Genomic DNA, 115343 nt, shown 5'->3' with positions numbered 1-115343 from the left:
ACACCGGCGTTAATGGTCGGGAACAAATCGGAGCGCTGCTCGCCGTAGAGCGCCCGCGCCGATTCAATATTGGCAATGGCTTCACGCAGATCTCGGCTGCTGCTCAGCCCCATCTCTACCACCTGCCGCAGTTTGGCGTCGACCACATAGTCACGCCACGGAATGTCCGGATAGCTCAGTGATAATTTACCGGAAGGCGCAGTATAAGCCTCCCCCTGTGGCATGGTGGTGGGTACCGGTGCCTGCGGACGCTGATAGTTCGGATCCAGCGAGATACACCCCGCCAGTAACAGCGGGAATGTCAGAATGATTAAACGTTGCAACACATTATTCTCCTGCCTGTGGCGCAGTGTTTTCCAACGGTTTGGCGACGGTTGTTTTGCGTGAAAACATCCGGCGTACCAAAACGTAGAACAACGGAACAAAGAAGATCGCCAGTAACGTCGCCGTGATAGTGCCGCCAATGATCCCGGTACCGATGGCGATGCGGCTGTTGGCCCCGGCACCGCTGGACACCGCCAGCGGCAACACGCCGGCGCTAAACGCCAGGGAGGTCATCAAAATCGGACGTAAACGCATGCGGGATGCCTCAACCGCCGCGGCGATCAAGGTTTCACCCCGCTGGTATTTCTCTTCGGCGAATTCGACGATCAGAATGGCGTTCTTGGCCGACAGACCAATGATGGTCAACAGTGCCACCTGGAAGTAAATATCGTTTTCCAGGCCACGCAGCGTGATCGCTAACAACGAGCCAACTACGCCCATCGGCACCACCATCATCACGGCAAACGGAATTGACCAGCTTTCGTACAGGGCGGCAAGGCACAGGAACACCACCACCAGTGAAATGGCATACAGGGATCCAGCCTGCCCGCTGGTCAAGCGCTCCTGATAAGAAAGGCCGCTCCAGGAGAAGCTGCTGGCAGAAGAGAACTTAGCCGCCAGCTTTGCCATCTCATCCATCGCAGTACCGGAACTGGTGCCGGGCGCGCCTTGGCCGGTGATCTCAAACGACGACAGGCCGTTATAGCGCGACAGGTTTTCCGGCCCGTAGATCCAGTGTGACGCGGCAAAGGCCGAGAACGGCGTCATGCTGGTGCTACCGCTGCTGGATGTGCCCCGTACAAACCATTTGTCGAGATCTTCCGGTTTTGAGCGGTACTCGACATCCCCCTGCATATAGACTTTTTTCACCCGGTTGCGGTCGATAAAGTCGTTAACATAGGTGCTGCCGAAGGCGCTGGTCAGCGTGCTGCTGACGTCGCTATTGCTCAGCCCCAACGCCTGCAGTTTGTCATTGTCGATCTCCACCTGCAGCTGCGGGGTATCCGGCAAGGTGTTGGCGCGTACCGCGCTCAGGCTGGGGTTTTTCCCCGCTGCAGCGATAATCTGGTCACGCATCACCTGCAGCTCTGCGCGGGTGGTTGCGCCTTTGGCCTGCAGTTCGAAGGTGAAACCGTCAGACTGACCAAAACCGTCAATCGCCGGAGGGCTCATCGAGAACACCTGTGCGTCACGGATCTTGGCGAAGTGCGCCATCGCACGCTTGGCAATCGCATCGGCGGTATTGGCACTGCCGGAGCGTAAACTCCAGTCTTTCAGGCTGACGAAGGCCATACCAGCGTTTTGCCCACTGCCGCTGAAACCAAAGCCGTTAATGGTGAAAATAGTGCTGACGTTGGCCTTCTCATCGTTGAGGAAATAATCTTTTACTTCATCGCTGACCGCCGAGGTACGGGCATTGGTGGCACCGGCCGGCAGCGTATACTGCACCATCACCACCCCCTGATCTTCGTTGGGCAGAAAACCGGTCGGCAGGCGCATATACATCAGGGCGGCGGCAATCAACAACAGGCCGTACAGCAACAGATAGCGCATTGGGCTGTGGATCACCCTGCCGACCTTATCGGCATATTTCTCCTGCAGGCGGTTATAGCCACGGTTGAATTTGCCCAGCAGGCCCTTGTTGGTCAGATCATCATGCGCAGGTTTCAGCAAGGTGGCGCACAGTGCCGGAGCCAGCGTTAACGCCAGGATCACCGACAACACCATAGAAGCCACGATAGTGACCGAGAACTGGCGGTAGATCACCCCGGTGGAACCGCCGAAAAACGCCATCGGCAGGAAGACTGCCGAAAGCACCATGGCAATACCGACCAGTGCGCCGGTGATTTCCTTCATCGATTTTTCGGTTGCCTCGCGCGGCGGCAATTTCTCTTCCCGCATCACGCGCTCGACGTTCTCCACCACCACGATGGCGTCATCCACCAATAGCCCGATTGCCAGCACCATGCCAAACAGCGTCAGGGTGTTGATTGAATAGCCGAAGGCGGCCAGCACGCCGAAGGTACCCAACAGCACCACCGGCACGGTAATAGTCGGGATCAGCGTGGTACGCAAATTCTGCAGGAAGACAAACATCACGATCACCACCAACACCACCGCCTCGATCAGCGTTTTCACCACTTCTTCGATCGAGATATTAATAAAGTCGGTGCTGTCTTTCGGGTAGGCCACCTTGTAGCCATTGGGCATCGAGGTTTGGTATTCCGCCACCTTGGCCTTGACCAGTTTGGCGGTATTGAGCGCATTGGCCCCGGCGGCCAGCTTGACGGCAATCCCTGAGGCCGGGTGACCATTAAGGCGGGCGCTGGAGGAATAATCTTCGTTGCCCAGCTCAACCCGCGCCACATCGCCCAGGCGCACCAAGGCTCCGCTGCTGTCGCTTTTCAGGATAATATTGCGGAACTGCTCCGGCGTTTGCAGCCGCGACTGCGCCTTCACCGTGGCGGTCAGTTGCTGATCGGCACCTGAAGGCAAATCGCCGACTTTACCGGCAGAAATCTGGGTGTTTTGCGCCTCAATCGCCGTTTCCACATCGGAGGGCATCAGCGAAAAAGACGCCAGCTTGGTCGGGTTCAGCCAGATGCGCATCGCGTATTCTGACCCGAATACCTGCACGTCGCCGACGCCGTCAATGCGCGACAGCGGATCCTGAATGTTGCTCACCAGATAGTCGGAAATGTCCGCCATACTGGCCTTGTCGGTTTCATCATACAGCCCGACGATCAGCAAAAAACTGCTCTGGGATTTCTTGACCGTTACACCTTGGGCGGTCACCTCGGTCGGCAGACGGCTTTCCGCCTGCTGTACCTTGTTCTGCACCTGCACCTGAGCGATATCTGGATCGGTGCCCTGATCAAAGGTCACGTTAATGCTTACCGAACCATTGGAGCTGCTGGTAGCTGAAAAATAAAGTAGCCCATCAAGCCCCGTCAGCTGCTGCTCAATCACCTGGGTAACGCTATTTTCCAGGGTTTCCGCATCAGCCCCCGGATAGGTGGCGGAAATGGAAATCTGTGGTGGGGAGACGTCCGGATATTGCGAGATGGGCAGCGAGTTGATCGACATTAGGCCACACAGCATGATGATGATCGCAATCACCCAGGCAAACACCGGGCGGCGAATGAAGAACTGCGCCATGGTTATTGGTCCCCGCCGTTAGTCGCAGCCGTATTTGCCTGCTTTTGTACTTCAACTGCCTTGACCTCAACGCCGACGGCCACCTTATTCGTGCCTTCGACGATCAGTCGGTCGCCGGCATTCAGCCCTTTGCTGATCAGCCAACTGCTGCCGATAACCTGTCCGGTGGTGAGGGTGCGTTGTTCCACTTTGTTTTGCGCGTTAACCACCAACGCGGTTGCCTCGCCCCTGGCATTGCGGGTAATGCCCTGTTGCGGTGCCAGAATGCCTTTGGGATCGACCCCGTTGTCCAGGGTGGCATGAACATACATGCCTGGCAGTAATTCGTGCTCAGGGTTAGGGAACACGGCACGCAGGGTGACAGAACCGGTAGATTCATCCACCGACACTTCCGTCAGCTCCAGCTTGCCGGGGTGGCTGTAGGGCGTGCCATCTTCGAGTTTGATCGCCACCGGAGTGACATTGTCACGCTGCAATGAAGCCTGCTGCCTGCGCAATTTGAGCAGTTGACTGCTGGACTGAGTGAGATCGACATAGACAGGATCGAGTGCGCGAATGGTTGCCAGTGCATCGGTTTGGCTGGCAGTGACCAGCGCCCCCGGCGTGACCGAAGAAATACCAATACGGCCGGAAATCGGCGCGCGTACCTGGGTATAGGCAAGATTGATTTTGCTGGTTTCCAGCGCCGCCTGATACTGCGCGACGGCGGCTACGGCCTCCAGATAGGTTGCCATCGCATCATCCGCATCCTGTTTGGAGACGCCATTCTCCTTCACCAGTGCGGCATAGCGCTGCGCCTTCAGGCGGCTGGACTTCACCGTGGCCTGGGCACTTTTCAACTGGGCAGCGGCCTGATCGTAACTGGCCTGGTAGGTCGCGGGATCGATTTGATACAGCACCTGCCCGGCTTTGACCTCCGCACCTTCGGTAAACAGGCGTGCCTTGATAATGCCTTCCACCTGCGGACGAACATCCGAGGTCATGGTGGCATTGACCCGGCCCGTCAGGTCACTGCTCAGCGTGACCGGCTGGCTGTGCAATGTTGCCACACCCACCTCCGGCGCGCCGGCTGCACCGGCCGGAGCACTGCCGGTCTGGCCATCACAGGCAGACAACAACAGCGACAGGCTGACCAGTAAAACCTTTTTCCTTTGCATCGACTTTCTATCCTATTGAGAACGTTTATTCTCAATATATAGAAAGCGACGTTTTTAGTCTGACAGGGTTGCGTAAGGATTCAGTAAAAGTGCATCGCAGAGCATGTGGAAAGCCGGTGCGCACGCATTTCACGCACCGGCTCAGGGTTTATTTCTTGCGCAGAGGCACGTCTTTCAACAGCCAGGTCAAGGCAAAGGCCAACGCCATCACCCCCGCCGCAATCTGGTAAACCGAGTGGATCGCACCGCCGAAGGCCTGCAGGTAGTCGTTTTGCAATTGCGCCGGCAAATGGTGCACGGCATCAGCCCCCAGTGAACGCGGCAGTTCTGCGCCCTCCGGCAGCAAGCTAGCCAGACGGCTGTGCAGCACATTGGTAAAAATCGCGCCAAACACCGCCACGCCGATAGAGCCGCCAATGGAGCGGAACAGCGTGGCACTAGAGGTCGCGACCCCCATATGCTTTGGCTCTACGCTGTTTTGAGCCGCCAGGATCATCACCTGCATCACCATACCCAGCCCCAACCCCAGCAGGCTGATGTAGAGGTACAGCAAATGCACCGGGGTCGAGTTTTTCAACGTCCCCAGCAACACCATACCTGCCAGGGCGCACAGGGTGCCGATAATCGGGAAAATGCGGTATTTGCCGCGCTTGCTGATCAGCCGACCGCTGATAATCGAGCTAAGCATAATCCCACCCATCAGCGGCAGCAGCTGCATCCCGGCCTGGGTAGGCGTGGAATCCTTCACGACCTGCAGATACAGCGGCAGGAAAGTCACCGATCCAAACAGCGACATACCGACGATAAAACCGATCAGGGCGCACAAGACAAAGGTGCGATTACGGAACAGGTCGAGCGGGATAATCGGCTCGCTCGCCAGTCGCTCTTCGTAGATAAACCCGCCTATCGACACCAGGCCAAAGGCCAGAATGCACCACAGTTGACCGTCCGACCAGGCCATCACCGTGCCGCCCTGGCTGGTAAACAGGATGATGCAGGTCAGTGCCGCTGCGAGATAGCTGGCCCCGAGAAAATCAATCTCGTGTTTTACCCGATTGACCTTCGACTGGAACACCGCGCCAATCACCAGCAGCGCGAAAATCCCCAGCGGCAGGTTAATATAGAAGATCCAACGCCAGGAGAAATGCTGCACCAGCAATCCACCGATCAGCGGGCCGACCACCGTCGCCAGTCCAAATACCCCGCCAAACAACCCCTGATAGCGTCCACGATCGGCCGGTGGGATCACATCGCCGACCACCGCCATGGTCACCACCAACAAACCACCGCCGCCCAGCCCTTGCAGCGCACGCATCAGGATAAGTTCCGTCATATTCTGCGCCAACCCGCACAGCACCGAACCGAGCAGGAACACCACAATGGCGATCTGCAACACTATCTTGCGACCGAACAGATCGCCAAACTTGCCATACAGCGGCACCACGATGGTGGATGCCAACAGATAGGCGGTCACTACCCACGACAGGTTCTCCAGACCTCCGAATTCACCGACGATGGTCGGTAATGCGGTAGACACAATTGTCTGATCGAGTGCTGCCAGCAGCATAACCAGCAGCAGAGCGGAGAACAGCAAACGGATCGAGGGCGCCTGTTCAGACGCCCTGCCGCTATCTTCGTTACCTGCTACGTTATCAGTACCCATTTAGCCGAGCCTGCTTGTAATTAATTAATCGAGTAATTAATATATGGGTTATTCTTTTCTCCGGTCAATGGATCTCACCGCGATGACAGCACAAAACGTTCAAAAACCACGCCGCCCCGGTCGCCCCAGCGGCAGCGCTAATGGCGCAGAAAAACGCGAGCACCTGCTCAACACGGCGCTAAATATGTTTGCCCGTCAGGGCATTGCCGAAACCTCACTGAACGCCATCGCCCGAGAGGCCGGTGTGACTCCTGCCATGCTGCACTACTACTTTCACAACCGAGAACAGTTGCTGGATGTGTTGATCGACGAACGTTTTCTGCCGGTGAGGCTCGCTGCCAGCAGCGTTTTTGACGCCAATACCGACGATCCGGTGGCCGCATTTACCCAACTGGCGCAGCGGTTTATTGATATCTCCAGCGAGCACCCGTGGTTTCCCCCACTGTGGCTGCGTGAGGTGATGAGTGATAACGGCGTACTGAAGCAGCGCATGAACGAGCGTTTTGGCGATACCCAGCGCAAAGGCGCGCTGCAATCGATCATCCGCTGGCAGGCCGAAGGGAAATTGAATGCCGGACTGGAACCCTCTTTGCTGTTTATCACCCTGTTTGGCATGACGCTGCTGCCGTTGGCCACCGCGCCCAAATGGCACCGCGATGACAACAATCCTCTGAGCGCCGATGTTATCGCCCGCCACGCCATCACACTGCTGACCCACGGTCTGGGGCCACAAGGTTGATCGCAGGGCCAGGTCGGCCCTGCGTGGTTACCAGACTTAAATCGCCGGCAGTTGATTGGTCACACAGTGTATGCCCCCGCCGCCTGCGGCAATGGCGTCAATATTCAACTGCACGACTTCACGATCCGGATAAAGCTCGGTTAATAATCGCAACGCTTCGCCATCCGCTTCCGGGTCGCCAAATTCGGGGGCGATAACCGCGCCGTTGATCACAAAGTAATTGATGTATCCCGCAGCAAAATCCGGATTACCCTTGCTGAAACGGCTGCGACGCGGATCCATCGGCGGCGACATGGTATGAATCTGCAACTTGCGGCCATCGGCATCGGTCGCCTGTTTGAGGATTGCCAAATGCGCCTGGGTCACTTTATGGTCGTAAGAGTCGGGATCGGTGTCCAGATTGGCCACCACGACTCCCGGACTGGCAAAACGGGCGTAGAAATCAACGTGGGCGTCGGTGATATCTTTCCCCTTAATCCCCGGCAGCCAGATAATTTTGCGCAGCCCGAGCATCTCTTTCAACTCTTGCTCCACCCGATCACGGCTCCAGCCTGGGTTACGGTTCTTGTTGACCCAACTGCTCTCAGTCATGATACCGGTGCCGTGGCCATCCACTTCGATACCGCCGCCTTCCCCCACCAGTCCGCTGCGCCATATGTTGGCCACACCGTAATGACTGGCTTCAAACGCCGCCAAACGCGCATCGTATTTGTGCTGCTGTTTGTTGCCCCAGCCGTTAAAGTTAAAGTCTACTGCCCCCAGTTTGCCCGCCTGATTGACGACAAAATTGGCGCCAATATCACGCATCCAAATATCATCAAGTTCGGTGACAATAAAGGTCACATTGTGGCTGCCGCATTTCTCTTCCGCCAGTCGACGTTCACTCTCACGGCAAAATACGGTTAACGGTTGATATTGAGCGATCGCTCTCGCAATGCGCCCCAAAGCATCCTGCACACCTGCAGTATAATCAGCCCAAATGTCCCGCTGCGCACCAAAGGCGATAAAAGCGCGTTGCTGCTCTTCGCCTTCATCCGGCATACGCCAGCCTTCTCCCCGCACCGCTGGCGCGGCATGGGCCGGTAACGTCAGCCCCATGGATGCCGTCAGGCTCATACCGGCAATCAGGGATGCCTGCTTAATAAATTCACGACGCGTTGACATGGTTTGCTCCTGTATTGCCGTCATTGAAGTAAGGTATTCTGTTCAGTGAAAGACGGCGTGATTTCGATGTAATACATTTTAAAGCTTCCAGTGCTGCCATAACAAAGGATACATTTAGCAGACACCTGATTAGATAGGCTTATCAATAATGCTAAAACACTGGCCCCCGATGAACGCGTTACGTGGTTTTGAAGCCGCTGCCCGTCTGGGCAGTTTCCACCAAGCCGCCGATGAACTGCACCTCACCCAGTCGGCCATCAGTCAGCAAATACGCAGCCTGGAAGCCTATCTGGAACAACCGCTATTTTTCCGTAGTGGTCGCAGTGTCAGCCTGACCGATGCCGGACACGATCTCTACAGCACCGCCCAGGTGATGCTGCAACAATTGGCGGTCGGCATCCGCCGTCTGGATCAATACCGCAAACCCAACCAACTGATCGTCAATACTACCCCGGCGTTTGCCCGCCACTGGCTGGTGCCAAATCTGAAGAGCTTTCATCGGCAGCACCCGGATATCGACCTTTGGCTGTTCACCACCTTCGACCCGCCGGAGATGGCGACGGAAACCGTCGATTTGGCGATCCGTGACGATCTCAGTGCGCAAGCCGAATGCAGCCTCCAGGTATTACATCAGGACAGACTCTATCCTGCTTGCCATCCTGACCTGCTGAAACTGACCGCTGAGCAACGTACCACTCTGCACGGTGAACGCGAGATGGACTGGAGCCATTGGGCCGTTCAGGGCGGCGTCAATATCGGACAAAGCAGCCACGGGCTGAATTTCTCAGACCCCGGCCTGTTACTGGATGCCGCCTGCGATGGCCTGGGTATCGCGCTGGTCAGCCAATTGCTGGCACAGCAGGCACAGGCAAAAGGCGTGTTGCAACCGCTGACGGAACAAAGCGTACGCGGCCCCAACTGGGCCTGGCTTGTCCACCGCGACAGTGAACATAGCCCGCATACCCGGCAGTTTTGTGAGTGGTTGCTAACACAATTACCGTCCACCGTTTAATGTTCCAGCTCACGGATCCATGCTGCGGATAAAGCATGGCGGATTGAGCGGTGCTACCTTCAATCAGGCGCCCGAAAACCTGCACAGAATGGCGCTAAGTAATTGTTGAGATTGAAGTCACCTGCCATCGTTCAATTCGAAAAGGAACCGCTATGCATTCTGGCTTATTGAAAACCTTAGCACTCAGCGTGGCACTTGCCACTCTTAGCCCCTCGGTGTTGGCCGCAAATCTGAATGCCGGCGCCGTAGCGGCACCGGATCAATACGGTGCCAAAGTGGCCGCACAAATTTTGCAGGCCGGGGGTAACGCGGTCGATGCGGCCGTCGCCACCGCTTTTACCCTGGCGGTGACCTACCCGGAAGCCGGTAACATTGGCGGCGGCGGCTTTATGACGCTGTACGTCGACGGTAAGCCCTATTTCCTCGACTACCGTGAAATCGCCCCCAAAGCGGCCACCAAAACCATGTACCTGAACGATAAAGGCGAGGTAATTGAAAACCTCAGCCTGGTGGGAACCAAGGCCGCCGGTGTGCCGGGCACGGTACTGGGGCTGTGGGAGGCACATAAACGCTTTGGTAAATTACCCTGGGCCGAGCTGTTAACCCCGGCCATCGGTTACGCGCAGCAGGGTTTTAAGGTGGCCGATCAGCAATATCAGTACCGTGAAGACGCCAACAAGCTGTTCGCCGGAAAAACCAACTTTGGCGATTATTTTGGCAGCATGAAACCCGGTGCGGTGTTTAAACAACCGGAGCTGGCCAAAACGCTGGAGCGTATCGCCAATAAGGGCGCCGAAGACTTCTATCAGGGGGAAACGGCCAAATTGCTGGTGGCCCAGATGCAGCGCGATGGTGGTCTGATTACCCAGGCGGATCTGACTGACTATCGGGTGAAATGGCGTGACCCAATGCAAATCTCCTGGCGCGGTAACACCCTTTACACCGCCCCGCTGCCCAGCTCTGGCGGCATCGCACTGGCTCAGTTGCTGGGCATCAAAGAAGACCGCGCCGCCGACTTCAAAGGCGTAGAACTCAATTCGGCACGTTATATTCACCTGCTGTCGGAAATTGAGAAACGCGTGTTTGCCGATCGCGCCGATTATCTTGGCGATCCGGACTTTGCCAAGGTCCCGGTAGCTCAACTGGTCGCGCCGGACTATCTGCAAAAACGGGCTGCGGAGATCAACCCCACCGCCATTTCGCCAACCGAAAAAGTGCGGCCTGGTTTGGAACCGCACCAGACTACCCATTTCTCGATTGTTGACGCTCAGGGCAATGCGGTCAGCAACACCTATACGCTGAACTGGGACTTTGGCAGCGGCGTGGTGGTGAAAGGTGCCGGCTTCCTGCTGAATGACGAAATGGATGACTTCAGCGCCAAACCGGGTGTCGCCAACGCTTTTGGCGTGGTCGGCAGCGATGCCAATGCCATTGAACCGGGTAAACGCATGCTTTCGTCCATGAGCCCGACCATTATCACCCGTGACGGTAACGTCAGCCTGGTGATTGGTACCCCCGGCGGCTCGCGTATTTTCACCTCGATTTTCCAGGTGATAAACAACATCTATGATTACCAACTGCCATTGGACAAGGCCGTGGCCGCCCAGCGCGTTCATCACCAACTGCTGCCTAAAGACACCATCTTCTTCGACAGCTTTGCCCCACTGACCGGCAAAGTGGCGGAACAACTGAAAGCCATGGGTTATAAGCTGGAAGATCAGGGCTGGTACATGGGGGATATTCAGGTGATCCGCGTCAACGGCGATACGCCAGAGACGGCGTCTGATCCTCGTGGCCGCGGGATGGGATTGGTGGTGAAAAAGTAATGGTGGTGAAAAGTAATTGAAAATGGCCGGCCGGTAACAACAACCGGCCGGCCAACACGCTGTTATTGCTTACGCGTCCACCCGTCTTTTTGGTCATTCTTCACCACTTCAATGAAGGACTCAGGCAGCAGGTTACGGAATAAGCCGTTCTCTTCTTCGATAACGCTGACCATTTTGTCCACCATCTCCTGCGGATCGAACTGATCGAAAGGAAACTTGAGCTTGCTGTGATCAATAAAGTTCACCTTGGGGTCGTACCACACCCTGAAACTTTCCATCATGCGATCATTGAAACCCGTCAAATAAGGCCCGGGATTGACCGTGGCCACCTTCACGCCAAAATCGGCCAGTTCCATGCGCAAGGACTCGGCTATCGCCTCCAATGCATGTTTGGACGCACAGTAAGCGCCGGTAAAAGCACCGGTCAGTAAACCGGCAACGGAAGAAACGAACACGATCTTGCCGCTCTTGCGCCCCACCATTTGTTTAATAAAGCCCTGAGTCAGCGCCATGCTGGAAAACACGTTAGTCTCAAACTGGGATCGCAGCACGTCGATAGGCATTTCTGCCACCGCACCCGCTTCGGCAATACCGGCATTATTGAACAACACGTCAATATCCCATTTCCACGCGAACTCCCGATCCCGGCGGTCCAAAATATCCAGCTTTTCAACCTGTAGCGTAACGCCGCGCTGTTTGGCGGCCTCAAGCAACTGGGTAACCTGGGGCGTGAGCTGGACACCGGCGATCACCTTATGCCCACGGGCCGCCAGCGCCAGTGAAACTTCCCGGCCAAAACCGGACCCTGCGCCTGTCACTAATATTGTATTATTAACCATCTGATGATTTCCTTTGTTCACATTAATTTGGTTGGCACTCACGGTCATAGCGGGTAATACCGACGTTGCCGCCACCGCACCGCTGCTGATGATAAATTTCCTGCGGGTTATTTCAGGCATACGGCCTCCTTCTGCCACAAGCAGAATGGTCTATATTATTAAATGGAATTTTATTTAAAAAATGCAGTTAAATACGGGTATGCATTTATTTCAAACAGATCTCTGCAATATAAGCATCCTCATGGGATTTGGCGCCGGAAATGCCAATTGCGCCAATAAATTCATTCGCAGATGAATAGACTGGCAGTCCGCCGGCAAAAGAGGCCAGCCCCTGGTTGCTGTGTTCAATCGACCACAACTCTTGTCCTGAACCTGAGAGCCGGCCCAAGTCGGCACTGGGAATACGAAATAATGCCGATGTTTTCGCTTTCCTTTGGGCTAAATCAATGGCCCCCAGCGGGGTATTATCCATACGCGCAAAGGCGATCATATTGGCGCCGTCATCATAGGCACAAATACAGACCGCCAGCCCCTGCTGCTGCGCGGTGCTGATCCCTTTGGCAATAATTTGCCGGGCATAATCCAACGAGAACGATCCTGACATGGCAAGTAACCCCGTTAATACGAAACTGGGGAAAACTATAAAGTTGCGCTAGGATGTGAACAATACCCACTCACCTGACAACAGTTGTTAGTTTATCTTATGAATAGACAAGATCCGCTTAACGGCATTCACCTGTTTTTGACCGTGGTCGAAGCCGGCAATTTCTCCAGAGCGGCCGCCATGCTTAGCGTCACGCCAGCCGCAGTCAGCCTGAGGATCGGGCAACTGGAAACCGAGTTGGCGGTGAAGCTGTTTCATCGTTCGACGCGTAGCGTTAGTCTCAGTGAAGCCGGTGAATGGTTCTATCAAAGTGTGGCGCCTTTTTATCAACATATACTTAATGCTCGCGAAGGCCTGCATCAGAGCCAGGACCTGCCTTCTGGCCATCTGCGCATCACCGCCGTACAAATGGCAAAAGAATTGCTTAAGGCGCCTTTGCTGGCCGAATTTAATCGGCGCTATCCACAAATCACTCTGGAAATAAATTACGAAGACCATTTGATAGACATTATTCAGGAACGAATTGATGTGGGTATTCGGCTGGCAGATAAATTGCAGCCCGGTATGGTTGGCGTACAAATAACTCCGGCGCTGCCTTGTGCCCTTATCGCCTCACGCGATTATATTGAAAAACATGCGGCCCCTACGAATATTGCTCAGTTGCAACAACATCGTTGCATACGCTTTCGTTTCCCCGATCGTGGCATATTGCATAAATGGTCGCTGACCGATGGTGAGCAAGATCATGACATTGACCTGCCGGGAGTTTTTATTACCGACAATACCGAGGCTATTATCGAGGCCGCTCGTGCAGGAATTGGTATTGCTCATGTATTTTTACGTCACAGGATCAAAAAAGAGCTTGAGGCGGGAACGTTGGTCGAAATAATGTCGGGATATTGTCGCCCACTGCCACCGATGTGGGTTTATTACGCCAACCGTAAATACGTGCCCAAAAAAGTCAGGGTCTTTATTGATGAATTAAAACGCCACAGTCAGACGCTGTCGTGGTGAAGCATGCCCCGTAATGACGGGGCATGCTCAGGGTTATCCGCCGGCTTTATTCAGCGCAGCATTCGACAATTCGCCATAAACCACCTGCCCACGGAAACCACGCCGTACCTGCTGGAACAGCTCGCGGAATGCCGGGTAATCCTGCGGCTGGCAGAGTGCATCCTTGCCGCGAATGGCATTCATCTGCAGCCGATGGTTAACCACCACCTGTCGCCCTTCCAGCTGCCATGTCACCCGGTATTCACCGGCGGTATTATTGAACTGCTGGTTCTTTGGAACCGCAATGATCGGCACGCCAGCGGGTAAATTCAGCCGATAGGTTTCGTCATAGCGCTGTGCGGTGCAATAGAACGGCGTTTCGTTGGTCGGTGCCGACGTCGTGGAGTAAAGGGTACGGAAAGATTTCCCCCCAGGCGGCGTTGGCACCGTCATCCCGCCTACCACGCCAAAATCGACATAATCCTCGGCCTTGAAACGATAGCTGTAACCAAACTGCTTTTTGAGATCGAAAGGATCGCCGTGTAGCGCAATTTCCCCACGGCCATCAATACCGGAGGAAGCCATAATGGTTTCTTCTACCCGCGCCTGGTTTTGCTGGTTGAGTTGGGAAAAATAGCCCCTCAGGTCAATCTCATCCACCTCACCCAGTTTGCGCTCCGTCTGCCCACGCATATTGCCCGCTTTATCGAAAACAAAGTCCACGCTGAGTGACGTGTTATTGCGCAGTTCGTCATTATCCGGGGTGCGCGCTAATTTCGCTTCGCGCGTGATCAGTACCGGCGCCCCGAGGTCAGCCCCCGGCAGTTGACCAAATCGGGCCCAGGGATTGGTGGAATCCAGATACAGCTTGAATTCCGGCACGTAGGTGATCGCATGGTTGAAGCGCCCCAACAGCGGCACCGTTGGCAGAGTTGGCCCTTCATCCATGCCGATCAGCACCGGCGAACTGACGATGCCCTTGGCCGCCAGCAATGCCTCCAGCAGCACTACGTGATCCTTGCAGTCCCCGTAATGGTTATCAAGGATGCTCTGCGCCGAATTGGGCTCCAGCCCACCGTTGCCCAAATACACGGCAACGTAGCGAATATTTTGTGCCACCCAGCGGTAGATCGCCGCCGTCTGCTCACGACGATCGCTGATACCGCTGGTGATTTTATCCGCCAGGGTTTGCACTGCCGGGGTGACTTTCGCCGCCTGGCTGGCCTTTAGTTGGTAGGCTTTGGCCAACTGTGGCCATTCGCGGTAGGTGCTGGCCATGATGGTTGGACTGAACGTCCAGCTGTTCGCCGACCAGTTCTGGGCCTTCAGCGGATCGCTGCGCTGATAATGCCAGCGCCAGTGTGCCTGGCCATCGCGCACCTGCGGCGCATTGCCACCTTCCACGCCACGGGTAAACACATGCATCGGCAAATCTGCCGGCGCCTGCAGGTTAACCTCCGCGTCATCAAATTGATCGAATACGCTGAAGGTTTCCCACAGGCCAAAATAATCCGGGAAATACGGCGTGTTTTGCGTGCGACGCAGTTCATACACCACGCGCGAACCCGGTGCCAGGTTGGAGAAAACGATGACCCGCACCTTGCGATCGGCATACAAGGGAGCCGAGGCACTGGAATAACTTTCCTGGGTATAGATACGATCGGGTGCCACATCGTGGCGCTGGCCATCGGAAGTCAGCGTATAGGCGGAGACCACCTCCAGCGTTTCCATTTTCTCGCTGTAACTCAGGCGGATTTGGCTGAATTTTTCGACCGCGGCTTTGGTTTTGAGCAGGACTTCGTAGCTCTCGGTTTTCACATTGCTGGCATTGGCCCGCACTTGATAATCGGCGCGGTAACGCACAAAGCTAAAGTCATTACGGGCAGCGTTTTCTTGCGCGGTAGCCGTCGCGGCCTCTGCGGCCAGCAGCGTTGCCGGTTGCGCGGCAGTCAGACCGGCAAGCAACAGTATTGAGGGAATAACAATTTTCATCTTCATTCCTTGAAGGTTTTTAAACCAGACGATGGCCTTAATCAGGCGCGGTTCACCGTCACAACGGGCGGGCACAGTAGTATAAATGAGAAGCGTTTTCAATAAAATACCGATTCGCCTGACGGGATCCGAGGTATCATTCAGGGCAGCAAGTTTCAAAATACAAAGGCCACGTTTCAAAAGGAAGGCTATTTATGGAAAATATCATTATCGAAAAAGCGAAAAAAACCGATGCCGCAGAAATTGTAAGGCTCATCTCCCTGGCAGATAAAGATGCCGTACTGGCGCTTTCCGGTAAGGATGATATTAACGATGCCCTCCATCAGTATGAAATAAATTTCAGCCGTGATGACATCTACTTCAGTTACAGAAACATCTTTGTCGCCCGAAGCAACTGCGGGATCCTGGGTTGTATCCTCTACTTTCGCGGCGAAGATGAGTCCGGCTTCCAGGCCATCACCGAATCTCTGCCCGAGATGGAAAATGAGTCTGATCCGGATGAAATCTATATTGATTCTTTGGCGGTGTTACCGGAATGTCGGGGTAAGGGAATTGCGAAACGTTTGGTCAATCAGGTGACGCTTGAGGCCAAAAAACAGGGTTTCCAAAAGGTCGGCTTGCTGGCCGACAAGAGCAAACCCTATCTGGGCAGAATGTATCAAACGCTGGGGTTCAACGTGACGGCGGAGGTTAATCTGCTTAACGACCATTATGAAAAGATGACCTTTTACACCGAACCCCCGCTTGAGTGATCCAACGGCACTAGCCTTGCTCTATCAGCATCACCGCCGTGGTATCCGCTGCCAGGGCTTCGAAAATGTGCTCCCGATCGGCGGAGTAACTGATGTAATCCCCCGGACTCAGCTCCACCGCCTGGTCCTTCGGCCCGACTAGCGCCCGGCCACTACTGATAATCACGTGCTCAATGGTGCCCGGCATATGCGGGCGCGAAATGCGTGCTTCGCCCGGTTGCACGCTCAGGCGATAAATATCGCGCTGCGCGCCCGGCGGACAGGTTGCCAACAAGGTCGCGGCGTAGTTGGCCTGCTCGGAAACGGTGGTCACCCCTTCATTGGCGCGGATCACCTGAACGTGCTGACGCGGCTGAGAAATTAACCGGCTGACCGGCACATCCAGCGCCATTGCCAACGCCCACAGCGTTTCCAGACTGGGGTTGCCGTTGCCGGTTTCCAGCTGCGAAAGCGTTGATTTTGCTATACCCGCCCGCCGTGCCAACTCGGTAACCGACAGCCCCAGTCGCTCGCGTTCACGGCGAATGGCGCTGGAAAGCAGACCAATGGGGGTGACGTTACTGCCGGTATTATCGCTCATTGTTCACCATATCATCCGATTGTTCGACTTGACGAACAGTTGCAACCTGTTCATCATAATGTCCAGTTGTTCATTTTAATGATAACTGTCGACATCGGCAAGCATTGAGCACAAATGGGGAGAAGGTGAATGAAAGTGAAAACCAGCGGCGTATGGCAGATGACGCTCGCCATGATGATTTCCGGCACCGTAGGCTGGCCGGTGGTGATGCTGGGGCAACCGGCAACCACGGTGGTCTTCTGGCGTTGTGCCTTTGGCGCGCTGGCGATGCTGGTTGCCTGCGCCCTGCTCGGCCTGCTGAAAAAGGGCCGGTTAACCCGGCGACAGGCCGCAATAGCGGTACTGGGTGGGGTCGCGCTGGTGTTGAACTGGACGCTGCTATTTGCTGCCTATTCCTACGCCTCTATTGCCGTGGCAACGGTCACTTATCACGTGCAGCCCTTTATGTTGGTCGGACTGGGCGTATTGTTTTTTGGTGAAAAACTGACGGCGAATAAGATCGGTTGGCTGTTATTGGCCTTTGGCGGCATGCTGCTGATCATTACCGGCAAACATAACGGCGGCGCTCCCGGTTCCCATTACTTTACCGGTGTGATGCTGGCGCTGGGCGCGGCTTTTATGTATGCAGTCGCGGCAGCGATCGTCAAACAGTTGAAAGGGGTGCCGCCGCATCTGATTGTGTTGATTCAGCTCACCGTTGGCGTGGTGCTGTTGGCCCCCTTCGCCGGGCTGGGCGCTCTGCCGTCAACGGCCAATACCTGGCTGCTGCTGGCGACCCTTGGCCTGGTGCATACCGGGTTGATGTCCTCGCTGTTGTACAGCGCGATCCAGAAAATCCCGACCAGCCTGGTGGGTGCCTTGTCGTTTATCTATCCGATAGTGGCAATTATCGTCGACTGGGCGGTGTTCGGCCACCGCCTGAGCCTGATGCAACTGTTGGGCGCTGCGGCCATCTTGCTGGCGGCAGCGGGCATGAACTTTGGTTGGCGGCTGATGCAGGTGAAGAAAAAGCCCTGTCTGGCTGACGAGAGTTAACCTGCCTTAAACCGAATTTATCACCGATAAACCCAGGCACGGTTATCCCAAAAATATCAAAAGCTCAGCAAAATAAGGTATTCGCCCGGTTCAGCAATAGCTGTTATTTATTAAGACAGACATGGCGGAGGAACAAACGATGACGCTTTATCTGTGGAATAACCGACTGAAACAGCGCGTCCGTTTCAGCTATTGGAATGAGCTGTGCGTGATTCACTGAATAGGGGGCCTGCAATGGCCCCTATTTAGCAAAGCTATCTATCTAACAATCCTATCTATCTTCAGTTTCGCTGCGTATGCGGCTGACTTGCGCCTGCAGGTCAGGCCACGGCGCTTTCCCGGCGTAACTTTGCCGCAGGAAATCAAGCAACGCCGCAATCTGCCCATCGTTCAGGTTATGGCGGAATGCCGGCATATATCCCAGATTGATATTGGCCGGCCGCTGGATCCCGTCCAGCACCACCCGAATCGCATTGTCTGGCGTATCGGCAAACAGATTGGTGTTCAGCGCCAGTGAAGGTCTGACCCCGGCCATTTGCGCGCCCTTTTCCTGAGCATGGCAAGCCATGCAGGCACCGGAGAAAATACGTGCCCCTTCGGTGGTTAACGGCTCCGTTTTTAACTCGGCCCAGTCATTCAGCCGTCGAGCCTCTGCGACCCTGGGTTGCTGCGGGTGATAGCTGCGAAGATAGGTAGCGATGGCCTGCAGGTCCTGCTCCGGCAGGCGTGACAGCCCCTCTTCAATTACCGGTGCCATCGGCCCTGCAGCCACACCGTGATTGGCCGAATATCCAGTGCGCATAAAGCTGAGCAAATCCTGCCGGGTCCAATCCAGCGGTGCCGCCGAACTGCCGGTCAGCGACGGTGCCGTCCAGGCTTCCGCCACGCCGCCGGTCAAGTGCGCACTGCCGCCTTTTTCGCCAAACATCAAATTGCGCGGTGAATGACAGGCGCTGCAATGACCCAGCCCCTCGGTAAGATAGGCTCCCCGGTTCCATTCGGCGCTTTGCTCAGGGTTGTTTTTCATCGCGCCCGGCGTCAGGAACAGCCAGTTCCAGGTCACTATGCCCTGGCGAATGTTAAACGGAAAACTCAATGCGGTAACGGGTGGCTGGTAGTTCACCGCCGGTTGTGACATCAGGTAGGCGTATAACGCCTGCAGATCTTCGTCACTGGTACGGGTAAAGGCGGTATAGGGGAAGGCAGGATAGAGATAGCGCCCCTGGCGATCGACCCCATGACGCATTGCCCGTTCAAAGGCAGCATACGACCATTTGCCAATACCGGTTTCGTTATCCGGCGTAATGTTGGTGGTGTAGATAGTGCCGAAGGGGATCTCCATCGCCAGCCCGCCGGTGTTGCGTTTACCGCCCGGCCGGGTATGACAGACCGAACAGTCACCAAGATCGGCCAGCATTTTGCCACGGGCAATCTGTTGCTGACTAAAAACGTGGGTCTCGTTTGCATCACGCGGCGCAATTTCCGGCTGCCAACTGACCACGGCACCAGCGACCACTACGGCGATGACGGCCAGACTGCCCCATCCGGCGGCTTTCTTTAATTTGCTCATAGTGACTTATCCCTGGTTGCTGCGTTGGCGGGAGCCTGCTGTTTTAACGCTTTCAGCACCTGCTCGGGAGTAAATGGCACTTCCCGCAGGCGTACCCCCAGTGCATCAAATAACGCATTGGCGATGGCGGCCGCACTCGGCACCGAAGCCGATTCTCCCGCCCCCATCGGCGGCTCATCCGGATAGTCCAGCAGTTGAACATCTACCTGCGGCAACTCGTCAAAGCGCAGGATCGGGTAGCCGCCCCAGTCCAGCGACGTCACCGCCGAAGCGTCAAAGGTGACGAACTCTTTCAGCACCCGGCTGGCGGACTGCAGAATATTGCCATGCACCTGATGGCGCACTCCGGCCGGGTTGATGATGCGTCCGCAGTCATGGGCAACGAAGATTTTATCAAGCTTGATCTGGCCGCTGTGGCGATTGACGCTAAGGTCGCACACCCAGGCCGCCCAGGCGGCGCCGAAACCGGGGAATTTGCTGTGGAAGTAACGCGCATAGGCAAAGCCACGCCCACTGACCCACGCCTGCGTATCCGGTGCCGGGTTGCGATACGACGGACCCTCCTGCCAGCTAGCCTGTTTCTTCAGTGCATTGATCAACGAGACCGCGCGCGGGTCTTTCAGATATTGCAGGCGGAAAGCGATCGGATCCTGCCCGGCATGCCATGCCAGTTCATCAATCCACGACTCGTGGGCGAACACGTTGGGCAGCGCCGACACCCCGCGCATCCAGGAAGCCCGAACGATCGGCGCAGCATCCTGACAAATCACCCGCATGTTCGGATATTCATACTGCGGAATGGCGGTTCTGTCGCCCATCTGCTGTACGTCGGCCCGATTGGCTACCTTGCCGGTCAATACCAGTGACAACGTCACTGCATTGTTGGAGGGATAACTGGTTTTCAACTCATAGGCCGCCACCTGCCGGTGCTGATCCAGCCCACCGCGCACCCGCATCAACTGCCCGGTGCCCTTGGGCTCCCAGCCCGACTCCTGCTCGCGCATCAACTGTACCCTGACCGGTTTGCCGGTGGCCTGTGATAACAGCGCGGCATCTGCCGACACGTCATCGGCGCAGTTGCGGCCATAGCAACCTGAGGCCTCCATCCGGTTGATGTGCACCTGCTCCGGCTGCCGGTCGAGCAAATGGGCAATGTCTTTACGCAGGTCATGAGGGTTTTGCGTACCCGACCAGATTTCTGCATGTTCACTGGTGACATCGGCCACCGCACAGGAAGGCCCGATGGAAGCATGCTGATGATAGGGCCAGACGTAATCGGCATTAACCTCGGTGTGCAACGACCCCAGCGCCGCATCGACGCCAGCATCGTCACGCAGTACACGATCGGTTTTCGGGTTAGCCACCAACGCCGCATGCAGCCCATCCCCCGAGAGATCCGGCAGCCCGGACCACGGGCGCCATACGGTCTTCAATTGGCGCATGGCGTCGATCGCCTGCTCTTCGCGCTCGGCCACGATGCCAATAAAATCGTTAATCACCACCAGTTTGACGATGCCTGGCAGATGAGAGATAGAAGCTCTGTCCACCGACAGCAGCCCACTGCCCAGGGGGGCGCTGCTGTCCGCCCCGGTATAAGGCGGCCGCACCACTCTGCCGTGCAGCATGCCCGGCAGGCGAAGATCGTGCACATAGGTCAGTTGGCCGGTAACCTTGGCCGGAATATCCACCCGCGGCACCGCCTTGCCGACGTAACGGCTCTCCGCCACGCTTTTCAGCTTGACCGTTTTATCCAGCGTCACCTGTAAGTTTTGTCCGCTGGCCAGATCGCCATAATTCAGGCTGACATGGGGTTTATCCACTGCAAACACCCGGCCATTTTCTGCACGCAGCTTATCCACCGGCAACGCGAAAGCACGCGCGGCCAGCCCCAGCAGCAATTGCCGCACCTGCGCCGCCGCCTGACGCAGCGGTATTGAGGTCACCTGAATGGTGGCACTGGCGATGGTGGGGCCCTGATCCGGCGTACGCTGGGTATCCCCCAGAATGACCGTAACATCGTCAAAAGGGACGCTGATTTCATCGGCAACGATTTGCGCCAACGCCGTGCGAATGCCGGTCCCAAGATCCACATGGCCATTAAAGGCGGTAACCCGGCCGTCGGCGGTCAGGCCGATAAAGCTGTCCACGCGATCCAGCGGCAGGTTGCCCAGGGTGACAGGATCGGCGGCAAAAGCATTAAGTGATACAGGCAACAGGCTGCTGACCATCACCACGCCACCGGCCTGTAACAAACGGCGGCGGGTTATTTCCAGACGGCTCATGCCTGCCCCCTTTCAGCCAACAGCTGTCTGGCTTTGGCGGCGGCGCGCAAGATTTCGATATGGGTGCCGCAACGACACAGGTTATAGGCCAGTTCGTTTTTGATTTGTTGCTCATCGGCCTGCGGGTTGCGCTCAAACAGCGCCACCAGGGTCATGATCATGCCATTGGTGCAATACCCGCACTGTGCGGCCTGCTCATCGATAAACCCCTGTTGAACCGGATGCAGTTGTCCTGCTTCGCTGAGGCCTTCCAGCGTGGTAATGGATTTATTGAGCGCACCGCTCAGCGGGATGGAACAAGAACGAGCAGCAACGCCATCGATCAGCACCGTACAGGCACCGCACTCCCCCAGACCACAGCCGTATTTGGGGCCGTTTAGGCCAAGATCGTTGCGTAACACGTAGAGTAAAGGCGTCTCGGGCGAGACGTCGTCAAGGGCGACCATCCGGCCGTTTATTTTGATTTCCATGGTGAAATATATCCTTAACCAAACGGATTTCTCCGTAATATCACTGCGATGAATAATTCACAGCCTGCTAATTATAATCATTAAAAGACTTGGCAATGTTAAGGTGATGTAGCGCAAATTGCTTTACCGAAAAGTGGGTATTTATTATTAAATTCTGATAGATGTCCGTAATCGTATTCACTAATCCGAATACGAAAGTTTTACCTTTCGCTCTACCATGTTACGGCTTGCTGTTACCGCTTTTACCCCGTCGATCACATTCCGGGTAACACCCTTTTTTAACATCCTTCAGCGTGATATCTGTCGCAAAACCGCCTGCGGAAAACCGCTTTGATAGCCATAACGCATTAACGCTATTTAAACAGGTGACACCATGACGACCGCTACCCCCAATGAAGTGCTGTTAATTGCCCCAGTGATGGAAAACCTGCAGGCCCGCCTGGAAGCCAACTTTGTGGTACATCGGCTGTATGAGCAGGCCGACCCGGTCGCTTTTCTGGCCGCCAAGGGTGAGACCTTCCACGCGATTATCACCCGTGGAGATGTCGGCGTCGCCACGCCAGTTCTCGAACAACTGCCCCGGCTAGGCCTGATAGCAGTATTCGGCGTTGGTACCGACGCCATTGACCTGAGCTACACCCGTCAACGCGACATCGCGGTAACCATCACCTCCGGCGCATTGACCGAAGACGTGGCGGATATGGCGCTGGGATTGCTGCTGGCGACCGCCCGCCAGCTTTGCCTCAATGACCGCTTTGTCCGTGACGGGCACTGGCTGCAGCAGGCACCGGGTTTATCGGTGCAGGTCAGCGGTAAGCGACTGGGGATTTTTGGCATGGGCAACATTGGCCGCGCCATCGCCCAACGCGCAGCCGGTTTCAACATGCGCATCCAATATGCCAGCCACCAACAGGACAGCACGCTGCCCTATGCTTATTACCCGGACTTGCTGGCGCTGGCGCGGGAAAGCGATTTTCTGGTGATCGCCATCTCCGGTGGCAAGGACAGCGCAGGCCTGGTGGACAAGACCGTATTTGATGCCTTGCCGACGCATGCGCTGGTGATCAACATTGCCCGTGGCAGCATCGTCAACGAAAAGGACCTGATCGCCGCGTTGCAAAACGGTGACATTGCCGGTGCCGGGCTGGACGTCTATGCCCACGAACCGCAGGTGCCTGCCGAGCTGATCGCCATGGATAATGTCGTGCTGCAGCCGCATATTGCCAGTGCCACTCAGGAAACCCGGCAAAAAATGAGCGACATCGTATTTACCAACGTTGAAGCCTTTTTCAACCAGGCGCCGTTGCCCCACGCCATTGAGTAATTAAGCCGTTTCTTTCGAATTTATTATCGCCGTACCACAGAACCTCTTTATTGAATTGAGAGGTTCTCCCTGCGCCTTATAAAGAGAGATCGCCATGGATAATAAAATACCCAACACCCGCTGGCTGCGGGTTATTGCCCCGATCCTGATCGCCTGCATTATTTCCTTTATGGACCGGGTCAATATCAGTTTTGCCCTGCCCGGCGGGATGGAAAGTGATTTGGGCATCACCAGCCAGATGGCCGGTTTGGCCAGCGGCATCTTCTTTATCGGCTATCTGTTTTTGCAGGTTCCCGGCGGGCGCATTGCGGTTAACGGCAGCGGCAAACGTTTTATCGCCTGGTCACTGTGTGCCTGGGCGGTGGTTTCGGTGGCGACCGGTTTTGTCACTAATCACTATCAGCTGCTGATCTTGCGCTTTGTGTTGGGGATTTCCGAAGGGGGGATGTTGCCGGTGGTGCTGACCATGATCAGCAACTGGTTCCCGGAAAAAGAACTGGGCCGCGCCAACGCCTTCGTCATGATGTTCGCCCCGCTGGGTGGCATGCTCACCGCCCCCATTTCTGGCGCCATCATTAACCAGCTCGACTGGCGCTGGCTGTTTATCCTCGAAGGTTTGCTGTCACTGGTGGTGTTGGCCGTCTGGTGGCTGTTAATCAGCGATCGGCCGCAGGAAGCACGCTGGTTACCGGCCCGTGAGCGCGAGTATCTGATAACAGAACTGACACGCGAACGTCAGGCTCGCAGCAGAACCCAGCCGGTCAGCAATGCGCCACTGAGAGACGTATTTCGCAACAAAGGGTTGATGAAGCTGGTCCTGCTGAACTTTTTCTACCAGACCGGTGACTATGGTTACACCCTGTGGTTGCCGACCATTCTGAAAAACCTGACCGGTGGCAATATGGCCTCGGTCGGTTTCCTGGCCATTTTGCCGTTCGTCGCCACCCTGCTGGGGATTTACCTGATTTCGGTGCTGACCGATAAAACCGGCAAGCGCCGCCTGTGGGTGATGGTTTCCCTGTTCTGCTTCGCCGCCGCGCTGTTGGCATCGGTGGTGCTGCGCCATAACGTAGTGGCGGCCTATATCGCCCTGGTGGTTTGCGGTTTCTTCCTGAAGGCGGCAACCAGCCCGTTCTGGTCAATGCCCGGCCGTATCGCCTCGGCGGAGGTGGCAGGTGGCGCGCGCGGTGTGATTAACGGTCTGGGCAATCTGGGCGGTTTCTGCGGGCCCTATCTGGTGGGGGTGATGATCTACCTGTATGGTCAAAACGTCGCAGTTTGCGCATTGGCGGTATCGCTGATCATCGCCGGCATCATCGCCTGGCGCTTGCCGAGAGAATGCGACCTGACCGGCAGCGAGCCGGCACATGATGCACTGCTGGATAAGGCCAAACGCGCCTGAATAACAACGAAAACCACGAGCGGGCAACGGCAAAATTTGCTATGTTAGCCCGCTGATTAAGGTCTGTTGTTACTCGCCGGATAGGTCTATGTTTACCCATAAAGCCATTGCCGAACTCAATACGCTGGAGTTGATGATTTATAACTACGTCATCAAAAACAAAAACGCGGTGATGTATATGACCATCCGCGAGCTGGCCGAGGCCGCCGGGGTGTCCACCACCACCGTGCTGCGTTTTTGCAAGAAAATGGGCTGCGCGGGTTATTCCGAATTCCGTATTCGCTTTAAGTTATATCTTGAGCAAAACGAAGCGCCGCCGGTAGATTTTGGCACCAGCGAAATAATCAGTTTCTTTAAGAGCATTAATAACGACGAATTTAATCAGCTGCTTGACCAGGCGGTGCAGCATATTGCCGCTGCCGAGCGCATTATTTTTGTCGGCGTCAGTACTTCAGGGACATTGGGTAAATATGGCGCGCGATTCTTTTCCAACGTGGGAAAGTTCAGCACCCATATTGATGACCCTTATTATCCGATCAATAGCGACATGTATAAAAACGCGGTGGCGATTATACTTTCGGTTTCCGGTGAAACCGAAGAGATCCTGCGCCTCGCCAGTCAGTTCAGCCTGCACCACTGCAAGATCGTCAGCATCACCAACAACGAAACCTCGTCACTGGCGCGTATGGCGGACTTCAACCTCTCCTATCACGTTCCCCCACAGCTGATCGCCGGGCAACATAATATCACCACCCAGATCCCGGTTATTTACATTATCGAAACCATCGGCAAACGGTTGGGCCATATTAACGCCGCCAAATAAAACAGGCTGTTTTTTTAATGTGACAAGTTACCCGAACGCTATTTTGTTATATCGTGACATTCACTTCCAGCTTGCTAATATCTTCTCATTACCTTTCATTAATAAGCGAATGAGAAACCAACGATGAAACAGCAACAGTTACCGAAAGATTTTCTGTGGGGTGGCGCGGTTGCCGCACACCAGGTTGAAGGCGGCTGGGATCAGGGCGGTAAAGGCCCAAGCATTGCTGACGTGCTGTCAGGTGGCGCGCACGGCGTGGATCGCGTAATGACCGATGGCGTACTGGAGGGTTATCGTTATCCTAACCATGAGGCCGTGGATTTCTATGGTCGCTACAAGCAGGATATCGCGCTGTTCGCCGAGATGGGCTTCAAATGCTTCCGTACCTCTATTGCCTGGACGCGCATCTTCCCTAAGGGTGATGAACTTGAGCCAAACGAAGCCGGTCTGCAATTCTATGACGATCTGTTCGATGAACTACTGAAATACAATATCCAGCCGGTGATCACCCTTTCCCACTTCGAAATGCCTTATCACCTGGTGAAAGAGTATGGCGGCTGGAAAAACCGTCAAGTGGTCGATTTCTTTGTGCGTTTCAGTGAAGTGGTCATGCGCCGTTATCAGCACAAAGTGAAATACTGGATGACCTTTAACGAGATCAACAACCAGAGCAACTATCAATATCCGCTGTTCGGTTACTGCTGCTCCGGCGTGGTGTACAGCGAAGAGCAAAACCCGGAACAAACGCTGTATCAGGTGTTGCACCATCAGTTCGTCGCCAGCGCCCAGGTGGTGAAACTGGGCCACCAGATTAACCCGGAGTTCAAAATCGGCTGCATGCTGGCCTGCGTGCCCTTCTACCCGTTCTCCTGCAAGCCGGACGACGTGATGTACAGCGTTGAAGCCATGCACCAGCGTTATCTCTACACCGACGTTCAGGTGCGCGGTTACTATCCGTCGTACCTGCTGCGTGACTGGCAGCGCAAGGGCTTGCAGATCGAAATGCAGCCACAGGACGAGCAAACCCTGCGTGAAGGCTGCGCGGATTACATCGGTTTCAGCTACTACATGAGCAACGCCCTGCAGGCCGATGCGGTGAGCAGCAGCGACCCGATGTTCGGTTTCCCCGGCAATGTGCCTAACCCGCATGTTAAAGCTTCCGACTGGGGCTGGCAGATTGACCCGGTTGGCCTGCGTTATTCGTTGAACGTGCTGTACGAGCGCTACCAGAAGCCGCTGTTTATCGTTGAGAACGGCTTTGGTGCCTTCGACAAGGTCGAGGCCGACGGTCAAATCAACGATGACTACCGCATCGATTATCTGAGTGCGCATATCGAACAGATGAAAAAAGCGGTGATCGAAGACGGCGTGGATCTGCTTGGTTACACCCCGTGGGGCTGCATCGACTGCGTTTCCTTCACCACCGGTGAATACGGCAAACGCTACGGCTTTATCTACGTCGACAAACACGACGACGGCACCGGCACGCTGGAGCGTTCACGCAAGAAGAGCTTCGACTGGTACCGCACCGTGATCGCCAGCAACGGCGAACAGCTTTAATCATCTGCCCAATAATCCATTATGAGCCACATTCCTGTGGCTCATTTTTATGGTGTTATTGTTAAAACTTCCGCACATTCAAATATCTTATCGGTTTTCAGTCCCTAAAGATGGTAGAAACAATCCCTAAAGTTAAAAGAAAGGGATCCTCGATGAATGAGAGGGTTCACCAAGCCATTACGCGGGAGTAACAGATGCAAAGTGAGGTAACTCGCTCGATTGAGCACGACGTCCAGGTGCACCTTGTCAACTCATTTACCAGAGATAATTCTGGCGGTAACCCCGCAGGTGTCGTTCTCAATCCTCCCGAGCTGAGCGTCGCGCAAAAAATAGCAATCGCGCGGCAGGTGGGTTTTTCCGAGACCGCATTTGTCCATGTCGGTGAAGATACCGATTTCAAAGTGGATTTTTTTACCCCTGAAGGGGAAGTTGATTTTTGCGGGCACGCGACCTTGGCCGTTTTTTTCACCCTGGCTTCGCTCTATCTGCTTGCACCGGGCCATTACACGCAAAAAACCAAAGCCGGTATTCTGAGTGTGGCCGTCAGCCCCCACAGTGTCGTTATGGATCAGGCTCTGCCTGTTACGCGGCAAGGGCCTGATGTCGATGATGTTGCCGTTGCCCTCGGAGTTCCCCCTGAGGTGATTACGGGGACCGGCTTGCCCATTGCGGTGGTCTCAACGGGATTACCGGATATTCTTATCCCCGTACAACCCGGCCAGCTAGACCTGCTGCAACCCGATTATGAAGCAATCGCAAACCTGAGCCGTCAATTCGACGCCATTGGTTTCCACGTATTTGAATTGAGTCACCAAACCTCCATCACCGCCCACTGTCGAAATTTTGCACCGCTGTACGGTATAGATGAAGAATCCGCAACCGGCAGTGCCAGTGGCGCTCTGGGGTGCTATCTGGTCAATCATCTCCTGCCCGGCAAAACGCATTTCCTGTTAGAGCAAGGACGGGCCATGGGATGTTCTTCCCTGATCCAGGTGACGATTGATACACAAGAGCAGAGGATTAGCCGTGTCAGGGTCGGCGGGCAAGCAATCATGGTCGGCACAAAGACGGTTAAGCATCCATTCCTTTAAACTCTCGGGGTTGGCAAAGAAGCGACCCCCTCTCATTGCATAACCTCAGGTTATGTAAAACACCGCTAAATTTCACTTTATCGTAACACTCTGGCTTGCGAGACTCAGGATAGGGAAAGCTATTCTCCCCTTCGTGCTGACATTAAACCAAAACAGATCAGCCCTCTGCCCCCTGCCTACGCCATGAGGATTTCCGCATGAGCCAGATAGATGAACTCTACCAACGTAACTACGATCGCCATCCGCCGGTGCTGGCACCGGAATATAAAACCAGCGTGCTGCGCTCACCGAAAAATGCGCTGATATCCCTGCAAAACTCCCTGTCTGAGATCACCGGCCCGGTATTTGGCCAACACGAACTCGGCCGACTTGATAACGACCTGATCCTCAACTACGCCAAACAAGGCTTGCCGATCGGCGAGCGTATTATTGTGCACGGCTACGTTCGTGATGAAAACGGCTTGCCGATGCGCAATGCGCTGGTCGAGGTATGGCAAGCCAATGCCGGTGGGCGTTACCGCCACAAGAAGGATCAGTATCTGGCCCCGATAGATCCCAATTTTGGCGGCTGCGGCCGGGTATTGACCGATGAAAACGGCTATTACTTTTTCCGCACCATCAAGCCCGGCCCTTATCCCTGGCGCAACCGGGTCAATGACTGGCGCCCTGCCCATATTCACTTCTCGCTTTCCGGCAGCGCTTTCGCCCAACGGCTGATCACTCAAATGTATTTTGAGGGCGACCCGCTGATTGCCAGTTGCCCCATCGTTCGCGCCATCAAAAATGACGACGCGGTGCGCTCGCTGATCGCCGGGCTGGACAAAACCGCCGCGGTACAGCTGGACAGCCTGGCCTACCGTTTCGATCTGGTGTTACGCGGCCACCGCGCCACCTTGTTTGAAAATCGTCTGCAGGGGAAAGCATGATGCCGCAAAACTATTTACCGGAAACCCCGTCACAAACCGCCGGGCCTTATGTGCACATTGGCCTCGCTCCTCTGGCCGCGGGTTTTGAGATTTTTGAAAATAACTTCGGCCAGGTGCTGACCCAGCCGGACACGCAAGGCCAGCGCATCATCCTGGAAGGCCGGGTGTTTGACGGCAGCGGCAGCCTTATCCGCGACGTGCTGTTAGAGATCTGGCAGGCCAATAGTCACGGCCGCTACAACCACCCTGGCGACCAGCAACAAAACAAGCCGCTGGATACCGGCTTCCGGGGTTGGGGCCGCAGCTGCAGCGACTTTGAAACCGGCCTCTACCGCTTTGAAACCATCAAGCCGGGTGCCGTTTGTGGTCGTGACGGGCGGATGATGGCACCGCACATTAACCTGTGGATTGTCGCGCGTGGTATCAATATTGGCCTGCACACCCGGCTGTATTTTGCCGATGAGGAGGCGGCCAACCAGCAGGATCCGGTACTGAATCTGATCGAACTTGAGGTACGGCGTAAAACGCTGATTGCCCAGCCAGAACGCCGGGGTGAAGAGCTGGTCTATCGTTTTGATATCGTGATCCAGGGCGAAGGCGAAACGGTGTTCTTCGACCTGTAAACTCCGCCTGTATGCGGCCGCAAAAAATTGGGCGTCAGTGCAAAAATGCGGCCGCCATCACTTGTTAGACTGGGGAAAAACTCCCTACACTGGGGGATGAAAAAAGCCAATTTATTCATCCAACGCATGCGTTTACGCCACATAAACGGCTTTGTTGCCGTGGCGCAGGAACGTTCGCTGAGCCGTGCCGCCGATAAGCTGAGCCTGAGCCAACCCGCGCTGTCAAAGACGCTGAGCGAACTCGAAGCGCTGACCGGCAACCGTCTGCTGGTGCGCAACCGGCAGGGAACCCGACTGACCGAACAGGGAGAACAGTTCCTCGGCTATGCCACGCGGGTGCTGGAAGCGTTGACCGCCGCCGGGCACGCGCTTGACCGGCTCGACGATGCACCGGCGCGGGTACTGCGTATCGGCGCACTGCCGACCACCGCACTGGGCATGCTGCCGCAGTCCATCGGCCAGTTTCAGCAGGCCCACCCTCATTCACGCATTCAGGTAATTACCGGTAAAAATGCCGAGTTACTGGCGCAGCTAAAAGCAGGTGAGATTGACGTGGCGATTGGCCGCATGGCCGACCCGGAAATGATGAGTGGGCTGGCTTTTGAACTGTTGTTGTTGGAGTCCTTGCTGATGGTGACCCGGCCGGGCCATCCACTGTTGAGTGAGACCATCACTCTGGAACGCGCGCTGCATTATCCGGCCATTATCTCGCCGAAGGGCACGGTGCCGCGCCACAACACCGAGAGTCTGCTTTCGACCCAGGGCTTCAACTTGCCCGGCCAATATATAGAAACGCTGTCCGCTTCGCTGGCCCGTCAGATGACGCTGCAATTTGACTATCTGTGGTTTGTGCCCTCCAGCGCGGTGAAGGCCGATATTGCCGCCGGTCAGTTGATCCCGCTGCCGCTGCCGACTCAGGGGATGGAGGAAGCGGTGGGTATTCTGACCCGTAACGACGGTGAATTGACTGAGGCGGTGCTGGCCTTTATCGCCACAGTACGCGGCATCGCTGGTGCGGCACGCTCCGTTTAGTCGGCTTCCCGGTCCTGCTCGGCAAACACTTCTGCCGCCAGATGAAAAGCCGAGTTGGCCGCCGGCAGGCCGCAGTACAGCGCACTTTGCATCAGCACTTCTTTAATCTCCTCGCGAGTCACTCCGTTGTTCACCGCCGCTTTCAAATGCATGCGCAGTTCAGCTTCGCGGTTAAGGGCGATCAGCATCGCTATGGTGATCAGGCTGCGGGTATGACGTGCCAGCCCCGGCCGGGTCCAGATCTCCCCCCAGGCATAGCGACTGATAAAATCCTGGAACTCTTCATTTAACGGGGTGAGCTGACTGAGGCTGCGATCGACGTGGCTGTCACCCAGTACCGCCCTGCGCACCTCAATGCCCTGCTGGTAACGTTGTTCATCATTCATGTTGATTTGCTCCTGAAGTTGCGGCGGCAGCCTGCGCCAGCACACGCTGGGTAAAGGCGCTGGCACTGCCAAGATACTGCTGGGGATCCAACAGTTCGGTCAGCCGCTGAGCGGATAAATGTGCCATAACCAGCGGATCGTCCAGCAACACCTCAAGCAGAGTCAGCCGTTGTGCCAGCGCCTGATGGCACTGTTTTTCGATGTGTTGGTGCGCTTGCTGGCGGCCAATCGCTTCGCCCAGCGCCATGGTAACCGCCTCGGCCATGATCAGACCCTGAGTTAACTTCAGGTTATATTCCATCTGTGCAGGAAACACCTGTAGCCCGTCAATCAGATCGCCGGCGGTGTGTAAGGCGCCCGCCGTTAACATCACCAGTTCCGGCAGGCTTTCCCATTCGGCATGCCAGCCGCCCAGGCCACGTTCATGCTCCTGCACCATGGCGGCATACAACCCGCCAACCAGCGCAGGCACCCGATTGGCCGCCGCGAGGATCACCGCGCAGGCTACCGGATTACGTTTGTGTGGCATGGTCGAAGAACCACCGCGCCCAGTTGCCACCGGTTCAGCAACTTCCGCCACTTCGGTCTGTGTCAGTAACGAAATATCACGCGCCAGTTTGCCCAGCGAGCCACACAATCCGGCATACCAACCGGCAACCTCCAGCAGGCGATCGCGCTGGCTGTGCCAGGGGGTGTTTGCGGCGGTCAGTTGTAGCCTGTCGGCTAACGCCGTTACCAGGAGACTTCCCTGCTCACCCAGCGAAGCCAGAGTGCCGGCGGCACCACCCAATTGCAGCGCCAATACGCGGGGCCGCATTTCATCCAGCCGCTGCCGATAGCGCAACAAGGCATCCAGGGTGCCCGCCAGTTTTAATCCCAGCGTGGTGGGCAAAGCGTGCTGCATCCAGGTGCGGCCGACCAGCACACAATCCTGATGGCGTGTCATTTGTGATACCAACGCCGAAATCAACCGCGCCAAATCGCTGTGCGTCAGTTCGATGGCTTGCCGCAGTTGCAGTATCAACCCGGTATCGATAGCGTCCTGACTGGTTGCGCCCCAATGCACGTAGCGTGCAGCCTCGGCATTTTGCTGCGCCACCCGAATAGTTAGTTGCTTCACCAATGGGATCGCCAAATTGCCCGCCTGCGCGGCTGCCTGTGCCAGATCACCGGCATCGAATAGATGGCTGTGGCAAGCCTCGCTAATGTGCTGCGCAGCTTCGGCAGGAATAATGCCCAACCCGGCCTGTGCATTGGCCAATGCCGCTTCGAAATCCAGCATCCCCTGCAACGTAGCGTTATCGCTAAAGCAAGGGGTCACCGCTGAAGACCGCAGCAGCGGCGTCAGTAATTCCATAGTTCCTCCGGGCAAAAAAGCTATTTCCCGATGATGGCGCGGCACGGTCAGTAGCGTCAATAACGATAAACGCTTCTTTGGGCGATTATCGTTACATTGAGCGAATATATTGGTTTTTGTGATATCGCCCGGGTCACATCATCTGAAACGGTGAGCCGACGTAGTTTTCCGCCAGCACCGTCATGGCGCTGCGCGACTTCACGGTGTATTGCAACTCCGATAGCTGTAAACGTTGCTGGAAAGCACTGTCGTCATGGCGAGTGTGCAACATGTTGGTCATCCACCAGGAGAAATGTTCCGCACGCCAAACGCGTTGCAAGGCGTCGTCGCTGTAGCTGTCCAGCCGTTGCCAGCTGTTGTGACGGTAGAACGCCTCCAGTGCCTGCGATAACAGGCAAACGTCCGCCATCGCCAGATTCAGTCCCTTCGCTCCAGTCGGCGGCACAATGTGCGCCGAGTCGCCTGCCAACAACAGGCGTTTGCAGCGCATGGGTTCGGTAACAAAGCTGCGCATGCCGACCACGTTTTTCTGGAATATGCGGCCCTTTTTCAGCGACCAGCCATCGTGATTCTCCAGTCGACTCTCCAGCTCGTTCCAGATGCGATCGTCCGACCATTGCTCAACGTTTTCCGCCGGATCGCACTGGAAATACATGCGCTGAACGCCAGGCGAACGGGTGCTGATCAGCGCAAAGCCTCGCGAATGTCGGGCGTAGATTAGCTCATCGCTGGACGGCGGTGCCTCCACCAAAATACCGAACCAGCCGAAGGGATAAATCCGGGTATAGTCCTGTCGCAGTCCGCCGGGCATCGCGGCCCGGCTAATGCCGTGAAAACCGTCGCAGCCAATGACAAAATCACAGTCAATTCGCCGTTGCTCGCCCTGATGCCGGTAATGCACCTGCGGTCGCTCACTGTCCAGCGCCTTGAGTTCTACCTGTTCCACTTCAAAATGGAGCTGTCCGTTCGCCGCCTGTCGCGCGGCAATCAAATCTTTCAACACTTCGTGCTGGGCATAGACGGTAATTGCCCGGTCGGTCAGTTCGGTCAGATCGATCCGGTGCTGTTGGCCGCCAAAAGCCAGTCGGATGCCATGGTGCTGCGCCCCCTCTGCGCGCATGCGCTCACCCAGCCCGGTTTGATTGAGTAAATCGACCGTGCCCTGTTCCAGCACCCCGGCGCGAATGGTGGATTCCACCTCATGCTGGCCGCGTGTTTCCAATACCACCGACTCAATGCCCTGCAAATGCAGCAGATGCGACAGCATCAATCCGGCCGGGCCTGCGCCAATAATCGCTATTTGTGTACGCATGGTTATCTCCTTATAAAGCTTTGTTGAGCGAGCCGGACAATGCCGCCGCCCTGGCTGCAAAGTGTTTGATCATCAGTGCCAGCGCCGCCACCAGCGCCGGGATCGCCAGCAGGGTGAAAATGGTGCTGAATGACAGTTGCATTTGCATCAGCACCCCGCCGCTCATGGCGCCCAGGATGCCGCCGAAACGGCCCAGCCCCAGCATCCAGGCGACCCCAGTCGCCCGTCCCTGCGTGGGGTAAAAACCAGCGGCCAGTGCCGGCATTGAGGACTGTGCGCCGTTCATGCAGGTACCGGCGATAAATACCGTTACCGCCATCAGGATCGGATCGGTGTAAACATAGCCAATGGCGCAGACGAACAGTCCGGTTAGCAGATAGCCCACCGCCACCACCTTGTGCGGATTGATGCGATCCATCAACCAACCGATGATCAGCACGCCAATGCCCCCGCCCAGAGGAAATAACGCGGTAATCAATGACGCCTGACGAATAGATGCTCCGGTTTCACGGATCAACAGCGGTAACCAACTGGTCAGCAGATAGAAAATCATCAGGCCCATAAAGTAGGTCAGGCACAGCATCAGGGTACCCAACAGATAACGCGGCGAGAAAATCACCCCCAGCGCCGATTTGGCCTTCACCTGGCCCTCTTCAATCAGGCTAAAACGCGGCAGTTCGGTTAAATTGAGCGGCGCAATGCGCTTAAGCACGGCGGCAATACGCTGCGCCGGGTACCCCCGCACCACCATAAAACGCGCGGATTCCGGCAGTGCAACAATCAGCACCCCCGCCAATAACAGTGGCATCACGCCGCCCAGTACCATCACGCTCTGCCAACCGAAATGCGGGATCAACCAGGCGGAAACGAAACCGCCCATCGACGACCCGAGCGGGAAGCCGCAGAACATCAGGTTGACCAGCAGCGCACGCTTGCGTTCCGGCGCATATTCAGACATCAGGGTGGCCGCGTTCGGCATTGCCGCCCCCAGCCCCAGCCCGGTTAGGAAACGCAACAATGTGAGCATTGGCAAGGTGGTGGCGAACGCCGTCAACAGGCTGAAACCGCCGAACAGGACAAGCGATAGCACCAGCACCTTCTTGCGGCCAATGCGGTCCGCCAGGGGGCCGGCGGTGAGCGCTCCCACGGCTAACCCCACCAGGGCCGCACTCATCACCGGCCCCAGCGAGGTTTTCTCTATCCCCCAGTCCTGTACCAGTGAGGTGGCGATAAAACCGATAATCGCGGTGTCAAAGCCGTCCAGCGCCACGGTAAGAAAACACAGGACCAGAATCAGCCACTGGTAGCGGGAGAAGGGACTGTTATTAATAAATGACTGAATTTCTATGGTATTTGACTGGGACATAGCGCGCTTCCTGGGTTGGCCAGGTTAAATAACCCCGGCGATAACGGCCAGGTGTTCTCCTGGCAAAGTCGCATTTGTGCGATTATCGAAACTTGGTTCGTTAATCGCCTATTCATCAAAGCATCGCCAACCATAAGTTTCAATATTGTTAAATTAATTAGCGTGCGATAACCGAACGAGAAAATAACGGCATTACAGGAAGGCTTTTATTATCAATTTGATAGTTTGTTTTTACGCGGAATGCTGCCGTTGGGGTTCTGTGATCTGATTAACATCGACGAAACATACTTTGCCTATGTTCTCAGAAGCGATATTTGCCCGGTTTGAGTCCCTTGAAAGCGCAGTCTTCTCAGCTAAGCTGAAACGGATGAGTCTAAAAAATAACAATTAGTTACTGACTGGGCAGGTAACCATGAGCAAAAAAGTGAATGGCGTTGTTTGCTGTCTGTTATTTCTGATTTCTTCCCTGTGCTTTGGTGCGGAACCGCGCCAACTAGCCACCGATCAAGAAAAAGCCCGTACGCTTTATATTTTTCATCAGCCGATCGTCATGCTGCAGGCCAAGTTTGGTTTTACCACCCCAGAAGAACGCGTACTGCGGATCCGTAACACCCTGCGCTCTCTCACCGAAGAAGACATCCGCCAGCCGGTACAGGTTCATGTCATCAAACGTTATAACCAGCAGGGACGGCTGTTTACCATCAACGGCAAGCCATTTATGTTATTAACGCAGGGGGATCTTGATGAAGGGGATGACCTGACGCTGGATCAGGCTTCACAGCGAGTACTTGCCAGGTTCAATGCCCAGCGTACTGCGTTGCTGGAACAATATTCTTCGACCTATCTGGCCATTGCGGTGGCGAAAAGCGCAGCCGGAAGCCTGGCACTGGCTTTGGTATTTTACGCTGCGTTTAAATCCTGGCAGCGGGTTAAAAAGTTCTATGCCACCCAAATAGCGCTCAAGCGCGGATGGATCCCGCAAAGCTGGCGCGTATTGCTCGGCGCGTTTGAATCCCGTTTGTATGCCCTGCTGATGATTTTGCTGAGCATTGGCGCCCTTTATATCTGGTTGAGCTGGCTGTTTCGGTTATTTCCGTGGACGCGCATTTGGGGCGAGTCCCTGGGTGACTGGTCTATCAGCGTGATACAAAAAATCACCCTATCCATTGTTTCCGCGTTCCCTGGGCTGGTGATTGTCGCCATCATCTTTTTACTGACAGGTTTCATTCTCAAACTGCTCAAAGCACTGTTAAAACGCGTCGAAAGTGGAAGATTGGTGGTACCCGGCCTGCATCCCGAAACGGTGGGCGCCACACGTAAACTGATTTCGGTGATGGTGTGGCTGTTTGCCCTGTCGGCCGCTTATCCCTTTTTACCCGGTGCCGACTCTCTGGCATTTAAAGGCGTCAGCGTTTTCTTTGGGCTGATGTTAACCCTCGGTTCGGCGGGATTGATGAATCACGCCATGAGCGGATTGGTACTGACTTACTCACGTGCGCTGCGCAAAGGCGACTTTATCAAGATTGGTGACAATGAAGGTCTGGTCAGCGAAGTCGGGATGCTGGCCACCAAAATCCTCACCCGCGAAAGTTACATCGTCACCGTACCGAATGCAGTGGTTGTCAGTGGAAAAATCACCAATCTCAGCGCCCTTAACCCCGGCGACGGTATCAATCTCACCACCAGCGTGACGATTGGTTACGACACCCCCTGGCGTCAGGTGCACGCCATGCTCGAACTGGCGGCCAATCGCACCAAAGGTATCGACAACCGGGTTCGCCCGCTTGTTCGTCAGCTCAATTTAATGGATTGGTACATCGCCTATGAATTGCAGGTCAGGCTCGGTGCCGGCGAATCTGTGCCCAGCGTTAAAAGCGAATTACATAGCCATATCCAGGATGTGTTCAACGAATTTAACGTCCAGATTATGTCGCCGAACTTCGTGCTTCAGCCTGAAAATGCGGTGATGGTCGCTCGAGAGAATTGGTACGCCGCACCGGCGGCGCAACCGGATAAGCAGCCATGACCAAATTGGGCGCCCTGCTGACTCTGGCTTCCTGCCTTGCCTTCCCCTTTGCCGTTCAGGCCGCAGGGATGACAGACGCGGAAGACGGCATGCTGGATATGGGCGAGTACATGAGCGATAACCGCTACGGTTTTTTACCGGTTCCGGTGGTGATCACCGAACCGGCCGTGGGTTATGGCGGTGGTTTATTTGGGCTGTTTTTGCATGACACCGGCCAACAAAATACCCCGCCTCGTTCAGGAAGAAACAGCGCGCCACCGGCAATCAGCGCTTTTGGCGGTGGCGCAACACAAAATGGCACCTGGTTTGTGGGTGGTGGACATCGACACACCTGGAATAACGATGCTATTCGCTATCTGGTGGCGGTCGGTTACGCGGATATCAATCTGGATATTTACAGCGGTGATATTGCCGGGTTCGGCGGCGGTCATGGGGTCAGCACCCAAACCAAAGGCTATGGCGGAACGCAAAAACTGCTGTTCCGCCTTGCCGATACGCCTTTCTTTGTCGGCGGTTCACAGTTTTATGCCAGGACGAAGATTTCTGCCGACAACCCCGTCATCAGCCAGGCTTTGCAACGGGTACTGGGGGAGTCCAGCAGCAGTTCCGGTCTGGGTCTGGTGCTGGAATATGACACCACGGACAACTTTTTCTACCCCCGTCATGGCTTATCAGCCTCGGCGGAATACCAGTTTTATACCGGTTTTCTCGGCGGTAATTACCGTTATGACACCCTGACTTTGGACGGTAAATATTTCCATCCGCTGGGCCGTGATTTCACCCTGGCTCTCGCCGGTAACTACCAGTCATTATCGAATTATGAAAGCCATCTAACCCCGCTGGCGCGGCCCTATATCAAACTTCGTGGCATCCCAAGCTACCGTTATCAGGGGGATTACGTCGCCGTTGGGCAAACTCAATTGGAGTGGCAGGTGACACCGCGCTGGGTGGTGCAAGGCTTTGTTGGTGCCGGTAGCGCCAGTCGCGATGCCCAATCGCTTTTCGATAAAACTGAAGTGGCGTGGGGCGGCGGATTTCGTTACCTGATCGCGCGAAAATTTGGATTACATACCGGGATTGATGTCGCCTTTAGCAATAGCGATCGGGCGCTCTATTTCAATGTCGGCTCTGGGCTGTAAGTCGGTGGATACCGACCTTCTCTCACTTTGCCTAACGTGGAGAACCAAAAAATGAAAAATCATGGGCTTTGCCCGGCAGGCGGCAAAAACCTCTCACTTCGTTACGCTAAACGAGTGGTTTTTTCCCTGCTGTTTTTATCGGGCGCCGCCATCGGGGCCGCCACTAACGACTCAAAACAAAGCGACAGCACCTTTCCTATCTGGGGGGATGAAGCCCGCGCTCGCGGTTATAGCATTCCGCTGCCGTTTGGCGTCAATCTCAGTTACATGAACATACGCCAGAATATTAATGTCGATAGCATTACGTTTTCCGGTCTGAAACTCGGCGATCACCCGATCCCCAGCGATCTGTTTAATATTGATGTCGGGAAGACTCGCCAGCGCAGCAAAAGCGAGAACCTTAGGCTGGATATGTGGGTGTTCCCGTTTTTAAACATTTATGGTTTGGTCGGGCACACCAGAGGGTCATCTTTATCCCAGGTTTCTGTCGATGCCGATCCGTCGAAATACACCGGTATCGATCGTATCATCGCCTCTGCGGTACATCGCCTTAATCAAAGTGGTGACCTCCAGGATATTGATTTTGCTCTCGACTTTAAAGGCACCACCTGGGGCACCGGGTTTACCCTGGCAGGGGGTTATGAGAAATGGTTTGCACTGGTGGACACCAATTATACCCGCACGGAATTTGACATTCTGGATGGAAAAATTTCAGCCATTACGGTTTCACCACGCGTGGGTTATCGCTTTGACATGCCCGCCATCTCTGGCCCCTCCCATCTGAGCCTGTGGATTGGCAGTATGTATCAGGATGTGGACCAGGAGTTTAAAGGCAATATTTCGGACCTGCATATGCCGGCAGAACTTCAGCCACTGATTAACGCCGTGAATAAGGACAACGCCGGGCGCTTTGATGTCAAACAGCATCTCTCCTCGCCGTGGAATACGCTGATTGGGGCACAGTACGAACTCACACAGAACTTCAACGTCCTGGCCGAAGTCGGTTTCAATGAGCGAAACAGTTTTTTCCTGGCGGGTGAATATCGATTCTAATGAAAACCCCTGTATGGTTGCTGAGTGGACTACTGAGCCTGTTGATTGCCCCGATTCATGCGGAGCTGCTTACGCGTGAGTCCATAGATACGTTTCTCGGCACCATGGGAGCCGACGATCAATACAATCAGGCTAAAGGCGTGAACTGGACGGTGTTGCCCGGCCCTTTTTATACGCCTGAGTTAAAATTGGGTCTGGGGGCGGCGGCGGCCGGTCTCTATCGGGTCGATCCGAACGATAAGGTCACGCAAAATTCGTCCATCTCATTTACCGGTTTTGTCAGCACCAGCGGCGCCCTGGGGCTGGGCCTGAATAATTACACTTTCTTTAGCGATGATCAGTGGCGTCTCTTTGTTACAGGTTCGGTCGCCAAGATCCCAACGGAGTTCTGGGGTGTAGGCTATGATGCGGCGCAGGGCTCTAGCCAGAAATATACTCAGGATTCGTTTAGCGTTCATCCGCAGGTTTTTTATCGGCTGGTCGATAACCTTTATGCCGTTGTGGGCTGGGACTTTTCCACGCTGAATGCCAAAGTTGATGATCCACAGCCTGGCGATACCTTCTCTCGCTATACGGACTCCACCACACCACAGAGTTCTGGCGCCACTTTCGCCCTCAATTACGACACCCGCGACGCCATCACACAGCCGAAAAAAGGGCAGTATGCCAGCGCCAGCTACAGCCTGTTTGATCCGTCGCTCGGCTCGGATACGCATTTCACTGCCCTGCAGTTGCAATACAATTACTATTTTCCGCTCAACGAGAATGACGTGCTGGCATTCGATGCCTGGGGACGTTTTGCCCGCGGAGATGTGCCCTGGGATCGTCTTTCGCAGGCCGGTGATGACCGCCGATTACGCGGTTATTATCAGGGGCGCTACCGTGATAAAGATGTTGTGAGCAGCCAAATCGAATACCGCAAAAAATTAAACTGGCGGCACGGCTACGTACTCTGGCTAGGCGCGGGCTCGCTGGGGAGCAGCCTGGATAAAATGGGACAACACCCTATTCTGCCGACTCTGGGGGCGGGGTATCGTTTTGAAATCAAACCCAATATGAATTTGCGACTCGATCTCGGCGTGGGACGCGAGAGCGCAGGATTTTATTTTCAGGTCGCGGAGGCCTTTTAATGCGTGTTTTTTTTCTCGCCCTGTCGTTGGCTGTCGCCGGTTTTGCAGATGCGCAGCCGGGCAAGGCTGACATTTTACCCTTTGAGCAGGCAAGACGCGTTTGGCCGGTCGCGCAAAACCTTTCGCCCCCGGAATCACTTCGCCCTTGCTGTGCCTTTGGCTATAACCTTCAGGTGCGCGCGGTCGGCATCCCGATTCCCGTTTATCAAATTGGCAACGTGCTCTCACTCAGCACGCTAGGTCACCATCACTACAATGACAGTGCATTGGGTGCGGTGAAAAATATCGTTGGTCTGAGCGATGAAGCCAACGGCCTTATCTATACGCGACGCGGCGGGTTTATTGATATCGCCCATGTTCGCGATACCGCCGATAACACCTTTTATCTGTTCACCCGTCTGTATCCGAAACTGGGGCGGGAGTGGCGTGTGTTTTACAGTGAGGAGTTAGGGCTAAGACGCGCTCAGTTTTACGCCTTTACCCCTCCAGCATCGATGGCTGACAGATATAATCTGGCGGCATGGCTGGCCGGGCATGTGGCGTTTCAACTGGCGCAGTGGCATGAAATTGCCCAGTGGTACGGCTTCCAGTCAGTGGCCGGATTTTCCGAGGAAATTTCTGCTTTTTCACCGGAAGATCTCTACGCCAATTTGCTGGGGGCAAGGCTGGCGGTAAACGTGATTTTGCAGGGACATGCCGGTTCAGTGGAAAACTACAACCTGGCGATGGATAAGGCGCTTTCACAAGCTTTAATTGGCCTTGAGGCAGTCAATGAGGCGGAAACCGAACGGCAATTCCGTGAGGTCGATGGCGACTGGTGGAACAGCAAGCGTCGGGTGCCCGATAAGTTTTTAGTCCTGAAACGCAATTACTATCTTGGTGAAAACCGAATTCCTACTGCCGTGCCATTCGAAAAAGCGCCGCCGTATCGCTTGACCATGCCGGAGAAAATAGCCGGGTTCACCTTAAGCCATCTGGGAGAACTGCAAATTCATAAAGGCAGCGATATGCGCCGCCTGCCGGCACCCAAAACATTCTATCGCCCGGCACAGTTTTCCTCACTGGCCGAGCAGGCGCGGCAGGCCGATCAAGTCCAATTGCAACGCCTCAGCCATTGAACTCAAAGACCTTTGGCGGTTTCCTGGGTAGCCAACTGCGCCTGACGGTTATACCCTCTGGCACCTTTGATAAAGATGGCACAAGCAGTGATCAACGCCGGAATGGCGATAATGGCAAAAATGCGGTCGAACCCCCAGCCCAGCGCCAGCATTTCCGCGCCGGCAAAGGCACTCAGGATGGCACCAATACGCCCAACGCCGTGCATCCAGCTAGACCCCGTAGCGCGCGCCTCAGTCGGGTAATAATGTGCCGATAGCGCGTTCATGCCTGTATTGGCACCGTTCAGGCAAAAACCACAGGCCAGTGCCAACACACCGAGCATCAGGCTGCTGTGTGACGCCAGGCCGATCAACAATGTCAGCCCCGCCCCCAGCAGGTAGATCATGCCCAGCGCGCGGTGTGGATTGACCCTATCCATCAGCCAGCCGGCGAACAGCGAGCCGAAGGTACCGCCGGCCTGGTACAGCGCGGTGATCACCGCCGCCTGCGCCACGCTCATGCCAATACCTTTCACCAGCGTCGGCAGCCAACTCCCCAGCAGATAAACCAGAAACAGCGCCATAAAATAGCCCAGCCACAGCATCAGGCTGCCAAAACGGTACTGCCGCGAGATCACAATCTGCATGGCTCCCTTGCCGGGCGCCACCAGCGGCGGCAGTGTATAACGGGTATCGGCATGGGTACTGCCCGGTGCCAGCTTTTCCACAATTTTGCCAATGCGTTGAGTGCTGGCTCGCCTGGTCACCAAAAACCTCACCGACTCAGGCAGTTTGGCGATCAACAGCGGAACGCTGAGCAGCGGCAGTATGCCACCGAGCAACAGCAGCGCATGCCAGCCCATTTGTGGAATAACCCATGACGCCGCGAATCCGCCCAGCGCCGCACCGAAGGTAAAGCCACAAAACACCACGGTGATAATGAAAGAGCGTTTCTTTTCCGGCGCATATTCGGAGATTAAAGTGCCGACGTTCGGCATTGCCGCGCCCAGCCCCAACCCGGTCATAAAACGGAAAAATATCATTTGATCAATATTGTGCGAAAACGCAGTGACCAGCGTCCAGAGGCCAAAAAAGAACACGCTGTTGATAATGATCACTTTACGCCCCAGCCAGTCTGCCAGTGGGCCGGCCAGCAGCGCACCGATCGTCAGGCCGACCAGTGCGGCGCTAATCACCATGCCAAGTTGCTGATTACTGACGCCCCACTGGCTTTTCAGCTCAGGGGCAATAAACCCCATCAGGGTAATGTCGAAGCCATCCAGCGCAATAACGATAAAACCCAGCAAAATAATCAGTTTTTGGTAACCGCATATCGGGCGATCGTTGATCAGCGTTCGAACATCAATTTCGTTTGAAGCCACAATTTTTCCTTGGTACAGACGCCAATAAATGCCAATGTTCGATAATCGAACCGAGATTAAATATTCTGGCTTCTACTGTAAGAACTCCCGTGCGGCTCGGCAACGGAGATTATCGATAACCTGGCGCTGATTGAACCCAATGGTACGTTCTCTCACAATCAAAAAAACCACTGCATCTTTTTCCGGCAAGACAATACGCTGAGATTGAGCCATAAATGCCCTTTACTGCCCGTGGATAGCCCCCAGACCCGCGGAAAATAATGTTGTCAAATTGTGAGAGCGATCTTCCCAACCCTGCGGTTATTGCCGTCAGGGTTTACATGTGAGCAATATGACGTCGTTCACAAAAGCGCAGCGGCAGCGGATTGTATTACCGGGTGACCCCAGTTACTCTTAACCGGTGTTCCTCCAAGATAAGTGACTGATGTTTTGAACAATGATGATATCCCCGCGACTAAACGCAAAAACGACCCTGTCGGGCTGAAACAGCGTATTTTCGCTGCGGCGCTGACCGAGTTCGCCGAGGCCGGTCTGAAAGGTGCCCGCATGGAAAACATTGCCGAGCACGCGGCCACCACCAAACGCATGGTGGTTTATCATTTCAAGACCAAGGAATTACTGTACCTGGAGGTGCTGGAACACGTGTATCAGCATATTCGCGCGCACGAAACCGGGTTGGAATTGCAAGCCCTGGCGCCCGTTGCCGCCATGACTCATTTGGTAGAGGAAAGCTTTAATTATCATGCGGAGCATCCCGACTTCATCCGGGTGATCTGCATGGAAAACATGATGCGCGGCCAGTATATCCGCCAGTCATCACGCATTAAGGCATTAAATCAAAGCGCATTGACCCTGCTGGAAGATATATTGCAGCGCGGCAAGCAAGAAAAACTGTTCACTCCGGACGCCAGCGCAGCCGACGTGCATCGCTTGATCAGCAGCCTGTGTTTCCACTACGTTGCCAACCAGTACACCTTCAATGCCCTGTTTGAAAGCCATGAAACACCGGAAGAACAGGTTCGCCATATTCGTCAGTTGGCCGTCGCGGCGACTCTGCGCTATCTGGCGCGGTAAACACGGCTTTTTGGGAGATTGCGATGACCAAGACCTCAGTCGGTGAAGAGAAGACTGCACCTGATAGCTTAGTGTCCGCCGCCAGCGGCGATCCCTTCAAAGGCGACCCCAATTTTATGGCCTCGCTGGCCCGGGGCCTTGAGGTGATCCAGGCTTTTACTCCGCAGCGTCGTCTGATGTCGATTTCACAAATCAGCCAGAAAACCGGCATTCCACGCGCGGCGGTGCGTCGTTGCCTGTATACCCTGAACAAGCTGGGGTTTGTTTACGCGCAGGACGGCAAAAACTTTGAACTGCGCCCACGGATCCTGACGCTGGCCCATGCCTATCTCGGTGCCACGCCGCTGGCTAAAGCCACCCAGCCGGTACTGAAACATATCAGCCAGCTGTTGAATGAGTCCTGCTCTATCGCCACGCTGGACGGCGACAATATTTTGTATATTGCCCGAGCCTCTGCCGAACGCATCATGACCATAGACTTGAACATCGGCAGCCGTTTGCCAGCCTTCGCCACCTCTATGGGACGGGTGTTGTTGAGCCATTTACCGACAGACAAGCGTGACGATTACCTGCAACGCATCACCCTGATGCGTTATACGCAATACACCATCAGTTCGATTGATAAACTGCGTGATGAACTGGATAAGGTTCGAGCTCAGGGTTACGCGATTAACGATCAGGAGTTGGAAATCGGTCTGCGATCCATCGCGGTACCGATTACCTCGGTCAACGGCGGCGTCACTGCCGCGTTAAACGTCGGGGTGCAGGCCGGCCATGTCCCGCTAAGCGAACTGACCGAACGCATACTGCCGATCCTGCTCGAGGGCGCGCAGGAGCTTTCGCTGCTAACCCATTAGACCGACTGGCGTGCGCTGGCCAGGTACTTGGCCATCTCCGCCTCAGGCACCATGCCGCCACCGGTCGCCCACACCAGGTGGGTGGCATTGTTCATCTGTTGTGCATTCAGCCCCTGGCTCGCCAGCCACTCAGTGTCAGCCGTTACGCGCCACGGCCCCGGCATACCCGCCAATGCTGATGGTTCAAGCTGAATATGCTCATGGCTGTCCAACAGCCCCAGCAGGGCAAACATCTCGCGATCGCTAAGGGTGTAAAAGCCGGAGAGCAGGCGCTCCATAGCCCGGCCGACAAAACCGGATGCGCGCCCCACCGCCAATCCGTCCGCCGCGGTCTGGTTATCAATGCCCAGATCCTGTACCGAGATACCATCGTGCAGGCCGGTATGCACGCCAAGCAGCATGCAAGGCGAATGCGTCGGTTCAGCAAAGATACAGTGTACGTGGTCGCCAAAGGCCAGTTTAAGCCCAAAGGCCACCCCGCCCGGCCCACCGCCAACGCCACAAGGCAGATACACAAACAACGGGTGCTGAGCATCGACCTGGACACCACTTTCGGCAAACTGACGTTTCAGGCGGCCACCGGCCACGGCATAGCCCAGGAACAGCGTCTGGGAGTTCTCGTCATCGATAAAGAAACAGCGAGGATCGCTCGCCGCCTGCAAACGGCCCTGTTCAACGGCAACGCCATAGTCCTGCTCGTATTCCACCACGTTGACGCCATTGTCACGCAGCTTCTGTTTTTTCCATTCGCGGGCGTCCGCCGACATATGCACGCTGACACTAAACCCCAGCCGGGCGCTGATGATGCCAATCGACATGCCCAGATTGCCGGTCGAGCCGACGGCAATGCGGTAACCGCCAAAGAATTCGCGAAATTCCGCCGAGAACAGCTTGGCGTAGTCGTCCGTCAGTTGCAGCAGCCCTGCCTCCAGCGCCAGTTTCTCTGCATGCGCCAGCACCTCGTAAATACCGCCGCGCGCCTTGATCGAACCGGAGATAGGTAGATGGCTGTCCTTTTTCAACAGCAAACGGCCGGCCAGCGGCAAGCCATAACGCTGGTCGAGCGCAGTTTGCATGGCGTGAAGCGCGACTACTTCAGATTCAATCACGCCATTTGTGGCGCGGGTTTCCGGAAAGGCGGCACTCAGATAAGGGGCGAAACGCGCCAGACGTTGTTCTGCGTCGCTCACGTCTGCGGCACCGAGCCCAACAAACGGCAGCCCGACCTGCAAACTGGTTGCTCGTGGGTTGAACCAGGTCACAGGTTTTAACTCGATCAGTTCCTGCACCAGCGGGAATTGCGTAACCAACTGCTGAATCTGTGTCTTTTCCATGGTTGTTCTCTGCGCTGCATAAAGGTTATACCTAGGGTGCAGCGATTTGCCCAGGCTGACAAATGATAATAATTCAGCCTTGCGTGAGCAGGATTGATTCAAAAAGATGATTTACTTCAATTTATCACTTACTTCGACGCCTTGAGTGATGCTGCATCACCTTAAGCGCCCCGCAGCCAGGAAGAAACTGCGGGGCATCAACCCGCGTATTCTTAATCGCGCGCCGCCGCCTCCAGCCCGGCGATATCCAGTTTGACCATCTGCAGCATCGCTTCGGTGACCCTGCGCACCTTCGCACTGTCGGGATCACTCATCAGCTCGGCCAAACGCTTGGGCACTATCTGCCAGCTCAGTCCCCAGCGATCGCGCAGCCAACCGCACTGCTCAACCTGGCCACCCTCACTCAGTGCTTGCCAAAGTCGGTCTACTTCTGCCTGATCGGCGCATTCGACCATAATGGAAAAACTGTGATTGAAAGGATCCAACGGACCGGCCTCAATCGCTGCATAGCGCTGATCGCCAAGGGTAAAAGACGCCAGTTTTACGCTACCGGCCGGGCCGCTGGGAGTATCGGCCGGCAAGGTGGACTGCCAGGTCAGAGAGGAGCCGGGGATCAAGCCGATATAGCAACGCAAAGCCGCTTCCATATCTTTCTCAAACCACAGGTGTTGGGTGATTTTCACAATATCCCCTCCGCTACTGGTCCAAAATAGGTTCGAAGCCGCCGAAGATCATACGTTTACCGTCAAACGGCATTTGATCGCCGAACGCTTTCATGCGCGGGTCGGCCATCATCTTCTGGTTGGCTTCATCGCGAACCTCTTTTGACGGATATTCGATCCAACTGAACACCACCACTTCGTCGGCTTCAGCCTTAACCGCACCGCGAAAGTCGGTGAGTTTTCCCTCGGGAACATCAGTGCCCCAGCATTCGACGATCCGCGTAGCCCCAAATTCTTTAAACAGCGGTGCAGCCGCGGCGGCCAGTTTTTGATACGCCTCCTTATTGGCGGCTGGCACCGCCACTACAAAACCATCAACATATTTCATCGGAGTGTCCTCTTGTCGATTAGACAGTCGGGTTGGCACCAGCGGAACTGCCGACGCCCTCTTCCATTTTAGACCCCATTAGCGGGGTCAACCATTAACGAGGGCGGCCGGGTTTTAGATCTCGAGGGAATGTTGCGGCAGGAGTTCAGGCGTGGCGACTCGGTTGCGGCCGCTGTTTTTGGCTTTATAGACCGCCAGATCGGCGATTTTTAGCAGGTTATCGAGATCCTGCCCGGCACCGCCAATGCAGGTGACCATGCCGATGCTGACGGTGATCTGCAAAGAAGCGCCGGCAGGCATGGTGATGGATTCCAGTTCAACCCGGCGGCGCAGACGTTCAGCCAATGACAGCGCATCCTGCTGTTGGGCAATGGGGGCGACGATGGCAAATTCTTCCCCCCCCATGCGGCCAAACAAATCGATATCGCGCAGATCGCCAGTAATGGCGCGGGTAAAGGACAGCAGCGCCACATCGCCTCCGGCGTGACCAAAGCGGTCATTGATCGATTTAAAATAATCGATATCCAGCATCATAATGCAGACCTGCTCCCCTTTTTGGCTGACCAGCCGCGTTCCGCGCTGCATAAAAGCACTGCGGGTCAATACGTGAGTCAGCGCGTCATGATTCGCCACGTGCTCAAGCCTTTGCAGCAGTGCATTGCGGGCAAAATTCATGCTGGCAACGGCAATCGGCCCCAATGCCAGTAACGCTACGCCGAGTCTCATCGACACGGTATTTTGCAGCATTTTCATATCTAGGTTAGTGGTAATCAGGCCCAGATCAATCGCCAGATGGCACCACAACACATAAACCAACACTGCGATCATCGTGCTGAACAGCGAGAATGACATCGCCAGCCAAAGCAGGATCGGCATCGGGAAAATCACCGCTCCGGGGCCACCAATCAGGATGCTACCGAAGCAAGCCAACAGCAGCAGGAGTAACACCGCTATTTTTCTGACGGTATTAGACCACTGGCTGCGTAGGGTCACGGCCTGGAAAATGCTGCGCAGATAAGCTTGCCAGTTCAGCGGAAAAGCCAGGATAAACGGCATCAGCGTGATGTAATTGGTAAATTCCGAAGAGAGCCACAACGCCAATGAAGGCAGATACTGGCGGCCAAACAGCAGCACCGAAGCCCCGGCACCGACCAACCCCGTGGCCGTCGCGCTCGCCAGGCAGATGGCGAACAGATAAATGCTGGACGAGGTGCGTTCCAGGGTCCTGACCTGCGGCGATAAACGCATAAACAGATAAAACCCGACCGCCACGCCGGTAATATTGGCCCCATTGAGCAAGATGGCTTTGCCCAATGGACTGCCGGTGATCAGATCCGCCGCCAAATAGCCTGACATCGCCATCAACCAGCCAACAGGGCTGGCCATGGCCGGGTAGCGTACCAGCACCGCCAACAGTACCGCATTGGTTGGCCAAAATAGCGCTAACAGACCAATGGGACGGCTTTCGATACCAAAGATGCAGGTGCAGAACACCAGCATAAAGACGATTAGCGCGTGGCGTAATCTTGTGGCGCCAGGTAACTCAGTGGTGTGCATCTTGCTTCCAGAAGCTTGCGAAGAATACGGATAAAATTCGACCTGCATGATGGCGGCCATTAGCCTGCTCAGCCTGCCTGGCAATGCCTGCTTTGTGAACAGCCCAACTGACATTATTGCTACTTTTTGGGGACCTGACATCCGTTAATTGAAAATATAAAAATACTATTATGTTTCAATCTGTGGCTCAGACAGCAACCGCCACAAACCCGAGAAACATTCACTATCCAAATTGTACATATGCGAATTATAATAAAAATGATAATCGTTATTATTTATTAATTTGATATGGAATACTATGTGCCAGGTAGAAAATCATCGTCTGAAAAAAACAAAAAAACATCAGGCTCTTCGTTCGCTTCCCTTCCTCGTTAGCGTCTTGCCGGCGCTGACAACCACCGCCGCGCTGGCCGAGGAGGATTCACTCACCGTGACCGCCAACGCCTTACCTGCCGAGGGTTACAGCACAGATACCGCTTCAACCGGCAGCAAAACCAACACCCCGCTCAACGAGGTGCCCCAGTCCGTTAGTGTGGTCACCCCCGAGGTGATCAACGACTTTCAAGTCAAAAGCGTCAACGACGCCATGAAATTCGTCAGCGGCGTGACTCAGGGTAATACCCTTGGCGGCACCGAAGATGGCTTCGTCAAACGCGGCTTTGGCGTCAACTCGGATGGTTCGGTATTTATCGATGGCATCCGCAGCAATCAGGGATTGAGCATGGATGCCACCACCGATCGTGTGGAGGTTCTCAAAGGCTCGGCTTCACTGCTGTATGGCATTCTCAGCCCCGGCGGCATCATCAATCTGATCGGCAAAAAGCCACAGTACGACTGGAATACCCGTATCAGCGGTGCCACCAACAGCTTTGGTGGCGGCAGTGGTTCCGTTGATGTCACCGGGCCATTGGGGAACGGCTTTGCTTTCCGCTTTATTGCCGAACGCCAACACCAGGATTACTGGCGCAATTTCGGCACCGACGAACATACGCTGATCGCCCCCTCGCTCAGTTGGTTTGGCGACAAGGCTGCCTTTAACATCTCCTACAGCGAATACAAGTACGATATCCCTTATGACCGGGGTACCGCCTTTATCAATGGCAAACCGGTCGATATCCCCTATAACCGCAGGCTGGATGACTACGCCAACCACGCCTGGGGCAAGAACAAACGTCTGAACACGCACTATGAGTATGCGCTGGACAGCACCTGGACCACCCGCTTTAGCTATGCCTGGATGCAACGCCGCTACGACAGTAATGAAGTGCGTGCCACCGCAGTCAACACTACCACCGGCATCGTTTCACGCCGTGCGGACGCCAACCGCGGCTTCAACCATCAGACCAACTATTACTCCTGGGATCTGAATGGTTCACCGGTTGCACTGGGCATGCAACATGACCTGTTGATTGGCGTCGACTATGAGAAAAATGAAACCTATAAGGCCTATTCCTATCGCGGCAAGGTCTCACAAACCTTCAATATGTATGACCCGGTGTATGGCGAAACCCCGGTAACCAACAGCAGCACCTACAATGATGCCCTGAGTAATTTGCGTACTACCTTGTACAGCCGCTCGGCCTATGTCAAAGACAGCATTCATTTGACTGACCAGTGGATAGCGGTGTTGGGCGCTCGCTACCAGTCTTACTATCAGAACAACAGTAACGGCTTCCAGAACCCACAAAACACGCTGAACGACAAAGATAACAAATTCCTGCCGCAGGCGGGTGTGGTGTATAAACTGACGCCGGCCGTTTCTTTATATGCCAACTACAGCCGATCCTTCACCCCATCAACGGCGGTGGATGACAATGGCAACGTCGCCACACCAGAAACCGGCACCACCTATGAAGTGGGTGGCAAATGGCAGGTAAATCCGGCGTTGGATGCCACATTGGCGCTGTATCGCATTGATGAAAACAATATGTCGATCTTTATCAACGGTGTGACTCGCAGTATTCCCAAGGCAAGATCGACCGGTGTTGAACTGGAGCTGAACGGCGAAGTCGCCCGCAACTGGGATCTGACCGCCAATTACAGCTACGACAAAACCGAAATTGTGGAAGACAACCTCAACCCGGATAACGTCGGCAACCGGCTGGTAAACGCCCCTACCAACATGGGCAGCCTGTACCTGAGTCATCGTATAACGCTGCCGATAGTTCCTGGTGATGTACGTCTTGGCGGTGGGGGTCGTTATGTTGGTCGCCGTGCCGGCGATCCGGAAAACAGCTTTACCATGCCGGCTTACACCGTGGCAGATGCGTTTATCGCCTGGGACAGCAAGCTGGTCGGCAAACACACTCAAATTAAACTGAACGTCAAAAACCTGTTCAACCGCGAGTACTATGCGTCCAGCGCAGGCAACCTGCGGGTGATTGAGGGAGAACCGCGTAGCCTAAGCCTGCAGGCTACGGTAGATTTTTGATTGAAAGCCCCGGGTACCACTGCACCCTACCCGGGGATTATTTACTGTTATTTCAGCTTTAGCATCTTCCCGAGCAAAATATCGGTTGATTCGAGCATGTCCGTATCAATGCCTGCGGAAGGGGTAAAGGTTAGCTCGCCGAAAATGGGTTTGCCGTTGGCAATATAGAAATCGACACGGACAAACTCAAAGGGTGCAGATAATTTTCTGGCGTACTCGAAGAGATCGTCATAGCCCTCGGGTTTAACGAAAGCATCTATCTCCTGCTGGCTAAGAGCCAAACAATCCTGGCTGTAGCAAAGAAACTTGAAGTCTTTATCAAAGAAGTAATATTTCGGCGTGCCGGTTTCTCTGCCAACACAAAGTAGCGTGCAGTAAGGTACGCCATGGAAACAGTATATTTTATAATCATCAGGGCCATGGCCACTGGCTGACTCTATAAATTTCTCACCTATTATCTTTTTATTGATTTGCTTATAGTTCAGCTCTGCATAGACCTTCCAGTAGTCCTCTTTCATCCAGTTATCAATGGTTTTAGCGGCTTTGGTAACGTCCAGTGATTTCTTGTCCTGGCAAATCAGGTTGTAACCTGAACCATGATTGCCCTTAATCACAAACTTATCGGGCAAAGACCCCCAAGGGATCTCATCGACTGAATCGCAAACGAAGTAAAGCTCATTGAGAATTTCTTCGCAGCCTTTCGCTTTCAAATACTCTCTGACTGCGTATTTATCGGCACATTGCGTAACCAGCGTATTGTTGCTGTATCCGTTAAGTTTCAGATAGTTTATTTTTTCGTTCCAGGTCACTGGCGGGTTAAGATTTAATCTTTTCCCGAACGCTTTTTTATATATTAATTTTGTTTTAAAAGTCGGTGTGAATGTAGCCAATTGGTTCATGATAAATTTATTAATATTCTTTTTCATACAACCTGTCTCATAACTTGAACAAAGTATTAAAACGGCTCCTGCAAGGAACCAAAGGAGGTTTATTGCTATTGGCTGTTATTGCTCACTGCGCCATTGAATCATCGCCGGGGCGGTACTCAGATCAAATTTATTCTCGCCCAGTACCCGATTGAGGATGCGGGCCGATCGCCAGGCCACCAGACTGAGCTGAGGATCGGCAATACCGTGGTGGTGCATGCTGGCATTGACGGCAAACAGAGCATTCTCATGCCCCGCCTCGCGCTCAAGGGTAAAATCAGCGGCAATACGATATTGCCCATCGGCGTCGGTTAACACCCGGTCCGCCAGGGAGGCAAGAAAAGTCGGTTGAGCCTGTTCATAGCCGGTAGCAAAGATAACCACATCGGCATCCAGGGTCTCGCGCCCCTGATCAAGATGGTGCTGCGTCTCCAACCGATAAAAATTATCCTGGCTATTAAGAGCCGTCACGGAGCGGCTGGGTAACAGGCGTACCCAGCGTTTCTCTTGCAGAACATCGAAGCGGTGATACATGGCGCGATAAATAGCCAAAAGAGACTCGCTGGTGATGCCATCGGAGGTCATTTTTTGTTCGCGCAGCATCTGCTGTTTGGCCGTATTGCTGAACGTATAGAAGTCGTCGACATAATCGGGCGTAAAATACTCGTTGGCAAATGCCGCTTCATCAAGAGCGTTGTAGTTGTTACGTCGGGAGATCCAACTCAGTTGCTCCGGTTGGCCCCACTCGCCCTGAAAAATGTTAAGGAACAGATCGGCACCACTTTGACCGCCGCCCACAATCGCCACGCGTTTTCCGCCAAGGTTTGGCTGGCGAAACATCATTTCGCTGGCGTGAAAACACCGATCATTTTGTTCGGTCACGCAGTCCGGCAGTTTGACTTTCTTGCCAATGCCCACGCAGACGTGTTTAGCGTAAAACACCTCATTCTGGGTGGTAACAACATACTGCCGCCGTTGGTTATCAAACTCCACGCGCTGAACGTCCTGGTTGAAAACCAGCGAATCCAGCCCCGTGGCAGCCCAGTTGAGGTAATCGGCAAACTCTTCACGAGACACCGCGCGTTGTTCCGTTGTCAGGAAACGATAGAATTTTTTCCTTTTCACCAGATAGTTAAGGAAACTATAAGGGTTGGTTGGCGAGACGGCTGTCACCAAATCCTTCAAAAAGCTGGTCTGCATACTGCATTCCGCCAGGATCATACCTGGATGCCAGGAAAACTGCGGTTTGCGCTCGAGGAATTTGCAATTAAAACCTTCGATTTCGCTGCCAAGCGCAGCAATACTGAGGTTGGACGGACCGATGCCAATACCGATAAAGTCCAAACACGGGTTCATTAGTGTACTCCTGAGTGAATAAATAGGCTGGCAGAGAGATTTATCTGGTCGGGAAAAAGAATAATTAAATAATAATCACGACGTGATATTATTATTGTCATCCTGATAATTAAAGACCCATTAATCCTTAAGCCATTAGTATTATCGCAGAGTCATGAAAAAGGCGTGCTTTGGGAAAGAATCTCAAGGAAATGAAACTCAATGGGGCAACAGAGGAATTCATAACATATCCCTATGTTAGTTTGCATATTCCACATGGCATCTTCCTTAATTAGACACAGCCTGGTCAGAGTAGCGCTAAAGTTGCACGCTGGCATGTGAAAAAAAATAACATTAGGGCCAATACACGGGTTGTTAATGTGAAATTAAAAGTGAAATCGTAAAAAATCATAAAATTTCACCTTGGTTTAGGCGATGTTAGGGTCGGGGCACAGCCCGTGAAATGCCCTTACCTCAGAAACAAATAAGATAAAACACATTAAATATCAGCAAACTGAGAGAAAACGCGGCGGTAAGGGGAGGAATCAAACAAAAGTCTGTATGGTTTTTGATCATTTAAGCCATTCCCTACGGCTTAAAGTGGGTCAAACAGTATTTTTCAATTCCTCTGGGAAGTCATTAACTGGGAAAGTTGGCGATTTAGAATAACTTTCCCGTAGAAGTTAATTTATGGCTAGCTCAATTTATTGCAATATTTCCCCTACTGATAGATTCGTGCCTCATAAGGGCGAAGCATTTGCCGTTCACCCTGCTGGGAATAATTACTCAACAACAATGATTTTTCTCCCAACGGCAAGAGTTGATAGTCAATTTGTTGTGATTCACCACTCAGGTTGCATAATACCCAGCCTTGCCGTTCATCCATGCTACGGCTGTAGGCGTAAATATGGGGATGCGCCGCCAGTTGTAATTGGTAACGGCCATAGACCCATATCGGATCCTGCTTGCGAAGACGAATCAAGGCCCGGTAAAAATTCAGCACCGAATCCGGTTCGTTACGCTGACGCGCCACGTTAATCTGCTCAAAGTTGGCATTCAACGCGAACCACGGCGTCACCGTGCTAAAACCAGCGTGAGGCCCGTCGTCCCACTGCATTGGGGTACGTGAATTATCGCGCCCACTACGACCGAGGAATGCCAGGATTTTCGCTTCATCCATGCCCTGCTCCTGCAGTTTGGCAAAGCGGTTTCTGGCTGCAATGTCGTTAAAGTCGGCCAGACTCTTGAAGCGGGTATTGGTCATCCCCAGTTCCTGGCCCTGATAGATAAACGGGGTTCCCTGCATCAGAAAATACATGGCGGCAATGGCGGTGGCGCTTTCACGCCAATACTGCTTATCGTCACCCCATTTAGAGACCACGCGCGGAATATCGTGATTTTCCACGTATAACGCGTTCCAGCCTTTATCTTCCAGCAAGGTCTGCCAGCGGGTAAAAATATCCTTCAGCCCGATCACATCGAGCCCAGCGTCCGGTGACCGCTGATGGCTGGTTTCCCACAGTTTGACGTGTTCAAACTGGAAAATCATATTCAGCCGGCCGTGCTGTTCCCCCACCCAGTCCTCGCCCTGCTGCGCCGAAGCGCCGTTCATTTCGCCCACCGTCATGATGTCGTAGCGGTTAAATACCTGCTCGCACAGGTCATCGACATAGTCCAGCAGGCCGTCGTAGTTAAGATGCCGTTCGAACGATGGCACGTAACGCAATCCCTGTGGGTTGGGCATATCGGTCAGCCCCGGCTGTTTTTTCATATGGCAGATGGCATCGATGCGGAAGCCGTCAATGCCCTTGTCCAGCCACCAGCGCATCATGTCATACAGCGCCGCACGCACCTGCGGATTCTCCCAGTTCAGATCCGGCTGACGCTCCGAGAACAGGTGCAGAAAGTATTGTTCGCTGCCGGGGTCATATTTCCAGGCGGAACCGTTGAAGATGCTCTCCCAGTTGTTGGGTTCCGCGCCGTTTTTGCCGTCTCGCCAGATATACCAGTCACGTTTGGCACTCGATTGCGATGACCGGGATTCAATAAACCACGGATGTTCATCCGAAGTGTGATTGACCACCAAATCCAGTATCAAACGCATGCCGCGGGCATGCACTTCAGCCAACAAACGATCAAAGTCCGCCATGGTACCGAACTCCGTCATAATGGCCTGATAATCACTGATATCGTAGCCATTGTCGTCGTTCGGCGAGCGATACATCGGGCAGATCCAAATCACGTCAATGCCCAGCCATTGCAAATAATCCAGCTTGCCGGTAATGCCATTCAGATCGCCAATGCCATCGCCATTAGAGTCCATAAAGCTGCGCGGATAGATCTGATAAACCACCGCCTGTTTCCACCAGCGCACTGTTTGCCCACCGCTCATATCACTTTTCCTTTTATCGATTAATGTGCCTGTGGCGACGCTAAAATGCGCTGGAATGCCTGGCCCTGAGAATCAAACAAATAGCAGCATTCCACCGGCAGACGCACACCCACCGTATCACCGGCCTGGATGGTCGAACGCTCGGGATTACGCAGCACCCAAGGCTCGCAAGCGTTGCCATTGTTCAGATAGAGATAGGTTTCATTACCCATGTGCTCAACGAACATCACCTCCCCCTGAAATTCGCACTGGGCCAGTTCACCGCCGCGAATATGTTCCGGCCGAATGCCGACGTTAACGCTCTGGCCTTCCATTCCGGCTGGCGTAGAGATCGGCAGCACCAGCGCCTTGCCGTTGTCCAGTTCCACCACGCTTTGGTGTTCACCGGCACGCCGTAAAATTGCCGGGATCAGATTCATTTTTGGCGAGCCGATAAACTGCGCGACAAATTCATTGGCCGGTTGGTCGTACAGTTCCAGCGGCGTCCCCACCTGTTCAACATGCCCCTGATTGAGCACCACAATGCGATCGGCCAGCGTCATGGCTTCTACCTGATCGTGGGTGACATAGATAATGGTCGATCCCAACCGCTTATGCAGCGATGCCACCTCCATACGCATTTGTACCCGCAGCGATGCGTCGAGGTTGGACAGCGGCTCATCGAATAAAAACAGCTTGGGTTCACGCACGATGGCGCGGCCAATCGCCACCCGTTGCCGCTGCCCACCGGAAAGATCCTTCGGCCGCCGCTCCAGCAGTGGCTCAAGCTGCAAGATACGCGCACTCTCACGCACCCGATTGTCGATTTCCGCCGCCGAATGCCCCGCCAACTCCAGTGCAAACGCCATATTTTTGTACACGCTCATGTGCGGATAAAGTGCGTAAGACTGGAACACCATGCCAATACCGCGTTCGGCGGGTGTATCGTCGTTGACATAGTTGCCATCGATATACATGCCACCGCTGCTGATCTCCTCCAGCCCGGCGATCATCCGCAACAGGGTGGATTTGCCGCAGCCGGAAGGCCCGACGATCACCACGAACTCCCCGCTATTGATCTGCAGATCCAGCGATTTGATCACCTCGGCGTTTGCGCCGTATCGTTTTTGCAGTTTTTCCAACGTTAATTGCGCCATATTCCTCCCGTTCTCACACCCCATTGGCATTGAGCGGGACGCCGACAAGCGTCCCGCCATCCGGCTTATTTAAGGTAATCGAGCCACGGCCCCTGGCGCGAAATCATCACGTCCACCAGTTCAGGGATCGCGCGGCATTTGTCGTTGACCGAATCCACCAACAGCGCCTGGATCACCAGGTCACGCGAGCCTTCAATGACCGCGTCAGCGGTCAGATCGTGAATGGCAATCTGATTGCTGAGCAACCCACCGATGCCGGCCGGCATATTGACCTTGATGCCATGCACACCTTTACGATCGATAATGGCCGGCACTTCAACCGCAATAAACTCCGGCAATTGTTTGATAAACCCCAGATTAGGGATATTGACCGCCGACTCTTCATAGCCGGAATCGGTCAGCATCCCTTCCATGATCGGCACCACGCGTTCTTTCAGCTTCAATTCGATTTTCGGCTGCACATGGCCGAGGTAATTACGATAGAAGGTGTAGAAATCGAGGATACCGCGATGATCGCTGACCTCACTGGCCCAACGGATATACTCACCAAAATGACTGTCGCCGGTGATCGGCAAGTGGTGGAATTTTTCCAGGATCTCTTTAAACAGCGTGCGGTCGGCCCAGGGGTAGGCACTGTCTTTGCCGCCCAGCGCATCGCGCTCGGTGCTGCCCTCGGTCTGCACCAGTTTGCCGTGGGTACGGGTGTAGGCCAGAATGTCGCTGTAGCCCGGCAGGCGGGAAAAATAATCCGGTGCCTTGGCGCGCACATCGGCATAAGCGTCTTTACCGCTGTCTTTGTAGCTGGCTTCCAGCAGTACGCTGAAGTGGTTAAGCCCGGCGGCCCGCAGGTTGAGGTTTTCAAACGAAGTGCCGAGCATCTCCGGCAGATAGCGCTCCAGCGAAGCAATTTCGTGGCACATGCCGACAAAATTAAGCTGCGGGAAGCGCCGATGCACCGTGGTGCAAATGCGGCTCATCGGGTTGGAATAGTTAAATATCCACGCATCTGGGCAAATGTCAGCGACGTCGGCGCAGATGTCGAGGATCGGCGGAATGATACGCAGCGAGTGGAACAGGCCACCGGGGCCACCGTTTTCGCCATAGACCTGCCCAATGCCGTATTGCTGCGGGATTTGCCAGTCCAGATCCCACAGCGCAAAACGGTCACCCACTTCAATCGAGATAATCACAAACTCCGCCCCGCGCAGCGCGGTTTTACGATCGGTGGTGGCGCTGAGGGTAAACGGCAGATCTTCCGCCGCCAAAAAGTCCCGGGCGGTTTTCTCGGTCACCGCCAGCGCGGCCGGGTTGATGTCGTGCAGCACAATTTCGCTGCCGTACAATGTCTTGCTCTGGAAGATATCCCCCAGCGTGCCGTAGCCGAATTGCGCGCTGCCCGCCCCCACTAAAACGATTTTTGTAGCCATTGGTTTGCTCCTGCTTAGGGTTAATCGAAAATCAGCCTTTTACTGCGCCGTTGGTTAATCCGCTGACGATACGGCGCTGGAATATCAGAACCAGTGCGATGATCGGCAGTGTGACGATGACCGAGGCCGCCATGATGGTGCCCCAGGGAAGTTCGAACTGAGAGGCGCCCTGCAGCATGCCAATCGCTACCGGCACGGTGCGTTTGCCGCTGGAGATGACAAAGGTCAGCGCGAACATGAATTCATTCCAGGCACCGATAAATGCCAGCAGCCCGGTAGTCACCAGCGACGGGCCCATGATCGGCGCAAAAATACGGCTGATGATAGTCCAGGTACCGGCACCGTCGACGATCGCCGCCTCTTCCAGTTCCGCCGGGATCGCCTTCATAAAGGTGGTCAGCACCCAGACGGTAAACGGCAGTGAGAAGGTGGTATAGGACAGCACCAGCGCACCCAGAGAGTCATACAGCCCCATAAAGCGCACCAGTTCGAACATGCCGGACAGCACCGCCACCTGCGGGAACATCGACACGCAAAGAATGGTGAACAGCAGATACTTTCGGCCGCGAAAACGGATACGCGCCAGGGCGAATGCGGCGGTAATTGACACCAGCAGGCAGATACCTACCGTCAGCGTCGCCACAACGATGGAATTGAGCAGGCTGCGGGCGATGCCGTTTTCCATCAACGCCGTAAGGTAATTTCCCCAGTGCAGGTTGCCAGGCAGATAGGCGACCTGGAACAAATCCTGCCCCGAACGCAATGAGGTGATCAGCGCGTAATAGAAAGGAAACAGGCAAATCAGGCTGGCCAACGCGGCGGCGACAAATATCAGCGCCTTGTGGCCGTACTTTTGCTGTTGGCGGCTCAGCTTCATGCGCGTTTCTCCTTGTCGTTCAGGCGACCCAGCGTGAGGAAACAGGCGGCAATACCCGCCACCATCATAAACACCAGCACCGAAGCGGCCGAGCCAGAGCCCATTTCCTGATAGCTGACCATGCGATCGCGGGCATAACCGGATACCGACACCGTGGCCTCGCTATTGGAGGTCAGCACATAGATCAGATCAAACACCCGCAACGCATCCATCACCCGGAAAATCAGCGCGACAATCATCGCCGGCATAATCAACGGCAAGGTGATGCGGCGGAAGCGCTGCCAGGCATTGGCACCATCGACCCGTGCGGCCTCATACAAATCGCCGGGGATCAGTTGCAGCGCAGCCAGTAGCATCAAGGCCATAAACGGCGTGGTTTTCCAGACGTCGGCAATCACCACCGCCCACATCGACAACCCCGGCTCCGCAACCCAGGCCAAAGGTGTGGCGATGATGCCGCTTTTGAGCAGCAGGTCGTTGACTACCCCATATTGGTCATGAAACATCCAGCCCCACATCTTGGCGGAAACAATGGTCGGAATGGCCCAGGGCACTAAAATGGCGGTGCGGACCAGCCCCTGACCACGGAATTTCTGATTCATCAGCAATGCCAGCAGCATGCCAAACACCAGTTCCAGCGAGACGGATAGCAGGCTAAAACGCAAGGTGTTGCCCACCGCCAGCCACCACAGCGGATCCGCCAACACCCCGTAATGATGGCCGCCCGCGGTCAGGTCCAGATAGTTGGCGAAACCGACAAAGCGATAGTCGTCCGGCGCGTCCAGCATGGCGTCGGTGAAGCTGTAAAACAGGGTGCGCAGCAGCGGCCAACCCGCCACCGCCGCCAGCAACAACATGGCCGGTGCCACCAGCAACCAGGCGATACGGCTGCGGCGCTGTTGGTGATTAAGCTTGCTGCGCCTGACCGGCCGCGCCTGGGCAGGCGCTGGCGTGGCCGTCAGGGATAAAGCGTGAGTATCGCGTTTCATGCATCATGACTCCGGCGGTTAATGGATAATTGCCCTGCTTTCAACGCCATCCTCTGGCTTTAATCCGTTCCAGTCTTTGCTGTAGATCCGCGACTGCAGTGACACCGTCACTATCGCCGCGCAGTACGTTAAAGGTGGCGTTGTAGATAGCCCGGGAGACCTGCGCATACTGCCTTTTGGTTTGGGTTGCCGGGCGCGGCATCGCCTGGGCGAAAATGACCTTGAAGTCCGCCAGATAAGGCGCCTGCGCCAAGACCTGCGGATCGTCATACAACGCCGTGCGGGAAGGCGCCTGGCCCATCAGCGCCAGCGCCCTTTTTTGCGATTCGGCATCGCTGACGATTTTCAGCAGCGCGATCGCCGCCTGAGGGTTTTTGGTATAACCGTTGATCGCCCACTGCCAACCGCCCAATGCACTGACCGAACGGCCATCGGCACCTTTCGGCAGCGGCATCACGCCCACCTTGCCGCGGATCGCGCTGCTGTTGTCCTGTGCCAGCACGTAGGCGTATGGCCAGTTGCGCATAAACATGGCATCACCGTTCTGGAAAACCGCCCGCGACTCCTCCTCCATGTAGCCAAGCGTGCCCTTCGGCGTAATTTTGCCGATCCAGCCGGCGGCCATATTCAGCGCCTGCGCCGCCTGTGAGTTGTTGATGGTGATATTGCCCTGAGCGTCGATAAAACTGCCGCCGTTCTGTGAAGCTACCCATTCGAGTGCGTTGCAGGTCAGCCCCTCATAGGACTTTCCCTGGAACACCAGCCCCCAAAAGTTTTTATGACCGGCGGCACGTTCACCCTGCTGAATGCGGGTGGCGATGCGGGTCAGATCGGCCCAGGTCACCGGCGGCTGTTCGCCGTATTTTTCCAGCAGATCCTTACGGTAGTAGAGCGCGCCGCTGTCCAGATAGGCCGGTACCGCTTTGACCCGGCCGTTCACCACGTTGTTTTGCCAGGCGGCAGGGAAAAAATCCGGTTTGATGTCGCTCACGCTGTCAGTCAAATCCAGCAGGTGCTTGTTCAGTACGCCGATCCATACGGTATCGGCCTGGAACAGATCGATGGCGCTGGCGTCTTTGGCGGCAAACAATTGCTGGAATAGCGACAGCTTTTCATCAGAAGCGGGAGGCAGATCGATAAACTCCAGGCTATGGCCAGTCTGGGCCTCAAAGCGCTGCTTGATCTCATTGCAATACTGGCGCCCCTCTTTGCTGGGAGCGCACTGCATGCGCAGCGTGTCGGCCAGCGCCTGACCCGTTGTCACCGCCAGTGCGGCAGCAACCATACTCGGTATCAATCTTCTCATTGCATCCTCTGGGGTGGCGGCTGGGAATACCGGCATGGGAGCAAGCTATCGAAGGCGGGTCATTGGCGGAAATCGTTTTTCATCGCTACGATATAGAAACTTTCTATACCACCAGTGGAAAATATGATCGTGGACAAAATTCTGCGGCAGTTTATCGAAGTGGCGATGTTCAAAAATGTGAGTCATGCAGCAAACAAGCTTTGCCTGAGCCAGCCAACGCTGACCCACAACATGAAGAAACTGGAAGAAAATCTGGGGGTGCAGCTGCTGGAACGTACCTCAACCGGAGTGAAAACCACCGAATACGGTGACCTGCTGCTGGAGCAGGCACAGATGATGCAGCGAATTTATGACAATACGCTGATCAAACTGGCCTTTATCAAGGCGCGTCAGGAGCAGAGCTTACGCATGGGCACCGGTCATGCCTGGTGGTATATGTTTGTGCGCGACAGTTTCAACGCCTACCGCAAGCTGCACCCCTCGGTGAACATCCATATCGATCTGGGCAACCATCTGCGCCTGATGGATTTACTGTTGGGCGGCGATATCGATTTGTTTATCGGTCATGAAATTCAGGGGTTGAACCCCAAGGCTGGCATCAGCTTTCTGCCGCTGTTCGGCACCAGCGACACCATGTTCGTACGGCGCGGGCACCCATTACTGGGTCAACCGGTCGCGCCGGACGCATTACTGGACTACCCCTGTGTCGAGCTGACGCCGGATGAAAGCCGCTATCATCATATGGTGGAGGATATGCAGCCGAAAAAGCTGGCGCGTAACCGCCTGCACCTGGCGGAACGGGTGATCTGTTCGACCAACTCGATGATGTCGGCAGTGGATATGATCAACGATTCCGACGCGGTGCTGCTGGCCTATCCTGCCTGCATGGCAGGCTATTTTGCCGATTACGGCATCGAGCCATTGCAACTGACGCAACCAGGCCAACGCTGTACCGTCGGCATTTACCTGATGCGTGAAAAAGCGGATGCCCCACACCTGGTGCAAATGCAAAAGTTAATGCAGCAGTACCTGGAGCCGATCCGCCCTCTGTTGTAATGGCTATCCGGCTCAATACGCATCATTGGGCGGCCCAACTGCCTTTCAGGGCATATACTTAAGGGAGTATTCAGATCGGAGGTAACTGAGATGAAAACAATGATCCCTGTGCTGTTGATGCTGATGCTTTCCGGCTGTATGGGCAGAGGCGGCCCACAGGATGTACCACCACCGCCCGTACATAACGATCCACAAACCTGCAATAACACTTCCGCCAGTGCCAACAGCGATTGCTCGCAGTCCGTGGTACCGGCGATGCACTGAGTTTGCCTTATGGGCTCAGTGTCGTTCCGTGAACGCCCCCTCTCCCTTGGGAGAGGGCCGGGGTGAGGGCATATGCATGTTCCCCCTCACCCTAACCCTCTCCCTTGGGAGAGGGGATTATTACGAAGATTGTTCTTCGTCGTTGGTAAGATTTTTCGCCTGTTGCTTCATAAACACCACTTCTTGCGGACTGGACATATTGACCCGTTGCGCGCGCAGCAGCTTGAGGATATTGAACAGCAATTCACTTTTGGTGGAACCCACCATGCGCGGGCTGGCTACATAACCGGTTACGCTAAGAATAATACCTTCCGGGCCAAGCTGACTAAAACGAACATAAGGCGCGGGCGTTTCCTGAATGGCTTCATATTCCTGGTAAGCACTCAGCAAGATATTACGCACCTGCTCCGGGTCAATATCCGTCGGGAAGGTCAGCGCGATGGTCACCACGCCCTGCGCATTGCCCATGGTGGCATTACGCACGTTTTGCGAGATTAACTGCGAGTTGGGTACGATCATGGTCGAACGGTCACTGAGCTGGATCTCGGTGGCACGTACGTTAATGCGGCGCACATCCCCTTCCACACCGCCAATTCCGATCATATCGCCCACTTTTACCGGCCGTTCGGTCAGCAGGATCAGGCCGGAAATGAAGTTCTTCACGATTTCCTGCAGACCAAAACCGATACCCACCGACAACGCACTGACGATCCACGCCAGATTGTTCCACTGGATACCCAGCGCCGCCAGGGTGATCAGGATCAGCAGCACGTAACCCACATTGCTGAACAGCGTGACCAGTGATGCACGAATACCAATGTCTGAAATGGTTTTCGGCAGCAGTTCCTGGCTGAGCCAACGCTGGGTCACCCGCAGAATATAGATACCGATCGCCAGACAAATAACCGCGTTAATCAGGTTGCCCGGCACAATATTCAGTCGTTGCAGGCCTTCACCGCTGAGGATGGCAATGATCTTGTCCAGCAACGAGTTGGGCGTGGTGGTGCCGAACGAGCCGTTAAACAGCGAAACAATCATTAATAACAACAGAGAACACTTGGCAATGGCGGTGAAGATTATCGCCATTTGCTCCAGATGACGATCCTTAAAGTTAAACGACTTTTTCAGCATCTTGCCGCTGGCGGTCTGCGAAGAAAATATCGCACCGCACAGATCGGTGGCGAACATCAGCAGGAAATAAAACGCCATCAGTACCAGGGCGATCCAGATCACCTGATAGGTCAGGAAGCGGGCAAAGGCGATATACCCCACCAGCAGTGAAAACAGGATTATCACCGAACACACCAGGGTGCTCATGTGCAACAGGCCACTGAGGGTGGAACGCTTCTCTACGTGCTCACCCTGCTGTTCCAGTTGGCGACGAATGCGCTGGGAACGCAGCGGCATCGCCAACAGCACCATACCGATTAATCCGGCAACCAGGCCGTTGCCGAAAATGGTGGTGGCCAGGCTGGCGCTCACCACGTTGTTGATCAGCTCAATCGAGCCAAATGCCAAGGCTAACCCGGCCAGCAGCGGCGAGAAATAACGTAAACCGGCGGCTACCGCGTCATCCATGGTACCCAGACGCCATGACGGACGGTTAAGAGACAGCGTCGCCCGGCCCAGACCGGCGATCAGTGCGCAGAAGATCCCCAACCGATAAAAGCCTTCGGCAAAATCTTCCAACATCCCCGGCAACGGCTGCACGCGGGTAAAAGTGACGTACAGCAGATTCAGCGCAATACTGGTGGTGATAACCGTAACGGTGACGGTCATTATCGCCATAAAGCTGCGGCGTAAACGCCCATCCGGCAGAAAACGAATACTCACCCAGGCCAGAAAACGCTCGGAAAAATAACGGCCCCATGACCAGATAATCACCGCCAATACCAACAGAGTGAGGGTACCGTAGCGCCACTCTTCCTGCCAACTGGTGTCCCAGGCCTGTTTCATGGCCGTATTGAACTCGTCCAATCTCTGCACGTCACTGGCGGCAGGTTGCACCACCGGCGACCAAAATTTGCTGCCGAGTACGCTACCGGTGTTCAATGCCAACTGGGTTTTGAACGCCACGCGACGCAAGTCACTGATTTGTTGGCCCAGATCAATCGCACCGGCCCGCATGGCCTGTGCGCGTTTCACCGCATCGTCCAGTTGTTTTTTACTGTTGTTCAATGTATTACGCTGCTGCACCACGGCCGCGGTTTCAGCCATCGAACCGGCGGCCGGCTGCGGGCCTAATACGTCAAGTTGCCCCTGCAGTTTCTCCTGTGCCGGTTGCAGATCGGTTGCCAGTTTATCAAGCCCGGCGGCCAGATCCTCGGTAGCCAGCTTCAGTTTGCTAAGCTGGTTATCGTTATCGGCTTTGGAAACCTGCTGCTTGATGCTGTCCAACTGCTTTTGATAAGTCTTCAGTGCAGTCGCAGGATCCGGCGGACTTTCTGCCACCGGGGCATCATCTTGTGCAGCGACGCTGGCCAACGGCGCTAACTGCAAGCCAAACAGCAGGAACAGGAAAAGAATAATCTGACGGGGCTTTAACATAAATTCGGTGCTCAGCGTTGGCATGATAGACAGACGAAACAAGCGGGCCGGTATTTACCGTCCCGCTTGGCTAATCATAAACTGTGATTATGATAACTGCTTAATCTGCGCTTAAATATCAGTATTACTCCCATTCAGCACGATTATCCGTTTGGTCGCTGCTTTGATGACCTTTGCCGCTTACTGCACTGATAACCTGAAAGATTCACAGTGGCATAACCGGTCAAAGCCCCCTATACTCAGCTCACTCATTAACCAACGAAATAAAAGGAGGATTACTATGCCGATGTGTGAATTGTTTTTTTACTCACACTTCTATAGTAATCGCTGCTGCTCAAGCATTACCGGTATCGTGCTGCGATAACCCAGGCTTGAGCGAAGCTGACTAAAATCTGAAGTACCTTCCCTCCGGCTTACCGGGTTGTCGTCAGCGATGTTTGACGATAGGCATCTGCATGCCTGTAACTCTTGAGTAAGCAATGACCACATTACTATCTGCACAATCTGTCGGGTACGACAACAATTTCGGCCCTCTGCTGGTTGAGGTTTCCTTCAGCCTGAAGAAAGGTGACCGCATCGGTTTAATCGGCCATAACGGCTGTGGCAAAAGCACCCTGCTTAAAATCCTCAGCGGCGATCTGCCTGCCGGTACCGGCAGCGTCACCCCTTCCCACCAGTGTCTGATGGCACGGGTAGAACAGCACCTGCCTGAAGCCCTGCATGACCGTACCCTGCTGGATGCGGTACTGGCTCGGCTGCCTGAAAATCAGCGTATCAGTGAAAGTTGGCAGGCTGAGGTTCTGCTCTCCAGCCTGGGTTTTGCGCCACCGTCATGGACGCTGACCGCAGGTACCCTGAGTGGTGGCCAGCACACGCGTCTGCTGCTGGCACGAGCATTAATCCGTCAACCGGACCTGCTACTGCTGGATGAGCCCAGCAACCATCTGGATCTTCCTACTTTGCTGTGGCTGGAGCGGTTCCTGCAAAGCTGGTCGGGCAGCTTTGTGCTGGTGTCCCACGATCGCTATCTGCTGGATCAGGTCACTAACTGCACCTGGATTTTGCGCGACAAAACCCTGCAATTCTTCCGCTTACCCTGCACTGCGGCGCGCAAGGCGCTGGAGGAACAGGATGCGGCGGATGCCCATCGCCGTCAGGCGGAGCAAAAAGAGATCGACCGGGTGGCGAAAAGCGCCCATCGGCTGGCCATTTGGGGCAAGGTTTACGACAACGAAGATCTGGCCCGCAAGGCCAAGCAAATGGAGAAGCGCGTTGACCGGCTGAAGGAGGAGCAAACCACGCTGAGCGCGGGCAGCCAATGGCGACTCAGGCTGAAGGGAGAGGCGCTGGATGCCGATCGCCTGCTGGCCCTGCCACCCATGGAAGTTCGCCCGGCAATCGACGCGCCGGTGCTGTTCCGCCTCGACCCATTGCGGGTCAAAAGCGGTGACCGAATCGCCATCGTCGGACGCAACGGTTGTGGGAAATCTTCTCTGCTGCATCATCTGTGGCGGGAATATCAGGACGCGACCCTGCGGGGAACGGTGTTCCACCCGCGGGTACGCATCGGGTATTACGATCAAAGTCTGCAGCAACTGCACGATGATGACACGCTGAGTGAAGCATTAACCCACTTCGCGGCGTTGACCGAAGATCAGCGCAAGATGGCGTTGATTGGTGCCGGTTTCCCCTATCTGCGTCATCAACAACGCATCAGTACCCTGAGCGGTGGCGAGCGTTCACGCCTGCTGTTTGTCGGCCTGACGCTGGCTAACCATTCGCTGTTGTTGCTCGATGAACCCACCAACCATCTGGATATGGAAGGCAAGGAGGAGTTGGCGGAGACTTTGCGCCAGTTTGACGGCGCAGTCATCTTGGTCACTCATGACCGAATGCTGATCGAAAATAGCTGCAATCGTTTCTGGTTGATTGACCATCAGCGGCTGGAAGAGTCGCAGGATCTGGAGCCCGTTTACACCCGGCTGGCAGAAGAACGTGACGCGGTCACTATGGCGACACCGAACCGAGATGCCGTCAATCATCAGTTACAGCACGATGACGAAGAACGGCTGTTGGCCGCGCTGTTTGAACTGGAAGGCAAACTGCAGGAGGATTTGGCGCGCAAGCCAAAACATCAAAAAACGCAGTTGCAGCAACAATGGCGCAGTGAGATTTCCATCCTTACAGCACGACTGAATCTGGACTAACCTTTACAGGCCGCCTGCGGGCGGCCTCTTCTTCCCTTTTGGGGGCGATATGAATATTCATCTCAGGCCGGCAGCCCATGCCGAGCAAGCGATGCTGGCGGCCATGCTGCCTGATTATTTGCGCGAACTGGGCGCAGATATAGATTACCCGCACCTGTCACGCTATTGGCAGGAAAGCGGCAGATACCCCTATCTGATTTTAAATCAGCAGCAACCGGTGGGGTTTGCCCTGGTCAGAAACCTGGAGCCAGGTACCACCCTTGAAATGGCCGAGTTTTATATCGCCAGGCCCTGGCGCAAATACGGCATCGGCAAAAGCGCCGTGCAGGCGTTATTCAAATTACATCCTGGCCGTTGGCAACTGTCGGTACTGGCCGACAACCCTGGGGGGCTGGCCTTTTGGCTTTCGGTGGTCCCCCCAACGACCTACCGGGCGTGGGTTGAGCAACCGGGGCTTCGGCCTCATTGGGTGCTGTCATTCTCTGTCGCTCTCACATAGTGCCAACAACGTTTATTGCAGATTTGAAGAGCGTTTATCAGCAGCGCCCCCGGCATGCAGAGGTCTTTTGAGGTAAGGAAAACCAGGGATTCAGACGACCGATTTAGGTTTAATCGGTTCTACATGCCCTACCGCCCGAGAGATGCTTGGGTAAAGTGCTCGTAACTGGCGCTCTATGCTGTCTACCGCCGCATGCGCCGATGCGATGGAAGCCGCCGGGGAAACCCGACAATGGAAATTGACGATAATGCCGCCAGCGGTTTTGCGTGCGCGGATGTTATGAACGTCCTGCACCATCTCGCCTTTTTCCACCACCGTTTCCAATATCTGGCGAATGCTCGCCAGTTGCTCCGGCGCGACATCCTCGCTGGCGATCCAGTGATTTGTTTGGGGTTCCAGGTGGGTTTCGATCTCCGTATCCTCACCAATCGCCTGCCGTAACAGCGTTTCAATCTCACTGGCAATTTCATGCGCCTGCGCCACGTTGGCACTGGCCGGCACGGCCAAGTCCATGCTTATCGACATGCGTTCCGGCAGTTGCTGTAACGCCACATTTTGCACTACCGCGCCGTGGTTGGCGGCGATCACCCGGATGCGCGTCGCCATGTCTTCGTCACTGCGGGTTTGTGGATTAGCGATTACCGTGGCTTCGGCATTGGCATATTGCTGCTCCAGCCGTTCGGCAATTGACTGCTTCAACGCGTTAATTCGCTCCAGCGGTAAAGTGCGACAGACAGCGACGGTGACCTCAATAAACAAGATGGCACCGGCGTTGCGAATGCGGATATTTTCCGTGGCCAGTATCGCCGGGAAGGACTCGAGCAAAACACCGATCTCTTCCTTGGCACCGGCCGGCGCCGTGTCCATCAACGAATCAAACGAACGCTTACCCAATTTCACCGCTGCCACTACGATAAAACAAGCGACGATTAGCGCGGCGATGGCATCTGCGCGGGTGAAACCCAGCATCACAAACACCATGCCTAACAGCACCACGGTGGAGGCAAGCATATCGGAGAAGAAATGCAGTGCATCGGCTTCCAGCGCCGCACTGTCGGTAGCCTTCGCCACGCGATTCAGTGCCCTGACGCGGAAAAAGTCGACCACAATCGAGATCAACAGCACGGCAATCACCACCGGAGCCGCGACAATTTCATGAGCCTCCCCCAACAGGCTTTTGCCGGCCTCATAAACAATCCAGCCCGCCGCGCCCAACAGCAGCAGCACTTCAAACAACGCCGCCAGGTTTTCAACTTTGCCATGGCCAAAATGGTGATCATCATCAGCCGGTTTGTCGCTGATACGCACCGCCAGCCAGGTAATGCTGGTGGCGATAAAATCGGTGAAAGAGTGGATCCCTTCGGAAATAAGACCAATACTGCCGGTAAAAATACCGGCAATAAATTTACCGGTTGCCAATAGCCCACTGGCTATCATGGAATTTCTGGCAACGGATTGTTTTTCATTTTGCATATTACGGCTCACATTCAAATGGGTAATTCATTTTTTTATTTTAGTCGACCATTGCCAGACAAAAGCAACCAGCAGCATAGTACCCGAGAATGTCAGTATTAAACTAGACAGGAATTCTGATTTTCCGGTTGAATAAAAATAAATCTCATTCACACCGACAGAGATCATCAAAATGGCATAAAGCAAGCCAAGAATAAGAAGGATCATGGTGGTTATACTCCCAAAGTCCCCATTGGGCGGTCAGAGTTTAATCGCATCCTCCCCGTAGTAAATAAAACCTTCGGGGAGGATGCATCCAGGCGGACCTTTAGCGTTCATTAATCATCCCATTTGGTGCTCATATAGGCGGCTAACAGGCCCAGTGAGCTGATAATGCTCAGGAATCCTACAAAAATTGTCATATTTCCCATTATATTATCCTCGGTTAACTATTATCGATAGAAGCCCCTTTAATTAAAAAACGGGGATTGTCATTACTCATGAGTATTTACGTGCCTCCTTCTCAGTGAAATAAAATACCCGCCCCGGCTACGACACGGAGCGGATGGCGGTTTAAATCCCCAGAATATACTGGGCGATTTTGAAGTAAATAATCAGGCCGGTGCCATCAATAAAGGTGGCGATAAAGGGGGCCGACACCACTGCCGGATCAATCCCCAGCCGCTTGAGCAGCATGGGGATAATCGAGGAGACAATGGCGCTCCAGACGGTGATCGCCACCAGCGACAGGCTGACCACCATAGTCACGTCCATGCCCACCCCCATGATCCAGGCGCGGACCCAGGCGGCTACACCGATGGTGACCGCTATCAATAAGGATGTAGAAACCTCTTTGCGGATCACCGCGCCCAGGTTACGCAGGCTGACTTCACCCAGCGCCATGGCGCGAACCAGCGTGGAAGTAATCTGGGTGCCGCTGTTACCGCCAGTCCCGATCAACAAGGGAATAAAGAACGCCAGCGCGATCGCCGCTTCCAACTGTTCTTCAAATGCCTTTAGCACATTCCCGGTGTAGGCTTCGGCGACAAACAACATCAGTAACCATACCGAACGCTTGCGCCATAATGCCCAGGGGCTGGTTTCCAGATAGGGTTTATCCAGCGGCAGGCTGGCGCCCTGGCGCTGTGCATCCTCGGTGTTTTCGTCTTCAATCAGCCGGGCAATTTCTTTTTCACCCAACACGCCTACCAGGGTTTTATTGACCACCACTGGCACCACGTCCAGCCCGCCCTTACCCAATAAATGCGCGACGTCATTACGATCGTCATCGGGTGAAACCTGAAAATAGCTGTGGTTGATCATGACCCCAACGGCTTTATCGTTATCTTCGCATTGCAGTAATTTTTTAACCGAAAGTGTCCCGCGCAAATGATAATCGTCGGCGGTAACAAACAGTTGGGTCGGAATTTCGTCGGTTTTAAGTTGCGAAAGAAAATATTCTTTTGCCTTATTGACCGTCATATTACCTGGAATGGTAATGAAATCGGCGTTCATATAGCCCGCCACCGAAGACTCATCAAGAGTTTCAGCTGTGGCCAGCGCCGGGGATGATGTGTTGTGATGTGACTTCATTATGTTAGTCCCTATTTCTGTTTGAACTTCAACAGCGAATCGCATAGGGGCGTTAACCACAGAGGGAGTGCAGACAGCCTATCTCCGCGTCCAGGTTTTAGCACTATACAACGTATCTGATGTATTCATCAGAAGTTACCTTGGGCTGAACCTTAATCCGATAAAGCCTGTCTTAACCTTGGGCATCTCTCGATGTCGTCAGATCAGTAACCTGTGTTTGTATAGGAGCCTCGCCAAACGAGATACTGCATATAAACTACGGGGGGCAGTATAGGCGCGACTGTTTATTTTCGGGCGAAAATCTGGCTAACCGTTTATGAAACATTTAGAAAAATCTATTAACAGCGGACCGGATTCATCCCAATCCGCATTATTAAAACGTTAATGCGCGATGATATACACGTTTTTATCGTACAGCGGCCCCTGCCGGGTAAAGTCGATGCCCTTCACATAGGGTTTGACCAGCGTAGCGTTGGCTTCGTAATAGACCGGAGCCACCGGGGTATCTTTTGCCAGCAAATCTTCGGCCTGTTGGAAATACTGTTGTACCTGCTGCGGGGTCTGGGCTGCCGTGGCCTGATGCAATAAGCGATCGTAATCTTGATTGGCATATTTGGCCGAGTTCTCACTGCTGGTGGAGCGGAATACGTTCAGGAAGGTCGAGGGATCGTTGTAGTCCGCCAGCCAGCGGCTGAAAGCCACGCTGTACTGCCCGTTATTGATATTGTCCAGCACCACCTTGCGCTCCTGATTCTGCAAGCTGACATCCACACCCAGGTTCTTTTTCCACATGGCGCTGGCGGCGATCACAATCTTTTTAATGGTCGCGTCATTGCTGTACAGCAGGGTAAAGCGTAAAGGATGTTCCGCCGTAAACCCAGCCTCGGCCAGCAGTTTTTTTGCCTGCGTGATGCGTTGTGCTGGTGACCATCCCGCCGCCTCACCGGCCTGCAGCGTAAAGCCACCGGCACCGGTTGGAGTGAAGGTCCAGGCCGGTTGCTGGCCATAACCCAACACTTTGCTGGCAATAATCTCTTTATCCAGCGCCAGATTTAACGCCTGGCGCACCCGCACATCGTTAAACGGGGCCTGGCGGTTGTTGAAAGCAAAGTAACTGGTCGACAACAGCGGGTAAGTGACTAATTGCTCATCGCCCAGGCTGTTTTTTAACTGTTGGTACAGTTCCGGTGGCGCACTGTAACCCAGCTCAATCTCTCCGGCCCGAAAGCGTGCCACTTCCGGGAACCCCTGCAGCGGCAGGAAAGTCACTTTGTTAAGCACCGTGTGGGCGTTATCCCAATACTGGGTATTGCGCACCACCACCACCTTTTCATTGACCACCCACTGTGCCAGCCGGAATGCCCCATTACCGACAAAGTTCTGCGGCTGCGTCCAGTTTTTACCGTATTTCTCCACCACTTTCGGGTTGACCGGCAGCACCGGGAAATGGACCAACTGTTTGAGCAGATAAGAGTTAGGTTCGGCCAAGGTCACCTGCAGGGTATGTGCATCCAGCGCTTTCACGCCCAGTTCGGCCGGTGGTTTACTGCCGGCGTTAATCTCCGCCGCGTTTAGCACGTAGGCGGAGGCCAGATAACTGCCGTAGGGAGAGGCGGTTTTGGGGTCAGTCAGGCGTCGCCAGCTAAAGACAAAGTCCCCGGCAGTGACCGGATCGCCGTTGGACCACCTGGCATCCGGGCGCAGATGGAAGGTCCAGACATTGCCCTGCTGCTCCCATTTTGTCGCCAACGCGGGGATCACTTCACCCTTCTTCCCCACCCGCAATAACCCTTCAAACAGGTCATTGAAGATATAAAACTCTACGTTGCTTTCCGCCAGATTCGGATCCAGCGTTGCAGGCTCATAGCCATTGGCCCGTACCAGTTCCTGAGTCGCCGCCAGTCGCGTTCCTGCCGGTACCTCGGCGGCGTTAACTGCCATCCCCGCCTGAAAAGACAAGATGATTAGACCAGCCAATCCTTTAAGTTTGAATGAATACTTCACGTCGATATCCCTTATTGGTGTTTTGTCGACGTATATATACCTTGAAGCAGTTGAATAAATTAAATGATTAAACGCTATGACTCATAACCAAAACAGCATTCCTCAAACAACGTGAATTTCTTTCATATTCAAATAAATAGCCCCCTGCCATGGCTGGGTAACATTCTAAAAGCTTAATTTTTCCTTAAGACGAGATAATTATTGAGCTAAAACCAAAAATAAATTAATACGAATCGTTTTCACTATCATTATTAATGTTCTTATATACAATCATGGCTCCCAACGTCCGTTTGTCACAATTAGCATTTCTTCTCTGCACTCTCTAAATAAGGATGACTGTATGAAGCTGCGTTTCTCTTCTCTCGGCCCGATTGCCCTGTTGGCATCGTCCATGATGCTGGCCTTCTCGGCCAATGCGGCGTCCCCGGATGAAGGCATTGTTATTTATAACGCCCAACACGAAAACCTGGTGAAATCCTGGGTGGACGGTTTTACCAAAGACACCGGCATTAAAGTGACCCTGCGTAACGGCGGCGACAGCGAGTTGGGCAACCAACTGGTGCAAGAAGGCAGCGCATCCCCTGCCGACGTTTTTTTAACGGAAAACTCCCCGGCGATGGTATTGGTGGATAACGCCAAGCTGTTTGCCCCGCTGGATGCTGCGACGCTAGCACAGGTCGAACCTCAGTATCGTCCGCAACACGGCCGCTGGATTGGCATTGCCGCCCGTTCAACGGTGTTCGTCTATAACCCGGCGAAGCTGACCGAGGCGCAGTTGCCCAAGTCGCTGCTGGATCTGGCCAAGCCAGAATGGAAAGGCCGCTGGGCCGCCTCGCCTTCAGGGGCAGACTTCCAGGCGATCGTCAGCGCACTGCTGGAGCTGAAAGGCGAAAAAGCCACGCTGGAATGGCTGAAAGCGATGAAAACCAACTTCACCGCTTATAAAGGCAACAGTACCGTCATGAAAGCGGTCAATGCCGGCCAAATCGACAGTGGCGTGATCTACCATTATTATCCGTTCGTTGACGGCGCCAAGACCGGCGAGAACAGCAAAAATATCAAGCTTTACTACTTCAAACATCAGGATCCGGGTGCGTTCGTCAGCATCTCCGGTGGTGGCGTACTGGCCTCCAGCAAGCACCAAAAACAGGCGCAAGAATTCGTTAAGTGGATCACCGGTAAAAACGGCCAGGAGATCCTGCGCACCAACAACGCTTTCGAATATGCGGTTGGCGTCAACGCGGCTTCTAATCCGAAACTGGTTCCGCTGAAAGAACTGGACGCACCAAAGGTTGACGCTTCTGCATTGAACGGTAAAAAAGTGGTCGAACTGATGACTCAAGCCGGGCTGATGTAAGCCGGTTGATTGGTACAGAGAGTTTTTAGCCCTATGTCGAATACAGGTTTCAACGCCGCCGGCTTAAAGCCACGGTATACTTCGGCCCGCCGCCATCAACGGCCCGGGTTGTTTATCGTGGCGGTCGCCATTTTACTCTCCCTGCTGGCGCTATTGCCGCTGGGGTTTGTCATTAGCGTGGCGTTTGAAACCGGTTGGCCAACGGTAAAAGCGCTGGTATTCCGCCCCCGGGTGGCCGAACTGCTGCTCAATACTCTGCTGTTGGTGGTGTTCACGCTGCCGATTTGCGCCATTCTGGGGGTCGCGCTGGCCTGGCTAACCGAACGCACCACGCTGCCGGGCCGTCGCATCTGGTCATTATTGGCCACCGCACCACTCGCGGTGCCGGCATTCGTGCAAAGCTATGCCTGGATCAGCCTGATGCCTTCGATGCATGGGTTGGGGGCCGGGGTGTTTATTTCGGTCATCGCCTACTTCCCCTTTATTTATCTGCCCACCGCGGCGGTATTACGCCGGTTGGATCCCGGTATTGAAGACGTCGCCACCTCACTGGGTACTCGTCCGCTGGCGGTGTTTTTCCGCGTGGTGCTGCCACAGCTAAAGCTGGCCGTTTGGGGCGGTTCGCTGCTGATCGCACTGCACCTGCTGGCCGAATACGGCCTGTATGCGATGATCCGCTTTGACACCTTCACCACCGCTATTTTCGATCAGTTCCAGTCGACCTTTAACGGCCCGGCGGCCAATATGTTGGCTGGGGTGCTGGTGCTGTGCTGCCTGGGATTATTGATGCTGGAAGCCATCAGCCGTGGGCGAGCGCGTTATGCCCGCGTCGGTTCAGGCAGCGCGCGCAGTCAAACGGCTTATCGCCTTGGGCCCATCACCACCCTGTTCGGCCTGCTGCTGCCCCTGAGCCTCACCGCGTTGGCGCTGGGCGTGCCTTTTATCACCCTGGCCCGCTGGTTGACCTTGGGCGGCGTTGAAGTGTGGCGCAACAGCGAATTGCTGCCTGCCTTGCTGCAAACACTGTCACTGGCCGCCAGCGGTGCGCTGCTGATCACGCTGTGCGCGATCCCTATGGCCTGGCTGTCGGTACGCTACCCGGCACGGCTGTATCGGGTCTTGGAAGGCTGTAATTACATCACCAGTTCACTGCCCGGCATTGTGGTGGCACTGGCGCTGGTGACCATCACCATTCACAGCTTCCGGCCGATTTATCAGACTGAAATCACCCTGCTGCTGGCCTACTTGCTGATGTTTATGCCACGGGCGTTGATCAACCTGCGCGCGGGTATTGCCCAGGCACCGGTCGAGCTGGAAAACGTGGCCCGTAGCCTCGGCCGCTCGCCGGCGGCAGCATTATGGAGCACCACGCTGCGTCTGGCAGCCCCCGGTGCCGCCGCCGGTGCCGCATTGGTGTTTTTGGCGATCGCCAATGAGCTGACCGCCACGCTGCTGCTGGCCCCCAACGGTACCCGCACGCTGGCCACCGGCTTCTGGGCGCTGACCAGCGAGATAGACTATGTGGCGGCCGCACCCTACGCCCTGATTATGGTGGTGTTGTCGTTGCCACTGACCTGGCTTCTTTATTCTCAATCCAAACGTACGGCGGGATTATGAGCACGCTTGAACTGCAAGGCATCGGTAAATCCTATAACTCGGTCAAGGTGCTGGAGCATGTTGATTTAAACGTGGCACAGGGCAGCCGCACGGCGATTGTCGGCCCTTCCGGCTCGGGGAAAACCACCCTGTTGCGTATTATCGCCGGTTTTGAAATTCCGGACAGCGGCCAGGTGATGCTGCAAGGACAAGCGATGGCCAACGGCAGCGGCTGGGTGCCGGCACACCTGCGTGGCATTGGTTTTGTCCCCCAGGACGGCGCGTTATTCCCGCACTTTACCGTAGCCGGCAATATCGGTTTCGGCCTGAAGGGCAGCAAGCGTGACAAGCAATTGCGTATTGATGCCCTGATGGAGATGGTGGCGCTGGATCGCCGCCTGGGGGCACTGTGGCCGCATGAGCTTTCCGGTGGTCAGCAACAGCGTGTGGCGCTGGCCCGTGCGCTGTCTCAGCAACCCAAGTTGATGTTGCTGGACGAACCCTTCTCCGCGCTGGATACCGGCCTGCGGGCCGCGACCCGCAAAGCGGTGGCGGAACTGCTGGCCGAAGCCAAAGTCGCGTCGATTCTGGTGACCCACGATCAAACCGAAGCCTTGTCGTTTGCCGATCAGGTAGCGGTAATGCGCAATGGCCGCTTGGCGCAGGTCGGGCCGCCGCAAGATCTTTACTTAAGGCCGGTGGACGAACCGACCGCCACCTTTTTAGGCGAAACGCTGGTACTTTCCGCTGAGCTGGAACAAGGCTGGGCCGATTGTGCGTTAGGACGGATTGCCGTTGACGATCGTCAGCGCCGTGGCCCGGCTCGCATCATGCTTCGTCCTGAGCAGATCCAGATTAGCCAGTCCGAACCACAGCAGCAGAGCCAGGCGGTGGTGACCGGTATTGATTTTGCCGGTTTTGTCTCGACCTTAAACCTGCACATGACCGACAGTAATACCGCGATCGAGATTAAAACCATCAGCCGCGAAGGTCTCCGCCCCGGTTCACACGTCAATCTGAACATCATCGGACAGGCGCATATCTTTGCCGAGTAGACCATCAAGGGGGCTTACCGCCCCTTTGTTCTTTAATCTTGTGCCGACACGCCCGAACGAAAAAACCTATCGCAGCCATCGAATACCAAAACCCCTTTCATCAACTACGATTAGTCTGTGATCGGTGTAAACATTCACCCGTCCGGAGATAACCCACAGAGGATTATCATAATTATTCATACTGTTTAAGCCGCAGCGGTTTATCGCGGCTAAGAAAGGTTAATTATGGCACGTACTACCCCCCTTGAACGCTACCGCAATATCGGCATCTCGGCGCACATCGATGCCGGCAAAACCACCACCACCGAGCGGATTCTGTTTTACACCGGGGTCAGTCACAAGCTGGGCGAAGTCCACGACGGCGCCGCCACCATGGACTGGATGGCACAGGAGCAGGAACGTGGGATTACCATTACCTCGGCGGCAACCACCTGCTTCTGGAACGGCATGCAGCATAATTATCCGCAGCACCGCATCAATATTATCGACACCCCAGGACACGTGGATTTCACCATTGAGGTCGAGCGCTCGATGCGAGTGCTGGATGGCGCGGTGATGGTCTATGACTCGGTGGGCGGCGTACAGCCGCAATCGGAGACCGTCTGGCGTCAGGCCAATAAGTACAAGGTCCCGCGGCTGGCATTCGTCAATAAAATGGACCGAGTGGGTGCCGACTTTTTCCGCGTGCGCAAAATGATGATCGAACGGCTGAAAGCCAACCCGGTGCCGATCGTTATCCCGATTGGTGCCGAAGACCATTTCACCGGCGTGGTGGATTTGGTGCGCATGAAGGCCATCCTGTGGGATGAGGCAACACAAGGCATGAGCTTCAGCTTTGAAGAGATCCCGGCCGAACTGCGCGACTCCGCGCAGGAATGGCGGGATAAAATGATCGAAGCCGCCGCCGAAGGCTCGGAAGAGCTGATGGACAAATACCTCAATCAGATGCCGTTGAGCGAAGAAGAGATCGTCCGTGGTCTGCGTCTGCGCACCGTGGCCGGCGAAATTCAGCCAATGCTGTGCGGCTCGGCCTTCCGTAACAAGGGCGTGCAGCGCATGCTGGATGCGGTGATTGAACTGATGCCTTCGCCGCTTGATGTTCCACCGATGGAAGGCCATGACGAGCGAGACAACATTGTCATTCGCCGGGCCGCCGACGACGAAAAATTCTCGGCGCTGGCGTTTAAGTTGATGACCGACCCCTTCGTCGGCCAACTGACCTTCGTGCGGGTCTATTCCGGCGTGCTGACCAAAGGCAGCAGCGTCTATAACCCGGTGAAAGACAAGAAAGAACGCATTGGCCGCATCGTACAAATGCACGCCAATGACCGTAAAGATGTCGAGGAACTGCACGCCGGTGATATCGCCGCTTGCGTGGGGCTAAAAGACGTCACCACCGGTGACACGCTGTGTGATCCTAACGCCATTATCACACTGGAAAAAATGGTGTTCCCTGAGCCGGTGATCGCCCAGGCGATTGAGCCTAAAACCAAGGCCGATCAGGAAAGAATGGGGATTGCCCTGCAGCGCCTCTCTTCGGAAGATCCGTCGTTCCGCGTTCGCACAGACGAGGATTCCGGCCAAACCATTATTTACGGTATGGGTGAGCTGCACCTGGAAATCATCGTCGACCGCATGCGCCGTGAGTTTGGCGTCGCGACCACCACCGGCAAACCGCAGGTGTCTTACCGCGAAACCATCCGCAAGCGCGTGACCGATGTGGAAGGCAAGTTCGTGCGCCAGTCAGGGGGTAAAGGCCAGTACGGCCATGTGGTATTTACCGTGGAACCCAATGAGCCGGGCAAGGGCTTCGAGTTTTTCGATGAGATCAAGGGCGGCGTGATCCCGGGCGAGTTTATCCCGGCGGTAAAAAAAGGCGTGCTGGAGGCGCTGAATACCGGCGTGCTGGCCGGTTATCAGGTGGTGGATGTCAAGGTTCACCTGACCTTCGGCTCCTACCACGACGTCGACTCTTCGGAACAGGCTTTCCGCATGGCGGCGATCTTCGGCTTTAAAGAAGCCTGTCGCCAGGCCGACCCGGTTATCCTCGAGCCGATCATGTCGGTAGAAGTGGAAACACCCGAGGATTACGCCGGTAGCGTCATGGGCGACCTGTCATCGCGGCGCGGTCTGGTGCAAGGCATGGAGGACATTCCGGGCGGCGGCGGTAAGGAGATCCACGCCAAGGTGCCGTTATCCGAGATGTTCGGCTATTCAACCACGCTGCGTTCGATGTCGCAGGGCCGCGCAACCTACACCATGGAATTCAGCCACTACGCAGAGGCACCGCGCAACGTGGCCGAAGAGATCATTCATCACCGGAAATCTTGAGTTGACTGCCTGCCGCTGCCAGCGGCAGGCTTCACTCTTTGGTGGCCAAAGCCACCACCACCGGCTGCGGCTTGATTCGCATCGCATAAATCACGCCGATAATCAGGCAGCTAATCCCGCCCAGCGTCAACAACGGTGGCCAGGCCTGACGCAGCATAAAGGTGTAAGCCAGTCCGGCCAGTATTTCGAAGACGATCAGCGGCCCCACCAATACCGTCGGCAAGCGTTGACTCGCCTCATTCCAGCACAGGGCGCCAATCCACGAGCACAGCATGCCAATGGCGATCATCAAGGGGACAAACACCTCCGGCCTTGGCCCAAACGGCAGCGCAAACGTCGGCTGGGTTAAAGCCAATTGCCCGCAAACCAACAGATAACCCACCAACGCCAGCGGCAAGGTGACCAGCCCTTGCGCGGTTGCCCAGGTGGCAGGCCTTTGGCTCGGATTGTTTCGCAGCCAGCGGGCATTGCGCAGCGGGAACCAGGTCCAGCAAGCCACCGCCAGCAATGCCAGCCCAAGCCCACTGGTATAACGCCAGACATCGATCGGTGCCGTATTACCCCGCAACTCGGCAACGTTAACCAGCGCCAGTCCACAGGCGATTAATATCAGCGCCGGTGTCAGCTTGCGCCAGGAGAGTCGCCCGTCGTGCCGGCTGTAAAACAGGTTGGCGGTCACCGAGATCACCACCGGCAGCGTGCCGATAATCATGGTGGATACCGGTGCCCCGGTGCGCTGAATGGCGCTGGCCAGGCACAGGTAATACAGCAGGTTACCGATCGCCGTCAGCTTCAGCGCCTCCAGCCAATCGTTACGATGTAACTTTTTCAGACGCTGACGATCGAGCCACGCCGGCGGCAAGGCAATCAGGCCAAAGGCCAGATAACGCCCGGTAGACTGCAACGCCGCCGGGTAGTCAGGGATCAATAAAGGGCCGACAAAAATCAGCCCCCACATCAGCCCGGCAGCCAGGGCAAATAACACGCCAACAAACATAGTGACTCCATCAGAACCCGTGAATAAAACCAGAGGTCAGGCTTAAATCCCCTCTCCTTTGGGAGAGGGTTAGGGTGAGGGGAGACATACCGACGCGAAAGCCCCCTCACCCCGGCCCTCTCCCCCTGGAGAGGGAGAAATCCAACTGGCCGGCGTTAGAGGACAGCCTAGCTCACTGATGCGGGGAAATATTGTAGCAGGTTGCTGTTTTAGCGGGTGATAACCTGTTTTTGATAACGTACTGGCGTGACACCGTAACGATTAGCAAAGGCGCGGGTCAAATGCGCCTGATCGGTTAACCCCGCCGCCGCCGCGACCTGTGCCGCAGGCATTCCGCGCCCCAACATCTGCTTGGCCTGCGACAGGCGGATCGCCATCAGCATTTGCTGAGGGGAAACATGGTATTGGGCTTTGAACTTACGCAGAAAATGATAAGGGCTGAGGGAAACCAGTGCCGCCAACTGCTCCAGAGTAATTACGGCAGAGAAGTTATCCTGCAGGTAACTTTTGACGATATCAAACCGGTGCGCCGCTTCGGCCTTTAACGGGCGAGCCACTTGACTATGTGGTCGGAAGATATCGACCACCTGCGCCAGCAAATGGTCAATAGTCAGCGGATCGCTGGCCTGCCACAGCGCGGCCAGCGTGGCGGACAATTGCCGTGCCGCCTGCACGTCCTGGCGCACCGCATCGGTGAACCAGAATCCCTGTTCACCCGACAGCAGCTCCAGCGTGTCCGGTTCCAGATAAAGCATGCGGTAGTTCCAGCCGCCGGGAGTTTCAGCTTCACCGGTATGCAGCTCGTCCGGGTTCATCAACACTAATGACCCCGGGGCAGCTCGATGCTGCGCGCCACGATAGCGGAAACGCTCGGCACCCAAATCAACGGTACCGATAGCAAAAGCATTATGGGTGTGGGGTTCAAAGGCATAGCGTTCTATATGGGCGTGATAAAGCTCTACGCCCGGCACCTGCACTAACTGCCGGAACTGCGCACTGTCTTTTTCAAAGTGAAACTGCTCTGGAACACCCTGCACCGTACCGCCCTGCTTCAATGCCGTTGGTGGCTGTATGATAGTCAAAGCGACGTGGTTTGAGTAGTGGCGCACGCGGTGCGCTGGACGCTGCGGTTCATTCCGCGTAGGGTATTTTATCCGGTGTTCAATGCCTGCCAGTCAGCATCGACGCCTTGATTATCCCGCCGCAGAGTGGGAAACCTGTCTTTAACCCCCTGAAAGTAAGAGGCAACAATGTATCCAGATACTCAACTCTATATCGACGGACAATGGCGCAACGCAGTCGCCGGTAAAACCACGCCGGTCACCAACCCCGCTACCGATGAGGTGATTGGCAGCGTGGCACACGCCACCACAGCCGACCTCGATCTGGCGCTGACCGCAACCGAACGCGGTTTTAAAGTCTGGCGCGAAACCTCCGCTTACCAGCGGGCCAATCTGATGCGTAAAGCCGCGGCACTGTTTCGTGAGCGTGCAGATAAAATTGCCGCGATCATGAGCCAGGAGCAAGGCAAACCTGTGGCGCAGGCCAAGGTGGAAATTCTTAACTCGGCGGACGTGATTGACTGGTTTGCCGGCGAAGCCAGCCGCACCTACGGCCAGATAATCCCGTCCCGCAGCCAGGACGTTCAGCAGCAAACCCTGAAGCTGCCGGTGGGGCCGGTTGCCGCGTTTACCCCGTGGAACTTCCCGATCAACCAGATCGTCCGCAAACTGTCTGCCGCGTTGGCCGCGGGTTGTTCCATCATCATTAAAGGCCCGGAAGAAACCCCGGCCTCCCCGGCGGAACTGATCAGGGCCTTTGCCGACGCGGGCATTCCTGCCGGTGTGATCGCACTGGTGTACGGCACCCCGGCAGAAATCTCCGAGTACCTGATCCCGCATCCGACCATTCGCAAAATCTCGTTCACCGGTTCAACCCGCGTGGGCAAACATTTGGCGGCGCTGGCCGGGCAGCATATGAAAAAAGCCACCATGGAGCTGGGCGGTCATGCACCGGTGCTGATTTTTGACGATGCCGATCTTGATGCGGCTGCCAAAGAATTGGCGCTGGCCAAGTTCCGTAATGCCGGTCAGGTGTGCATCGCGCCAACCCGCTTCCTGATCCAGCAAGGCGTTTATGAGGCCTTTGTCGAGAAGTTCACCGCTGCGGTGCGTGAAATCAAAATGGGCAATGGGCTGCAGGACGGCGTGACCATGGGGCCGATGGTACTGCAACGCAGCGTGGACGCCATTGAGGCCTTCGTGAAGGATGCCATCGCCGAAGGTGCCAAAGCCACTACCGGCGGCAAGCGCGTGGCCGGCCCCGGCAACTTCTTCGAACCAACGGTATTGCGCGACGTGCCGCTGAGTGCGCGAGCGATGTCTGAAGAACCCTTTGGCCCGGTCGCCCTGCTGCGCCCGTTCGCCAGCTATGAGGAGGCCATCGCCGAAGCCAATCGTCTGCCTTACGGTCTGGCGGCCTATGCCTACAGCCGCAGCATCGCTACGGTGACGGCGTTGGGCCGGGATGTGGAAAGCGGCATGCTAAGCATCAACCATATCGGTTTCGGCCTGCCGGAAACGCCGTTTGGCGGGGTTAAAGACTCCGGTCACGGTACCGAAGGCGGCAGCGAAGCCATCGAATCCTATCTGGAAACCCGCTTTGTTACCGTTGCAGGGCGTTAATTAACAATACCCTCTCCCTTGGGAGAGGGTTCTGCCTGTTTCCCCTCACCCTGGAGAGGGAGATCCTCACTCAGGCTTCAGCGTCCACATTACCTAGACCTCGTTCAGCCAACCTTTTCGAACAGCAACCGTGCCGTCGGGGTCAACCCCAGCATATGAATACAGGCGTGTACCATGCCCGGCAGCCGTTCACAGCGCACCGCTACCCCATCATCACGCAACCGCTGGGCATAATGCTCGGCCTCATCGCGCAACGGATCGTACTCACAGCTCAGAATGGTCGCCGGTGGCAGTTGCCGTAACGTCTCGGCATGCAGCGGTTCTGCGTAAGGGTCATGCCCCTGGACTCCGTCAGCCAGATACTGCCCCCAGCAAAACTCCATGACCTCCCGGGTCAGGAAGTAACCTTGCGCATAAGCCTGATAACTCGCCGTATCCATAGCGCGACTCAACGCCGGATACAGCAACAGCTGATGTTCAATCCCTGGGCCATCCCGGTCGCGGGCCAACAGCGTAACGGCGGCTGCCAGATTACCACCGGCGCTGTCACCGCCAACGGCCATGCGATTGACATCAATCCCCCACTCGTCGGCCCGTTCAACGACCCCGCACAGCGCCTGATAAACATCCTCCAACGGCCGTGGATAAGGGTGTTCCGGTGCCAGTCGGTAATCAACTGACAGGATCAGCCGCCCAGTAGCGTTCGCCAGTGCCTGACAAGGTTTGTCATACAGCGCCAGCGAACCCAGGCACCAGCCGCCGCCGTGGGCGTACAGCATCGCCGGCATAGGTTTCCCCATTGCCACGCCCGCTGGCCAGTAAGCCCGAATGGCGATCTTATGCCCGTCGTCGGCGGTCACCCACCCATCCCTGACGCCACCACTGGCTTCGCTTTCGCCTTGCAATGCCAGCAGCCCAGCCTCTGCGGCTGCGCGCATCTCAAACAAGGAGGCAGGTGCGGCGGCCCCCGCCGTTTCCGTCAGAAAATGGGCAATCTGTGGGTCAAGCGGCATCAGCCAGGCTCCCCAACAAGAATGGTACCACCAGAGCGATAAACGCCTCAGGGCACTCTTCGGTGATAAAATGACCGCAGTCAGCGACAGTTTCGCCGCGCAGGTTAACGGCGTTGCCCTGCAACGTGACATAGGGCGCATCGCCGGTGGCGTGCTCGGCACCAATGGTCATCACCGGCATGCTGAGCGGTGTCTCGGCCCGAAGCTGGTTTTGCCGGATGGTTTCCGGAATGGCGCGATAATAATCAAAACCGGCCCGCAGGCTGCCGGGGGCAGAATAGGCGGCGATGTAGGTTTCCGCCGCCACCCGATCGCGACGATAGGACCAGCGGTTAAAGATATAGCTCAGATACTCCCGCTCGCGACCCAACGTCAAGGCTTCAGGCAAATCCGCCAGTTGGTTGAACATGAAGTGCCACAGGAAAATGTTTTGATCTGCCGGCACAAAAATCGGTGGCGCGGGTGCCAATCCGGGGATCACCGCCTCCGTCAGTACCAGCCCCGTCACCGCCTGTGGGAAATCGCTCGCCATGGCATAACCCACCCACATACCAATGTCATGGCCGACCAGTTGATAGCGTGAATGCCCCAGTTGCAGCATGGTCTGGTGCAAGGTCGCGGCCACGCTGCCGGTGTCATAGCCGCCGTTCGGCTTGTCCGAATCGCCAATGCCCGGCGGATCTACCGCTATCGCCTTAAAGCCTGCCGCCGCCAGCGCCTGCATCACATGACGCCAGGTGTACCAGGTTTGCGGCCACCCCGGGATCAGCAGTACCGGCTGCCCTTCGCCCAGCGTAACGCAGTGAATTCGGTTGCCGTTTACCCGCGTATAGACGTGTTCGGGTTCAGGTCCATTCAACATGGATCCGTTATTTTGCAGTGTCATCGGTGTTCTCCGTGGTGGAATAGCGTGGCTCAGCGCAGGCCAAGCAAGGTATTGATTTGCTGCTGGTCAACCGGCGCACCGGCAAAGTCATCAAACACCTTGTCGGTGACGTTGATGATGTGATCACGAATAAAGGCCGCACCTTCGCGGGCGCCATCTTGCGGATGTTTCAGGCAGCACTCCCACTCCAGCGTCGCCCAACCGGCGTAACCATGCTGGGTCAGGCGCGAGAAAATGCCTTTGAAATCCACCTGGCCATCACCCAATGAGCGGAAACGCCCGGCACGATCGGTCCATGACTGATAGCCGCCGTAAATGCCCTGCCGTCCGGTCGGGTTGAACTCGGCGTCCTTGACGTGGAACATACGGATGAAGTCCTTATAAATATCGATGTAATCCAGATAGTTCAGCTGTTGCAGCACGAAGTGGCTCGGGTCGAACAGGATCTGGCAGCGCGGATGAGCCCCAACGCGCTGATGGAACATTTCAAAGGTCACGCCGTCGTGCAGATCTTCACTCGGGTGGATTTCATAACACAGATTCACCCCCTGCTCGTCGCAGGCGTTAAGCACCGGTAGCCAGCGTTTGGCCAGTTCATCGAACGCCGTTTCGATCAGCCCCGCAGGACGCTGCGGGAATGGGAACAAATACGGCCAGGCCAGGGAACCGGAGAAGGTGCCCATCTCACTGAGTCCCAGCCGCGCAGAGGCTTTGGCTGCCAACAGCAACTGCCGGTGCGCCCACTCACCTCGCGCCTGCGGGTTGCCATGCAGTTCCGCTGGCGCAAAGCTGTCGCACAGTGCGTCATAGGCCGGATGCACTGCCATCAGTTGGCCAAAAATATGGGTAGTGAGTTCACTGACCACCAGGCCATGGTCTGCCAACATGCCGACCAGCTCATCACAATAGGTTTGGCTTTCTGCGGCGGTGGCCAAATCAAACAGGCGGCTGTCCCATGCCGGGATTTGCAAAGCTTTAAAGCCGGTTTGTGCCGCCCACTGGGCGATAGTCGGCAGGCTGTTAAAGGGGGCGGCATCGTCACTGAACTGTGCCAGATGCAGGCTTGGGCCTTTCAAGGTTTTCATCCTAAACTCCTATTGGTTGTCGATTGACAAACAATAGGCTTAAATCAATTTCTCAGCAAGTGAATTTTAAAAAATCGTTGGTATTACAGTGGAATTAAGCGATCCTGTTGCGCAGAACAACAGGTAATCAGGAGCAGAGGAATGGCAGGCAGACCGCGCGAATTCGACCGTGAACAGGCGTTATTGAAGGCTCGGGATCTCTTCTGGCGTCAGGGGTATGAAGGCACCTCCATGTCGGACTTGGTCGCCGAGTTGGGCATTGCCTCTGCACGCATTTATAAAGCGTTCGCTTCGAAAGAGTTGCTGTTCCGCGAAGCCATTGCCAGCTACGAAAACCATGAAGGTGGCTTTGCCGATCGCGCCTTCAGCGAAGAGAGCAGCGTACGCGTGGCAATAAAACGCCTGCTGGACGACGCGGTGGCGCTCTACAGCCGCACCGACCTGCCGCAAGGTTGCATGGTGGTCTCTTCTGCCGCCAGCGTCAGTGACGAAAACAGCGGTATCAAAGACTGGCTGGCAGAACACCGCCTGCAGCGTACTCAGGGCATGATTGACCGGCTGCGAACCGCCGTTGCGACGGGGGAACTGCCACCAGAAACCGATGCGGAAGCCCTCGGCGACTATTTTGCCGCCTTCCTGCACGGTTTGTCGGTGCAGGCGCGCGATGGCGTCAGCCGCGCCCGGTTAGAGGCCGCGGTCAAGGTTGCACTACTGGCGCTGGAAAACGGTGGGTAATCATTCCGGCAGATCAAATATCACCAGGGTGCCGTGGCTACCTGCCAGTACCCGGTGAGGCACGCCGGCAGTGGCCTGATACAGTTGCCCGGCATTAACCCGAATCTCTTCGCCCTGCACTTCAATTCGCAGCTGCCCGGAGATCACCAGTAATCCCTCATGATAATCATGAACTTCAACGGCAATTTCCCGCTGATCCATCCGCAATACTTTGATATTGGCCGGGCCGACACGGCCCAGTACGCTGGAACGCCACGCTTCCGGTAAATCGCTGGCCAGCGCAGTAAGATCGAATAATGACATAGGGCTTCGTCCGTTAGCAGCTCCATCGCTGCCACGGCAATTTACCCTCTCACTCGCCGGTGGCTAAATACCCATTGATTTTAACCTATAGCCAAACGGCTCACACCGGCACCCGTCGGCTGATTTCGACCACCTGATCGCTCGGCAAATAATAGTAATCCGTCACGTGCATACCGTTACGCACCATCAGCGCAAAAATGTTGCGTTGCCAGGCAGGCAATCGGTCGTTGGCTTCGCGGCGCACCACGCTCTCATGCCCTAAATAATAAGTGGCGTCACCAAAGTTCAATCCGGTTTTTTGCGCCTCGGCATGCTGCAGCAAGCGGGGAATATTGGGTCGCTCCATAAATCCATAACTCGCCACGCCGCACCAAAACCCCGGCGACTGTTGCCGCATCACCAGCCGTTCGGCATTTGCTACCCGGGGTTCATTAACGATCATGATATGCAGCGCCAACACATTGGCATGCAGCGACCCGTTACGTTTTACGTGCCATTTCATCACCGGCGGCGTACCGCTCAGGGTACGGGTAAGAAAGATTGCCGTGCCCGGAACCCGAGGGATCTTTTCTGCCTCGAGATGCGCCAGAAAATCTGCCAGCGGCACGCTTTTCTCCCCTAATGTGCGGGAAGCGGCGATCACCCCGCGATGCCAGATTAACATCACGCCATACACCAGGGTGGCCAGCAGCAGTGGTACGTAGCCGCCCTGCATCACCTTGCTGAGGTTGGCCAACAGGAAGCTGAGATCGACGATAAAGAAGCCGCCGGCCACCAACAGGCTGGCGATCGCTCCCCAGCGCCACACCTCGCGCATGGCCACAAACAGCAGGCCGGTAGTCATGATCATGGTGAGCGACACGGCGATACCGTAGGCGGCTGCCAAATTGTCAGACGATTTGAAGAACACCGTCAGGAACACCGTTACCGCCATCAGCAACCAGTTGATGGCACCGATGTAAATTTGCCCGTAGCTCTCTTCGGTGGTCTGTTTTACCAGTAAGCGCGGCAGCCAGCCGAGCTGGATCGCCTGACGGGTCATGGAAAACGCCCCGCTGATGATTGCCTGGCTGGCGATGATGGTGGCCAGGGTCGCCAAAATCACCAACGGAATTTGCAGCATCGGTGGGCACAGGCGGAAAAAGATATTTTGGGTGACGTCAGCACCAGAGAGGATCAGCGCGGCCTGCCCGGCATAGTTCAGTAACAGACTGGGGAAAACAATGCCAAACCAGGCGAGCCAGATCGGTTTTTTGCCAAAGTGCCCCATATCGGCGTACAGCGCTTCCGCACCGGTGACACAGAGAAAAACGCCGCCCAGCACCAGAAAACTGGTCAGCCCGTTGGAAAACAGAAAATCAATGCCATACAGCGGGTTTAGCGCCATCAGCACCGCCGGATGCTGGATAATTCCCCAAATGCCCAGCGCGGCGATGGAAAAGAACCACAGCGCCATAATCGGCCCGAAAACTTTGCCGATACGCGCGGTGCCCAAGGGTTGAATGGCGAACAGGCTGATCAGGATCACCACCGCCGCCGGCAAGATATAAGGTTGAGACTCGGGCAGGACAATATTCAGCCCTTCCAGCGCCGACAATACCGAGATCGCCGGGGTGATCGCGCCATCGCCGTAGATCAGCGCCGCACCAAACAGCCCGGCAAACACCACCATCGGTCGGATCTTTTTCTTACTGACCAACAACGACATCAGCGCCATGATGCCGCCTTCACCACGGTTATCGATACGCATGGCAAACATGGCGTATTTCAGCGAGGTCACTATCACCAGCGTCCAGAAAATCAGCGACAGCAGGCCAAGGATCACCGGTGGCGAAGGCGCATCACCGGAGAGGAACAGCACGGTTTTCAGGGTATACAGCGGGCTGGTGCCGATATCGCCGAACACCACCCCCAATGCGCCACCGGCCAGCAACGGCAGGCTCATTTTAGGCGTTTCCGGTTCGTTCCCTGTAGTCATTGTGGACTCCCGACCAAGCCATTTTGGATATCATCAGAATAGTCAATTCAGGCAGTTAGCGTGAGCCCTTTATTGGCATATTGCCCTCAGGCCCCGGCTTCTTTGAGCAGCCAGCGTTGCAGGTTCAGTCCTTCCGGCGACAGTTCGGTGTTTTGTCTTATGCACAGGTAGTAATCTCGGCCGTCATCAATTGCCAGGTCAAACAGCTTAACCAGTTCGCCGCTGCTGAGATAAGGCGCGATCAACGGCTCTCGCATCAGGGCGCATCCCAACCCCGCCTGCACTGCCGCCAGCGTCAGCAAGCCATCTTCAAACATCGGGCCAGTACTGCGTAGCGGCCGACGGGCTCCGGCCAACTGAAACCATTGCATCCAGGTAGTGCGTTCTTCGTCATGCAGCAGCGGCAGGGGTGAAAGCTGATCCGGCGTGTCCAACAGCCCGTGCACCTTGATAAACCCCCGACTGCATACCGGCACCATTTTGCCGGACATCAGTTTTTCACTGCGATAACCGCTCCATTGCCCGGTACCAAAACGAATCGAGATATCGGCAGCGTCACTGAGGTAATTACGGTGGTTGGCGTACACCACATTGATGTCGATATCAGGGTTCTCGCGCAAAAACCCGCGCAAACGCGGAATAAACCAGCCCATGCCGAACAGCGGGATCAGGCTGATGGTGACCTGCCGGGAAGCCGATTGCTCACGCACCTGCTCGGTCGCCTGACGCAATACGTTAAACGCCGAGCGGATCGAGCGGTAATAATCCCGTCCTTCGTTACGCAGGATCAGGTTACGCCCCTGCCGCTCGGTCAGCGGCATTTGCAGAAAGGCCTCCAGCGTTTTGAGTTGGTGACTGACTGCCGAAGGGGATATCGCAAGTTCTTTCGCCGCGGCGGTTACGCTACCCAGGCGGGCGATAGCCTCAAACGCCCGCACCGCGCGCAGCGGCGGATCGTTAGGCAACGCGGTGACGCATTGTTCTGTTTTTTTCATATGTTGACTATTTCGGTTAAACATCAGCGACGGTTTAAAATTAATATACAAATAAATCAACAAATTAAAAACACACATTTTCCGTATAAGAAATTATATTTCCTTATTTTACAATTTTCTCTAACTCTCTACTCTGAGCTTCCTGAATCATAATTTTTCGGGACTCCCCCTATGGATACGCTGGTACAGCAGACCGTCAACGGATTGATGCTCGGCAGCATTTATGCGTTGATCGCCCTGGGTTACACCATGGTGTATGGCATTCTGCGTATTATCAATTTTGCCCACGGCGATGTGCTGATGGTCGGCGCACTGAGCGCCCTGTCTACCCTCGGCGTGTTGCAACATCATTTCCCTGGTCTGTCACCTTACGTCATGCTGTTGCTGGCGGCGCTGGTTGCCATGGCGGTCTGCGCGTTGGTGTCGATGAGCATTGAACGGCTGGCCTACCGTCGCCTGCGTAATGCCCCGCGTCTGGCACCGCTGATCAGCGGGATTGGCGTATCGCTACTGCTGCAAACCCTGGCGATGCTGATCTGGTCGCGCAATCCGTTAATGTTCCCGCAACTGCTGCCAATGTCACCTATCGCCCTGACCCAGGGTAGTGCCGGACACGCACCCGCGGTGATCACCGGTACCGGTATCGCCACGCTGGGGGTCGCCGTGCTGGTAATGGTCGGGTTACTGCTGCTGGTCGAGCACTCGCGCTTTGGCCGCGCCATGCGTGCTACGGCGGAAAATCCGCAGGTTGCCGGCCTGATGGGCATCGATCCCAACCGCATCATCATTCTGACCTTCGCCCTCGGCGGCGCGCTGGCCGCCATAGCGGGCATCATGATGGCCAGCAATTATGGCAATGCCGGTTTTTCCATGGGCTTCTTACCGGGCATCAAGGCCTTCACTGCTGCCGTGCTGGGCGGTATCGGCAACCTGCGCGGTGCCATGCTCGGCGGATTATTGCTGGGGCTGTTCGAGTCGCTGGGCACCGGTTATCTCGGCGAACTGACCGGCGGCACCTTCGGCAGTAACTACCAGGACGTGTTTGCCTTCCTGATATTGATTGCCGTACTGGTATTGCGCCCATCCGGGCTGCTGGGCGAGCGCGTCGCCACCCGCGCCTGAGGACACAAGATGACTATTCTGACCGCTTCTACTCTACACACCGCTTCCCCACACCGCGCCAGACTTGGTGTGGTTCTGTTTATGCTCGGTCTGCTGCTGGCCCCCTGGGTGGCCGGATCCGTCGGCGGCAACTATTGGGTGCGGGTTGTCGACTTCGCGCTGCTGTATCTGATGCTGGCGTTGGGTCTGAACATCGTGGTCGGCCTCACCGGTCTGCTGGACATGGGATTTATCGCTTTTTACGCCGTCGGCGCCTATCTGACCGCGCTGCTTTCATCACCGCACCTCACTCAACAATTTCCGCTGCTGTTGCAGTGGTTCCCTGAGGGGCTGCATCTGTCGATTCTGTTGTTGATCCCACTGGCAGCGGTGCTGGCCGCGCTGTGCGGCATTTTGCTGGGGGCACCCACGCTGCGGTTGCGTGGCGACTATCTGGCGATCGTCACGCTGGGTTTCGGTGAGATAGTGCGTATTTTGATGCGTAATCTGGACCGTCCGCTCAATATCACCAATGGTCCTAAAGGGATTTCCGCTATCGATCCGGTCACGCTGTTCGGCCTGAAGTTTTCCGGTATGCACTCGTGGTTTGGCATCCGTTTTTCATCCCTGTATCTCTATTACTACCTGTTCGCCGCCCTGCTGTTGCTGATCCTGTTTACCTGCCTACGCCTGCAGCATTCGCGGGTTGGCCGCGCCTGGACCGCCATTCGCGAAGATGAGGACGCGGCGCGGGCGATGGGCATCAACACACGCAACTTCAAGCTGCTGGCTTTCGCCATTGGAGCTACTTTTGGCGGTGTCGCCGGCGCACTGTTTGCGGCGTTCCAGGGTTTTGTTTCACCGGAATCCTTCACCCTGCAAGAGTCGATTGCCGTATTGGCGATGGTGGTGCTGGGCGGCATGGGCCACATACCCGGCGTGATCCTCGGCGCGTTACTGCTGGCCGCCCTGCCAGAACTGCTGCGCAGCACCATGGGGCCACTGCAACAGGCGCTATTCGGCCAGGTGTGGATAGATCCAGAGATTATTCGCCAACTTTTCTATGGGCTGGCCCTGATTCTGGTGATGCTTTATCGCCCGGCAGGCCTGTGGCCGGCACGTCACCAACCGGGAGCCGCTGCATGACGCCACTTCTCACACTCAGTCACGTCAGTAAACGCTTTGGCGGGCTGACCGCGGTGGATGACGTCAGCATCCGCATTCACCAGGGCGAGATTTACGGATTGATCGGGCCGAACGGTGCGGGAAAAACCACCTGTTTCAACCTGATCACCGGCCTGTACCGCGCCGACAGCGGCGAGTTTCGTCTGCAGGATCGTCGCTACAAGCCGCAGGCCATCGACAAGGTGGCACAGGCCGGTATCGCCCGTACCTTCCAGAACCTGCGCTTGTTCAATGAAATGAGCGTTCTGGAGAACGTGATGGTCGGTTGTCATCTGCGCACCCGCAACGGTTTATGGGCGGCGATCTCACGCCATCGGCGTGCCCGAGAGGAAGAGCAAGCCACACGAGAGAAATCCCACGCGCTGCTGGAGTACGTCGGCATCAGTCAGTTCGCCCACTATCGCGCCGGCGATCTTTCCTATGGTCACCAGCGGCGCTTGGAAATCGCCCGGGCGCTGGCAACCGAACCGAAATTACTGGCGCTGGATGAGCCGGCAGCCGGTATGAACGCCGCCGAAAAAGTGGCGCTGCGCGAGCTCCTGCAACGTATCCGTGAAAGCGGCAAAACCCTGTTGTTGATCGAGCACGACGTCAAGCTGGTGATGGGGCTATGCGATCGTCTGACGGTGCTTGATTACGGCAGAGTGATCGCCGAAGGCGAACCGGCACAGGTGCGACGTGAACCGGCGGTGATCCGCGCTTATCTGGGAGGGGCGGCCGATGTCTGAACCCTTATTGATGGTCAAACAGTTAAAAGTATCTTACGGCGGCATTCATGCAGTTAAAGGCATCGATTTTACGGTAAACAGCGGCGAACAGGTGACTTTAATCGGTGCTAACGGTGCAGGTAAAACCTCGAGCCTGCGCGCGCTGACTGGCCTGCAACCCTTCGAAGGGGAAATCCTGTTCGACGGGCGTTCCATTCGCGGCGTGCCACCGCATCGCTTATTGCAACAGGGGCTGGTGATGGTCCCGGAAGGACGCGGTATTTTCGCCCGAATGACGGTGCTGGAAAACCTGCAACTGGGTGCCTATTCACGCCGTGACAAACCGGCGGTACGTCAGGATCTGGAACAGGTTTGCTCTATTTTCCCGCGTCTGCGTGAACGGCTGCAACAGCAGGCCGGGCTGCTTTCCGGCGGTGAACAGCAGATGGTGGCCATTGGCCGGGCGTTACTCAGCCATCCGCGCCTGTTGGTGCTGGATGAGCCCTCCATGGGGTTGGCACCGATCGTGGTGGAAGCCATTTTTGAGGTCATCAACAGCCTTTCTCGTGACGGTGTCACGCTGCTTTTAGTGGAACAAAATGCCCGACTGGCCCTGGCATCCACGGATCGCGCCTATGTGCTGGACAGCGGCAGCCTGAGCCACTGTGGTCGCTCTGCCGACCTGCTGGATGATGAAAAAATCAAACAAGCCTATTTGGGCGAATAACTGTTTTTACTTTTAACCACACCGGGAGTTTTACATGAGCAAGATAACTCGCTTCAAGCCGTTGGCGCTGGCCGCCTCCATTCTGGTCAGCCTGGGCGCGACTTCACCGGTTCAGGCCGATGAAACTATTTTGATCGGCCTGGCAGGCCCGCTGACTGGCCCTTCTGCCCGTATCGGCAAGGATTTGGAAAATGGCGCGCAGTTGGCAATCGCCGATGCCAACGCCCAGAAACCGACGCTGCAAGGCAAGCCGGTCACCTTTAAACTGCTGTCCGAGGACGATCAGTCCGATCCGCGCACCGCCGTTGCGGTAGCCCAGCGTCTGGTGGACGAAGGCGTCGCCGGCGTGGTCGGCCATTGGAACACCGGCACCAGCATCCCGGCGGCACGCATTTACCACGACGCCGGTATTGCTCAGGTCGCACCGGTCGCCACTGGCCACGGCTATACTCAACAAGGGTTCGATACCAGCTTCCGCGTAATGGGCCATGACGATGACGGCGGTCATTATGCTGGCGACTATGCGGTGAAGGTGCTTAAGGCCAAGCGTATTGCGGTAATCGACGATCGTACCGCGTTCGGCCAGGGGCTGGCAGATGAGTTTATCAAGTCGCTGGCGGCTCAGGGCCTGCAACCGGTAGCGCGGGAATATGTCGACGACAAGACCGTTGATTTCAGTGCGGTACTGACCACCGTGCGCAGCAAGAACGCCGATTTGATCTTCTTCGGCGGCGTGGACTCGCAGGCCGCCCCGCTGGCCCGTCGCATCAAACAGTTGGGGATGAACACCCAACTGATGGGCGCGGGTGGTTTTGTCAGCCAGACTTTCCTGACGCTGGCGCAGAAAGAAGGTGAAGGCGTGGTGGCACTGGAGCCTGGCCTGCCGCTGGAACAGATGCCAGGCGGCAAAGCCTTTGAGCAGGCCTACCGTGACCGCTACAAAACCCATATCGAACTGCATGCGCCGTTCGCCTACGACGCCACCCGGGTATTGATTGCCGCCATCGAGCAGGCGGGATCCGCCGATCCGGCCGATTATCTGCCGAAATTGCGCGCCATTCATTATCAGGGCGTCACGGGCACTATTGCATTCGATGCACAGGGCAATCTGCAGCAGCCGAGCTTCACCCTTTATCGGGTGGTTGACGGTAAATGGCAGCCGCAAAGCGTACTGGGCGGCGCAAAAGCACAATAACGATCTGCAAGGCAGTGAGGAGCAAGGCAATGAGCGAAGCAAAAAACGAATTGGGTATTCTGGCCCGGCGCCGGATAGAGGCGGAAATCATCAAGCCAATCTACCAAATCCTGGTGCGTGAGATCGGTAAAGAGCGAGCGCAAGCGGTGATTGGTGAAGCCATCGAGAACGCAGCCATTGAGGCCGGTAAAAACTTTGCCGCACAGGAACCGAATGGCGCTGATTTGCAGAGTTTCGCCGCCTTGCAGTACCTGTGGGAAAAAGACGATGCGCTGCAGGTTAAGGTGATTAACCAGGATCCGCAACATTTCGACTATAATGTCACCCGCTGCCGTTATGCCGAGATGTACCACCAGATGGGGCTGGGTGAAATCGGCCACCTGCTGTCCTGCGCCCGTGACAGTCAGTTTATCGTCGGCTATGCGCCGGATGTCGAACTGAAGCGTACCCAGACCATTATGTCCGGCGCGTCCTGCTGCGATTTCCGCTACACCGCCAAATCGCAAGGGGAGAAAAAATGACGCATCAGGTGAATGGCGAACGCCTGTGGCAAAGCCTGCTCGACATGGCACGGTTCGGCGCCATCCCGAAAGACGGCGTCACCCGCCTGGCGCTCAGCGAAGAGGACCGTCAGGCACGCGACCAATTGCGTGACTGGGCGCAGGAAGCCGGTTGCAGTGTACGGGTCGATCGGATGGGTAATATGTTTTTGCGCCGTGAGGGGACTCGCCCCGAGTTGGCACCGGTGATCACCGGTTCTCACGTTGACTCCCAGCCCAACGGCGGTCGTTTCGACGGTATTTATGGCGTCTTGGCCGGTCTGGAAGTGATCCGCACCCTTAACGATCGCCAGATTGCCACCGAACGAGCGCTGGAAGTGGTCAACTGGACCAACGAAGAAGGCGCACGTTTCGCCCCGGCGATGATTTCCTCCGGCGTGTTTGCCGGGGTGTTCGACCTGGCTTACGGCCTGTCACGCAGCGATGCACAAGGCATCAGTATCGGTGAGGCGTTGCAGCAGATTGGCTACGCCGGTGAACACGCCGTGGGTAATATGCCAATCCACGCCGCCTTTGAGCTGCATATTGAGCAAGGCCCGATCCTCGAAGCGGAAAACATTGAGATTGGCGTAGTGACCACCGCGCAAGGTCAACGCTGGTATGAACTGGAAATCATCGGTTTTAGCGCCCATGCCGGTACCACGCCGATGGATCGCCGCCGTGACGCCCTGCTTGGTTTCGCCACCCTGGTTACAGCAGTCAACACCATCGGCATGAATTTCATGCCTGACGCGCGCGCCACAGTGGGTATGGCACAAATCACCCCCAATTCGCGCAACGTGGTGCCTGGCAAGGTGTTCTTCAGCGTTGAGTTTCGTCACCCGCAAGAGGCGGTGCTGGAACAGATGGAACAACAGCTGTTGGCAGCGGTGGCCGAAGTCGGCACCCAGGGGCTGAGCGCCAGTGCGGAGCGTATCTTCCAGTATCAACCCATACGTTTTGATCAAGGCTGTATCGACAGCGTCCGCCAGGCGGCACGGGCGCTGGGATATTCACACCGCGATATGGTATCCGGTGCCGGACACGACGCCTGCTACCTGAGTCGGGTGGCCCCCACGGCGATGATTTTCATTCCCTGCGTGGACGGTATCAGCCACAACGAACTGGAAAACATCTCGCCTGCGTGGGCGACCGCCGGTGCCAACGTGCTGCTGAACGCGCTGCTGGCGCAAACCCGTGCCTGACCCCGCTGCCCCGGTGGATCAACCGGGGCCTGGAAAAAAATATATTCAACAAACCGGTTGAATATTAGCCAGCCTGTTCTATATTCAACCATATGGTTAAATTATCTTCCTCACAGCTGGACGCCATTTTTCGTGCACTTTCCGACCCAACGCGGCGCGCCATACTGCGTGCGTTGGCCGGCGGTGAGCACAGCATTGGTGAACTGGCCGCGCCGCTGCAAATGTCCTTTGCCGGCGCATCCAAGCATATCAAGGCACTGGAGCTTGCTGGGCTGGTGCAGCGTACCGTGCAGGGAAGAAACCATATCTGCCGGCTTGAACCCGAGCCCATGGCACAGGCCATGCAATGGCTGAAAACCTACGAGCATTTCTGGACAGAGCGGCTGGACGCGCTGGAAATAGCGCTGCTGCAGCCCGAACCGAATCCTCCCAAGGAGTGAACTATGAACGACTACGGCATGATTATTGAAACCGGCACGCTGCGCATTCAGCGGCTGCTGCCCGGCCCGATCGAACGGGTCTGGGCCTATCTGACGGAATCCGACAAACGCGCCACCTGGCTGGCCGCCGGCGATATGAAGCTGGAAAGCGGTGCCCAGGTTGAGTTGGTGTTCCGCAATTCCGACCTGACCGGTGAGCATGAACCAACGCCGGCCAAATATAAAAACCTCAGTTGCAGCGTCAGCAACGTCGGCCATATCACCTGCCTGTTCCCGCCGCGGTTACTGAGTTTTACCTGGGCGGAACAGGGGCAGAACCGCCCTTCCGAAGTGACCTTCGAGTTGACCGAACAGGGGAACGCGGTGCTGTTGACGGTAACCCATCGTCGCCTGGCCAACCGTGACGAAATGCTCAGCGTGGCCGGCGGCTGGCATACCCATCTGGATATTCTGGTCGACCGTCTGCACGACCGGCAACCTCAGCCCTTCTGGAGTACCCACGCCAGGCTGGAAGAGGAGTACCGGGCCAGACTCTGATCACCCTTCATCCCGGCGTCTGAATGCCAGATAGCCGGTCACCAGCGTAAAACCGCCGACCAGCAACACCAACAGGATAAAACCGTGGTGATTGCTGGCCAGCGGGATCCCGCCCACGTTCATACCGAAGAAACCGGCAACGATATTGATCGGCAGTGCCAGGACGGTGATCACCGTCAGGGTGTACAGCGTGCGGTTGTTCTGCTCCATCTGCTTGGCACCAATCTCCTCTTGCAGCAGACGAATTCGCTCGGTCAGACTGGCAAGGTCGTTCAAAACCACGGTGAACTCTTCGGTGAACTGGCGTAAATCCTGCACCACGTCGCGGCTCAGCCAGGTCGGCGGCCGATTCAGTAAACGAAACAGTGCCGCCGGCTCGGGTGCCAGCAGGCGTTGAAAACGCAACAGCATGCGACGCATGCGTCCCAGCTCGGTACGGTTACGCTTCACATGATTGCTCAACAGGCGATCTTCAATGGTGTCTACATATTGGTTGGCCTGGCGTACCAACTGTTCCAACACCTCTTCCTGTTCTTCCAGCAGGTGCGCCAGCAGCTCGGTAGAGGATGCCAGTTGCAGCGGTCCCAGACGCCCCAGTAGCCGTTCAATCAAACGCAGCGGTTTGTGCCTTGCCGTGACCACCAGCCCGCTGCGGCAGTACAGCCACAGAGTGGCAATCTCCGGATTGTTCTCTTTGGGGTGAAAAATGACGTCGTTAAGCACCGCAAACAGATCATCGCCCTGTCGCTCAATGCGTGTGGTATGGGAACCGTGACGAATTTCGTCAAAGAAAAAGTCGGAAATGGCAAAGTGGTTTTTTAACCATTTTTCCGCGGCCGCATGGTTCAGGTTGAGATGCAGCCAGATAAATCCCTCCCCCGGTAACAACGCCTGCCAGGCCTGGCAAGCCTGCTGCGAAGACACTCGCTGCGGCGGCTCTGCCGTGCGGAATACATGGCCGTAAATCAGCCCGGTAACCTCATCATCAAAATCAAGTTTGTGTAATTTTTCCGCAACCGTTTGAGCCATAAACCTTTATCCTGAATAACCACACCGATTAATTAATCGGCTTTCGCCTTTATATCAACCTTTAAATGACAACGTTAATTATTTTCACTTTTCTCGATGATTAATATTAGCGTCATAAAAAAGTCACATTATTTCCCAATACTTTGATGGCAGCACTGTACAACATCGTCAGCATTCTAAATGAAGTCTATCGGGAAGGTCCTTTATGAGCGATAACAGCGCCGTTCAAGCAGGTGCGCCAACCGCGTCCAGCCTGCCAAAAATCTACCAAAAGAACAGTCGACTCACTGTTCTTTTTTTTGTTTTTTTATTAGTACTGGGGATAGCTTTTGCCGGGGTAAATTTATTTAACGACGTTAGCGATGCCGGTGCAGTATATACCAGCTACCTCCCGTTCCTTTTATTGGGATTAGCGTTGCTGATTGCGCTGGGCTTTGAATTTGTTAATGGTTTTCATGATACCGCCAATGCGGTAGCTACCGTTATTTATACCCATTCATTGTCGCCCATGGTGGCCGTGGTTTGGTCAGGGTTCTTTAACTTTCTCGGCGTGTTGCTCTCCAGCGGTGTGGTGGCGTTCGGCATCATTTCGCTGTTGCCGGTTGAGTTGATCTTGCAGGCCGGAACCGGCAATGGTTTTGCCATGGTTTACGCCCTGCTGTTCTCGGCGATTATCTGGAACCTCGGCACCTGGTGGCTCGGGCTGCCTGCCTCCTCGTCTCATACCCTGATTGGATCGATTATCGGCGTTGGGGTAGCCAATGCGCTAATCCATGGCCGCACCGGCACCAGCGGCGTCGACTGGGGTCAGGCGATCAAGGTGGGCTACGCCTTGTTGCTTTCCCCGGTGATCGGTTTTGTGTTTGCCGCCCTGCTGCTGCTGGCGCTGAAAGTCTTCGTCAAAAATCGTCAGTTGTACACTGCCCCCAAGAATGATTCGCCGCCGCCGCTGTGGATCCGCGGTTTGCTGATCCTCACCTGTACCGGGGTTTCCTTTGCCCATGGCTCCAACGACGGGCAAAAAGGCATGGGTCTGATCATGCTGATCCTGGTCGGGACCATGCCAATCGCCTACGCGCTGAACCGCTCAATGCCACCCGAGCAAATTCCACGCGTCGCGGCACTGGCGGAGGTCACCAAAAACCAACTGTTGAGCCAATTCCCGCAGGTCAGCCAGACCCCGGCGCGCGATGTGCTGACCGGCTATGTGCGTACCAGTGAACTGACCGCAGAAGTGGTCCCAGCGCTGGCGCAACTGACCGGGGCCATTGGCGATCAAATACGCCAGTACGGCTCGGTCGACAAAATCCCTGCGCAGGCGGTTTCCAACACCCGTAATGATATGTATCTGGCATCGGAAGTGATTAAACACCTGAAGTCGGAAAAACAGCTGCAAATATCCGCTGACTCGCAGCGCAATCTGGACGCACTGAAAAGCGATCTGGACAGCGCCACCCGCTTTATCCCGTTCTGGGTCAAGGTGGTGGTCGCTATAGCTCTGGGGTTGGGCACCATGGTCGGCTGGCGGCGCATCGTGGTCACCGTTGGCGAGAAGATCGGCAAAAGCCATCTGACCTACGCCCAGGGGGCCAGTGCCGAGCTGGTCGCAATGACCACCATCGGTGCAGCGGACATGTTTGGATTGCCGGTCTCCACCACCCACGTTCTGTCATCCGGCATCGCCGGTACCATGGCGGCCAACCGCTCCGGTCTGCAAATGTCCACCCTGCGCAACCTGCTGATGGCCTGGGTGTTGACGCTGCCGGCCTCGATACTGCTTTCCGCTGGGCTGTACTGGATTTTCACCCATTTCTAAAACCGGGCTAACACGGAGAATTAATCATGGCTATGCATGAATTTGATCGCGACGAAAGCTTCAACCAACGCCTGCTGCAAGAGTTTTACGACAGTTACGACGAAGAGCTGGAGATGGAGCTGGACGACCTGCGCTTTGACGATAGCGAAGTGGACAGTGACCAGAAGAAAGCCTGGCGCAAACAGTATTTCCGCGAACTGCTGCGCCTGCAGGGGGAACTGGTCAAACTGCAGGACTGGGTGATGCGCACCGGCCACCGGCTGGTGATCATTTTTGAAGGCCGAGACGCCGCCGGCAAAGGGGGCGTGATCAAACGTATCACTCAGCGCCTGAATCCGCGCACCTGCCGCGTTGCCGCGCTGCCGGCACCCAACGATCGCGAACGTACCCAATGGTATTTCCAGCGCTTTATTGCCCACCTGCCGGCAGCGGGTGAAATGGTGCTGTTCGATCGCAGCTGGTACAACCGCGCCGGAGTAGAGAAAGTGATGGGCTTTTGCAACGACGAAGAATATGAAGAGTTTTTCCGTAGCGTGCCGGAGTTCGAGAAAATGCTGACGCGCAGCGGCATTCAGATCGTCAAATATTGGTTTTCTATCACCGACGATGAGCAGGAACTGCGCTTTCTCAGCCGCATCCACGATCCGCTAAAGCAATGGAAGCTTAGCCCGATGGATTTGGAGAGCCGCCGCCGCTGGGAGGACTATACCGAGGCCAAAGAGGTCATGTTAGCGCGCACTAACATTCCTGAAGCGCCATGGTGGGTGGTTCAGGGCGTCGACAAGAAAAAGGCACGCCTGAACTGTATTCGCCATCTGCTTGAGCAACTGCCGTACGAAGAGGCGGAAGGCAATGTGATCACCCTACCGCCGCGCAAACGCAGCCCGGATTACAACCGCCACCCGGTACCCGACAATATGGTGGTGCCTGAAGTGTATTGATTGTTCCAGGGAGGCGGTACAACGCCTCCCTGACCTCTGCCGGATTATCATCCCGTTACAACGCCACCCTATTTTCTCCACATTTGCTGTGCAGACTCTTGCTGATATTCATTCACCTTTCAGGATCATAGTCACGTCTGCCATGTCTTTATTTAATTCCCTCATCCGTTTTCCCGCACGCCGCTTCAGCGCGATTCTGGTTCTCACTCTGCTGTTCATTCTGCCTGCGGCACAAGCCGCTGCGCCGCTGGCGCTGTACTCGAAATCGGTATTGGTGGTCAATCAACGAACCGGGAAAACGCTGTATCAGAAACAAGCCAATCGGGTGCAGCCTATTGCCTCGCTCACCAAATTGATGACGGCCATGGTCACGCTGGACAGTAAGCGCCCGCTGGGCAACAGAATGATGGTCACCGCCGCCGACCGTGATTTGTTGAAGAAAACCCACTCACGCCTGACGATCGGCTCTACCCTCAGCCGCCGTGACATGCTGCATATCGCGCTGATGTCGTCGGAAAATCGCGCTGCTTCGGCGTTGAGCCGCAACTATCCCGGTGGTCGCAAAGCCTTCGTGGCGAAAATGAATCAGAAAGCGCGCACCATTGGCATGAAACACGCCCGCTTCTACGATCCTACCGGGCTGACACCACGCAATGTCGCCAGTGCCAATGACCTGCTGAAAATGGTTAATCACGCCTACCGTTATCAGACCATTCGCCATTTCAGTACCGACAAACAGCAAATCGTGCGTCCTGGCCGGGGTCAGTTGGTCTACCGTAGCTCCAATGGACTGATCAATAATCCCGCCTGGAAAATCCAGTTGCAAAAGACCGGTTTCACCGACGAAGCCGGGCACTGTCTGGTGATGCGTACCCTGATTAAAGGGCAGCCGGTGGTGATCATCCTGCTCGGCTCGAAGCAACGCTACGGCCACTATAAAGACGCCATTCGTTTGAAAGCCTGGCTGGAATCCTGATCTGTTTTAGGCGCGTTAATCACGCGCCTCTTTACCGTTCTGCGCATATCTAAATACGTTTTTTATCAATGGAATATCCTATCTCCAATCAATATTAAGCCTGTGGGACCGGGCATGGTATTTGTCATCAATAAATGATGATAAAGGAGCAGGAAAATGGCTTATGCCCTGAGCGTATTGGAAAAAAGTCCGATTGCCGAAGGAGAGAGCGCCGCCCAGGCGCTGACGCGCACGCTGCATTTGGCGCAGCAGGCGGAAATTTGGGGCTACCGTCGTTTTTGGCTGGCCGAGCATCACAATACCGCGCAGCTCGCTTGCCCTTCCCCCGAAGTGTTGATCGCTTATTTACTCGGGCAAACTTCGCGCATCCGCATTGGGTCCGGCGGGGTCATGCTGCAACATTACAGCGCCTATAAGGTGGCGGAAAACTTCAATCTGCTGGCGACTCTGGCACCGGGACGGGTCGACCTGGGGGTGGGTAAAGCGCCCGGTGGGCTGCCACTCTCTACCCAGGCGCTGCAAACGGCTCACGATCAACAGAATAAACCGGACTTCCCGCAGCAGCTTGCCCAGCTCAACGCCTACCTCAATGATGACGCGCAACCCGGCCTGAGTGCCACACCGCAACCGTCGCAGCCCGCACAACGCTTCCTGTTGGGCGCCAGCAAAGAAAGCGCACAGCTGGCTGCAGAACACGGCTGGGCATTTGTATTTGCCGCGCAGCTCAATGGTAACCCGGACGATATTCAACGCGCGCTGGCGCATTACAGCGAGCAAAGCGGTGGACGCAAAGCCCTGCTGGCCGTCGCAGTGATCGTCGCCAACACCCCCGATCAGGCTCAGGCGCTGGCCGCCGGGATCCAGCAATACCGGGTGCATGTGACCGGCGGACAAAGCGTAACCGTCGGCAGCCTTGAGCAGGCAGAGAGTTATGTTCAGCAGGCCGGGGCTACCGATTACCGTATTGAGCCGCGCGAAAGCCACATCCTGCTCGGCACTGCCCAGCAGGTGCGGAGTCAGTTGGATCAATTGCAGCAGCAATATGGTGTGGAAGAGTTTGTGATAGATACGCCGATCAGCGAACCCGTCGCCCGTTTGACCTCTTTGCAACTGTTGGCGCAAGCCTGAGCCTGCCCAATCAGTTCACTACGGCACCGGCGCCGATGGCCACAGCCAGATCCTGAGCCACTGTTTCTAATTGCTCCGGGAGCAGGTTGGCGAGGCTGACACGGATCGCCGGGCCGCTTTTCAGGCGGAAGGGTTCACCGCCCTGCACCAACCAGCCGCGCTGTGCCATGATTTGGCTGGCGGCGGCTTCTGAACGCACCGGCAGCCAGATATGTACCCCTTCACCCGGCGGCAGCCGCGAACCGGTCAATGCTTGCAACCGCTCCGTCAACGCGTCTCGTCGTTGCTGGTAAGCCTGCTGCGCCCGCACCAGCAGGCCATCACGCTGCGCCTGCATCCATAATTTGGCGGCAATTTGCTGCAGAATATGGCTGACCCAGCGTTCGCGTATGTATTGATCTGCACGCATTGCCTGCAACAGTTGTGGCTTACCGCAGGCCAGCGCTATACGCAGATCCGGACTGAGGAACTTGCTCAGTGACAGCACATACAAACCATTGTCCGCCGTAAACGGCAAATTCAGTGGCTGTTGCGATAGCGGCCCCCAGAAGTCATCGACAATCGCCAGACAGCCCGGATTTTGCGTCAGGAATTCACGCCAGTCGTTGGCACGTGTAGCGCTAAGCGACATACCGGTTGGGTTCTGTGCGCGTGGCGTCAGGATCACCGCGCAACCCTGCGAACCCGCGTCCTTTTCCGGCAGACGGCAACCTTGTTCATCCACCAGCAACGGCAAGGGTTTAAGACGAAGATGCCGCAGCAGCGTCAATAACGGTGGCCAGCAGGGATCTTCCACCCATACCGAGGCCCCCGGTGCCGCATGGCTGCGCAGCGCCTTTTCGATGGCATCCAGCGCACCGGAAAACACCGCCGTCTCACCCAGTTCCGCCCCCTGTTGGCTCAACCAGTCAGCGGCAAGCTGGCATAGCGCCGGTAAATCACCGCTGATGTCATAGCCATTCTGCTGTGGGAAGACGTCGGCTGTACTCAGTGACAGTGCCGGCAGCAAGGTGCCATCCAGATTGCCGCTGGCCAAATCACCCATGCCTTCGGGAACCTGCCGAACGCTGCGTAGCGCCATCAGGGGTGGCTCCAGCACCTGGGTTCCGGCACGCCCGCGGGTAGCGACCAGCCCGGCATCGCGCAGTTTGCCATAGGCGCTGGCAACGGTATTGGGGTTGACGCCCAGTTCGCCGGCCAGTTGACGCACCGGCGGCAACAGGTCACCCGGCTGTAAATCCCCCTGCTTGATCTGCGTGCCGATCTGTTCAGCAATCTGGACAGCGCTACCGCCTTTTGCATACAATGAACTCATACATAAAACCTTTTTGTATTAGTTCAAAACAGATTACCTGTTTGGAACGGAAAAGTTAAGGGGTAAAGATGGAAAAACATTACGTGCTCGATATTCAACACGACGGCAAAGCTTTCGCCCGCTTGCAGATGTTCACCCCCTGGGCCAGCGACCAGCTGCAGCAGGCCCAGGCGCTGTTTCCTACGGAACAGGGCTACCGGTTGCATATCAGCCAGGTTAAAGAGCGTCGGATCGTTTATCAAAGCGGCATTGACGGTATCACCATCCTGGGCGATACGCTGGAACTGGAATCTTATCCCCTTGGCACGGAGGTGCAGCCATGAAGAAAGTTGTCGCTATCAGACATGTGAATTTTGAAAACCTCGGTATCCTGGGTTCACTGCTTTCGTTACGGGGCTATCAGATTGATTATTACGATGCGGGCCGTGACGATATACGTTCCATCAATAATGAGGAAACCGACCTGTTGGTGGTGCTTGGCGGCCCGATCAGCGCGGCACAACATTTTGCCGGTCAGCAGCACTATGCGTTTCTCAACGATGAATTAGCACTGGTAACACAGCGGCTGCAGCAAAAACGGCCTACGCTGGGCGTCTGTCTCGGCGCACAGGTGATGGCTCAGGCCCTGGGGGCCGATGTGGTTTCGCTCGGCGTGAAAGAGATCGGCTTCGAGCCATTAACATTGGCAGAGCATGAGGACTCGGTGCTGGCACCTCTGGCAACCACGCCGGTGCTACACTGGCATGGAGATATGTTTATGATCCCGGAGGGCGCGACTTGTCTGGCAAGTACTGAAATCTGCCCTAATCAGGCATTTGAATATCAGGACTTCGCCCTTGGGTTGCAGTTCCATCTGGAAGCCGATCATCAGGACCTGGAACGCTGGCTGGTGGGCCATGCCTGTGAACTTGAGTTGGCCGGTATTCTGCCACAGCGCTTGCGTCAACAGGCCGCTCGTTACGGTACAGAATTAGAGCAGCGCGCCCGTCAGGTATTTACGCGGTGGCTGGATAAAATCGAACCAAGGATGTTATAGATGCAACAGGTTTCTCAATTACAACCCCCACAGATTGATGTGATCAGTATTCAATCGCAGGTGGTGTACGGCAGCGTCGGCAACGGTATCGCCTATCGCACCCTGCTGAAAAAGGGGCTGGAAGCGCTACAGGTGCCCAGCGTGCTGTTCGGTTGCCCGCCCTATTATGGCGCGCCCAGCGGTGGCGTGATACCGGCCGAGTGGTTCAGCGGTTTTCTCGAGGATTTACTGACCCGTGGCGTGATGAAACGCACCCGGGCAGTGATCATCGGTTATCTGGGCGACGTCGGCCAATGCCATTTCCTGCATACCTGGTTACAGCGCGTGCGCGCTATCAATCCACAGATAAAAATTTATATCGACCCAGTGATGGGCGATTACGGTGAAGGCGTTTACGTGGATGAACGTATCGTCAGTTGTTATCGTTCCCCTTTCCTGCAACTGGCTAATGGCCTCACCCCCAACGGTTTCGAACTGGAGCAGCTTTGCGGGCATCCGTTGACCAGCCGGGAGCAAACGCAGCATGCCGCACAGGCATTATTGAATGACACCACCGAGTGGGTGCTGGTGACCAGTGCGCCGGGCGTGGCGGAAAATGACGATCAGATTGGCTTACTGTTGGTCAGCCACGACAAGGTGCAAAGCTATACCCATCCCAAGATCCAGTCGAAGGTTAAAGGCACCGGTGACATGTTTGCCGCGTTGCTGGTCAGCCATTTGTTGCACGGCAAAAACCTCAATAGTGCAATCCTGACCGCCAGCAGTGAGGTCTGCGATGTGCTGACTGAAGCGGAGCATTTCGGTTTGGAGGAAATCGGCAGCCTGCGTGCCTTGAAATAGGCCGTAGTCACGGATATACCGACATCAGTAGATGAGTATCATTCACCCTGCGTGGATTGGCTCCACACAGGGTGCTACGGATAGCTCAGAAAGCAGTAAAGGAGTCTTTATTGAGTTGTGACGATTTTTTGGTAATTAGTCTAAGAAATCATCGTTCTCTAGGTAATAAATTGCAGCATCAAGCATCTCATCTTTAGATGCCTGCTGGTTATGTTTTAGCTTGTTGATGACTATATCTTTAAATATTGGAGACTCAAGGAAAGTAGATTTATCCTCCTCCATTTCAAACTCTTCGTCATCGTTTTCGGACAGATAGTAATCTCGGTTCAATAAATCAGATTTTGAAGAAGTATCAAAATCATGATCTATAAAGATCCATCCAGAATTTGGCAAAGAATCGTACACTTTTAATAACTCAGCAAAACCGTTAATAACCTTCATATTTAATCCTTATCGTCTACAACTGGTGCCGCCACCCCACTTATTACGACCACCCAAGCCATCAGGGTGATATATCTTGTGGTAATCTCTGTGGTCAGGGCGATCAACCAGTTGCAAAGAACCGGGTACATCACCATGATGCCAAGTCGTCTCCGGTGGTGATGACCCTCTGAAATTGCCCTTACTACTCGGTTGTACATGTTTCACTACATCAGGATACTTCGTTTGCATTGTTCTTCTGAACTCAGCATCAGTCTGTAAACGATTATATACTGACTCATTTGCCCGACTAAAATGCTCTTTGTCAGTCATTGTGTACTCAGAAGAGTCCAATGTGTGCTCGTGGAAAACATGATATTTCCCTAAACCACGCTCCCTTTCACCATTATAAAGCCCCAGCGGATCCACCCATCCATAAGGATTGGGCGCATACTGGTACAGGTTCATCCCACCACTCAGGCCAATCGGATCCTGTGTGGTGAATCTGCCGACCTCCGGCTCGTAGTAACGGAACAGATTATAGTGTAATCCGCTTTCATCATCCTGATATTGCCCCGCATAGCGCAGCGGCTGGTCGTAGACAGCCCCTTTGCGGCGTTCCGCACCGGCCACCGTCTGGCCTGTTAGCTTACCAAAGATATCGTAGTAGCCGGACCAGCGCCGTCGGTCACTTCCAGCGGTGCGCTGTTGAGATCGGTGTGCAGCCAGTAGATGTTCGCCTGCGGCCCTCACCAATCTGTTCATACGGGATAACGGTGAGCTGTATCTGGCGGGAGACTGGTTGACGCAGTGCGGCCTTGCCGGGCAAGCGCTGGCGATCAGCGTAATGTCCGGCAAGGTGATCATTCAAGTACAACAAGGCAATACTCTTGCGTGGTAACAGATAAAAAAGCTGGGAGGATCTTTTCTAGATCATCCCGGCTTTCTAATAGCTATAAATCAAGAAAATCATCATTAGCGGAATAATAATTCAATGCTTCCACAAAATCATCGAGTGAAGCTGATGGCTTTTGCTCAAGAACTGAATCAACAACATCTGCAAACTGTTGACCTGAATATAAATAGTTCAAATTTTTTGAGATTACTATTTGCGGATATATCTCTTTGTCATCATCATCCACATCAGGATAATCTGCTATATAATAATTCCCATCTACTTTCAGCTGATCATCAGTCTCACCATACAAACAAAAGTTATCATCTCTTGAGTCTGTTTTTTTCATAGCAGAAATGATATCTGCCAAACTATATTGATTATCTTTATTCAACATATTTCACCTATTTAAAGTATGTTACTGATTAACAAGCTTTTCCTGTAAAGCCATCGAGCTTTCCTTTACGACCTGGATCACCCCCCCCCAAATGTCTCGCCCACCATTTCCTATCGGATGATATAAAGCATGATTAGATTTATGATCAAGTCTATCGACCAAAACCAATCTATTAATATCCTCATGATGGTGCCATGTGAAGCCTGACGGACTACTACTCTTACTACCATTTTTCATCCAATTGCTCAATTCAGGATGACGGTTGAACATATCTTTTCGGAATGCTGCATCTGTATTTAGTTGTTCAATTAAAACATCATTTGCTCTTTTAAACTGGACAGCATCACTTGAATACCTATTCGATGGATTAACTGAGTGATCAAAGAATATTTTATACATCCCATTATTAGGCCTATTAGCCAAGCCTAGAGGATCGATCCAACCTAATGGATTTGGAGCATAAGCATACAGGTTCATGCCCCCACTCAGGCCAATCGGATCCTGTGTGGTGAACCTGCCTACTTCCGGCTCGTAGTAACGGAACAGATTATAGTGTAATCCGCTTTCATCATCCTGATATTGCCCCGCATAGCGCAGCGGTTGGTCGTAGACGGATCCCTTTCCGTGTTCAGCACCCGCCTCCTTTTAACTTTACCTAACCAAAGTAAAAATATTTAAAGTTATCGGCCAGTTGTCTCGGGATAATATTCACTAACTCTTTATCGATTGCCGCTAAATAATCAGGAAAGTGGTTGAAATCTTCATCTGTAGTTTCATTGTTAAACTCATTTTCTTCAATATCAATCGATTTATTAATTGCATTAATGAAATCACACAGTGAAAGAGATAGCTGATAGTTTACTTTCTGAATGCTTCCATAAACAGGGCACTTATCATCTGAAACATCACAAAATAGAGCATCACCATTGCGATCAGCAAAAATAATATAATCCTTACTCCAACTAGGATCTTCGATACCTTGAGGGCCGATCCACCGCCATCCTACCAAGGCATCTTTCAGTTTTTCAGGCTCAAAAAACTGCATGGCAAAGTCCCCCTCCTAAAGTAGGTTTTTTTTCCATTATGATATGTTTATAAAAATGCTCAATTTGACCTGAAATACGTAGAGCAATTTTGCTTGAGGGAACCTCTACTGATGAGTAACGAATCGAGCCCATTGACTGGGAGCTGTTCTCGAACGTTTTCACTAACTCTATAAGTACTTTATCGAACGACATATCTATCCTCATCAACGTGAACAGTTACCACGTGCTCTACTTGTTACTTCTCGATCAATCAATCGGTCATTTGTAGCATTTTGTGTATTGCCCCTATTCCCCGTTAACCAGTGGACATGCTCGTTTATACCGTTTGGGTGGTTATGGGTTTGTTAGAAAACAATGTTCCTCGGATCTCTTTGCCACTTAATACCAAGAGTACCGTTGCCTTCTACAGAGTAGATGTGATGATTAGCTCTTCAACTTATAAATCCCTATTAAAATTCATACCCACATCTAAAGTATTCTTTAGTATTTCTCTAAAGAAGTCCTTAAACTCACTGTGGATTTTATAAAGATTACCGCTTTCATTTTCCTCATGAATATCAAATAGTTGTTTTTCGTCTTCTGCATGCAGATGAGTTCTGTCCCAATAATATACTCCTTCCAACCCACCCTCACAGACTAAAACAAAGTAATTTCCACCTGGATCACTTCCAATGATAAATGCATTTTTGACAAAACTAATATCATCAATATACTCTTTGTTCTGATGTCTTACCTCATTATTTTTATTTGAAATGCTCACCCCAAACAATGCATAAAATGCAATAACCTCATCATCGACAGCATCACAGTCAAGCTCACAAAAATCAGGTTGCTTAACCACAAAACCATTGTAAGAAGATAAAAAACCTCTGTAGTCATCGGGGAAATGTACCGAGAACTCCTGTTCAAGATCCTTGATCTGAGCTTCTAATAAACTACTACCGCATGAAATTGGCATATATTCTCCATACTAAGAACAAGATTTCTTTAGCTTTGAAACTCCACCCCTATGAGTGAAGCTACTATGTATGTCTTTAGGAATTTCTTGCATCGTGACTCCGTTCTGATGGTGGTGCCACGTATTAACTTCCAAGTTAGCTGGGCCATTAGGGGCTAAAGCATTCGCTTTACCAAAATCCCCTGATGGACCAAGTCGATGGTTACCTTTTAAGTCTGTAACATCAACGCGTTGTATTTCATATGGTTTAAAGTCTGGATACCCATCTGGATACCTAACTATATTGCCAACGTTATCTTGATATACCCAAGTACGGCCATCAATTTCTTGCCAAACACTCCCCCCTTTATCTACCCATTTATCTATTAATGGAGAATTTAAGGGCTTGCCTGTTAATCCCCAAGGATCCACCCAACCATAAGGATTAGGGGCATACTGGTACAGGTTCATCCCACCACTCAGGCCAATCGGATCCTGTGTGGTGAATCTGCCGACCTCCGGCTCGTAGTAACGGAACAGATTATAGTGTAATCCGCTTTCATCATCCTGATATTGCCCCGCATAGCGCAGCGGCTGGTCGTAGACAGCCCCTTTGCGGCGTTCCGCACCGGCCACCGTCTGGCCTGTTAGCTTACCAAAGATATCGTAGTAGCCGGACCAGCGCCGTCGGTCACTTCCAGCGGTGCGCTGTTGAGATCGGTGTGCAGCCAGTAGATGTTCGCCTGCGGCCCTCACCAATCTGTTCATACGGGATAACGGTGAGCTGTATCTGGCGGGAGACTGGTTGACGCAGTGCGGCCTTGCCGGGCAAGCGCTGGCGATCAGCGTAATGTCCGGCAAGGTGATCATTCAAGTACAACAAGGCAATACTCTTGCGTGGTAACAGATAAAAAAGCTGGGAGGATCTTTTCTAGATCATCCCGGCTTTCTAATAGCTATAAATCAAGAAAATCATCATTAGCGGAATAATAATTCAATGCTTCCACAAAATCATCGAGTGAAGCTGATGGCTTTTGCTCAAGAACTGAATCAACAACATCTGCAAACTGTTGACCTGAATATAAATAGTTCAAATTTTTTGAGATTACTATTTGCGGATATATCTCTTTGTCATCATCATCCACATCAGGATAATCTGCTATATAATAATTCCCATCTACTTTCAGCTGATCATCAGTCTCACCATACAAACAAAAGTTATCATCTCTTGAGTCTGTTTTTTTCATAGCAGAAATGATATCTGCCAAACTATATTGATTATCTTTATTCAACATATTTCACCTATTTAAAGTATGTTACTGATTAACAAGCTTTTCCTGTAAAGCCATCGAGCTTTCCTTTACGACCTGGATCACCCCCCCCCAAATGTCTCGCCCACCATTTCCTATCGGATGATATAAAGCATGATTAGATTTATGATCAAGTCTATCGACCAAAACCAATCTATTAATATCCTCATGATGGTGCCATGTGAAGCCTGACGGACTACTACTCTTACTACCATTTTTCATCCAATTGCTCAATTCAGGATGACGGTTGAACATATCTTTTCGGAATGCTGCATCTGTATTTAGTTGTTCAATTAAAACATCATTTGCTCTTTTAAACTGGACAGCATCACTTGAATACCTATTCGATGGATTAACTGAGTGATCAAAGAATATTTTATACATCCCATTATTAGGCCTATTAGCCAAGCCTAGAGGATCGATCCAACCTAATGGATTTGGAGCATAAGCATACAGGTTCATGCCCCCACTCAGGCCAATCGGATCCTGTGTGGTGAACCTGCCTACTTCCGGCTCGTAGTAACGGAACAGATTATAGTGTAATCCGCTTTCATCATCCTGATATTGCCCCGCATAGCGCAGCGGTTGGTCGTAGACGGATCCCTTTCCGTGTTCAGCACCCGCCTCCTTTTAACTTTACCTAACCAAAGTAAAAATATTTAAAGTTATCGGCCAGTTGTCTCGGGATAATATTCACTAACTCTTTATCGATTGCCGCTAAATAATCAGGAAAGTGGTTGAAATCTTCATCTGTAGTTTCATTGTTAAACTCATTTTCTTCAATATCAATCGATTTATTAATTGCATTAATGAAATCACACAGTGAAAGAGATAGCTGATAGTTTACTTTCTGAATGCTTCCATAAACAGGGCACTTATCATCTGAAACATCACAAAATAGAGCATCACCATTGCGATCAGCAAAAATAATATAATCCTTACTCCAACTAGGATCTTCGATACCTTGAGGGCCGATCCACCGCCATCCTACCAAGGCATCTTTCAGTTTTTCAGGCTCAAAAAACTGCATGGCAAAGTCCCCCTCCTAAAGTAGGTTTTTTTTCCATTATGATATGTTTATAAAAATGCTCAATTTGACCTGAAATACGTAGAGCAATTTTGCTTGAGGGAACCTCTACTGATGAGTAACGAATCGAGCCCATTGACTGGGAGCTGTTCTCGAACGTTTTCACTAACTCTATAAGTACTTTATCGAACGACATATCTATCCTCATCAACGTGAACAGTTACCACGTGCTCTACTTGTTACTTCTCGATCAATCAATCGGTCATTTGTAGCATTTTGTGTATTGCCCCTATTCCCCGTTAACCAGTGGACATGCTCGTTTATACCGTTTGGGTGGTTATGGGTTTGTTAGAAAACAATGTTCCTCGGATCTCTTTGCCACTTAATACCAAGAGTACCGTTGCCTTCTACAGAGTAGATGTGATGATTAGCTCTTCAACTTATAAATCCCTATTAAAATTCATACCCACATCTAAAGTATTCTTTAGTATTTCTCTAAAGAAGTCCTTAAACTCACTGTGGATTTTATAAAGATTACCGCTTTCATTTTCCTCATGAATATCAAATAGTTGTTTTTCGTCTTCTGCATGCAGATGAGTTCTGTCCCAATAATATACTCCTTCCAACCCACCCTCACAGACTAAAACAAAGTAATTTCCACCTGGATCACTTCCAATGATAAATGCATTTTTGACAAAACTAATATCATCAATATACTCTTTGTTCTGATGTCTTACCTCATTATTTTTATTTGAAATGCTCACCCCAAACAATGCATAAAATGCAATAACCTCATCATCGACAGCATCACAGTCAAGCTCACAAAAATCAGGTTGCTTAACCACAAAACCATTGTAAGAAGATAAAAAACCTCTGTAGTCATCGGGGAAATGTACCGAGAACTCCTGTTCAAGATCCTTGATCTGAGCTTCTAATAAACTACTACCGCATGAAATTGGCATATATTCTCCATACTAAGAACAAGATTTCTTTAGCTTTGAAACTCCACCCCTATGAGTGAAGCTACTATGTATGTCTTTAGGAATTTCTTGCATCGTGACTCCGTTCTGATGGTGGTGCCACGTATTAACTTCCAAGTTAGCTGGGCCATTAGGGGCTAAAGCATTCGCTTTACCAAAATCCCCTGATGGACCAAGTCGATGGTTACCTTTTAAGTCTGTAACATCAACGCGTTGTATTTCATATGGTTTAAAGTCTGGATACCCATCTGGATACCTAACTATATTGCCAACGTTATCTTGATATACCCAAGTACGGCCATCAATTTCTTGCCAAACACTCCCCCCTTTATCTACCCATTTATCTATTAATGGAGAATTTAAGGGCTTGCCTGTTAATCCCCAAGGATCCACCCAACCATAAGGATTAGGGGCATACTGGTACAGGTTCATCCCACCACTCAGGCCAATCGGATCCTGTGTGGTGAATCTGCCGACCTCCGGCTCGTAGTAACGGAACAGATTATAGTGTAATCCGCTTTCATCATCCTGGTATTGCCCCGCATAGCGCAGCGGCTGGTCGTAGACAGCCCCTTTGCGGCGTTCCGCACCGGCAACCGTCTGGCCCTGCAACTTGCCGAAAGTATCGTACTGCCCAGACCAGCGTAAATTGCCAGCGCCGTCGGTCACTTCCAGCGGTGCGCTGTTGAGATCGGTGTGCAGCCAGTAGATGTCCGCCTGCGGGCTGCTGCCGGCCTGTTCTAGCGCCGCCAGCGGCGTCCATGGGCTGGCAGGATCGTAACTCCAGGTTCTGCGTGTGCCATTGTCGCGCAGCTCTTGCAGCAAGCGATATCCCTGCCACAGGAAACAGGTGGTTTGTTCCGGTTTACCTTTGTAGCGCACCTGTTTGCGGCTGCGACGGCCCAGTGCATCGTAATGATACTGCGCCTCAAACTCTCCCTGCGGGCCACGACCATGGGCCTGTATCAGCCGGTTGTCGGCATCGTAGCGATAATGTTGTTCATACATCCCGTTGCGCCGACTGATCAGATTGCCCCAGGCGTCGTAACGGTAGAATAACTGTTGCCAGTGTGTCAGGCGGTTGCTGACAATGGGT

105 protein-coding genes, 4 pseudogenes and 1 riboswitch (2 of these 110 cut by a window edge) are annotated in these 115343 nt (G+C 54.7%); of the genes and pseudogenes, 50 read left to right on the top strand and 59 right to left on the bottom strand.

Annotated features, from left to right (window positions below; genetic code table 11):
- The 4 genes from FCL49_RS02170 to FCL49_RS02155 form a co-directional block, all read right to left on the bottom strand.
- Positions 1 to 326 carry the start of an efflux transporter outer membrane subunit gene (locus FCL49_RS02170; RefSeq protein ID WP_368040101.1) on the bottom strand. It extends 1129 nt beyond the left edge of the window, so only the first 326 of its 1455 coding nucleotides appear in the window; the start codon lies at positions 324 to 326; its stop codon lies beyond the left edge, outside the window.
- Between the two features lies 1 nt (position 327).
- Positions 328 to 3483 (bottom strand): efflux RND transporter permease subunit, encoded by a 3156-nt coding sequence (locus FCL49_RS02165; RefSeq protein WP_174352224.1) that lies wholly within the window; start codon positions 3481 to 3483, stop codon positions 328 to 330.
- Positions 3484 to 3485: 2 nt separating this feature from the next.
- The gene (locus FCL49_RS02160) at positions 3486 to 4640 is read right to left on the bottom strand and encodes an efflux RND transporter periplasmic adaptor subunit (RefSeq protein WP_174352223.1); all 1155 of its coding nucleotides are present in this window, start codon (positions 4638 to 4640) and stop codon (positions 3486 to 3488) included.
- A gap of 148 nt (positions 4641 to 4788) precedes the next feature.
- Entirely contained in the window at positions 4789 to 6303 is a 1515-nt protein-coding gene (locus FCL49_RS02155) for an MDR family MFS transporter (protein WP_174352222.1), read from the bottom strand.
- Between the two features lie 43 nt (positions 6304 to 6346).
- On the opposite strand from FCL49_RS02155, the gene FCL49_RS02150 reads away from it, so the two are divergent.
- Entirely contained in the window at positions 6347 to 7042 is a 696-nt protein-coding gene (locus FCL49_RS02150) for a TetR/AcrR family transcriptional regulator (protein WP_174352221.1), read from the top strand.
- Positions 7043 to 7078: 36 nt separating this feature from the next.
- On the opposite strand, the gene FCL49_RS02145 is transcribed toward FCL49_RS02150, so the two are convergent.
- Positions 7079 to 8206: an agmatine deiminase family protein gene (locus FCL49_RS02145; protein WP_174352220.1), complete on the bottom strand. Its 1128-nt coding sequence runs from the start codon at positions 8204 to 8206 to the stop codon at positions 7079 to 7081.
- 148 nt (positions 8207 to 8354) lie between these two features.
- Here FCL49_RS02145 and FCL49_RS02140 point away from each other — a divergent pair, with 148 nt between their 5' ends.
- Positions 8355 to 9218 carry a LysR family transcriptional regulator gene (locus tag FCL49_RS02140; protein WP_174352219.1) on the top strand — a complete coding sequence of 288 codons (864 nt, stop codon included), beginning with the start codon at positions 8355 to 8357 and terminating at the stop codon, positions 9216 to 9218.
- Positions 9219 to 9370: 152 nt separating this feature from the next.
- The gene (gene ggt / locus FCL49_RS02135; protein WP_174352218.1) at positions 9371 to 11044 is read left to right on the top strand and encodes a gamma-glutamyltransferase; all 1674 of its coding nucleotides are present in this window, start codon (positions 9371 to 9373) and stop codon (positions 11042 to 11044) included.
- Positions 11045 to 11106: 62 nt separating this feature from the next.
- Here the strand turns inward: ggt and FCL49_RS02130 are convergent, their stop codons facing one another.
- Both FCL49_RS02130 and FCL49_RS02125 read right to left on the bottom strand, forming a co-directional pair.
- Complete coding sequence (locus FCL49_RS02130; RefSeq protein WP_217434294.1) at positions 11107 to 12003, bottom strand: SDR family oxidoreductase; 897 nt, start codon at positions 12001 to 12003, stop codon at positions 11107 to 11109.
- Positions 12004 to 12088: 85 nt separating this feature from the next.
- Complete coding sequence (locus tag FCL49_RS02125; RefSeq protein ID WP_174352217.1) at positions 12089 to 12487, bottom strand: GlcG/HbpS family heme-binding protein; 399 nt, start codon at positions 12485 to 12487, stop codon at positions 12089 to 12091.
- Positions 12488 to 12571: 84 nt separating this feature from the next.
- Here FCL49_RS02125 and FCL49_RS02120 point away from each other — a divergent pair, with 84 nt between their 5' ends.
- Positions 12572 to 13501, top strand: coding sequence for a LysR family transcriptional regulator (locus tag FCL49_RS02120; protein WP_217434295.1), 930 nt, complete (start codon positions 12572 to 12574; stop codon positions 13499 to 13501).
- A 33-nt stretch (positions 13502 to 13534) separates the two neighbouring features.
- On the opposite strand, the gene FCL49_RS02115 is transcribed toward FCL49_RS02120, so the two are convergent.
- Positions 13535 to 15472: a DUF3857 domain-containing protein gene (locus tag FCL49_RS02115; protein ID WP_174352216.1), complete on the bottom strand. Its 1938-nt coding sequence runs from the start codon at positions 15470 to 15472 to the stop codon at positions 13535 to 13537.
- 194 nt (positions 15473 to 15666) lie between these two features.
- On the opposite strand from FCL49_RS02115, the gene FCL49_RS02110 reads away from it, so the two are divergent.
- Positions 15667 to 16224 carry a GNAT family N-acetyltransferase gene (locus tag FCL49_RS02110; protein ID WP_174352215.1) on the top strand — a complete coding sequence of 186 codons (558 nt, stop codon included), beginning with the start codon at positions 15667 to 15669 and terminating at the stop codon, positions 16222 to 16224.
- A 10-nt stretch (positions 16225 to 16234) separates the two neighbouring features.
- Here FCL49_RS02110 and FCL49_RS02105 read toward each other — a convergent pair whose 3' ends face one another.
- Positions 16235 to 16804 (bottom strand): helix-turn-helix domain-containing protein, encoded by a 570-nt coding sequence (locus tag FCL49_RS02105; protein WP_174352214.1) that lies wholly within the window; start codon positions 16802 to 16804, stop codon positions 16235 to 16237.
- A 129-nt stretch (positions 16805 to 16933) separates the two neighbouring features.
- On the opposite strand from FCL49_RS02105, the gene FCL49_RS02100 reads away from it, so the two are divergent.
- Positions 16934 to 17839, top strand: coding sequence for a DMT family transporter (locus FCL49_RS02100; RefSeq protein ID WP_174352213.1), 906 nt, complete (start codon positions 16934 to 16936; stop codon positions 17837 to 17839).
- A 271-nt stretch (positions 17840 to 18110) separates the two neighbouring features.
- Here FCL49_RS02100 and FCL49_RS02095 read toward each other — a convergent pair whose 3' ends face one another.
- Genes FCL49_RS02095 through FCL49_RS02085 form a run of 3 tightly spaced genes read right to left on the bottom strand, consistent with a single transcriptional unit; the run spans position 18111 to position 22161 of the window.
- The gene (locus tag FCL49_RS02095) at positions 18111 to 19409 is read right to left on the bottom strand and encodes a c-type cytochrome (RefSeq protein ID WP_174352212.1); all 1299 of its coding nucleotides are present in this window, start codon (positions 19407 to 19409) and stop codon (positions 18111 to 18113) included.
- Positions 19406 to 21691, bottom strand: a complete 2286-nt coding sequence (locus tag FCL49_RS02090) for a xanthine dehydrogenase family protein molybdopterin-binding subunit (RefSeq protein WP_174352211.1) — start codon at positions 21689 to 21691, stop codon at positions 19406 to 19408. Before FCL49_RS02090 ends, FCL49_RS02095 begins: the two co-directional genes overlap by 4 nt.
- A complete protein-coding gene (locus FCL49_RS02085; protein ID WP_153860376.1) occupies positions 21688 to 22161 on the bottom strand; it encodes a (2Fe-2S)-binding protein in 474 nt (157 codons plus the stop codon). Before FCL49_RS02085 ends, FCL49_RS02090 begins: the two co-directional genes overlap by 4 nt.
- Before the next feature lie 373 nt (positions 22162 to 22534).
- Here FCL49_RS02085 and FCL49_RS02080 point away from each other — a divergent pair, with 373 nt between their 5' ends.
- The 8 genes from FCL49_RS02080 (at position 22535) to FCL49_RS02045 (ending at position 30942) form a co-directional block, all read left to right on the top strand.
- A complete protein-coding gene (locus FCL49_RS02080; RefSeq protein WP_174352210.1) occupies positions 22535 to 23485 on the top strand; it encodes a 2-hydroxyacid dehydrogenase in 951 nt (316 codons plus the stop codon).
- Between the two features lie 94 nt (positions 23486 to 23579).
- Positions 23580 to 24887: an MFS transporter gene (locus FCL49_RS02075; protein WP_174352209.1), complete on the top strand. Its 1308-nt coding sequence runs from the start codon at positions 23580 to 23582 to the stop codon at positions 24885 to 24887.
- An 88-nt stretch (positions 24888 to 24975) separates the two neighbouring features.
- Positions 24976 to 25710: a MurR/RpiR family transcriptional regulator gene (locus tag FCL49_RS02070; protein WP_174352208.1), complete on the top strand. Its 735-nt coding sequence runs from the start codon at positions 24976 to 24978 to the stop codon at positions 25708 to 25710.
- A gap of 123 nt (positions 25711 to 25833) precedes the next feature.
- The gene (locus FCL49_RS02065) at positions 25834 to 27270 is read left to right on the top strand and encodes a 6-phospho-beta-glucosidase (protein ID WP_174352207.1); all 1437 of its coding nucleotides are present in this window, start codon (positions 25834 to 25836) and stop codon (positions 27268 to 27270) included.
- Positions 27271 to 27464: 194 nt separating this feature from the next.
- Positions 27465 to 28361 (top strand): PhzF family phenazine biosynthesis protein, encoded by an 897-nt coding sequence (locus FCL49_RS02060; protein ID WP_174352206.1) that lies wholly within the window; start codon positions 27465 to 27467, stop codon positions 28359 to 28361.
- Positions 28362 to 28558: 197 nt separating this feature from the next.
- Positions 28559 to 29287 carry a protocatechuate 3,4-dioxygenase subunit beta gene (gene pcaH / locus FCL49_RS02055; protein ID WP_174352205.1) on the top strand — a complete coding sequence of 243 codons (729 nt, stop codon included), beginning with the start codon at positions 28559 to 28561 and terminating at the stop codon, positions 29285 to 29287.
- Complete coding sequence (pcaG, locus tag FCL49_RS02050) at positions 29287 to 29910, top strand: protocatechuate 3,4-dioxygenase subunit alpha (RefSeq protein WP_174353436.1); 624 nt, start codon at positions 29287 to 29289, stop codon at positions 29908 to 29910. Before pcaH ends, pcaG begins: the two co-directional genes overlap by 1 nt.
- A gap of 96 nt (positions 29911 to 30006) precedes the next feature.
- Positions 30007 to 30942: a LysR substrate-binding domain-containing protein gene (locus FCL49_RS02045; protein ID WP_174352204.1), complete on the top strand. Its 936-nt coding sequence runs from the start codon at positions 30007 to 30009 to the stop codon at positions 30940 to 30942.
- Here the strand turns inward: FCL49_RS02045 and pcaC are convergent.
- The 4 genes from pcaC to FCL49_RS02025 form a co-directional block, all read right to left on the bottom strand.
- Positions 30939 to 31328 carry a 4-carboxymuconolactone decarboxylase gene (gene pcaC / locus FCL49_RS02040; RefSeq protein ID WP_174352203.1) on the bottom strand — a complete coding sequence of 130 codons (390 nt, stop codon included), beginning with the start codon at positions 31326 to 31328 and terminating at the stop codon, positions 30939 to 30941. The two genes, FCL49_RS02045 and pcaC, sit on opposite strands and share 4 nt — an antisense overlap.
- Entirely contained in the window at positions 31321 to 32685 is a 1365-nt protein-coding gene (locus FCL49_RS02035) for a 3-carboxy-cis,cis-muconate cycloisomerase (protein WP_174352202.1), read from the bottom strand. Before FCL49_RS02035 ends, pcaC begins: the two co-directional genes overlap by 8 nt.
- Before the next feature lie 133 nt (positions 32686 to 32818).
- Positions 32819 to 33997 carry a 4-hydroxybenzoate 3-monooxygenase gene (locus tag FCL49_RS02030; protein ID WP_174352201.1) on the bottom strand — a complete coding sequence of 393 codons (1179 nt, stop codon included), beginning with the start codon at positions 33995 to 33997 and terminating at the stop codon, positions 32819 to 32821.
- Between the two features lie 10 nt (positions 33998 to 34007).
- Positions 34008 to 35363, bottom strand: a complete 1356-nt coding sequence (locus FCL49_RS02025; RefSeq protein ID WP_174352200.1) for an MFS transporter — start codon at positions 35361 to 35363, stop codon at positions 34008 to 34010.
- Positions 35364 to 35775: 412 nt separating this feature from the next.
- Between FCL49_RS02025 and FCL49_RS02020 the strand changes: the two genes are divergently transcribed.
- From FCL49_RS02020 to FCL49_RS02000, 5 genes are read left to right on the top strand one after another with little or no spacing between them, the layout of a single operon-like run.
- Complete coding sequence (locus FCL49_RS02020; RefSeq protein ID WP_174352199.1) at positions 35776 to 37389, top strand: mechanosensitive ion channel family protein; 1614 nt, start codon at positions 35776 to 35778, stop codon at positions 37387 to 37389.
- Complete coding sequence (locus FCL49_RS02015; RefSeq protein WP_254611029.1) at positions 37386 to 38528, top strand: BamA/TamA family outer membrane protein; 1143 nt, start codon at positions 37386 to 37388, stop codon at positions 38526 to 38528. The genes FCL49_RS02020 and FCL49_RS02015 overlap by 4 nt, the downstream gene beginning before the upstream one ends.
- A gap of 36 nt (positions 38529 to 38564) precedes the next feature.
- Positions 38565 to 39581, top strand: a complete 1017-nt coding sequence (locus FCL49_RS02010; protein WP_410001289.1) for a hypothetical protein — start codon at positions 38565 to 38567, stop codon at positions 39579 to 39581.
- The gene (locus FCL49_RS02005) at positions 39581 to 40711 is read left to right on the top strand and encodes a BamA/TamA family outer membrane protein (protein ID WP_174352198.1); all 1131 of its coding nucleotides are present in this window, start codon (positions 39581 to 39583) and stop codon (positions 40709 to 40711) included. The genes FCL49_RS02010 and FCL49_RS02005 overlap by 1 nt, the downstream gene beginning before the upstream one ends.
- Complete coding sequence (locus tag FCL49_RS02000) at positions 40711 to 41829, top strand: DUF4056 domain-containing protein (protein WP_174352197.1); 1119 nt, start codon at positions 40711 to 40713, stop codon at positions 41827 to 41829. Before FCL49_RS02005 ends, FCL49_RS02000 begins: the two co-directional genes overlap by 1 nt.
- A 2-nt stretch (positions 41830 to 41831) precedes the next feature.
- Here FCL49_RS02000 and FCL49_RS01995 read toward each other — a convergent pair whose 3' ends face one another.
- Positions 41832 to 43193 (bottom strand): MFS transporter, encoded by a 1362-nt coding sequence (locus FCL49_RS01995; RefSeq protein ID WP_438827229.1) that lies wholly within the window; start codon positions 43191 to 43193, stop codon positions 41832 to 41834.
- Positions 43194 to 43619: 426 nt separating this feature from the next.
- On the opposite strand from FCL49_RS01995, the gene FCL49_RS01990 reads away from it, so the two are divergent.
- Positions 43620 to 44264 (top strand): TetR family transcriptional regulator, encoded by a 645-nt coding sequence (locus tag FCL49_RS01990; protein WP_174352195.1) that lies wholly within the window; start codon positions 43620 to 43622, stop codon positions 44262 to 44264.
- A 23-nt stretch (positions 44265 to 44287) separates the two neighbouring features.
- Entirely contained in the window at positions 44288 to 45121 is an 834-nt protein-coding gene (locus FCL49_RS01985; protein WP_174352194.1) for an IclR family transcriptional regulator domain-containing protein, read from the top strand.
- Here FCL49_RS01985 and FCL49_RS01980 read toward each other — a convergent pair.
- From FCL49_RS01980 to FCL49_RS01965, 4 genes are all read right to left on the bottom strand, one after another.
- A complete protein-coding gene (locus tag FCL49_RS01980; protein ID WP_174352193.1) occupies positions 45118 to 46455 on the bottom strand; it encodes a D-serine ammonia-lyase in 1338 nt (445 codons plus the stop codon). The two genes, FCL49_RS01985 and FCL49_RS01980, sit on opposite strands and share 4 nt — an antisense overlap.
- Positions 46456 to 46667: 212 nt before the next feature.
- Positions 46668 to 47138, bottom strand: a complete 471-nt coding sequence (locus FCL49_RS01975) for a VOC family protein (protein WP_174352192.1) — start codon at positions 47136 to 47138, stop codon at positions 46668 to 46670.
- A gap of 13 nt (positions 47139 to 47151) precedes the next feature.
- Positions 47152 to 47505, bottom strand: coding sequence for a DUF1428 domain-containing protein (locus FCL49_RS01970; protein WP_174352191.1), 354 nt, complete (start codon positions 47503 to 47505; stop codon positions 47152 to 47154).
- Between the two features lie 114 nt (positions 47506 to 47619).
- Positions 47620 to 49062 (bottom strand): sensor domain-containing diguanylate cyclase, encoded by a 1443-nt coding sequence (locus FCL49_RS01965; RefSeq protein WP_174352190.1) that lies wholly within the window; start codon positions 49060 to 49062, stop codon positions 47620 to 47622.
- Positions 49063 to 49360: 298 nt separating this feature from the next.
- On the opposite strand from FCL49_RS01965, the gene FCL49_RS01960 reads away from it, so the two are divergent.
- Complete coding sequence (locus FCL49_RS01960) at positions 49361 to 51493, top strand: TonB-dependent siderophore receptor (RefSeq protein WP_174352189.1); 2133 nt, start codon at positions 49361 to 49363, stop codon at positions 51491 to 51493.
- A 47-nt stretch (positions 51494 to 51540) separates the two neighbouring features.
- Here the strand turns inward: FCL49_RS01960 and FCL49_RS01955 are convergent, their stop codons facing one another.
- From FCL49_RS01955 to FCL49_RS01920, 8 genes are all read right to left on the bottom strand, one after another.
- Positions 51541 to 52419: an ATP-grasp fold amidoligase family protein gene (locus tag FCL49_RS01955; protein ID WP_174352188.1), complete on the bottom strand. Its 879-nt coding sequence runs from the start codon at positions 52417 to 52419 to the stop codon at positions 51541 to 51543.
- Between the two features lie 78 nt (positions 52420 to 52497).
- A complete protein-coding gene (locus FCL49_RS01950) occupies positions 52498 to 53775 on the bottom strand; it encodes a lysine N(6)-hydroxylase/L-ornithine N(5)-oxygenase family protein (protein ID WP_174352187.1) in 1278 nt (425 codons plus the stop codon).
- A 700-nt stretch (positions 53776 to 54475) separates the two neighbouring features.
- Positions 54476 to 56146, bottom strand: a complete 1671-nt coding sequence (locus FCL49_RS01945; protein ID WP_174352186.1) for an alpha-glucosidase — start codon at positions 56144 to 56146, stop codon at positions 54476 to 54478.
- 20 nt (positions 56147 to 56166) lie between these two features.
- A complete protein-coding gene (locus FCL49_RS01940) occupies positions 56167 to 57282 on the bottom strand; it encodes an ABC transporter ATP-binding protein (protein ID WP_174352185.1) in 1116 nt (371 codons plus the stop codon).
- A 65-nt stretch (positions 57283 to 57347) separates the two neighbouring features.
- Complete coding sequence (locus FCL49_RS01935; RefSeq protein ID WP_174352184.1) at positions 57348 to 58709, bottom strand: alpha-glucosidase; 1362 nt, start codon at positions 58707 to 58709, stop codon at positions 57348 to 57350.
- 31 nt (positions 58710 to 58740) lie between these two features.
- Positions 58741 to 59586: a carbohydrate ABC transporter permease gene (locus FCL49_RS01930; RefSeq protein WP_174352183.1), complete on the bottom strand. Its 846-nt coding sequence runs from the start codon at positions 59584 to 59586 to the stop codon at positions 58741 to 58743.
- Positions 59583 to 60575, bottom strand: a complete 993-nt coding sequence (locus FCL49_RS01925) for a carbohydrate ABC transporter permease (RefSeq protein WP_174352182.1) — start codon at positions 60573 to 60575, stop codon at positions 59583 to 59585. Before FCL49_RS01925 ends, FCL49_RS01930 begins: the two co-directional genes overlap by 4 nt.
- Positions 60576 to 60615: 40 nt before the next feature.
- Positions 60616 to 61881 carry an ABC transporter substrate-binding protein gene (locus FCL49_RS01920; RefSeq protein ID WP_174352181.1) on the bottom strand — a complete coding sequence of 422 codons (1266 nt, stop codon included), beginning with the start codon at positions 61879 to 61881 and terminating at the stop codon, positions 60616 to 60618.
- A gap of 123 nt (positions 61882 to 62004) precedes the next feature.
- On the opposite strand from FCL49_RS01920, the gene FCL49_RS01915 reads away from it, so the two are divergent.
- Both FCL49_RS01915 and FCL49_RS01910 read left to right on the top strand, forming a co-directional pair.
- Positions 62005 to 62937: a LysR family transcriptional regulator gene (locus tag FCL49_RS01915; protein WP_174352180.1), complete on the top strand. Its 933-nt coding sequence runs from the start codon at positions 62005 to 62007 to the stop codon at positions 62935 to 62937.
- A 90-nt stretch (positions 62938 to 63027) separates the two neighbouring features.
- Positions 63028 to 63201: a hypothetical protein gene (locus FCL49_RS01910; protein ID WP_017892925.1), complete on the top strand. Its 174-nt coding sequence runs from the start codon at positions 63028 to 63030 to the stop codon at positions 63199 to 63201.
- 120 nt (positions 63202 to 63321) lie between these two features.
- Here FCL49_RS01910 and FCL49_RS01905 read toward each other — a convergent pair whose 3' ends face one another.
- Positions 63322 to 65748 (bottom strand): DUF3772 domain-containing protein, encoded by a 2427-nt coding sequence (locus FCL49_RS01905; RefSeq protein ID WP_174352179.1) that lies wholly within the window; start codon positions 65746 to 65748, stop codon positions 63322 to 63324.
- 479 nt (positions 65749 to 66227) lie between these two features.
- Here FCL49_RS01905 and FCL49_RS01900 point away from each other — a divergent pair, with 479 nt between their 5' ends.
- Together FCL49_RS01900 and FCL49_RS01895 are read left to right on the top strand one after the other, a co-directional pair.
- Positions 66228 to 67955 (top strand): ABC-F family ATP-binding cassette domain-containing protein, encoded by a 1728-nt coding sequence (locus FCL49_RS01900; protein WP_174352178.1) that lies wholly within the window; start codon positions 66228 to 66230, stop codon positions 67953 to 67955.
- Positions 67956 to 68004: 49 nt separating this feature from the next.
- Complete coding sequence (locus tag FCL49_RS01895; protein WP_174352177.1) at positions 68005 to 68454, top strand: GNAT family N-acetyltransferase; 450 nt, start codon at positions 68005 to 68007, stop codon at positions 68452 to 68454.
- A 90-nt stretch (positions 68455 to 68544) separates the two neighbouring features.
- On the opposite strand, the gene FCL49_RS01890 is transcribed toward FCL49_RS01895, so the two are convergent.
- The 5 genes from FCL49_RS01890 to FCL49_RS01875 all read right to left on the bottom strand — a co-directional run bounded on the left by FCL49_RS01890 (position 68545) and on the right by FCL49_RS01875 (position 73440).
- On the bottom strand, positions 68545 to 69927 hold the full coding sequence (locus tag FCL49_RS01890; RefSeq protein ID WP_174352176.1) for a cation diffusion facilitator family transporter: 1383 nt from the start codon (positions 69925 to 69927) through the stop codon (positions 68545 to 68547).
- A 27-nt stretch (positions 69928 to 69954) separates the two neighbouring features.
- Entirely contained in the window at positions 69955 to 70134 is a 180-nt protein-coding gene (locus FCL49_RS24795; protein WP_315902500.1) for a hypothetical protein, read from the bottom strand.
- 110 nt (positions 70135 to 70244) lie between these two features.
- On the bottom strand, positions 70245 to 70328 hold the full coding sequence (gene mgtS, locus FCL49_RS01885; RefSeq protein ID WP_375190752.1) for a protein MgtS: 84 nt from the start codon (positions 70326 to 70328) through the stop codon (positions 70245 to 70247).
- A 151-nt stretch (positions 70329 to 70479) separates the two neighbouring features.
- Positions 70480 to 71544, bottom strand: coding sequence for a magnesium transporter (gene mgtE / locus FCL49_RS01880; RefSeq protein ID WP_174352175.1), 1065 nt, complete (start codon positions 71542 to 71544; stop codon positions 70480 to 70482).
- 30 nt (positions 71545 to 71574) lie between these two features.
- A riboswitch (M-box (ykoK) riboswitch) is annotated at positions 71575 to 71748 on the bottom strand.
- A 132-nt stretch (positions 71749 to 71880) separates the two neighbouring features.
- Positions 71881 to 73440: an ABC transporter substrate-binding protein gene (locus FCL49_RS01875; protein WP_217434296.1), complete on the bottom strand. Its 1560-nt coding sequence runs from the start codon at positions 73438 to 73440 to the stop codon at positions 71881 to 71883.
- 403 nt (positions 73441 to 73843) lie between these two features.
- Between FCL49_RS01875 and FCL49_RS01870 the strand changes: the two genes are divergently transcribed.
- From FCL49_RS01870 to fusA, 4 genes are all read left to right on the top strand, one after another.
- A complete protein-coding gene (locus FCL49_RS01870; protein ID WP_174352173.1) occupies positions 73844 to 74860 on the top strand; it encodes an iron ABC transporter substrate-binding protein in 1017 nt (338 codons plus the stop codon).
- Positions 74861 to 74893: 33 nt separating this feature from the next.
- Positions 74894 to 76477, top strand: a complete 1584-nt coding sequence (locus FCL49_RS01865; RefSeq protein ID WP_174352172.1) for an ABC transporter permease — start codon at positions 74894 to 74896, stop codon at positions 76475 to 76477.
- Entirely contained in the window at positions 76474 to 77511 is a 1038-nt protein-coding gene (locus FCL49_RS01860; protein WP_174352171.1) for an ABC transporter ATP-binding protein, read from the top strand. Before FCL49_RS01865 ends, FCL49_RS01860 begins: the two co-directional genes overlap by 4 nt.
- Before the next feature lie 225 nt (positions 77512 to 77736).
- Positions 77737 to 79842: an elongation factor G gene (fusA, locus tag FCL49_RS01855; RefSeq protein ID WP_174352170.1), complete on the top strand. Its 2106-nt coding sequence runs from the start codon at positions 77737 to 77739 to the stop codon at positions 79840 to 79842.
- A 31-nt stretch (positions 79843 to 79873) separates the two neighbouring features.
- On the opposite strand, the gene FCL49_RS01850 is transcribed toward fusA, so the two are convergent.
- Both FCL49_RS01850 and FCL49_RS01845 read right to left on the bottom strand, forming a co-directional pair.
- The gene (locus tag FCL49_RS01850; protein ID WP_174352169.1) at positions 79874 to 80839 is read right to left on the bottom strand and encodes a DMT family transporter; all 966 of its coding nucleotides are present in this window, start codon (positions 80837 to 80839) and stop codon (positions 79874 to 79876) included.
- Positions 80840 to 81048: 209 nt separating this feature from the next.
- Complete coding sequence (locus tag FCL49_RS01845) at positions 81049 to 81876, bottom strand: AraC family transcriptional regulator (RefSeq protein ID WP_174353433.1); 828 nt, start codon at positions 81874 to 81876, stop codon at positions 81049 to 81051.
- A 213-nt stretch (positions 81877 to 82089) separates the two neighbouring features.
- On the opposite strand from FCL49_RS01845, the gene FCL49_RS01840 reads away from it, so the two are divergent.
- Positions 82090 to 83523 carry an NAD-dependent succinate-semialdehyde dehydrogenase gene (locus FCL49_RS01840; protein ID WP_174352168.1) on the top strand — a complete coding sequence of 478 codons (1434 nt, stop codon included), beginning with the start codon at positions 82090 to 82092 and terminating at the stop codon, positions 83521 to 83523.
- Between the two features lie 104 nt (positions 83524 to 83627).
- Here the strand turns inward: FCL49_RS01840 and FCL49_RS01835 are convergent, their stop codons facing one another.
- Genes FCL49_RS01835 through FCL49_RS01825 form a run of 3 tightly spaced genes read right to left on the bottom strand, consistent with a single transcriptional unit; the run spans position 83628 to position 86507 of the window.
- On the bottom strand, positions 83628 to 84536 hold the full coding sequence (locus FCL49_RS01835) for an alpha/beta hydrolase (protein WP_174352167.1): 909 nt from the start codon (positions 84534 to 84536) through the stop codon (positions 83628 to 83630).
- Entirely contained in the window at positions 84526 to 85422 is an 897-nt protein-coding gene (locus FCL49_RS01830; protein WP_174352166.1) for an alpha/beta fold hydrolase, read from the bottom strand. The genes FCL49_RS01835 and FCL49_RS01830 overlap by 11 nt, the downstream gene beginning before the upstream one ends.
- A gap of 29 nt (positions 85423 to 85451) precedes the next feature.
- Positions 85452 to 86507, bottom strand: a complete 1056-nt coding sequence (locus FCL49_RS01825) for a sugar phosphate isomerase/epimerase family protein (protein WP_174352165.1) — start codon at positions 86505 to 86507, stop codon at positions 85452 to 85454.
- 141 nt (positions 86508 to 86648) lie between these two features.
- On the opposite strand from FCL49_RS01825, the gene FCL49_RS01820 reads away from it, so the two are divergent.
- The gene (locus tag FCL49_RS01820) at positions 86649 to 87242 is read left to right on the top strand and encodes a TetR/AcrR family transcriptional regulator (protein WP_174352164.1); all 594 of its coding nucleotides are present in this window, start codon (positions 86649 to 86651) and stop codon (positions 87240 to 87242) included.
- Here FCL49_RS01820 and FCL49_RS01815 read toward each other — a convergent pair whose 3' ends face one another.
- The 3 genes from FCL49_RS01815 to FCL49_RS01805 form a co-directional block, all read right to left on the bottom strand.
- Positions 87243 to 87545, bottom strand: coding sequence for a cupin domain-containing protein (locus FCL49_RS01815; RefSeq protein ID WP_174352163.1), 303 nt, complete (start codon positions 87543 to 87545; stop codon positions 87243 to 87245). It lies immediately after the preceding gene.
- A 100-nt stretch (positions 87546 to 87645) separates the two neighbouring features.
- Complete coding sequence (locus FCL49_RS01810; protein WP_174352162.1) at positions 87646 to 89523, bottom strand: potassium transporter Kup; 1878 nt, start codon at positions 89521 to 89523, stop codon at positions 87646 to 87648.
- Between the two features lie 86 nt (positions 89524 to 89609).
- Complete coding sequence (locus FCL49_RS01805; RefSeq protein WP_174352161.1) at positions 89610 to 90596, bottom strand: LysR substrate-binding domain-containing protein; 987 nt, start codon at positions 90594 to 90596, stop codon at positions 89610 to 89612.
- Positions 90597 to 90689: 93 nt separating this feature from the next.
- Here FCL49_RS01805 and FCL49_RS01800 point away from each other — a divergent pair, with 93 nt between their 5' ends.
- From FCL49_RS01800 to FCL49_RS01760, 9 genes are all read left to right on the top strand, one after another.
- Positions 90690 to 91640, top strand: coding sequence for a branched-chain amino acid ABC transporter permease (locus tag FCL49_RS01800; protein ID WP_174352160.1), 951 nt, complete (start codon positions 90690 to 90692; stop codon positions 91638 to 91640).
- 9 nt (positions 91641 to 91649) lie between these two features.
- Positions 91650 to 92765 (top strand): ABC transporter permease subunit, encoded by a 1116-nt coding sequence (locus FCL49_RS01795; RefSeq protein ID WP_174352159.1) that lies wholly within the window; start codon positions 91650 to 91652, stop codon positions 92763 to 92765.
- On the top strand, positions 92762 to 93532 hold the full coding sequence (locus FCL49_RS01790; RefSeq protein ID WP_174352158.1) for an ABC transporter ATP-binding protein: 771 nt from the start codon (positions 92762 to 92764) through the stop codon (positions 93530 to 93532). The genes FCL49_RS01795 and FCL49_RS01790 overlap by 4 nt, the downstream gene beginning before the upstream one ends.
- Positions 93525 to 94238: an ABC transporter ATP-binding protein gene (locus FCL49_RS01785; protein ID WP_174352157.1), complete on the top strand. Its 714-nt coding sequence runs from the start codon at positions 93525 to 93527 to the stop codon at positions 94236 to 94238. The genes FCL49_RS01790 and FCL49_RS01785 overlap by 8 nt, the downstream gene beginning before the upstream one ends.
- Before the next feature lie 34 nt (positions 94239 to 94272).
- The gene (locus tag FCL49_RS01780) at positions 94273 to 95433 is read left to right on the top strand and encodes a branched-chain amino acid ABC transporter substrate-binding protein (protein WP_174352156.1); all 1161 of its coding nucleotides are present in this window, start codon (positions 94273 to 94275) and stop codon (positions 95431 to 95433) included.
- 29 nt (positions 95434 to 95462) lie between these two features.
- The gene (locus FCL49_RS01775) at positions 95463 to 95954 is read left to right on the top strand and encodes an L-2-amino-thiazoline-4-carboxylic acid hydrolase (RefSeq protein ID WP_174352155.1); all 492 of its coding nucleotides are present in this window, start codon (positions 95463 to 95465) and stop codon (positions 95952 to 95954) included.
- Positions 95951 to 97177, top strand: a complete 1227-nt coding sequence (locus FCL49_RS01770; protein ID WP_174352154.1) for a Zn-dependent hydrolase — start codon at positions 95951 to 95953, stop codon at positions 97175 to 97177. Before FCL49_RS01775 ends, FCL49_RS01770 begins: the two co-directional genes overlap by 4 nt.
- Before the next feature lie 92 nt (positions 97178 to 97269).
- Entirely contained in the window at positions 97270 to 97617 is a 348-nt protein-coding gene (locus FCL49_RS01765) for an ArsR/SmtB family transcription factor (RefSeq protein WP_012145284.1), read from the top strand.
- A 3-nt stretch (positions 97618 to 97620) separates the two neighbouring features.
- Complete coding sequence (locus FCL49_RS01760; RefSeq protein WP_174352153.1) at positions 97621 to 98154, top strand: SRPBCC family protein; 534 nt, start codon at positions 97621 to 97623, stop codon at positions 98152 to 98154.
- Here the strand turns inward: FCL49_RS01760 and FCL49_RS01755 are convergent, their stop codons facing one another.
- Positions 98155 to 99183, bottom strand: coding sequence for a transporter (locus FCL49_RS01755; protein WP_174352152.1), 1029 nt, complete (start codon positions 99181 to 99183; stop codon positions 98155 to 98157).
- Between the two features lie 205 nt (positions 99184 to 99388).
- Between FCL49_RS01755 and FCL49_RS01750 the strand changes: the two genes are divergently transcribed.
- From FCL49_RS01750 to FCL49_RS01735, 4 genes are all read left to right on the top strand, one after another.
- On the top strand, positions 99389 to 100999 hold the full coding sequence (locus FCL49_RS01750; protein ID WP_174352151.1) for an inorganic phosphate transporter: 1611 nt from the start codon (positions 99389 to 99391) through the stop codon (positions 100997 to 100999).
- 26 nt (positions 101000 to 101025) lie between these two features.
- Entirely contained in the window at positions 101026 to 101940 is a 915-nt protein-coding gene (ppk2, locus tag FCL49_RS01745; RefSeq protein WP_012145288.1) for a polyphosphate kinase 2, read from the top strand.
- Between the two features lie 142 nt (positions 101941 to 102082).
- The gene (gene pbpG, locus FCL49_RS01740; protein WP_174352150.1) at positions 102083 to 102916 is read left to right on the top strand and encodes a D-alanyl-D-alanine endopeptidase; all 834 of its coding nucleotides are present in this window, start codon (positions 102083 to 102085) and stop codon (positions 102914 to 102916) included.
- Positions 102917 to 103072: 156 nt separating this feature from the next.
- Complete coding sequence (locus tag FCL49_RS01735; protein WP_174352149.1) at positions 103073 to 104044, top strand: LLM class flavin-dependent oxidoreductase; 972 nt, start codon at positions 103073 to 103075, stop codon at positions 104042 to 104044.
- Between the two features lie 10 nt (positions 104045 to 104054).
- Here FCL49_RS01735 and FCL49_RS01730 read toward each other — a convergent pair whose 3' ends face one another.
- Positions 104055 to 105359 (bottom strand): aminotransferase class I/II-fold pyridoxal phosphate-dependent enzyme, encoded by a 1305-nt coding sequence (locus FCL49_RS01730; RefSeq protein WP_174352148.1) that lies wholly within the window; start codon positions 105357 to 105359, stop codon positions 104055 to 104057.
- Positions 105360 to 105427: 68 nt separating this feature from the next.
- On the opposite strand from FCL49_RS01730, the gene FCL49_RS01725 reads away from it, so the two are divergent.
- The 3 genes from FCL49_RS01725 to pdxY are packed head-to-tail and all read left to right on the top strand — an operon-like array spanning position 105428 to position 107235.
- Positions 105428 to 105682 carry a hypothetical protein gene (locus FCL49_RS01725; RefSeq protein ID WP_174352147.1) on the top strand — a complete coding sequence of 85 codons (255 nt, stop codon included), beginning with the start codon at positions 105428 to 105430 and terminating at the stop codon, positions 105680 to 105682.
- Complete coding sequence (locus FCL49_RS01720; RefSeq protein ID WP_174352146.1) at positions 105679 to 106395, top strand: glutamine amidotransferase; 717 nt, start codon at positions 105679 to 105681, stop codon at positions 106393 to 106395. The genes FCL49_RS01725 and FCL49_RS01720 overlap by 4 nt, the downstream gene beginning before the upstream one ends.
- Entirely contained in the window at positions 106396 to 107235 is an 840-nt protein-coding gene (gene pdxY, locus FCL49_RS01715) for a pyridoxal kinase (RefSeq protein ID WP_174352145.1), read from the top strand.
- Positions 107236 to 107370: 135 nt separating this feature from the next.
- Here the strand turns inward: pdxY and FCL49_RS01710 are convergent, their stop codons facing one another.
- Both FCL49_RS01710 and FCL49_RS24740 read right to left on the bottom strand, forming a co-directional pair.
- Positions 107371 to 107676, bottom strand: coding sequence for a DUF7716 domain-containing protein (locus tag FCL49_RS01710; protein ID WP_174352144.1), 306 nt, complete (start codon positions 107674 to 107676; stop codon positions 107371 to 107373).
- 9 nt (positions 107677 to 107685) lie between these two features.
- Positions 107686 to 108404: pseudogene (locus FCL49_RS24740) on the bottom strand (RHS repeat-associated core domain-containing protein); the annotation flags it as partial.
- A gap of 53 nt (positions 108405 to 108457) precedes the next feature.
- Here FCL49_RS24740 and FCL49_RS01700 point away from each other — a divergent pair.
- Positions 108458 to 108556 (top strand): hypothetical protein, encoded by a 99-nt coding sequence (locus FCL49_RS01700; RefSeq protein WP_254611031.1) that lies wholly within the window; start codon positions 108458 to 108460, stop codon positions 108554 to 108556.
- A gap of 52 nt (positions 108557 to 108608) precedes the next feature.
- Here the strand turns inward: FCL49_RS01700 and FCL49_RS01695 are convergent, their stop codons facing one another.
- From FCL49_RS01695 to FCL49_RS24735, 6 genes and pseudogenes are all read right to left on the bottom strand, one after another.
- Positions 108609 to 108947, bottom strand: a complete 339-nt coding sequence (locus FCL49_RS01695) for a DUF7716 domain-containing protein (RefSeq protein WP_174352142.1) — start codon at positions 108945 to 108947, stop codon at positions 108609 to 108611.
- A 28-nt stretch (positions 108948 to 108975) separates the two neighbouring features.
- A pseudogene (locus FCL49_RS24630) lies at positions 108976 to 109565 on the bottom strand (RHS repeat-associated core domain-containing protein); the annotation flags it as partial.
- Positions 109566 to 109602: 37 nt separating this feature from the next.
- On the bottom strand, positions 109603 to 109992 hold the full coding sequence (locus FCL49_RS24620) for a hypothetical protein (protein ID WP_174352143.1): 390 nt from the start codon (positions 109990 to 109992) through the stop codon (positions 109603 to 109605).
- A gap of 437 nt (positions 109993 to 110429) precedes the next feature.
- Entirely contained in the window at positions 110430 to 110951 is a 522-nt protein-coding gene (locus FCL49_RS01680; RefSeq protein ID WP_174352141.1) for an SMI1/KNR4 family protein, read from the bottom strand.
- 12 nt (positions 110952 to 110963) lie between these two features.
- Positions 110964 to 111362 (bottom strand): HNH endonuclease, encoded by a 399-nt coding sequence (locus FCL49_RS24845; protein WP_438827228.1) that lies wholly within the window; start codon positions 111360 to 111362, stop codon positions 110964 to 110966.
- Positions 111342 to 111682: pseudogene (locus FCL49_RS24735) on the bottom strand (RHS repeat-associated core domain-containing protein); the annotation flags it as partial. The gene FCL49_RS24845 and the pseudogene FCL49_RS24735, both read right to left, overlap by 21 nt.
- Positions 111683 to 111735: 53 nt before the next feature.
- Between FCL49_RS24735 and FCL49_RS01670 the strand changes: the two are divergent.
- Positions 111736 to 111834 (top strand): hypothetical protein, encoded by a 99-nt coding sequence (locus FCL49_RS01670; RefSeq protein ID WP_254611031.1) that lies wholly within the window; start codon positions 111736 to 111738, stop codon positions 111832 to 111834.
- 52 nt (positions 111835 to 111886) lie between these two features.
- Here the strand turns inward: FCL49_RS01670 and FCL49_RS01665 are convergent, their stop codons facing one another.
- From FCL49_RS01665 to FCL49_RS01650, 6 genes and pseudogenes are all read right to left on the bottom strand, one after another.
- Complete coding sequence (locus FCL49_RS01665) at positions 111887 to 112225, bottom strand: DUF7716 domain-containing protein (RefSeq protein WP_174352142.1); 339 nt, start codon at positions 112223 to 112225, stop codon at positions 111887 to 111889.
- Positions 112226 to 112246: 21 nt separating this feature from the next.
- On the bottom strand, positions 112247 to 112663 hold the full coding sequence (locus FCL49_RS24840; RefSeq protein WP_438827227.1) for an HNH endonuclease: 417 nt from the start codon (positions 112661 to 112663) through the stop codon (positions 112247 to 112249).
- Positions 112643 to 112843: pseudogene (locus FCL49_RS24835) on the bottom strand (RHS repeat-associated core domain-containing protein); the annotation flags it as partial. The pseudogene FCL49_RS24835 and the gene FCL49_RS24840, both read right to left, overlap by 21 nt.
- Positions 112844 to 112880: 37 nt before the next feature.
- The gene (locus FCL49_RS24560) at positions 112881 to 113270 is read right to left on the bottom strand and encodes a hypothetical protein (protein ID WP_174352143.1); all 390 of its coding nucleotides are present in this window, start codon (positions 113268 to 113270) and stop codon (positions 112881 to 112883) included.
- A gap of 437 nt (positions 113271 to 113707) precedes the next feature.
- Positions 113708 to 114229 carry an SMI1/KNR4 family protein gene (locus FCL49_RS01655; RefSeq protein WP_174352141.1) on the bottom strand — a complete coding sequence of 174 codons (522 nt, stop codon included), beginning with the start codon at positions 114227 to 114229 and terminating at the stop codon, positions 113708 to 113710.
- A 12-nt stretch (positions 114230 to 114241) separates the two neighbouring features.
- Positions 114242 to 115343, bottom strand: the 3' portion of a protein-coding gene (locus tag FCL49_RS01650; RefSeq protein ID WP_174352140.1) for an RHS repeat-associated core domain-containing protein. The gene runs 3161 nt beyond the window's last position; only the last 1102 of its 4263 coding nucleotides appear in the window; its start codon lies off the right edge, out of view; its stop codon occupies positions 114242 to 114244.

This window comes from Serratia proteamaculans (genome assembly GCF_013337185.1).
In the GTDB taxonomy this organism is placed as follows: Bacteria; Pseudomonadota; Gammaproteobacteria; order Enterobacterales; family Enterobacteriaceae; genus Serratia; species Serratia proteamaculans_D.
This window is presented reverse-complemented; position numbering and strand designations above follow the sequence as displayed.

Coding starts and splice junctions, on each gene's coding strand:
- FCL49_RS02145 (WP_174352220.1), bottom strand. CDS start 8,206: ATGTCAACGCGTCGTGAATTTATTAAGCAGGCATCCCTGATTGCCGGT.
- FCL49_RS02035 (WP_174352202.1), bottom strand. CDS start 32,685: ATGGAATTACTGACGCCGCTGCTGCGGTCTTCAGCGGTGACCCCTTGC.
- FCL49_RS01980 (WP_174352193.1), bottom strand. CDS start 46,455: ATGGAAAAGACACAGATTCAGCAGTTGGTTACGCAATTCCCGCTGGTG.
- FCL49_RS01830 (WP_174352166.1), bottom strand. CDS start 85,422: ATGACACTGCAAAATAACGGATCCATGTTGAATGGACCTGAACCCGAA.
- FCL49_RS01900 (WP_174352178.1), top strand. CDS start 66,228: ATGACCACATTACTATCTGCACAATCTGTCGGGTACGACAACAATTTC.
- FCL49_RS01915 (WP_174352180.1), top strand. CDS start 62,005: ATGATCGTGGACAAAATTCTGCGGCAGTTTATCGAAGTGGCGATGTTC.
- FCL49_RS01890 (WP_174352176.1), bottom strand. CDS start 69,927: ATGCAAAATGAAAAACAATCCGTTGCCAGAAATTCCATGATAGCCAGT.
- fusA (WP_174352170.1), top strand. CDS start 77,737: ATGGCACGTACTACCCCCCTTGAACGCTACCGCAATATCGGCATCTCG.
- FCL49_RS01695 (WP_174352142.1), bottom strand. CDS start 108,947: ATGTTGAATAAAGATAATCAATATAGTTTGGCAGATATCATTTCTGCT.
- FCL49_RS01985 (WP_174352194.1), top strand. CDS start 44,288: ATGACCAAGACCTCAGTCGGTGAAGAGAAGACTGCACCTGATAGCTTA.
- FCL49_RS01730 (WP_174352148.1), bottom strand. CDS start 105,359: ATGAGTTCATTGTATGCAAAAGGCGGTAGCGCTGTCCAGATTGCTGAA.
- FCL49_RS01750 (WP_174352151.1), top strand. CDS start 99,389: ATGAGCGATAACAGCGCCGTTCAAGCAGGTGCGCCAACCGCGTCCAGC.
- pcaG (WP_174353436.1), top strand. CDS start 29,287: ATGCCGCAAAACTATTTACCGGAAACCCCGTCACAAACCGCCGGGCCT.
- FCL49_RS02125 (WP_174352217.1), bottom strand. CDS start 12,487: ATGTCAGGATCGTTCTCGTTGGATTATGCCCGGCAAATTATTGCCAAA.
- pcaC (WP_174352203.1), bottom strand. CDS start 31,328: ATGAATGATGAACAACGTTACCAGCAGGGCATTGAGGTGCGCAGGGCG.
- FCL49_RS01665 (WP_174352142.1), bottom strand. CDS start 112,225: ATGTTGAATAAAGATAATCAATATAGTTTGGCAGATATCATTTCTGCT.
- FCL49_RS02090 (WP_174352211.1), bottom strand. CDS start 21,691: ATGAGCCGTCTGGAAATAACCCGCCGCCGTTTGTTACAGGCCGGTGGC.
- FCL49_RS01925 (WP_174352182.1), bottom strand. CDS start 60,575: ATGAAACGCGATACTCACGCTTTATCCCTGACGGCCACGCCAGCGCCT.
- FCL49_RS01770 (WP_174352154.1), top strand. CDS start 95,951: ATGACGCATCAGGTGAATGGCGAACGCCTGTGGCAAAGCCTGCTCGAC.
- FCL49_RS01875 (WP_217434296.1), bottom strand. CDS start 73,440: ATGGCAGTTAACGCCGCCGAGGTACCGGCAGGAACGCGACTGGCGGCG.
- FCL49_RS01655 (WP_174352141.1), bottom strand. CDS start 114,229: ATGCCAATTTCATGCGGTAGTAGTTTATTAGAAGCTCAGATCAAGGAT.
- FCL49_RS01960 (WP_174352189.1), top strand. CDS start 49,361: ATGTGCCAGGTAGAAAATCATCGTCTGAAAAAAACAAAAAAACATCAG.
- FCL49_RS01780 (WP_174352156.1), top strand. CDS start 94,273: ATGAGCAAGATAACTCGCTTCAAGCCGTTGGCGCTGGCCGCCTCCATT.
- FCL49_RS01800 (WP_174352160.1), top strand. CDS start 90,690: ATGGATACGCTGGTACAGCAGACCGTCAACGGATTGATGCTCGGCAGC.
- FCL49_RS01950 (WP_174352187.1), bottom strand. CDS start 53,775: ATGAACCCGTGTTTGGACTTTATCGGTATTGGCATCGGTCCGTCCAAC.
- FCL49_RS02155 (WP_174352222.1), bottom strand. CDS start 6,303: ATGGGTACTGATAACGTAGCAGGTAACGAAGATAGCGGCAGGGCGTCT.
- FCL49_RS01955 (WP_174352188.1), bottom strand. CDS start 52,419: ATGAAAAAGAATATTAATAAATTTATCATGAACCAATTGGCTACATTC.
- FCL49_RS01970 (WP_174352191.1), bottom strand. CDS start 47,505: ATGAAATATGTTGATGGTTTTGTAGTGGCGGTGCCAGCCGCCAATAAG.
- FCL49_RS02150 (WP_174352221.1), top strand. CDS start 6,347: ATGGGTTATTCTTTTCTCCGGTCAATGGATCTCACCGCGATGACAGCA.
- FCL49_RS02110 (WP_174352215.1), top strand. CDS start 15,667: ATGGAAAATATCATTATCGAAAAAGCGAAAAAAACCGATGCCGCAGAA.
- FCL49_RS01850 (WP_174352169.1), bottom strand. CDS start 80,839: ATGTTTGTTGGCGTGTTATTTGCCCTGGCTGCCGGGCTGATGTGGGGG.
- FCL49_RS02160 (WP_174352223.1), bottom strand. CDS start 4,640: ATGCAAAGGAAAAAGGTTTTACTGGTCAGCCTGTCGCTGTTGTTGTCT.
- FCL49_RS02065 (WP_174352207.1), top strand. CDS start 25,834: ATGAAACAGCAACAGTTACCGAAAGATTTTCTGTGGGGTGGCGCGGTT.
- FCL49_RS01720 (WP_174352146.1), top strand. CDS start 105,679: ATGAAGAAAGTTGTCGCTATCAGACATGTGAATTTTGAAAACCTCGGT.
- FCL49_RS02020 (WP_174352199.1), top strand. CDS start 35,776: ATGAGCAAAAAAGTGAATGGCGTTGTTTGCTGTCTGTTATTTCTGATT.
- FCL49_RS02030 (WP_174352201.1), bottom strand. CDS start 33,997: ATGCGTACACAAATAGCGATTATTGGCGCAGGCCCGGCCGGATTGATG.
- FCL49_RS01910 (WP_017892925.1), top strand. CDS start 63,028: ATGAAAACAATGATCCCTGTGCTGTTGATGCTGATGCTTTCCGGCTGT.
- FCL49_RS01920 (WP_174352181.1), bottom strand. CDS start 61,881: ATGAGAAGATTGATACCGAGTATGGTTGCTGCCGCACTGGCGGTGACA.
- FCL49_RS01725 (WP_174352147.1), top strand. CDS start 105,428: ATGGAAAAACATTACGTGCTCGATATTCAACACGACGGCAAAGCTTTC.
- pbpG (WP_174352150.1), top strand. CDS start 102,083: ATGTCTTTATTTAATTCCCTCATCCGTTTTCCCGCACGCCGCTTCAGC.
- FCL49_RS01865 (WP_174352172.1), top strand. CDS start 74,894: ATGTCGAATACAGGTTTCAACGCCGCCGGCTTAAAGCCACGGTATACT.
- FCL49_RS02060 (WP_174352206.1), top strand. CDS start 27,465: ATGCAAAGTGAGGTAACTCGCTCGATTGAGCACGACGTCCAGGTGCAC.
- FCL49_RS01835 (WP_174352167.1), bottom strand. CDS start 84,536: ATGCCGCTTGACCCACAGATTGCCCATTTTCTGACGGAAACGGCGGGG.
- FCL49_RS01870 (WP_174352173.1), top strand. CDS start 73,844: ATGAAGCTGCGTTTCTCTTCTCTCGGCCCGATTGCCCTGTTGGCATCG.
- FCL49_RS01795 (WP_174352159.1), top strand. CDS start 91,650: ATGACTATTCTGACCGCTTCTACTCTACACACCGCTTCCCCACACCGC.
- FCL49_RS02000 (WP_174352197.1), top strand. CDS start 40,711: ATGCGTGTTTTTTTTCTCGCCCTGTCGTTGGCTGTCGCCGGTTTTGCA.
- FCL49_RS01840 (WP_174352168.1), top strand. CDS start 82,090: ATGTATCCAGATACTCAACTCTATATCGACGGACAATGGCGCAACGCA.
- FCL49_RS02045 (WP_174352204.1), top strand. CDS start 30,007: ATGAAAAAAGCCAATTTATTCATCCAACGCATGCGTTTACGCCACATA.
- FCL49_RS24620 (WP_174352143.1), bottom strand. CDS start 109,992: ATGCAGTTTTTTGAGCCTGAAAAACTGAAAGATGCCTTGGTAGGATGG.
- FCL49_RS01860 (WP_174352171.1), top strand. CDS start 76,474: ATGAGCACGCTTGAACTGCAAGGCATCGGTAAATCCTATAACTCGGTC.
- mgtS (WP_375190752.1), bottom strand. CDS start 70,328: ATGACAATTTTTGTAGGATTCCTGAGCATTATCAGCTCACTGGGCCTG.
- FCL49_RS01930 (WP_174352183.1), bottom strand. CDS start 59,586: ATGAAGCTGAGCCGCCAACAGCAAAAGTACGGCCACAAGGCGCTGATA.
- FCL49_RS02140 (WP_174352219.1), top strand. CDS start 8,355: ATGCTAAAACACTGGCCCCCGATGAACGCGTTACGTGGTTTTGAAGCC.
- FCL49_RS01945 (WP_174352186.1), bottom strand. CDS start 56,146: ATGAGCGGTGGGCAAACAGTGCGCTGGTGGAAACAGGCGGTGGTTTAT.
- FCL49_RS01815 (WP_174352163.1), bottom strand. CDS start 87,545: ATGTCATTATTCGATCTTACTGCGCTGGCCAGCGATTTACCGGAAGCG.
- FCL49_RS01680 (WP_174352141.1), bottom strand. CDS start 110,951: ATGCCAATTTCATGCGGTAGTAGTTTATTAGAAGCTCAGATCAAGGAT.
- FCL49_RS01765 (WP_012145284.1), top strand. CDS start 97,270: ATGGTTAAATTATCTTCCTCACAGCTGGACGCCATTTTTCGTGCACTT.
- ggt (WP_174352218.1), top strand. CDS start 9,371: ATGCATTCTGGCTTATTGAAAACCTTAGCACTCAGCGTGGCACTTGCC.
- FCL49_RS02080 (WP_174352210.1), top strand. CDS start 22,535: ATGACGACCGCTACCCCCAATGAAGTGCTGTTAATTGCCCCAGTGATG.
- FCL49_RS02015 (WP_254611029.1), top strand. CDS start 37,386: ATGACCAAATTGGGCGCCCTGCTGACTCTGGCTTCCTGCCTTGCCTTC.
- pcaH (WP_174352205.1), top strand. CDS start 28,559: ATGAGCCAGATAGATGAACTCTACCAACGTAACTACGATCGCCATCCG.
- FCL49_RS24560 (WP_174352143.1), bottom strand. CDS start 113,270: ATGCAGTTTTTTGAGCCTGAAAAACTGAAAGATGCCTTGGTAGGATGG.
- FCL49_RS02075 (WP_174352209.1), top strand. CDS start 23,580: ATGGATAATAAAATACCCAACACCCGCTGGCTGCGGGTTATTGCCCCG.
- FCL49_RS01755 (WP_174352152.1), bottom strand. CDS start 99,183: ATGGCTCAAACGGTTGCGGAAAAATTACACAAACTTGATTTTGATGAT.
- FCL49_RS01710 (WP_174352144.1), bottom strand. CDS start 107,676: ATGAAGGTTATTAACGGTTTTGCTGAGTTATTAAAAGTGTACGATTCT.
- pdxY (WP_174352145.1), top strand. CDS start 106,396: ATGCAACAGGTTTCTCAATTACAACCCCCACAGATTGATGTGATCAGT.
- FCL49_RS01895 (WP_174352177.1), top strand. CDS start 68,005: ATGAATATTCATCTCAGGCCGGCAGCCCATGCCGAGCAAGCGATGCTG.
- FCL49_RS02095 (WP_174352212.1), bottom strand. CDS start 19,409: ATGAGCAAATTAAAGAAAGCCGCCGGATGGGGCAGTCTGGCCGTCATC.
- FCL49_RS01820 (WP_174352164.1), top strand. CDS start 86,649: ATGGCAGGCAGACCGCGCGAATTCGACCGTGAACAGGCGTTATTGAAG.
- FCL49_RS01935 (WP_174352184.1), bottom strand. CDS start 58,709: ATGGCTACAAAAATCGTTTTAGTGGGGGCGGGCAGCGCGCAATTCGGC.
- FCL49_RS01760 (WP_174352153.1), top strand. CDS start 97,621: ATGAACGACTACGGCATGATTATTGAAACCGGCACGCTGCGCATTCAG.
- FCL49_RS01965 (WP_174352190.1), bottom strand. CDS start 49,062: ATGCACACCACTGAGTTACCTGGCGCCACAAGATTACGCCACGCGCTA.
- FCL49_RS01785 (WP_174352157.1), top strand. CDS start 93,525: ATGTCTGAACCCTTATTGATGGTCAAACAGTTAAAAGTATCTTACGGC.
- mgtE (WP_174352175.1), bottom strand. CDS start 71,544: ATGCGATTCGCTGTTGAAGTTCAAACAGAAATAGGGACTAACATAATG.
- FCL49_RS02070 (WP_174352208.1), top strand. CDS start 24,976: ATGTTTACCCATAAAGCCATTGCCGAACTCAATACGCTGGAGTTGATG.
- FCL49_RS24795 (WP_315902500.1), bottom strand. CDS start 70,134: ATGATCCTTCTTATTCTTGGCTTGCTTTATGCCATTTTGATGATCTCT.
- FCL49_RS01905 (WP_174352179.1), bottom strand. CDS start 65,748: ATGTTAAAGCCCCGTCAGATTATTCTTTTCCTGTTCCTGCTGTTTGGC.
- FCL49_RS02105 (WP_174352214.1), bottom strand. CDS start 16,804: ATGAGCGATAATACCGGCAGTAACGTCACCCCCATTGGTCTGCTTTCC.
- FCL49_RS02100 (WP_174352213.1), top strand. CDS start 16,934: ATGAAAGTGAAAACCAGCGGCGTATGGCAGATGACGCTCGCCATGATG.
- FCL49_RS01810 (WP_174352162.1), bottom strand. CDS start 89,523: ATGACTACAGGGAACGAACCGGAAACGCCTAAAATGAGCCTGCCGTTG.
- FCL49_RS02025 (WP_174352200.1), bottom strand. CDS start 35,363: ATGTCCCAGTCAAATACCATAGAAATTCAGTCATTTATTAATAACAGT.
- FCL49_RS01940 (WP_174352185.1), bottom strand. CDS start 57,282: ATGGCGCAATTAACGTTGGAAAAACTGCAAAAACGATACGGCGCAAAC.
- FCL49_RS01735 (WP_174352149.1), top strand. CDS start 103,073: ATGGCTTATGCCCTGAGCGTATTGGAAAAAAGTCCGATTGCCGAAGGA.
- FCL49_RS02165 (WP_174352224.1), bottom strand. CDS start 3,483: ATGGCGCAGTTCTTCATTCGCCGCCCGGTGTTTGCCTGGGTGATTGCG.
- FCL49_RS01825 (WP_174352165.1), bottom strand. CDS start 86,507: ATGAAAACCTTGAAAGGCCCAAGCCTGCATCTGGCACAGTTCAGTGAC.
- FCL49_RS01790 (WP_174352158.1), top strand. CDS start 92,762: ATGACGCCACTTCTCACACTCAGTCACGTCAGTAAACGCTTTGGCGGG.
- FCL49_RS01775 (WP_174352155.1), top strand. CDS start 95,463: ATGAGCGAAGCAAAAAACGAATTGGGTATTCTGGCCCGGCGCCGGATA.
- FCL49_RS02005 (WP_174352198.1), top strand. CDS start 39,581: ATGAAAACCCCTGTATGGTTGCTGAGTGGACTACTGAGCCTGTTGATT.
- FCL49_RS02115 (WP_174352216.1), bottom strand. CDS start 15,472: ATGAAAATTGTTATTCCCTCAATACTGTTGCTTGCCGGTCTGACTGCC.
- FCL49_RS02130 (WP_217434294.1), bottom strand. CDS start 12,003: ATGCCTGAAATAACCCGCAGGAAATTTATCATCAGCAGCGGTGCGGTG.
- FCL49_RS02085 (WP_153860376.1), bottom strand. CDS start 22,161: ATGGAAATCAAAATAAACGGCCGGATGGTCGCCCTTGACGACGTCTCG.
- FCL49_RS01805 (WP_174352161.1), bottom strand. CDS start 90,596: ATGTGTGTTTTTAATTTGTTGATTTATTTGTATATTAATTTTAAACCG.
- ppk2 (WP_012145288.1), top strand. CDS start 101,026: ATGGCTATGCATGAATTTGATCGCGACGAAAGCTTCAACCAACGCCTG.